General features: G+C 71.6%; 104 protein-coding genes, 3 tRNA genes and 2 pseudogenes. 59 read left to right on the top strand and 50 right to left on the bottom strand.

The window, feature by feature from the left end; translation table 11 throughout:
- The first annotated feature begins 241 nt into the window (after nt 1–241).
- Nucleotides 242–556 (top strand): hypothetical protein, encoded by a 315-nt coding sequence (locus tag ACIQVL_RS16195; protein WP_403475910.1) that lies wholly within the window; start codon nt 242–244, stop codon nt 554–556.
- Nucleotides 557–707: 151 nt separating this feature from the next.
- Here the strand turns inward: ACIQVL_RS16195 and ACIQVL_RS16190 are convergent, their stop codons facing one another.
- The 3 genes from ACIQVL_RS16190 to ACIQVL_RS16180 all read right to left on the bottom strand — a co-directional run bounded on the left by ACIQVL_RS16190 (nt 708) and on the right by ACIQVL_RS16180 (nt 2,787).
- Nucleotides 708–1,010 carry a hypothetical protein gene (locus ACIQVL_RS16190; RefSeq protein WP_403475596.1) on the bottom strand — a complete coding sequence of 101 codons (303 nt, stop codon included), beginning with the start codon at nt 1,008–1,010 and terminating at the stop codon, nt 708–710.
- 338 nt (nt 1,011–1,348) lie between these two features.
- Complete coding sequence (locus ACIQVL_RS16185; protein WP_403475595.1) at nt 1,349–1,684, bottom strand: hypothetical protein; 336 nt, start codon at nt 1,682–1,684, stop codon at nt 1,349–1,351.
- Between the two features lie 254 nt (nt 1,685–1,938).
- Nucleotides 1,939–2,787 carry an LppX_LprAFG lipoprotein gene (locus ACIQVL_RS16180; protein ID WP_403475594.1) on the bottom strand — a complete coding sequence of 283 codons (849 nt, stop codon included), beginning with the start codon at nt 2,785–2,787 and terminating at the stop codon, nt 1,939–1,941.
- A gap of 558 nt (nt 2,788–3,345) precedes the next feature.
- On the opposite strand from ACIQVL_RS16180, the pseudogene ACIQVL_RS16175 reads away from it, so the two are divergent.
- Nucleotides 3,346–3,713 (top strand): annotated as a pseudogene (locus tag ACIQVL_RS16175) (tyrosine-type recombinase/integrase); the annotation flags it as partial.
- Nucleotides 3,714–4,235: 522 nt separating this feature from the next.
- Here ACIQVL_RS16175 and ACIQVL_RS16170 read toward each other — a convergent pair.
- Nucleotides 4,236–5,156: a hypothetical protein gene (locus ACIQVL_RS16170; protein ID WP_403475593.1), complete on the bottom strand. Its 921-nt coding sequence runs from the start codon at nt 5,154–5,156 to the stop codon at nt 4,236–4,238.
- 105 nt (nt 5,157–5,261) lie between these two features.
- Between ACIQVL_RS16170 and ACIQVL_RS16165 the strand changes: the two genes are divergently transcribed.
- Together ACIQVL_RS16165 and ACIQVL_RS16160 are read left to right on the top strand one after the other, a co-directional pair.
- Nucleotides 5,262–5,660 (top strand): hypothetical protein, encoded by a 399-nt coding sequence (locus tag ACIQVL_RS16165; RefSeq protein ID WP_403475592.1) that lies wholly within the window; start codon nt 5,262–5,264, stop codon nt 5,658–5,660.
- A 73-nt stretch (nt 5,661–5,733) separates the two neighbouring features.
- Nucleotides 5,734–6,636, top strand: coding sequence for a GNAT family N-acetyltransferase (locus tag ACIQVL_RS16160; protein WP_403475591.1), 903 nt, complete (start codon nt 5,734–5,736; stop codon nt 6,634–6,636).
- Here the strand turns inward: ACIQVL_RS16160 and ACIQVL_RS16155 are convergent.
- The 4 genes from ACIQVL_RS16155 to ACIQVL_RS16140 form a co-directional block, all read right to left on the bottom strand.
- Entirely contained in the window at nt 6,626–7,042 is a 417-nt protein-coding gene (locus ACIQVL_RS16155; RefSeq protein ID WP_403428336.1) for a hypothetical protein, read from the bottom strand. The two genes, ACIQVL_RS16160 and ACIQVL_RS16155, sit on opposite strands and share 11 nt — an antisense overlap.
- 116 nt (nt 7,043–7,158) lie before the next feature.
- Entirely contained in the window at nt 7,159–9,555 is a 2,397-nt protein-coding gene (locus tag ACIQVL_RS16150; protein ID WP_403475590.1) for a glycoside hydrolase family 3 C-terminal domain-containing protein, read from the bottom strand.
- A 179-nt stretch (nt 9,556–9,734) separates the two neighbouring features.
- Nucleotides 9,735–10,178, bottom strand: coding sequence for a hypothetical protein (locus ACIQVL_RS16145; protein ID WP_403475589.1), 444 nt, complete (start codon nt 10,176–10,178; stop codon nt 9,735–9,737).
- Nucleotides 10,179–10,354: 176 nt separating this feature from the next.
- On the bottom strand, nt 10,355–11,230 hold the full coding sequence (locus tag ACIQVL_RS16140; protein ID WP_403428330.1) for a bifunctional DNA primase/polymerase: 876 nt from the start codon (nt 11,228–11,230) through the stop codon (nt 10,355–10,357).
- Between the two features lie 361 nt (nt 11,231–11,591).
- Between ACIQVL_RS16140 and ACIQVL_RS16135 the strand changes: the two genes are divergently transcribed.
- From ACIQVL_RS16135 to ACIQVL_RS16100, 8 genes are all read left to right on the top strand, one after another.
- A complete protein-coding gene (locus tag ACIQVL_RS16135) occupies nt 11,592–11,909 on the top strand; it encodes a hypothetical protein (protein WP_403428327.1) in 318 nt (105 codons plus the stop codon).
- Between the two features lie 176 nt (nt 11,910–12,085).
- A complete protein-coding gene (locus ACIQVL_RS16130) occupies nt 12,086–13,255 on the top strand; it encodes an acyl-CoA dehydrogenase family protein (protein ID WP_403475588.1) in 1,170 nt (389 codons plus the stop codon).
- Nucleotides 13,239–14,210 carry a bifunctional MaoC family dehydratase N-terminal/OB-fold nucleic acid binding domain-containing protein gene (locus ACIQVL_RS16125; protein WP_403475587.1) on the top strand — a complete coding sequence of 324 codons (972 nt, stop codon included), beginning with the start codon at nt 13,239–13,241 and terminating at the stop codon, nt 14,208–14,210. Before ACIQVL_RS16130 ends, ACIQVL_RS16125 begins: the two co-directional genes overlap by 17 nt.
- Before the next feature lies 1 nt (nt 14,211).
- Nucleotides 14,212–15,249: an acyl-CoA dehydrogenase family protein gene (locus ACIQVL_RS16120; RefSeq protein WP_403428322.1), complete on the top strand. Its 1,038-nt coding sequence runs from the start codon at nt 14,212–14,214 to the stop codon at nt 15,247–15,249.
- Nucleotides 15,239–15,688, top strand: coding sequence for a MaoC family dehydratase (locus tag ACIQVL_RS16115; RefSeq protein ID WP_403475586.1), 450 nt, complete (start codon nt 15,239–15,241; stop codon nt 15,686–15,688). Before ACIQVL_RS16120 ends, ACIQVL_RS16115 begins: the two co-directional genes overlap by 11 nt.
- The gene (locus ACIQVL_RS16110; protein WP_403475585.1) at nt 15,685–16,851 is read left to right on the top strand and encodes a lipid-transfer protein; all 1,167 of its coding nucleotides are present in this window, start codon (nt 15,685–15,687) and stop codon (nt 16,849–16,851) included. Before ACIQVL_RS16115 ends, ACIQVL_RS16110 begins: the two co-directional genes overlap by 4 nt.
- 171 nt (nt 16,852–17,022) lie before the next feature.
- Nucleotides 17,023–17,598, top strand: coding sequence for a SigE family RNA polymerase sigma factor (locus ACIQVL_RS16105; protein ID WP_403428316.1), 576 nt, complete (start codon nt 17,023–17,025; stop codon nt 17,596–17,598).
- A 237-nt stretch (nt 17,599–17,835) separates the two neighbouring features.
- Entirely contained in the window at nt 17,836–19,491 is a 1,656-nt protein-coding gene (locus ACIQVL_RS16100; RefSeq protein WP_403475584.1) for a long-chain fatty acid--CoA ligase, read from the top strand.
- 133 nt (nt 19,492–19,624) lie between these two features.
- On the opposite strand, the gene ACIQVL_RS16095 is transcribed toward ACIQVL_RS16100, so the two are convergent.
- Entirely contained in the window at nt 19,625–23,692 is a 4,068-nt protein-coding gene (locus tag ACIQVL_RS16095) for a PAS domain-containing protein (RefSeq protein WP_403475583.1), read from the bottom strand.
- A 258-nt stretch (nt 23,693–23,950) separates the two neighbouring features.
- Nucleotides 23,951–24,382: an SSI family serine proteinase inhibitor gene (locus ACIQVL_RS16090; protein WP_403428311.1), complete on the bottom strand. Its 432-nt coding sequence runs from the start codon at nt 24,380–24,382 to the stop codon at nt 23,951–23,953.
- 169 nt (nt 24,383–24,551) lie between these two features.
- On the opposite strand from ACIQVL_RS16090, the gene ACIQVL_RS16085 reads away from it, so the two are divergent.
- The 8 genes from ACIQVL_RS16085 (at nt 24,552) to fxsT (ending at nt 33,981) form a co-directional block, all read left to right on the top strand.
- Nucleotides 24,552–24,642, top strand: a tRNA-Ser gene (locus tag ACIQVL_RS16085).
- A 185-nt stretch (nt 24,643–24,827) separates the two neighbouring features.
- Nucleotides 24,828–24,900 (top strand) — tRNA-Arg (locus ACIQVL_RS16080).
- 192 nt (nt 24,901–25,092) lie between these two features.
- Nucleotides 25,093–25,401, top strand: coding sequence for a putative quinol monooxygenase (locus ACIQVL_RS16075; RefSeq protein ID WP_403475582.1), 309 nt, complete (start codon nt 25,093–25,095; stop codon nt 25,399–25,401).
- A 375-nt stretch (nt 25,402–25,776) separates the two neighbouring features.
- On the top strand, nt 25,777–25,956 hold the full coding sequence (gene fxsA, locus ACIQVL_RS16070; protein WP_366353630.1) for an FxSxx-COOH cyclophane-containing RiPP peptide: 180 nt from the start codon (nt 25,777–25,779) through the stop codon (nt 25,954–25,956).
- Nucleotides 25,957–25,998: 42 nt separating this feature from the next.
- On the top strand, nt 25,999–27,150 hold the full coding sequence (locus ACIQVL_RS16065) for an FxsB family cyclophane-forming radical SAM/SPASM peptide maturase (protein ID WP_403475581.1): 1,152 nt from the start codon (nt 25,999–26,001) through the stop codon (nt 27,148–27,150).
- Nucleotides 27,147–28,580 (top strand): aKG-HExxH-type peptide beta-hydroxylase, encoded by a 1,434-nt coding sequence (locus tag ACIQVL_RS16060; RefSeq protein WP_403428305.1) that lies wholly within the window; start codon nt 27,147–27,149, stop codon nt 28,578–28,580. The genes ACIQVL_RS16065 and ACIQVL_RS16060 overlap by 4 nt, the downstream gene beginning before the upstream one ends.
- Nucleotides 28,581–28,813: 233 nt before the next feature.
- Nucleotides 28,814–29,989, top strand: a complete 1,176-nt coding sequence (gene fsxC, locus ACIQVL_RS16055; protein WP_403475580.1) for an FxsC protein — start codon at nt 28,814–28,816, stop codon at nt 29,987–29,989.
- Nucleotides 29,986–33,981, top strand: a complete 3,996-nt coding sequence (gene fxsT, locus ACIQVL_RS16050) for an FxSxx-COOH system tetratricopeptide repeat protein (RefSeq protein WP_403428303.1) — start codon at nt 29,986–29,988, stop codon at nt 33,979–33,981. The genes fsxC and fxsT overlap by 4 nt, the downstream gene beginning before the upstream one ends.
- A gap of 57 nt (nt 33,982–34,038) precedes the next feature.
- Here fxsT and ACIQVL_RS16045 read toward each other — a convergent pair whose 3' ends face one another.
- The 5 genes from ACIQVL_RS16045 to ACIQVL_RS16025 all read right to left on the bottom strand — a co-directional run bounded on the left by ACIQVL_RS16045 (nt 34,039) and on the right by ACIQVL_RS16025 (nt 42,786).
- Entirely contained in the window at nt 34,039–35,256 is a 1,218-nt protein-coding gene (locus ACIQVL_RS16045) for a toll/interleukin-1 receptor domain-containing protein (protein WP_403428301.1), read from the bottom strand.
- Nucleotides 35,257–35,284: 28 nt separating this feature from the next.
- Complete coding sequence (locus ACIQVL_RS16040) at nt 35,285–38,017, bottom strand: hypothetical protein (protein ID WP_403475579.1); 2,733 nt, start codon at nt 38,015–38,017, stop codon at nt 35,285–35,287.
- Nucleotides 38,014–39,159, bottom strand: a complete 1,146-nt coding sequence (locus ACIQVL_RS16035) for a hypothetical protein (RefSeq protein ID WP_403428298.1) — start codon at nt 39,157–39,159, stop codon at nt 38,014–38,016. The genes ACIQVL_RS16040 and ACIQVL_RS16035 overlap by 4 nt, the downstream gene beginning before the upstream one ends.
- Complete coding sequence (locus ACIQVL_RS16030) at nt 39,156–40,064, bottom strand: AAA family ATPase (RefSeq protein WP_403428296.1); 909 nt, start codon at nt 40,062–40,064, stop codon at nt 39,156–39,158. The genes ACIQVL_RS16035 and ACIQVL_RS16030 overlap by 4 nt, the downstream gene beginning before the upstream one ends.
- Before the next feature lie 187 nt (nt 40,065–40,251).
- The gene (locus ACIQVL_RS16025) at nt 40,252–42,786 is read right to left on the bottom strand and encodes a large ATP-binding protein (protein WP_403475578.1); all 2,535 of its coding nucleotides are present in this window, start codon (nt 42,784–42,786) and stop codon (nt 40,252–40,254) included.
- A gap of 160 nt (nt 42,787–42,946) precedes the next feature.
- Between ACIQVL_RS16025 and ACIQVL_RS16020 the strand changes: the two genes are divergently transcribed.
- Nucleotides 42,947–43,786: an aminoglycoside N(3)-acetyltransferase gene (locus tag ACIQVL_RS16020; protein WP_403428292.1), complete on the top strand. Its 840-nt coding sequence runs from the start codon at nt 42,947–42,949 to the stop codon at nt 43,784–43,786.
- Nucleotides 43,787–43,822: 36 nt separating this feature from the next.
- Here ACIQVL_RS16020 and ACIQVL_RS16015 read toward each other — a convergent pair whose 3' ends face one another.
- Entirely contained in the window at nt 43,823–44,314 is a 492-nt protein-coding gene (locus tag ACIQVL_RS16015) for a MarR family winged helix-turn-helix transcriptional regulator (protein WP_403428289.1), read from the bottom strand.
- Nucleotides 44,315–44,437: 123 nt separating this feature from the next.
- Between ACIQVL_RS16015 and ACIQVL_RS16010 the strand changes: the two genes are divergently transcribed.
- The 8 genes from ACIQVL_RS16010 (at nt 44,438) to ACIQVL_RS15975 (ending at nt 54,172) form a co-directional block, all read left to right on the top strand.
- Nucleotides 44,438–44,824: an HGxxPAAW family protein gene (locus ACIQVL_RS16010; RefSeq protein WP_403428288.1), complete on the top strand. Its 387-nt coding sequence runs from the start codon at nt 44,438–44,440 to the stop codon at nt 44,822–44,824.
- 138 nt (nt 44,825–44,962) lie between these two features.
- Complete coding sequence (locus ACIQVL_RS16005) at nt 44,963–45,835, top strand: DUF2797 domain-containing protein (RefSeq protein ID WP_403475577.1); 873 nt, start codon at nt 44,963–44,965, stop codon at nt 45,833–45,835.
- Nucleotides 45,836–46,102: 267 nt separating this feature from the next.
- Complete coding sequence (locus ACIQVL_RS16000; protein WP_150134013.1) at nt 46,103–46,843, top strand: response regulator transcription factor; 741 nt, start codon at nt 46,103–46,105, stop codon at nt 46,841–46,843.
- A complete protein-coding gene (locus ACIQVL_RS15995; protein ID WP_403428284.1) occupies nt 46,840–48,465 on the top strand; it encodes an ATP-binding protein in 1,626 nt (541 codons plus the stop codon). Before ACIQVL_RS16000 ends, ACIQVL_RS15995 begins: the two co-directional genes overlap by 4 nt.
- Before the next feature lie 14 nt (nt 48,466–48,479).
- On the top strand, nt 48,480–49,985 hold the full coding sequence (locus ACIQVL_RS15990; RefSeq protein ID WP_403475576.1) for a glycosyltransferase: 1,506 nt from the start codon (nt 48,480–48,482) through the stop codon (nt 49,983–49,985).
- A complete protein-coding gene (locus ACIQVL_RS15985; protein ID WP_403475575.1) occupies nt 49,982–52,261 on the top strand; it encodes a glycosyltransferase family 39 protein in 2,280 nt (759 codons plus the stop codon). Before ACIQVL_RS15990 ends, ACIQVL_RS15985 begins: the two co-directional genes overlap by 4 nt.
- 89 nt (nt 52,262–52,350) lie before the next feature.
- Complete coding sequence (locus ACIQVL_RS15980; protein WP_403475909.1) at nt 52,351–53,283, top strand: MFS transporter; 933 nt, start codon at nt 52,351–52,353, stop codon at nt 53,281–53,283.
- A 154-nt stretch (nt 53,284–53,437) separates the two neighbouring features.
- The gene (locus tag ACIQVL_RS15975) at nt 53,438–54,172 is read left to right on the top strand and encodes a TetR/AcrR family transcriptional regulator (RefSeq protein WP_403475574.1); all 735 of its coding nucleotides are present in this window, start codon (nt 53,438–53,440) and stop codon (nt 54,170–54,172) included.
- 42 nt (nt 54,173–54,214) lie between these two features.
- On the opposite strand, the gene ACIQVL_RS15970 is transcribed toward ACIQVL_RS15975, so the two are convergent.
- Nucleotides 54,215–55,114 carry an NAD(P)H-binding protein gene (locus ACIQVL_RS15970; RefSeq protein ID WP_403475573.1) on the bottom strand — a complete coding sequence of 300 codons (900 nt, stop codon included), beginning with the start codon at nt 55,112–55,114 and terminating at the stop codon, nt 54,215–54,217.
- Between the two features lie 104 nt (nt 55,115–55,218).
- Here ACIQVL_RS15970 and ACIQVL_RS15965 point away from each other — a divergent pair, with 104 nt between their 5' ends.
- The gene (locus ACIQVL_RS15965) at nt 55,219–56,202 is read left to right on the top strand and encodes a LysR family transcriptional regulator (protein WP_403428273.1); all 984 of its coding nucleotides are present in this window, start codon (nt 55,219–55,221) and stop codon (nt 56,200–56,202) included.
- Between the two features lie 51 nt (nt 56,203–56,253).
- Here the strand turns inward: ACIQVL_RS15965 and ACIQVL_RS15960 are convergent, their stop codons facing one another.
- The 4 genes from ACIQVL_RS15960 to ACIQVL_RS15945 form a co-directional block, all read right to left on the bottom strand.
- Nucleotides 56,254–56,727: a PPOX class F420-dependent oxidoreductase gene (locus ACIQVL_RS15960; RefSeq protein ID WP_403428271.1), complete on the bottom strand. Its 474-nt coding sequence runs from the start codon at nt 56,725–56,727 to the stop codon at nt 56,254–56,256.
- 54 nt (nt 56,728–56,781) lie between these two features.
- Complete coding sequence (locus tag ACIQVL_RS15955; protein ID WP_403428268.1) at nt 56,782–57,603, bottom strand: YceI family protein; 822 nt, start codon at nt 57,601–57,603, stop codon at nt 56,782–56,784.
- A 114-nt stretch (nt 57,604–57,717) separates the two neighbouring features.
- Nucleotides 57,718–60,285 carry an MFS transporter gene (locus tag ACIQVL_RS15950; protein ID WP_403428266.1) on the bottom strand — a complete coding sequence of 856 codons (2,568 nt, stop codon included), beginning with the start codon at nt 60,283–60,285 and terminating at the stop codon, nt 57,718–57,720.
- A 20-nt stretch (nt 60,286–60,305) separates the two neighbouring features.
- Complete coding sequence (locus ACIQVL_RS15945) at nt 60,306–60,893, bottom strand: MarR family winged helix-turn-helix transcriptional regulator (RefSeq protein WP_403428264.1); 588 nt, start codon at nt 60,891–60,893, stop codon at nt 60,306–60,308.
- Between the two features lie 205 nt (nt 60,894–61,098).
- Here ACIQVL_RS15945 and ACIQVL_RS15940 point away from each other — a divergent pair, with 205 nt between their 5' ends.
- Entirely contained in the window at nt 61,099–61,308 is a 210-nt protein-coding gene (locus ACIQVL_RS15940; protein WP_403475572.1) for a hypothetical protein, read from the top strand.
- A gap of 104 nt (nt 61,309–61,412) precedes the next feature.
- Here ACIQVL_RS15940 and ACIQVL_RS15935 read toward each other — a convergent pair whose 3' ends face one another.
- The 5 genes from ACIQVL_RS15935 to ACIQVL_RS15915 all read right to left on the bottom strand — a co-directional run bounded on the left by ACIQVL_RS15935 (nt 61,413) and on the right by ACIQVL_RS15915 (nt 65,136).
- On the bottom strand, nt 61,413–62,057 hold the full coding sequence (locus ACIQVL_RS15935) for a hypothetical protein (RefSeq protein ID WP_403475571.1): 645 nt from the start codon (nt 62,055–62,057) through the stop codon (nt 61,413–61,415).
- 284 nt (nt 62,058–62,341) lie between these two features.
- Nucleotides 62,342–63,268: an RNA polymerase sigma factor SigF gene (locus tag ACIQVL_RS15930; protein WP_403428257.1), complete on the bottom strand. Its 927-nt coding sequence runs from the start codon at nt 63,266–63,268 to the stop codon at nt 62,342–62,344.
- Between the two features lie 330 nt (nt 63,269–63,598).
- The gene (locus tag ACIQVL_RS15925; RefSeq protein WP_382724770.1) at nt 63,599–64,465 is read right to left on the bottom strand and encodes an RNA polymerase sigma factor SigF; all 867 of its coding nucleotides are present in this window, start codon (nt 64,463–64,465) and stop codon (nt 63,599–63,601) included.
- Nucleotides 64,466–64,648: 183 nt separating this feature from the next.
- Complete coding sequence (locus tag ACIQVL_RS15920) at nt 64,649–64,942, bottom strand: Dabb family protein (protein ID WP_403428255.1); 294 nt, start codon at nt 64,940–64,942, stop codon at nt 64,649–64,651.
- A gap of 17 nt (nt 64,943–64,959) precedes the next feature.
- A complete protein-coding gene (locus ACIQVL_RS15915; protein WP_403428253.1) occupies nt 64,960–65,136 on the bottom strand; it encodes a hypothetical protein in 177 nt (58 codons plus the stop codon).
- Between the two features lie 245 nt (nt 65,137–65,381).
- Here ACIQVL_RS15915 and ACIQVL_RS15910 point away from each other — a divergent pair, with 245 nt between their 5' ends.
- The 3 genes from ACIQVL_RS15910 to ACIQVL_RS15900 all read left to right on the top strand — a co-directional run bounded on the left by ACIQVL_RS15910 (nt 65,382) and on the right by ACIQVL_RS15900 (nt 67,438).
- A complete protein-coding gene (locus ACIQVL_RS15910) occupies nt 65,382–65,585 on the top strand; it encodes a PLD nuclease N-terminal domain-containing protein (protein ID WP_403428252.1) in 204 nt (67 codons plus the stop codon).
- A 312-nt stretch (nt 65,586–65,897) separates the two neighbouring features.
- The gene (locus ACIQVL_RS15905; RefSeq protein WP_403475570.1) at nt 65,898–66,692 is read left to right on the top strand and encodes a hypothetical protein; all 795 of its coding nucleotides are present in this window, start codon (nt 65,898–65,900) and stop codon (nt 66,690–66,692) included.
- A 104-nt stretch (nt 66,693–66,796) separates the two neighbouring features.
- Entirely contained in the window at nt 66,797–67,438 is a 642-nt protein-coding gene (locus tag ACIQVL_RS15900) for an HAD family hydrolase (RefSeq protein WP_403475569.1), read from the top strand.
- Here the strand turns inward: ACIQVL_RS15900 and ACIQVL_RS15895 are convergent.
- The 4 genes from ACIQVL_RS15895 to ACIQVL_RS15880 form a co-directional block, all read right to left on the bottom strand.
- Nucleotides 67,435–68,286 carry a DUF1932 domain-containing protein gene (locus ACIQVL_RS15895; protein ID WP_403475568.1) on the bottom strand — a complete coding sequence of 284 codons (852 nt, stop codon included), beginning with the start codon at nt 68,284–68,286 and terminating at the stop codon, nt 67,435–67,437. The genes ACIQVL_RS15900 and ACIQVL_RS15895 overlap by 4 nt on opposite strands.
- Nucleotides 68,283–68,870, bottom strand: a complete 588-nt coding sequence (locus ACIQVL_RS15890) for a guanylate kinase (RefSeq protein WP_403475567.1) — start codon at nt 68,868–68,870, stop codon at nt 68,283–68,285. The genes ACIQVL_RS15895 and ACIQVL_RS15890 overlap by 4 nt, the downstream gene beginning before the upstream one ends.
- Before the next feature lie 2 nt (nt 68,871–68,872).
- Complete coding sequence (locus ACIQVL_RS15885) at nt 68,873–69,874, bottom strand: AAA family ATPase (RefSeq protein ID WP_403475566.1); 1,002 nt, start codon at nt 69,872–69,874, stop codon at nt 68,873–68,875.
- Between the two features lie 227 nt (nt 69,875–70,101).
- A complete protein-coding gene (locus tag ACIQVL_RS15880) occupies nt 70,102–70,452 on the bottom strand; it encodes a winged helix-turn-helix domain-containing protein (RefSeq protein ID WP_403475565.1) in 351 nt (116 codons plus the stop codon).
- Between the two features lie 501 nt (nt 70,453–70,953).
- Here ACIQVL_RS15880 and ACIQVL_RS15875 point away from each other — a divergent pair.
- The 15 genes from ACIQVL_RS15875 to ACIQVL_RS15805 all read left to right on the top strand — a co-directional run bounded on the left by ACIQVL_RS15875 (nt 70,954) and on the right by ACIQVL_RS15805 (nt 82,959).
- The gene (locus ACIQVL_RS15875; protein WP_403475564.1) at nt 70,954–71,403 is read left to right on the top strand and encodes a DUF3307 domain-containing protein; all 450 of its coding nucleotides are present in this window, start codon (nt 70,954–70,956) and stop codon (nt 71,401–71,403) included.
- Between the two features lie 93 nt (nt 71,404–71,496).
- Nucleotides 71,497–71,787: a hypothetical protein gene (locus ACIQVL_RS15870; protein WP_403475908.1), complete on the top strand. Its 291-nt coding sequence runs from the start codon at nt 71,497–71,499 to the stop codon at nt 71,785–71,787.
- Nucleotides 71,784–72,902, top strand: coding sequence for a conjugal transfer protein (locus tag ACIQVL_RS15865; protein ID WP_403475563.1), 1,119 nt, complete (start codon nt 71,784–71,786; stop codon nt 72,900–72,902). The genes ACIQVL_RS15870 and ACIQVL_RS15865 overlap by 4 nt, the downstream gene beginning before the upstream one ends.
- On the top strand, nt 72,899–73,513 hold the full coding sequence (locus tag ACIQVL_RS15860) for a GGDEF domain-containing protein (protein WP_403475562.1): 615 nt from the start codon (nt 72,899–72,901) through the stop codon (nt 73,511–73,513). Before ACIQVL_RS15865 ends, ACIQVL_RS15860 begins: the two co-directional genes overlap by 4 nt.
- Nucleotides 73,510–73,851, top strand: a complete 342-nt coding sequence (locus ACIQVL_RS15855) for an RRQRL motif-containing zinc-binding protein (protein ID WP_403475561.1) — start codon at nt 73,510–73,512, stop codon at nt 73,849–73,851. Before ACIQVL_RS15860 ends, ACIQVL_RS15855 begins: the two co-directional genes overlap by 4 nt.
- An 84-nt stretch (nt 73,852–73,935) precedes the next feature.
- Nucleotides 73,936–76,170 (top strand): cell division protein FtsK, encoded by a 2,235-nt coding sequence (locus ACIQVL_RS15850; RefSeq protein WP_403475560.1) that lies wholly within the window; start codon nt 73,936–73,938, stop codon nt 76,168–76,170.
- A 141-nt stretch (nt 76,171–76,311) separates the two neighbouring features.
- Complete coding sequence (locus ACIQVL_RS15845) at nt 76,312–76,563, top strand: hypothetical protein (protein WP_403475559.1); 252 nt, start codon at nt 76,312–76,314, stop codon at nt 76,561–76,563.
- A gap of 18 nt (nt 76,564–76,581) precedes the next feature.
- Nucleotides 76,582–76,776: a hypothetical protein gene (locus ACIQVL_RS15840; RefSeq protein WP_362586328.1), complete on the top strand. Its 195-nt coding sequence runs from the start codon at nt 76,582–76,584 to the stop codon at nt 76,774–76,776.
- A 19-nt stretch (nt 76,777–76,795) separates the two neighbouring features.
- Nucleotides 76,796–77,272, top strand: a complete 477-nt coding sequence (locus ACIQVL_RS15835) for a hypothetical protein (protein WP_403475558.1) — start codon at nt 76,796–76,798, stop codon at nt 77,270–77,272.
- Between the two features lie 12 nt (nt 77,273–77,284).
- Nucleotides 77,285–78,082 carry a hypothetical protein gene (locus ACIQVL_RS15830; protein WP_403475557.1) on the top strand — a complete coding sequence of 266 codons (798 nt, stop codon included), beginning with the start codon at nt 77,285–77,287 and terminating at the stop codon, nt 78,080–78,082.
- A gap of 188 nt (nt 78,083–78,270) precedes the next feature.
- Nucleotides 78,271–79,149: a bifunctional DNA primase/polymerase gene (locus tag ACIQVL_RS15825; protein ID WP_403475556.1), complete on the top strand. Its 879-nt coding sequence runs from the start codon at nt 78,271–78,273 to the stop codon at nt 79,147–79,149.
- A gap of 65 nt (nt 79,150–79,214) precedes the next feature.
- Complete coding sequence (locus ACIQVL_RS15820; RefSeq protein ID WP_403475555.1) at nt 79,215–79,469, top strand: hypothetical protein; 255 nt, start codon at nt 79,215–79,217, stop codon at nt 79,467–79,469.
- Nucleotides 79,466–81,025 carry a YfjI family protein gene (locus tag ACIQVL_RS15815; RefSeq protein WP_403475554.1) on the top strand — a complete coding sequence of 520 codons (1,560 nt, stop codon included), beginning with the start codon at nt 79,466–79,468 and terminating at the stop codon, nt 81,023–81,025. The genes ACIQVL_RS15820 and ACIQVL_RS15815 overlap by 4 nt, the downstream gene beginning before the upstream one ends.
- Nucleotides 81,026–81,366: 341 nt before the next feature.
- On the top strand, nt 81,367–81,594 hold the full coding sequence (locus ACIQVL_RS15810; protein ID WP_403251698.1) for an excisionase family DNA-binding protein: 228 nt from the start codon (nt 81,367–81,369) through the stop codon (nt 81,592–81,594).
- Nucleotides 81,595–81,678: 84 nt separating this feature from the next.
- Nucleotides 81,679–82,959: a tyrosine-type recombinase/integrase gene (locus ACIQVL_RS15805; RefSeq protein WP_403475553.1), complete on the top strand. Its 1,281-nt coding sequence runs from the start codon at nt 81,679–81,681 to the stop codon at nt 82,957–82,959.
- 65 nt (nt 82,960–83,024) lie between these two features.
- Here the strand turns inward: ACIQVL_RS15805 and ACIQVL_RS15800 are convergent.
- From ACIQVL_RS15800 to ACIQVL_RS15785, 4 genes are all read right to left on the bottom strand, one after another.
- A tRNA-Ser gene (locus ACIQVL_RS15800) sits at nt 83,025–83,109 on the bottom strand.
- 76 nt (nt 83,110–83,185) lie between these two features.
- Nucleotides 83,186–83,617 carry a tRNA adenosine(34) deaminase TadA gene (tadA, locus tag ACIQVL_RS15795; protein WP_403428250.1) on the bottom strand — a complete coding sequence of 144 codons (432 nt, stop codon included), beginning with the start codon at nt 83,615–83,617 and terminating at the stop codon, nt 83,186–83,188.
- A gap of 56 nt (nt 83,618–83,673) precedes the next feature.
- A complete protein-coding gene (locus ACIQVL_RS15790) occupies nt 83,674–84,201 on the bottom strand; it encodes a hypothetical protein (RefSeq protein WP_403428248.1) in 528 nt (175 codons plus the stop codon).
- Nucleotides 84,202–84,565: 364 nt separating this feature from the next.
- Nucleotides 84,566–84,772 carry a hypothetical protein gene (locus ACIQVL_RS15785; protein ID WP_403428246.1) on the bottom strand — a complete coding sequence of 69 codons (207 nt, stop codon included), beginning with the start codon at nt 84,770–84,772 and terminating at the stop codon, nt 84,566–84,568.
- 116 nt (nt 84,773–84,888) lie between these two features.
- Here ACIQVL_RS15785 and upp point away from each other — a divergent pair, with 116 nt between their 5' ends.
- Entirely contained in the window at nt 84,889–85,524 is a 636-nt protein-coding gene (gene upp / locus ACIQVL_RS15780; RefSeq protein ID WP_382724694.1) for a uracil phosphoribosyltransferase, read from the top strand.
- A 188-nt stretch (nt 85,525–85,712) separates the two neighbouring features.
- Here upp and ACIQVL_RS15775 read toward each other — a convergent pair whose 3' ends face one another.
- A complete protein-coding gene (locus ACIQVL_RS15775; RefSeq protein ID WP_403428244.1) occupies nt 85,713–86,387 on the bottom strand; it encodes a LytR C-terminal domain-containing protein in 675 nt (224 codons plus the stop codon).
- A 111-nt stretch (nt 86,388–86,498) separates the two neighbouring features.
- Nucleotides 86,499–86,795, bottom strand: coding sequence for a type II toxin-antitoxin system VapB family antitoxin (locus ACIQVL_RS15770; protein WP_003955420.1), 297 nt, complete (start codon nt 86,793–86,795; stop codon nt 86,499–86,501).
- A 115-nt stretch (nt 86,796–86,910) separates the two neighbouring features.
- Here ACIQVL_RS15770 and ACIQVL_RS15765 point away from each other — a divergent pair, with 115 nt between their 5' ends.
- Nucleotides 86,911–88,473 (top strand): helicase HerA-like domain-containing protein, encoded by a 1,563-nt coding sequence (locus tag ACIQVL_RS15765; protein ID WP_403475907.1) that lies wholly within the window; start codon nt 86,911–86,913, stop codon nt 88,471–88,473.
- A 63-nt stretch (nt 88,474–88,536) separates the two neighbouring features.
- Here the strand turns inward: ACIQVL_RS15765 and ACIQVL_RS15760 are convergent, their stop codons facing one another.
- From ACIQVL_RS15760 to ACIQVL_RS15740, 5 genes are all read right to left on the bottom strand, one after another.
- Complete coding sequence (locus ACIQVL_RS15760; RefSeq protein ID WP_403428242.1) at nt 88,537–88,668, bottom strand: hypothetical protein; 132 nt, start codon at nt 88,666–88,668, stop codon at nt 88,537–88,539.
- Between the two features lie 67 nt (nt 88,669–88,735).
- Nucleotides 88,736–89,080, bottom strand: coding sequence for a hypothetical protein (locus tag ACIQVL_RS15755; RefSeq protein ID WP_403428240.1), 345 nt, complete (start codon nt 89,078–89,080; stop codon nt 88,736–88,738).
- A gap of 31 nt (nt 89,081–89,111) precedes the next feature.
- Complete coding sequence (locus tag ACIQVL_RS15750) at nt 89,112–89,372, bottom strand: hypothetical protein (RefSeq protein WP_403428238.1); 261 nt, start codon at nt 89,370–89,372, stop codon at nt 89,112–89,114.
- The gene (locus tag ACIQVL_RS15745; RefSeq protein WP_403428235.1) at nt 89,369–90,019 is read right to left on the bottom strand and encodes an HdeD family acid-resistance protein; all 651 of its coding nucleotides are present in this window, start codon (nt 90,017–90,019) and stop codon (nt 89,369–89,371) included. The genes ACIQVL_RS15750 and ACIQVL_RS15745 overlap by 4 nt, the downstream gene beginning before the upstream one ends.
- Before the next feature lie 398 nt (nt 90,020–90,417).
- On the bottom strand, nt 90,418–91,029 hold the full coding sequence (locus ACIQVL_RS15740) for an HhH-GPD-type base excision DNA repair protein (protein WP_403428233.1): 612 nt from the start codon (nt 91,027–91,029) through the stop codon (nt 90,418–90,420).
- A 145-nt stretch (nt 91,030–91,174) separates the two neighbouring features.
- Here ACIQVL_RS15740 and ACIQVL_RS15735 point away from each other — a divergent pair, with 145 nt between their 5' ends.
- The 4 genes from ACIQVL_RS15735 to ACIQVL_RS15720 all read left to right on the top strand — a co-directional run bounded on the left by ACIQVL_RS15735 (nt 91,175) and on the right by ACIQVL_RS15720 (nt 96,583).
- Nucleotides 91,175–93,427 carry a penicillin acylase family protein gene (locus tag ACIQVL_RS15735; RefSeq protein WP_403475552.1) on the top strand — a complete coding sequence of 751 codons (2,253 nt, stop codon included), beginning with the start codon at nt 91,175–91,177 and terminating at the stop codon, nt 93,425–93,427.
- Nucleotides 93,420–94,064, top strand: coding sequence for a GNAT family N-acetyltransferase (locus ACIQVL_RS15730; protein WP_403428228.1), 645 nt, complete (start codon nt 93,420–93,422; stop codon nt 94,062–94,064). Before ACIQVL_RS15735 ends, ACIQVL_RS15730 begins: the two co-directional genes overlap by 8 nt.
- On the top strand, nt 94,006–94,524 hold the full coding sequence (locus tag ACIQVL_RS15725) for a cupin domain-containing protein (RefSeq protein WP_403475551.1): 519 nt from the start codon (nt 94,006–94,008) through the stop codon (nt 94,522–94,524). Before ACIQVL_RS15730 ends, ACIQVL_RS15725 begins: the two co-directional genes overlap by 59 nt.
- Before the next feature lie 232 nt (nt 94,525–94,756).
- Nucleotides 94,757–96,583 carry a copper resistance protein CopC gene (locus ACIQVL_RS15720; protein WP_403475906.1) on the top strand — a complete coding sequence of 609 codons (1,827 nt, stop codon included), beginning with the start codon at nt 94,757–94,759 and terminating at the stop codon, nt 96,581–96,583.
- On the opposite strand, the gene ACIQVL_RS15715 is transcribed toward ACIQVL_RS15720, so the two are convergent.
- Complete coding sequence (locus ACIQVL_RS15715) at nt 96,580–96,930, bottom strand: winged helix-turn-helix transcriptional regulator (protein WP_403428223.1); 351 nt, start codon at nt 96,928–96,930, stop codon at nt 96,580–96,582. The genes ACIQVL_RS15720 and ACIQVL_RS15715 overlap by 4 nt on opposite strands.
- Nucleotides 96,931–97,025: 95 nt before the next feature.
- Nucleotides 97,026–97,535: a DinB family protein gene (locus ACIQVL_RS15710; protein WP_403428221.1), complete on the bottom strand. Its 510-nt coding sequence runs from the start codon at nt 97,533–97,535 to the stop codon at nt 97,026–97,028.
- Nucleotides 97,536–97,926: 391 nt separating this feature from the next.
- Between ACIQVL_RS15710 and ACIQVL_RS15705 the strand changes: the two genes are divergently transcribed.
- Nucleotides 97,927–98,724 (top strand): hypothetical protein, encoded by a 798-nt coding sequence (locus ACIQVL_RS15705; RefSeq protein WP_403428218.1) that lies wholly within the window; start codon nt 97,927–97,929, stop codon nt 98,722–98,724.
- Nucleotides 98,725–98,914: 190 nt separating this feature from the next.
- Here the strand turns inward: ACIQVL_RS15705 and ACIQVL_RS15700 are convergent, their stop codons facing one another.
- A complete protein-coding gene (locus tag ACIQVL_RS15700; RefSeq protein WP_403428214.1) occupies nt 98,915–99,598 on the bottom strand; it encodes an alpha/beta fold hydrolase in 684 nt (227 codons plus the stop codon).
- Nucleotides 99,599–99,717: 119 nt separating this feature from the next.
- Between ACIQVL_RS15700 and ACIQVL_RS15695 the strand changes: the two genes are divergently transcribed.
- On the top strand, nt 99,718–102,474 hold the full coding sequence (locus ACIQVL_RS15695) for an AAA family ATPase (protein WP_403475550.1): 2,757 nt from the start codon (nt 99,718–99,720) through the stop codon (nt 102,472–102,474).
- 129 nt (nt 102,475–102,603) lie between these two features.
- Here the strand turns inward: ACIQVL_RS15695 and ACIQVL_RS15690 are convergent, their stop codons facing one another.
- From ACIQVL_RS15690 to ACIQVL_RS15675, 4 genes and pseudogenes are all read right to left on the bottom strand, one after another.
- Nucleotides 102,604–102,834 (bottom strand): e9imm peptide, encoded by a 231-nt coding sequence (locus ACIQVL_RS15690; protein ID WP_403475549.1) that lies wholly within the window; start codon nt 102,832–102,834, stop codon nt 102,604–102,606.
- 51 nt (nt 102,835–102,885) lie between these two features.
- A pseudogene (locus ACIQVL_RS15685) lies at nt 102,886–103,041 on the bottom strand (ATP-binding protein); the annotation flags it as partial.
- A 127-nt stretch (nt 103,042–103,168) separates the two neighbouring features.
- The gene (locus ACIQVL_RS15680; protein ID WP_403428209.1) at nt 103,169–103,594 is read right to left on the bottom strand and encodes a hypothetical protein; all 426 of its coding nucleotides are present in this window, start codon (nt 103,592–103,594) and stop codon (nt 103,169–103,171) included.
- A complete protein-coding gene (locus ACIQVL_RS15675) occupies nt 103,591–103,869 on the bottom strand; it encodes a CopG family transcriptional regulator (protein WP_403428207.1) in 279 nt (92 codons plus the stop codon). Before ACIQVL_RS15675 ends, ACIQVL_RS15680 begins: the two co-directional genes overlap by 4 nt.
- Before the next feature lie 944 nt (nt 103,870–104,813).
- On the opposite strand from ACIQVL_RS15675, the gene ACIQVL_RS15670 reads away from it, so the two are divergent.
- Both ACIQVL_RS15670 and ACIQVL_RS15665 read left to right on the top strand, forming a co-directional pair.
- Nucleotides 104,814–107,882, top strand: coding sequence for an FG-GAP repeat domain-containing protein (locus ACIQVL_RS15670; protein ID WP_403475548.1), 3,069 nt, complete (start codon nt 104,814–104,816; stop codon nt 107,880–107,882).
- 400 nt (nt 107,883–108,282) lie between these two features.
- Nucleotides 108,283–108,408 (top strand): hypothetical protein, encoded by a 126-nt coding sequence (locus ACIQVL_RS15665; RefSeq protein WP_403475547.1) that lies wholly within the window; start codon nt 108,283–108,285, stop codon nt 108,406–108,408.
- Between the two features lie 250 nt (nt 108,409–108,658).
- Here ACIQVL_RS15665 and ACIQVL_RS15660 read toward each other — a convergent pair whose 3' ends face one another.
- Together ACIQVL_RS15660 and ACIQVL_RS15655 are read right to left on the bottom strand one after the other, a co-directional pair.
- Nucleotides 108,659–110,080, bottom strand: coding sequence for an ATP-binding protein (locus tag ACIQVL_RS15660; RefSeq protein WP_403428202.1), 1,422 nt, complete (start codon nt 110,078–110,080; stop codon nt 108,659–108,661).
- 63 nt (nt 110,081–110,143) lie between these two features.
- Nucleotides 110,144–112,579 (bottom strand): helicase-associated domain-containing protein, encoded by a 2,436-nt coding sequence (locus ACIQVL_RS15655; RefSeq protein ID WP_403475546.1) that lies wholly within the window; start codon nt 112,577–112,579, stop codon nt 110,144–110,146.
- Nucleotides 112,580–112,722: the final 143 nt, after the last annotated feature.

Raw genomic sequence — 112,722 nt, 5'->3', positions numbered from 1 at the left:
ACCTGGGCGCCTCGACCAGCCCCTACCGCTCAGCTGCCTGCCGTGTCGGCACGCACCACGAGTGTGCGGAGTCTTCTCCTGCCTCGGCACCGGTCGACGTCCCATTGATCTACGAGGCGTGCGACTGCTCGTGCCACTCGGCGGATGCCCCCGCGACTCTCGGGGCGTTGAAGCGGTGAGCGTCAGAGACTCCGACGGTCGGCTGGTAGCCAACATCGATTATCGAGAGGCAGGCGCAGGGATGACGGCACACAGCGGGCTGAGGCTTCTCCCGTGGGCGGGGCCGGGGGGCAAGCCGTGCTACCTGAACACCGATGACCCGGAAGGCTTCATGTCCCGCCTCGCGGACCATATCGAGCCGATTCAGCTCGGCATGGCGACCGAACTTCTGAAGGAGGCGACTTGGGCACTCGACGACGAGACCGCGAACGGGGAGGAGTTGCGCCTTCTCGCCGCGCAGCTGGCCGGCGCATTGCGGGACGTACTCCGTGTGGCTACCAGCCGCGGACGCTGTCACGCGGAGGGCTTGGACACGGGTGCAGACTGCGACCTGTAACACCGCAGCCTAGAGGCCCTGTCCCCGGCCAAGAGGCCAGAACCGAGGGTTGAGCGCGGCGACTCGCAGGAGGCCGGGTCGTCGCGCTCCGCACACCTTTCGATCCGTAGCTTTATGTGGATCGCTCACCGGCAGTCCGTCGACGCGGTTGTCACGTGGTGCTGCGCGACCGGAAGAAGCCGCGCCCGGACCGGACGGCGAAGACCAACACCGTGACCGCCAGTACGAAGTTGAGCGCGTCAACGACCTCGACGATGGGATGGCGGGCGTGCAACAGGCTAGGCAACTTCGCGCTGATCATCCCCAGGCCTATGAGGAGGGGGAGCCAGGCCCAGAAGAAACGCATGCCCGGGTCGGAGTTGTCTCCCCTCGAAACCTTGGCCCGTTCCCACCAGCGGCCACCGAGACTCCCCAGAACCAGGACACACCCCATCGCGACTACGGACCAGTCCATGAACCGCAGCATCACATCTCCCTCGATCGGGGGAGGATCTTCCTCTTGTGGGTGATTGCATGCAAGAGCCGTCGCGCCGGACTGGCGGATAGGAGGAGGGCGTCGCCTTTAAGGAGTTGGATCCCAGCGTGGCCTGGCTGCTGTCGCCGCATGATGCGACGGCCGGGGAGAGACGCTGATGTACGTCCCCGTCCGGCATCGTGGACGTCAGAAGCCTTCTGTTCCGTAGCTCTGTAGAGATCGGTCATGGGAGGTCATACAGGCTGCCGGGAGTGCCGTATGGATCGGTGCCGGCTGCTGCCGGTTGCTGGGGTTGCTGTACCTCGCTGCTGTACCGCTCACAGGTCCACTCGGGACTCCGCCTCCCGACTTCCCTGGCGCAGCACGACGTGCGCCGGCCTGAAAGGCACAGCGCGGAGGGTCGGCTCCATCACCTTGAAAAGCGACTCCGCATCCTTCCCATAGGCGTATAGCACCGCTTCGCCTCCGCCGAACTCGTTCCCGTCGACCTCGCCGACCCCTGCCTGCTCGACGGCGGCCGCCATGGCCCGCTCAGCATCGAAGATCGCTTCGCGCTCAGCACGCGAGCCGTACTCGTTGTCGCTGAGACGGTAGTGGGCGATGACGGCTTCTTCTGGTGCCTCTGGCTCGGGGAGATCAAAGAGCGTGTCCATGTCCACACCATCCCACCAGCCTCTGACAACGCGTTCGCGCCGTGTCCGCCGCCCCGCATGACGGTGCACGCTTTCCAACTGTGGTGGTGGCCAGTTGGGTTGTGTTCAGGGGCGTTCAGCTGGGGTCATGGCCGATCGGTCGTCGGCGCCGGGAGGGTTGTGGTTCTCGCCTGAACGGTCGTGAACGGGGCTGAATGAGACGGAAACTGAGACGGGGCCGACGTCTCAGGCGTTCTCCTCTGCCCAGGTGTCGCTCAGCCTTCCTGCGCGTCGGCCGCGAGCGGGGTGGTGTCCTTGGATGACGGCGCTTTGATGGTCACGGGCTGATTGATGTCGAGGAAGGTGATGGTCAGGTCGAGCGGCCCGTCTCCGGTGCCGGCGAGGTTGTCGTTGTGCTCGGCCCGCATACGGAACTGTTTGGTGCGGCCGTCGCCGTCTATCCACAGGTCCATGGTGAGCGGGTCGGAGACTTCAAGCTGCATGAACTGATCGAGCTGCCCTCGGATCAGGCCCTTGCTGTTGACCGTCCCCTTGTAGTGCGTGGTCTTGGCGCCGTCGACCGTCTCGGTCCCGATCAGCCGCAGGTCCTTGGACCCGGTCAGAAGCGTGGACTGCGCAGTTGGGCTTGCCTGCAGTTGACTAGGCAGTACGCCGTAGGACTGGTTGTCCACCCCGCCGCGTCCCCATATGGCCGGCGCAGCGCTGAGCCAGCTCTTGCCGTTCAGCTTCTCGGGACGCACCGCGCTCCCGCCGACGTACATCACCTTGCCGACGAACCGGATGTCCAACTGGCCTTTCCCACCCTGGTCGGCCGCAGCGGTCATCTTCATACTCATGGCCAGCGGTTGCGTGTTCATGGAGGCCTCGGCCGCCAGACGGCCCTTCCCTGGCACGGTCCCGCTCATCCGATAGTGGAGCGACGTGATGTCCTCGGAGTTCTTCGCTGCCTTGGCTACGGCCTCCGCGGGAGTCGCCTTGGGGCGGCCTGCAACCGCGGAATCGCTCCTGGCACCCCCTCCACAGGCAACCGATCCCCCCGCAAGCAGTACGGCCGCGAACGCCATGCTCGTCACTCTGCGCGGTACGGAAACAAGAACGGACATCTCCACAAACCCCCAAAGGCAGATGGCAGATCCATGCCAAGGCCGCGAGCCTAACTCGGGGTGTGTCCTGAGGTCTGGTGGGGTCTTGTGGGCCATGTGAGGTACGCGCGTCAGACGTACTCGTACCACGTTCGGCGGCCGTACGCCCGGTCGGACTCTCAGCTTGGGAAGCTGCGGGCACTTGGGGGTGGTCTGGGCGCTGGCCTGGGCGAACGGTCGGATCGTGCCTCCGTCGGGCTGGGCTGCTTTTACCGTGGTTCCCCGCTGTTCCCCGCTCGATCTGGTGCGCTTGTGGTGCGGGGTGAGCGGAACAAGGTCGAGGGGTGCCACATTGCAGGGTCGGTTGTCAGTGGCCCCGGCTAGCGTCTCAGACGCGCGGTCGGCTTCCGAGGTGTCCAGCTCTGTAGAGCAGCTGCATCCCCGACTCTGTCTGGGGGTGGCCCGGGGCTACCCCGGGACCTAACCGACGGTCGGGCTTCGTCGATGGCCAAGAGTGCAACCTGTCAGCGCCGACCGCGCACCAAACAGTGCTGTACGTCGACCGCTGGTGCACGCTTTCCCCTGCGCCGGCACCGCATGCGGCGAGGGGCCGCCCGCACCAAGGCACGGGAAGAGGTGGCAGCAGTCCGACTACTTCTTCGCCACCCGCACCGGCCACCCCGTCGAACCGCGCAACCTCTACCGCTCCTTCACCCGCATCGCCGAGGCCGCCGACCTCCGATTGATCGCCTGCACGACGCCGGACACGGCACCGCCACTCTCCTCACGGCGGCAGGGGTCGCGCCCGCGTCGAGATGGAGATCCTCGGGCACTCTCAGATCAGCATCACCATGCACGTGTACACGCACGTCGTGAAGGACACCCAGCGCGAGGCCATGAGCCACGTGGACCGGCTACTGCGAAAGCGGCGCCCTAGTCGTGGCTGATCGCCCCGTTGATGTCAAAGGCCCCGGACCATGATCGGTCCGGGGCCTTTGACCTGGTGCCCCCCGGCAGGATTCGAACCCGCGACACCCGCTTTAAAACGAGTTCGATCCATTGGCCGTGTGCGCTGCTCGGATACCTGCTTGCCAGCCTGTTCGGAGTCCAGTCCAAGCCGACAGGATCAGTGGCCGTCTTGCGATGTTGATGTCAGTCCGCTGGGTGGTCAACCCGGCGGAGGCGCGCGTACCGCTGTCACAGGCTTAGCGAGCCGCTTCGCGAGGGACGGCCCGACGCGGAGAAGTCGCTTCTGATGAGTCTTCGGGGTGTCGAAGACCAGAGTGCCGTTGGCTTCAGCCAGGTTCCGCGCACACGCCAACGGCCCCCGACCGTCACGCCTGGTCAGGGGCCGTTCCCATCACGCGGTGGGTGTGGGATTTGAACCCACGGTGACTCGCGCCACGACGGTTTTCAAGATCGGGCATTCATGTGCGCGTGGAACGGAGCCCCGGCGCTGTAGGCGGACCTCAGAGGTCCATGAGGCTGACGGCGAAGAAGGCGAGCGGATACGCGACGGTCAGCGCGCTGGCGGGCAGGCCGAGGAGCGTGTAGGCGAGGAACACGAGCGTCCGGACCACGGGTCCGTTGCGGGCGGCGATCCGATCTTGGGCATACGGGTCGTACGTCACCTCGATGCGGGCCGGGTCTGTGCCGACCAGCTTGCCGCCGCCACCGCTGTACGTCCGCTTGGTGCCCGAAGCGTCGGTGAACGCGTAGACCTTGGTGACCGTGGTCTCGCCGTCCGTTCCGGTCCGGTAGACCTTCTCCTCGAAGGTGGCCACGACCGTGATTCCCCGGCGGCGGAGCAGCCACCAGTCCACCGTGGTTCGGTACACGATCAGGGTGATCGCACACCCGACGAGGAACGGTGTGAAGGAGGCCACCCAGACCAGGGCAAGTATGCCGTCTCCGGTTGCCGAGGCCAGCGCGAGCCCGAGGACGAACAGGGCGCTGAGGGCCAGAAGATGCGCCCGGTCCTGGGCCGCTGCCAGCCAGCGACCCTTGCGTCCCTTGGCGGCGAGCCGGCGCTGCGTCGTCACCAACCCGGCGCCGTCCACACGCGGTTGCGTGGCATCCCGGACCGGCAGTGCCGCCGTGACGGCTGAGGCGAAGGCCTGGGCGGCCTCGCCGCTCGGGGAGCTGAGGGTGTGGACAACGGGATCCGTGTTCGCGGAGGCCGAGGTCAGGACGATCTCGGTGACGCGCGGCTTGCGCCCAGCGGTCGTACTTGCTCGAGAGTCCGCTCCGGCACGTCCTCGCGTACGCACCGTCTCTATGGCGGCGAGCGGAATACGGATTCCCGATCGTCTCCACGTCCGCTCCAACAGCACGGCGTCCCGCTTGAACCGCGCCGTGACCCGGCGCCCCCGCAACACCAGTTCAGTCATGCGGCGACCGTACGGCAGGTTGCGGACTCTCGACACCGTGTTGTGCGGTCGACGGGTCCATCCCGCCGATCAGTGACCTCAGCTGCGCGGATACGATCACCGGCCATGAAGCGTTCGATGATCGCACTGGTCAGCGCGGGGGCCATCACGCTCGCCGTGGGCGGGTACGCCGTCGGGGCGACGCGTGACGGTGGTGGGGCCGGGCGGTCCGCCACCTGCACGCAGGCGGAGAAGGAGTTCACGGGGCGGGCCGGCCGGCTCCGGGAGCAGATGGAACGGGAATTCCGGGACGAGGACTACTCCGATTCGATCAACCCGGACATGGAGTCGACGCAGGTGAAGATCCTCGGTCTGATCGTGGACCAGAATCCGGCATGCTTCGACGCCGGGACACGTGCGACCGCGACGTATCTGCGGCAGCACCGGACCGAGGGCGAGGAGGACGCCGCAGCCTGCGAACTCACCGGTGTCCCCGCCAAGAAGTGCAGCATCGGGGTTGGCTGAATCGGGCCTGCGCCCAGCAGTCCGCCCGGCAGGTTCCGGCTGTCCGCGCGGCCGGAGTGGTAGAGCATCGGGCATGCGTTCATCCGACTGGTACCTGACCGACGACGTCGACGAATTCCTCTCCCGGGCCGGGGAGTTCCTGCGTTCGCGTCCCGGCCCGCACGTCATGCAGTCGACGTGGGCGGAGAGGGTGCGGGCACGGGGGGCCGAGGCGTTCGGCACCGGCGTTCCCGTCTTCGGGATGCTGGAGCGGGGCGGCGAGGTGCACGCCACCTGCTACCGCCTTCCGCCCCGTGGCTACGGCCTCTCCCCGCTCACGCCCGAGCAGGCCGACTCGCTCGCCGACCGGCTGGCGGGTCTCGGCGACTCCGTTCCCTCCGTCAGCGCGGACCACGGCACGGCCACCGCTTTCGCCGAGGCCTGGCAGCGGCGCACCGGCGCGACGCCGAGACTCCGTGACACCCGGCTGTGCCTGTACCGCCTCGGCACGCTCACCCCGCCCGACCCGCTGCCGGCGGGCCGGGGCCGCGTCCTGGGCGAGCAGGACCTCGAAGAGACCATGTTCTGGTGCGCCGAGTTCGCCAAGGCCGTCGGGGAGGACGTCACCATCGACGCCGGGACCTGGGCCGGCACGCGCTTCGCCGACAAGACCTACACGCTCTGGGAGACCCCGGACGGCACTCCCGTCTCCGTCGCGGGCCTCAATCCGCTTATCGGCGGCCAGATGCAGGTGGACGTCGTCTACACCCCCGCCCACCTGCGCGGTCGCGGTTACGCGGCGGCCGTGACGGCGGAGGTGAGCCGGGCCGCGCTGGCCGCGGGCGCGCAGGACGTCGTCCTGTTCGCGGACCTGTCCAACCCCACCAGCAACGCCCTCTACCAGCGCCTCGGCTACGTCCGGCTGAGCGAATGGTCCGGGTACGACTTCTCGGCGGCCGTGCCGGCAGCCCTGCCGGCAACCGGGATCAGCCGTTGAGCCAGTCGTTGATGTGCTTCTCCCACTGCCTGTCGTCGGTCGTCTCCATGAACTCGCGGCGGTTGACGAGCAGGTAGATGTCTCCCGGGGACGGGGCCGCGGCCACGGTGGTGAGGATGAGGGGCTTGCCGGCGTTGAGGAGGCCCCCCATGAAACGGCCGTAGAGATCGGTGAAGCGGGTTTCGGCCGCGGTGATGTCCGTGCGGGTCAGGACGAGGGAGCCGGTGTCCGACCAGCCCGTGAGGACGAGCCGGTCGGCATGGAGGACGATCCGGCCGCGGCGCTGGAAGAGGGCTTTCTGGCTGACCAGCGCCGCGGCCCTGTCGGCGCCCTGCTTGCGGCTGAGCTCGTCGGCGGTGGCCGCGATGTAGTCGGCCTCGGCGAGGGGAGTGTCGGCGGTGTTCATGGGGTTCTCCAGTTCTCCAGTTCTCCGGCTGTCCGGTTCTCCGGCTGTCCGGTTCTCCGGCTGTCCGGTTCTCCGGTTCTCCGGCTTCTTCGGCTTCTTGGTGGTGGTGGGGCGGGTCAGGACACGGTCAGGGAGATCCGCTGGTGCAGGCGGTCCGAGGCGCTGCCGACGCTGAGGGTGAACGTCCCCGGCTCCACCACGGTGCGCAGCCGCTCGTCGACGAGGGTGAGGTCCCGGGCGGCCGTCACGGGGAACGTCACCGTGACCCGCTCTCCGGCCGCCACCCGCCTCCTGGCCACGCCCCGCAGCCGGATCCGTGGCAGGGAGACGGTCGCCAGGTCGTCGGTGACGTACAGCTGGACGACCTCGGTCCCGTCCCGCCCGCCCGTGTTCGTGATGTCGACGTGGAGGCGGGTCCGGCCGTCCCGTGTGATGTGCGTGTCGTCCAGCCGGACGCCGCTGTGGCGGAACGTCGTGTAACCGCGGCCCGAACCGAACGCGTGCAGGGGCGTGGACGGCATGTCCACGTACGCGCCGGCATCGGCGCGGGCGGGCTTCTGGTCGTAGGTCAGGGGCAGCTGGCCGGCGTCGCGGGGGAAGGTGACGGGGAGGCGGCCGGTCGGCTCGATACGGCCGAACAGCGTCTCCGCCACCGCCCGGCCGCCCGCCTCGCCGGGCAGCCAGGCGATCAGCAGCGCCGGCAGCTGAGCCGTGGCCCACGGCAGGGCCAGGGCGCGGCCGGTGACCACCACGGCGACGGTCGGGGTGCCGGTGGCGTGGACCTCTTCGAGCAGCTGCTGCTGTACGCCGGTCAGGGCGAGGGACGCGGTGTCCTTGAGTTCGCCGTCGGTACGGTCCGGCGAGAGGTAGCCGCCCTTGGTCTGTTCGCCCACGACCACCAACGCGACGTCCGCGTCCTTCGCCGCCGCACGCGCGGCGGCGAAGCCGGAGGTGTCCGTGCCGGTGACGTCGCAGCCGCGCGCGTACCGGACCCGGACCCGGTCGCCGAGCAGGCGGGTCAGCGCCTCGCGGATCGAGGGGGTCTCGTGCAGGGCGGGGTAGGCGTTGTACTCGCCGAGGAGGTTGAGCCTGTCGTCGGCGTTCGGCCCGATCAGCGCCACCGTACGGACCCGGTCGGCGGCCAGCGGCAGCAGTCCGCCCTCGTTCTTCAGCAGCACCATCGACTCGCGTGCGGCGCGCAGTGCCAGGGCCCGGTGCGGTGCGGAGTTGACCACCCGTTCCGCCCGGACGGCGTCGACGTACGGGTTCTCGAACAGGCCCAGGCGTTCCTTCAGGGTCAGGACACGTCGTACGGCCCGGTCGAGCAGCGCCTCGTCGACGCGTCCCTCCCGTACGGCCGCGGCCAGCTGGTCGAGGTAGATCTCGTCCCAGGCCAGGCTGACGTCGACCCCGGCGCGCAGCCCGAGCCCCGCCGCCTCCTGCGCGGTGCCCGCCACGTGTTCGCGGATGAGGCCGTGCAGGTCGTTGCCGATCACCACGCCGTCGAAGCGGAGTTCGTCCCGTAGCAGGTCGGTGAGGTACCTGGGTGAGCCGTGGACGGCCAGCCCGTCGATGGTCTGCTCGCTCGCTTCGGTCATCAGCGCCCCGGCCTCCGCGAAACCCACCCGCCACGGCTCCAGGTGGGTCTGGCGGAAGGCGCGTTCACCGATCTCGATCGAACTGGTCTCCAGGCCGCCGACGTTGGGGGACTCCATGGGGAAGGTGACCAGGGACGTGACCACCGACTCCACGGACGTGAGGTCGTTGCCGGCGCCCTGCATGGCCGGCACCAGTGCGCCGACCATGGCGGCCGTCAGGTACGGGTCCTCGCTGAACGCCCAGATGCCCCGGCCGTAGCGCGGGTCGCGGTTCAGCTCCGCGGTGATGGTGCTCAGCGCGTGGATCCCCACCGCGCGGGCCTCCCGGGCCACCGCCGCGTACACCTGGCCGATCAGCTCGGGGTCGAAGGTCGCGCCGAGCGCCAGTCCCTCCGGGAAGATCGTCGAGCCGGGTCCCAGGGAACCGTGCGTGCCCTCGCTGATCTGCAGCAGCGGCACGCCGAGCGGGGTGTCGCGGGCGAGGCGCTGCAGCCGGTTGTGCTGCTCGGCCTGCTCGCGCGGCGTGAGCGGATGCGGCACCTCGACGGAGCCGGACAGGGTCTGGTTGACCAGGCCGAAGAAACCGCCGCCCGGCCCCAGCCGCAGCTGTCCGGCCCCGGTGCCGACCACGGTCCGGCCGCGTACGTAGGCCTCCCGGTGCTCCGCCGTGCCGGTCGGGTTCGTGGAGTCGCCGAGCAGTACCTGCGGGAGGCAGACCGGGATGTTCAGCTGGGCGATCTTGTCTGCCGTCGTCATACGGGCCAGCAGGGCTTCGACCCGAGGGGAGGCCGCGCGGTCCGTCCGTGGACGGTCCGACGTCGCCCGTGGAGCCGGGGCCGCTCCGGTCGTCACAGTGGCTGCGGCGGCTGCGGCGGCGCCCACCAGCGCACGCCGGGAGATCTTCGCCTGATCCATGCCGCCAGCATGGCGACCCGGCCCCGCCCGGATCAGTTCCCGAAAGTCTGCGTCCGCACATCTTTCGTAGCCGCCTCGGCATTCCCAAGCCGCAGAGAGCAGAGAGCAGAGAGCAGAGAGCAGAGAGCAGAGAGCAGAGAGCAGACCTCGGATCCTCAGATCCTCGGACCCCCGGATCCTCAGATCTCGTAGTCCTTCGCCAGTTCCTCCCAGGCCACCTCCCGCAGCCCCTGGTCCGCGTCGTGGCCCGACGGCGGCTGAGGTGTGGCCTGGAACCAGACGACCGTGAGGGACGAGCCGTGCAGGACCGGGTCGATGTCCCGGGCGACGGGTGCGGAATCGAACAGGCCGATGCAGGCGACCGGCGGGAGGAACTCCGCGGGGCCGAACGGGCCGGCGTGGCGGGTGCGGCCGTACTCGGGGTGTTCGCGCGGGGGCGGGACAAGATGGGTCGGGGTGCGGGGGGTCTCGGCGGCGGCCGCGGCCAACAGCCTTTTGATCCGGCGGTCGTTGAGGGCCTGGTGCGGATAGCCCTCCAGCAGCCCGTCGTATGTCGACGAGAGCCGGAGGTGGGAGAGACCGATCACGCGGCCGGAGGTGAGGACGACACGGGTCAGGGTCATGGAGGGCAGGTTAGGCGGACGGGCGGCTGAGGGCGTTCGATTTTCAGGGCCTACGAGGGCCTACGAGGGCCTACGAGGGCTATGCGAGGGCCTCGGAACGGCGTCGGACGGTGGGGTGGACGGTCTCGAAGGCGTCGGACGGTCTCGGACGGCCTCCTCATGGCTTCTCGGCCTCCTCAGGGGCGGTGCCCGGTCATGCGGGCCGCCGATGCGATCGTCGCGCGGGCCTCCTGTTCCGTGAGGCCGGTGTGGACCGCAGCGTCGATCAGCGGAGCCCGCAGGGCGCGGCCGATGCCGTTCTCGTAGGCGCGGCAGGCCGCCCAGAAGAGGCGGGTGTTGCGCTGGCCCTCGTGGGCGGAGAGGACGAACTGGACCAGGCCCTGGCCACGGTTGCCGACCGAGGGGTGGGTCGCGGGGTGCGGCGCGCGTGCCGGCGGGAGCAGGAGGCGGAGCAGGGACGGGGGGCACGGCGCGGGGACCAGGTGCTCGGTGCCGGGGGCGGTGGCGTAGACGCCGTGGTCGGTGCGGGAGCCGGGGCCGACCAGGTAGCCGCCGGCCCCGCGGATGTCGATGCCCGGGGCGAGCCGGCCGGCCGAGTTGGGGACGACGGTGTCCGGCGGTCCGGTCAGCCAGAGGTGGCGGCCGCCGCTCGGGGTGATGACGACGACCGTCGGCGGGATGGTGAACAGGTGGCGCAGGGCCAGTTCGCGCAGGGCGCCCGTGGCGTCCGTGCCGCTCTTCACGTCGAGGTCGACGCCGATCAGGCGGTGCGGGGGCAGCCCGCAGGCGATGCCGTAGCCGGTCGCCCACGGCGCCGCGGCGAACAGTTCGCGGATGCGGGTCGGGTCGGTGGTGGCGTCGTACACCCCGTGGCCGGGGCGGCCGCACTCGCCGTGGCAGGGCGGCAGCGCGGGGTCGGGGTCGTGGCGGTGGGGGGAGCGCAGGGCGGGGAGTTTCGCGCGGGACAGGGGGATGACGGCCAGGCCGCGCTCGGCGGCTGACAGGGCGTGTGCGAGGGCCAGCGTCGTGGCCTGCCGATCGGTGGTGGCCATGCATCCATGTTCGTACGTGCGTTCGAAAAAGGGAAGGGGGTGCCGGTGCGACACGCCGTGGGCGGCGACTTGGCCGCGGATCGGCGGCGGAACGGTTTTTCCGTTGGGGTGCTTGATGGTGGGTGATGTCCGGAGTGGTCATGACTGGGGTGGAAGTCGACCAAAGATGGTGAAAGGGGTTTATCGACTTGTCATCACGCTTGAGGGCGAATAAGGGCTTCCGGTCTGGTTCGCCGGGGATTCGGTGGGCAACTCTGGTCTCGCGACGTCGAAGACAACCACCGAGGCGGTCGGCCAACTGCCCCGGAAATGGACTTACTTGACGAACTTCCGGCACAGCCGGGCTCTGAGAGGAATCAACATGGCAAGCATCCGTACCGCCCGCGTTCTCGCCGCCGTCTCCGCCCTTCCGCTCGCCGCCGCGCTCTTCGCCGGTGTCGCGGCCGCGGACAACGGCGCGATCGCGGACAACGGATCGAGCGCCAACGTCGGCACGGCCGGCATCATCGGCAGCGGGGTCGGTCACGACAACAACGGCAACTCCTCCACCACCCAGCAGAACGCGGTGGGCAACGGCGCCTCGAACCAGAGCAACACCGCTCAGGTCAACGGCTCCGCGTGGACCGCGATCCAGCAGGGCAACGACAACGTCGCCGTCCACTTCACCCAGCTGTGGTAAGCCCCGCCTGAACCCTGGTGGGGGTGTGGTCTGTGGGGATGGGCAGTACGTCCGCGCGGCGGTGCTTCGGCACCGCCGCGCAGGCGTTTCCGGCTTCCTCCGCCGCTCCCCCCTGCTCTCCTGTCGCCGTCTCTCGACCTTGACAGGCGACCGTATCTGACGGACAGTCAGAAACCATGCATCTGGCTCCCACCGAACGCCAGCAGCGGCTGCGCGCCGAACTCCGCGCCTACTTCCGGTCCTTGATCCCGTCCCCCGCTCCCGAGGACCCCGCCGAACGCCGTGCCCTGCTGCGCCGCATCGGCGCGGACGGCCTGCTCGGCCTCGGCTGGCCCGTCGAGTACGGCGGGCAAGGGCGCGGCGCCGACGAGCAGTTCGTGTTCTTCGACGAGGCGTACCGGGCCGGCGCCCCCGTCTCGATGGTCACCCTGAACACGGTCGGGCCGACGCTGATGAAGTACGGCAGTGCGGCGCAGAAGGCCCGCTTCCTGCCCGGCATCCTCCGCGGCGACCTCGTCTTCGCCATCGGCTACAGCGAACCCTCCGCGGGCACCGACCTGGCCGCGCTGCGCACCCGGGCGGTGCGGGACGGCGACGGCTGGCGGATCGACGGGCAGAAGATCTTCACCTCGGGTGCCCAGCACGCCGACTGGATCTGGCTGGCCTGCCGTACCGACCCCGAGGCGCCCAGGCACCGCGGCATCTCGATCCTCCTGGTCCCCACGGACGCGCCCGGGTTCTCCTGGACGCCGATCGAGACGGTGGGCGGCCAGGTCACGACGGCGACCTACTACGACGGTGTCCGGGTCCCCGCCGACGGTCTCGTCGGCACCGAGCACGACGGCTGGTCGCTCATCACCAACCAGCTCAACCACGAGCGGGTCGCCCTCGCCGCGACCGGCATGCAGGCCGAGGACTTCTACGCGGCCGCGCTCACCGCCGCCCGCACCCCCGATCCGGTGACCGGTCGGCGCCGTGTTGACGAGCCGTGGATTCGTTTCCGGCTGGCCGAGGCGCATGCACGGCTGGCGGCGAACCGCCTGCTCAGCTGGCGTCTGGTGGGGGACGCGGGGGCGGGCCGGGTGGCCCCCGCGGAGGCCAGCGGGGTGAAGTTCGCGGGAACGGAATCGGCAGTCGCGACGTATCGCATGTGTCAGGAGATCGTCGGCGAGGCGGCATTGGTCCGGTCCGGCTCGCCGGGAGTGTTCGGGGACGGCGAGCTGGAGCGGCTCAACAGGGCGGCGCAGATCAACACGTTCGGGGGCGGGGTGGGCGAGGTGCAGCGGGAGATCGTCGCGACGATGCGGCTCGGGATGCGGAGGGGTGGCCGTGGCCGGGGGGACTGACGAGCTGGGGGCGCGGCTCAAGGCGTACGAGGGGCAGCAGGCCTCCCGGGCGGGCACCGGCAAGGACCCGGTCAACCTGCCCATGATCCGGCACTGGTGCGAGGCGATGGGCGACACGAACCCGGCGTACGAGGGGCCGGACGCGATCGCCCCGCCCACCATGCTGCAGGCCTGGACGATGGGCGGCCTCTCCGGGAACGCGGCCCGCACCGGCGCGTACGACGAGATGTCGGCCCTGCTCGACGCGGCGGGCTGTGTCTCGATCGTCGCCACCGACTGCGAGCAGGAGTACCTGCGCCCGCTGCGGCCGGGCGACGAGCCGGCCTTCGACACGGTGATCGAGTCGGTGTCCGGGCGCAAGACGACGAAGCTGGGCACGGGCTACTTCGTCACCACCCGCACGGACATCCGGGTCGGCGGGGAGCTGGTGGGCGTCCACCGCCTCCGCGTCCTCAAGTACGCGCCCGCGGGGAGGCCGGCCAAGGCTCCGCCGCGCCCCCGCCCGGTGGTCAACCGGGACAACGCCGGCTTCTGGGAGGGCGTGGCCGGGGAGCGGCTCCTCATCCAGCGCTGCACCGGCTGCGGCACCCTGCGCCACCCCTGGCTGCCGGGCTGCAACGCCTGCGGCTCCCCCGACTGGGACACCGTCGAGTCGGCCGGCGAGGGCACGGTCTGGTCGTACGTCGTGATGCACCACCCGCCCTTCCCGGCCTTCGACCCCCCGTACGCGGTCGGCCTGATCGAGCTCGCCGAGGGTGTGCGGATGGTGGGCAACGTGGTGGGGGTGCCGTACGACAAGGTGCGGATCGGGCTGCCGGTACGGGTGGAGTTCCGCCGGTACGAGGACGAGGGCGGGGCGTCGACCCTGCCCGTCTTCCGGGTCGCCGACTCGCTCGACACCTTCGGGGCAGCCGGGGCAGCCGCGGCTCCCGGCGCTCCCGGCGCGGAGGTCTGACATGGACTTCACGCCCACCGAGGCCCAGGCCGAGGCCCGTGACCTGGCCGCCAGGATCTTCGCCGACCTCGCCACCCACGAGCGGCTGCGGGCGGCCGGCACCGGCAGCGACCCGGAGCTGTGGAAGGCGCTGTGCGGGGCGGGACTGGTGGCCGCGGTGGAGGAGCTGGGCCTGCTGGGCCTGGTTCTCCTCCTGGAGGAACAGGGGCGTACCACGGCTCAGGTGCCGTACGCGGCGAGCTGCGTGTACGGGCAGCTGGCGATCGCCGCACACGGCACCGACGACCAGCGGGCCCGGCTGCTGCCGGGGATCGGGGACGGTTCGGTGGTGGTGGCCGGGGCCTTCCCCGCCCAACGTGGGGTACGGCCCTCCGCGCGGGGCCGGCTGAGCGGCACCGTCCCCGTCGTCCCGTGGCTGCGGGACGCCACCCATGTCCTGGTCGCGGACACCGGCCGGCGGCTGTGGCTGGTACGACTCGGCGAGGGCACCGGGACCGGCACCGGCACCGAGGAGGTCGAGCTGACCGCGCCCTGGTCGGCGGGGCGGCTCACGCTCGACGAGGCTCCCGCCGAGATGCTGGGCGGCGCGGGCGCCTGCGCCGACGTCCTGGCCACCGCCCGCACCGCCTTCGCCGGTCTCCAGGCGGGCGTCTGCGCGGGCTCCCTCGTCCGGGCCGTGGCCCACACCAACACCCGCGAGCAGTTCGGGCGCCCGCTCGCCACCCGGCAGGCCGTCCAGCTCCGGGCCGCCGACGCCCACATGGACACCGAGGCGATACGGGTGACGGCCTACGAGGCGGCCTGGCGGCGGGACGCCGGTCTGCCGTACGCCACGCACGCGCTGACCGCGGCCTGGTGGGCGTCCGAGGCCGGGCAACGGGTCGTGCACACGGGCCAGCACCTGCACGGCGGCGCGGGCGCCGACGTCGGCCATCCCGTGCACCGGCACTTCCTGTGGGGCCGGCAACTGGACGCGTATCTGGGCAGCGGGAGCGAAGTGCTCCAGGAACTGGGGGAGTTGATCGCGCATGGGAGTTGAGACGACCCGGCCGGGGGCGGGCACCGAGCTGCCGCCGCTGGAGATCCCGATCACGCGGACGCTGATCGTGGCGGGGGCGATCGCGTCCCGGGACTACCAGGACGTGCACCACGACGCCGAACTGGCCCGGCAGAAGGGCTCCCCGGACATCTTCATGAACATCCTGACCACGAACGGCCTGGTCGGCCGGTACATCACCGACTACTTCGGCCCCACGGCGGAGCTCCGCAAGGTCGCCATCCGGCTCGGCGCGCCCAACTACCCGGGGGACACGATGGTGCTGACCGGCCGGATCGAGGAGCTGGACGACGAGCGGGGGACGGCGACGGTCCGGGTGGTCGGCGCCAACGGCATCGGCAACCACGTGACCGGCACGGTGACCCTCGCCTTCGCCGAGGCCACGGTGACCGTCACCGTCACCGACGAGGCGGACGCATGAGCGTGCGGGGCCGGGACTCGCTCGGCGGGCGGGCGGCGGTCGTCGGCATCGGGGCCACCGAGTTCTCCAAGGACTCGGGGCGCAGCGAGCTGCGGCTGGCGGCGGAGGCGGTGCGGGCCGCGCTGGACGACGCGGGGCTGGCCCCGGCGGACGTGGACGGGATGGTGACGTTCACGATGGACACCAGCCCGGAGATCACCGTGGCGCAGGCCTGCGGGATCGGCGAGCTGTCCTTCTTCTCCCGCGTCCACTACGGCGGCGGCGCGGCCTGCGCGACCGTCCAGCAGGCGGCGCTGGCGGTCGCGGCCGGGGTCGCCGAGGTGGTGGTCTGCTACCGCGCCTTCAACGAGAGATCGGGCCGCCGCTTCGGCTCGGGCGTGCAGCACCGGGAGCCGTCGGCGGAGGGCGCGGCGCTCGGCTGGGTGCTGCCGTTCGGGCTGCTCACCCCGGCGTCCTGGGTGGCGATGGCGGCGCAGCGCTACCTGCACGCGTACGGGCTGACCCCGGAGGCGTTCGGGCACGTGGCGGTGACCGGCCGCGCGTACGCGGCGACCAACCCGGCCGCCTACTTCCACGGCCGGCCCGTCACCCTCGCGGACCACGCGGCCTCCCGCTGGATCGTCGAGCCGCTCCGGCTGCTGGACTGCTGCCAGGAGACGGACGGCGGCCAGGCACTCGTCGTCACGTCGGTGGAGCGGGCGCGCGACCTGCCGCATCGGCCGGCGGTGATCGCGGCGGCCGCGCAGGGGGCCGGCCGGGCCCAGGAGCAGATGACCAGCTTCTACCGGGACGACCTGACCGGGCTGCCGGAGATGGGCGTGGTGGCCCGCCAGCTGTGGAGCACCAGCGGACTCGCCCCGGCCGACATCGACGTGGGGATCCTGTACGACCACTTCACGCCGTTCGTGCTGATGCAGCTGGAGGAGTTCGGGTTCTGCGGGCGGGGGGAGGCCGCGGACTTCGTGGCCGAGGCGCGGCTGCCGCTGAACACGCACGGGGGCCAGCTCGGGGAGGCGTACCTGCACGGGATGAACGGGGTGGCGGAGGGCGTGCGCCAGCTGCGCGGCACCGCCGTGAACGCGGTGCCCGGGGCGGGCCGGGTCCTGGTGACGGCCGGCACGGGCGTACCGACGTCCGGGCTGGTCCTGACCTCGGACGGGTGAGGCCGGACACCCCTGGGGTTTCTCCCCCTCAGGGGTAAACCCGCAGGAGTTCCACCCCCGTACTCCACCTTCAGGAGGTGTAGGCAGCCCCACCCCTACAACCTGAGGGGGATTCGGCTTCGGGACCTGCGGCCGATCCGCGGTGACACCGCCCGCTCATAGCGTGGAGCCATGACCACACCCGTCTGCACCAGCGCTTCGGACGCCGCCGCTGTCTCGGCGCGGCAGACCCGCCCGTACGCCCGCCCTTCCTACCCGTCGTTCGCGTCGTACGTCAGGGCCCGTCAGCCCGTGCTGCTGCGCACCGCGCGGTCGCTGACCGCGAACCCGAGCGATGCCGAGGACCTGCTCCAGACCGCGCTCGCCAAGACCTACGTGGCCTGGGAGCGGATCGAGGACCACCGGGCCCTCGACGGCTATGTGCGCCGGGCGCTGCTCAACACGCGGACCTCGCAGTGGCGCAAGCGCCGGGTCGACGAGTTCGTCTGCGACGAGATGCCCGAGCCCGAGCCGGTGCCCGGCGAGGACGACCCGGCCGAACGGCAGGCGCTGCACGACGCGATGTGGCGGGCGATCATGAAACTTCCGGCGCGGCAGCGGGCGATGGTGGTGCTCCGGTACTACGAGGACCTGAGCGAGGTGCAGACGGCCGAGGTGCTCGGGGTCTCGGTGGGCACGGTGAAGTCGGCCGTGTCGCGTGCGCTGGGCAAGCTGCGCGAGGATCCGGAGCTGGACCTCGCGCGTTAGCGGCCCGGCCGGCGGGTCGTGCGGGACCCCCAGGCCTCGCGGGCGTGCGAAGCATCCGGGGCGTGCGAAGCATCCGGGGCGTGCGAAGCCTCCGAGGTGTTCGGAGCCTCCGGGGTGTTCGAAACGTCCGAACAGGCTTTGTTGGCTTTCTCCTAGTGACATACCGCCCGGTATGTGAGCAGAATCAGCGCAGCCCCTTTACCACCGAGTAGGCAATGTCGCCCCCGGGAGGACGCCGTGCTGAGCACCATGCAGGACGTACCGCTGCTGATCTCAAGGATCCTGACCCACGGGTCGAGGGTTCACGGCGCGTCACAGGTGATCACCTGGACCGGCGAGGGCGAGGCGCACCGCCGCAGCTTCGCCGAGATCGGCGACCGCGCGGCCCAGTTGGCGCACGCCCTGCGGGACGACCTCGGAGTCCGGGGCGACGACCGCGTGGCCACCCTGATGTGGAACAACGCGGAGCACACCGAGGCGTACTTCGCGATCCCCTCCATGGGCGCGGTCCTGCACACCCTCAACCTCCGCCTGCCCGCCGAGCAGCTGGTCTGGATCGTCAACCACGCCGCGGACAAGGTCGTCCTCGTCAACGGCTCGCTGATCCCGATGATCGCGCCCCTGCTGGCCAAGCTGCCGACCGTCGAGCACATCGTGGTCTCCGGTCCGGGCGACCGCTCCCTCCTCGTCGGCGCCACCGCGGCCGTCCACGAGTACGAGGAGCTCATCGCCGGGAAGCCGACGACGTACGACTGGCCGGAGCTGGACGAACGCCGGGCCGCCGCCATGTGCTACACCTCCGGCACCACCGGCGACCCCAAGGGCGTGGTGTACAGCCACCGTTCGATCTACCTGCACTCGATGCAGGTCAACATGGCCCAGTCGATGGGCCTGACCGACCAGGACATCTCCCTGGTCGTCGTGCCGCAGTTCCACGTCAACGCCTGGGGCCTGCCGCACGCCACCTTCATGACCGGCGTCAACCTGCTCATGCCGGACCGCTTCCTGCAGCCCGGCCCGCTCGCCGAGATGATCGAGCGCGAGCGCCCCACGCACGCGGCCGCGGTCCCCACCATCTGGCAGGGCCTGCTCGGCGAGCTGACCGCCCGCCCCCGGGACGTCTCCTCCCTCGGCCAGGTCACCATCGGCGGCGCCGCCTGCCCGCCCTCCCTCATGACGGCCTTCGACAAGCTGGGCATGCGGGTCTGCCACGCCTGGGGCATGACCGAGACCTCCCCGCTCGGCACCATCGCCCGCCCGCCGGCCCACGCGGTCGGCACCGCGGAGGAGTTCGCGTACCGCCTCACGCAGGGCCGGTTCCCGGCCAGTGTCGAGGCCCGGCTCAGCGGCCCCGGTGGCGAACGCCTCCCCTGGGACGGCGAGTCGGCGGGCGAGCTGGAGGTGCGCGGCCCCTGGATCGCGGGCGCGTACTACAACGGCCCCGACGCCGAACCCCTGCGTCCCGAGGACAAGTTCAGCGAGGACGGCTGGCTGAAGACCGGCGACGTCGGCACCATCTCCCCCGACGGCTTCCTCACCCTCACCGACCGGGCGAAGGACGTCATCAAGTCCGGCGGCGAGTGGATCTCCTCGGTCGAGCTGGAGAACGCGCTGATGTCCCACCCGGACGTCGCCGAGGCCGCGGTGGTGGCCGTCCCCGACGAGAAGTGGGGCGAGCGCCCGCTGGCCACGGTCGTCCTGCGGGAGGGCTCCACGGCCACCTTCGAGACCCTGCGCATCTTCCTCGCAGAGGAGGGCAAGATCGCCAAGTGGCAGCTCCCCGAGCGCTGGACGGTGATCGAGTCGGTGCCGAAGACGAGCGTGGGCAAGTTCGACAAGAAGGTGCTCAGGAGGCGCTACGCCGAGGGCGACCTGGACGTCACCAGCCTCTGACGGCCGACAGCCCTTGAGCGCCCCACTCTGAGACGCCCCGCGCTGAAGCGCCCCGAAAGGGGCGCGGGGAACTGCGCGACCAGCCACGGACAACCCGCGGCCGACGGTCGGCAGTTCCCCCAACGGCGCTCCCTCAGTTCGTCCCGATCCGCGCCAGCAGGTCCACGATCCGGCTCTGCACCTCGGCACTCGTCGACCGCTCCGCCAGGAACAGCACCGTCTCCCCGGACGCCAGCCGCGGCAGGTCCGCCTGGTCGACCGCCGCCGTGTAGACGACCAGCGGCGTCCGGTTCAGCTGCCCGTTCGCCCGCAGCCAGTCGATGATCCCGGCCTGCCGGCGGTGCACCTGCATCAGGTCCATCACCACCAGGTTCGGCCGCAGCTGCCCGGCCAGCGTCACCGCGTCCGCGTCGCTCGCCGCCCGCGCCACCTGCATCCCGCGCCGCTCCAGCGTCGAGGTCAGCGCGAGCGCGATCTCCGCGTGCTCCTCGATCAGCAGCACCCGCGGCGGATGCTGCTCGCTGTCCCGGGGCGCGAGCGCCTTCAGCAGCACGGCGGGATCGGCGCCGTACGCCGCCTCCCGCGTCGCCTGTCCGAGACCTGCCGTGACCATCACCGGCACCTCGGCCGCCACCGCCGCCTGCCGCAGCGACTGCAGCGCGGTCCGGGTGATCGGCCCGGTCAGCGGGTCCACGAACAGCGCCGCCGGGAACGCGGCGATCTGCGCGTCGACCTCCTCACGGGAGTTCACGATCACCGGCCGGTAGCCGCGGTCGCTCAGCTCCTGCTGGGTGGTGACGTCCGGCGCGGGCCACACCAGCAGCCGGCGCGGGTTGTCCAGCGGCTCCGGGGGCAGCTCGTCGTCCATCGGCTGCGGGCGCGGCGGGTCCGCGACCTCGACCGCCCCGCCCGGACCGTCCAGCGGCTCCGGGCCCTCGGCGGCGTTCACGTCGGGTGCGCCTATCGCGTACGACCGGCCACCGCCCTCGGTGGCTCCCACCAGCCGGGACTGCCCGGCCAGCGACGGCTGCGGCAGCGGCTGGGCGGCGACCGGCTGCTCGGCCGGCGGATGCGGCCGGGCGGACTGTGCGGGCCGGGCCGACTGCTCGGCCCCCGGCTGCTCGGCGGCGGTACCCGGCTCGGGGCGCGTGCCCAGCTTGCGGCGCCGCCCGTTGCCGCCCGGCTGGTGCGGGGGCGGGGTCGGCGTCGGCTGCTGCACCTGCGCGGCCTGCCGCGAGAACGGCACCCCCTGCCCCAGCGTCCGCACACTGAACGCCCGGCCCTGCGTGGAGTCCGGGTCGACCGGTGCCGGTGCGGCCGCCTCGGCGGGCAACGGCTGTGCGGCACGCGCCGGTTGGGCGGCGGGCGCGTCGTCGGCGCCCGGCCACTGCTGCGGTACGGGTGCCACCGGCGCGGCCTCCGCGGGCAGCGGCAGCGGCTGGGCGGGAACCGGCGCGGCTTCGGCGGCCGGGACGGGCTGCCCGGGGGCCAGCGGAGCAGCAGCCGTCGGCTGCGGTTGCGGCTGGTTCTGCGGCGCCGCCTGCGCCGGTACGGCCGCGCCCGGGGCGCCTGCCGCCGGGGCGCCGGGGACACCGGCCGCCGCGGCGACCTGGGCCGCCGTCGGCCCGGCCGGCGCCGGGATGCCCTGCGGTTGTACCGGCCGCACCGGCTGCTGTCCGGGAGCGGGCGCCTGTGCGGGCACCGTCGGTACCGCCGCGGCCGCCGGGGTGTTCTCGGCCGGCGGCTGGCCGACCGCCCGCCGCCGGCGGCCGGTCGGCGCCTCGGTGGGGTGCGGCTGCGGCGGGGTGTGGTCCTCGGCCTGGTCGTGCGCCACGGCGTCGTGCCGGCCCTCGTCGCCCGCCGCCTCCGCCGGTTCCCCGGCGCGGACCGGCTCGGGGGCGCGGTCGGCCGCCGCGGGCGGCAGCGCGAAGACCGGGCGGGGCCCGGCCTGCTGCTGCTCCGCCCGCTCGGCCGCGGCGGCCAGCGCCCGTCGGCGCCGCCCGCCGGACTGGCTCTCGTCGAACACCGGCTCGGCTGCCTGCTCGGCGGCCTGCTCGGACGGCGCCGAGGGCAGCGCGGGCGGCAGCGCCTGCCGCTCGTCGGGCTCGCGCCGGGCGCGCCGCCCCGACGCCGGCACGGGCACGCCCTGCGGCGGAACGGTGCCGCCGAGCCCGGTGCCCGAGGCTGCCGCCCCGGCACCCTGCTCGGCCGCCGTCACCACGGCACCCTCGGCGACCCCCGGGCCGCCGTCACTGTCGGCCGGGCGTCCGCGCCGCCGTCCGGTACCGCCGGACCCCGGCTCCGCGCTCTCGATCGCCGGGGGCCCGCTCTCCGGGCCCGCCGCCTCGGCGGTCCGCCGGCGCCGGCGCCCGGTCGGCACGGCCGGGGCCTCGCCCTCGCCGCCCGCCTCGCCGGGAACGTCGCTCTCCAGGAAGGCGTCCACGGAGGACCGCCGGGCCCGCCGCCGCCCACCGGCGCCGGTGTCGTCGGCGGGCGCGACGAGGGCCACCTCGGTACCGGGCGGCGGGGGCACCGCGCCGGCACCGCCCCCGATCGGCACCTCCAGCACGAACGCGCTGCCGCTCATGCCGGGCACCTCGTGCGTCTGCAGCACGCCGCCGTGGGCCCGCACGATCCCCCGCACGATCGGCTCGTGCACCGGGTCTCCCCCGGCGTAGGGACCGCGCACCTCGATCCGGACGACCTCGCCGCGCTGCGCCGCCGCGACGACGACGGTGTTGTCCATGTAGCCGCCCGCGGAGACCGGCGCGTTGCCGGTGGCGTCGACCCCTGCCACGTCCGCGATGAGATGCGCGAGCGCGACGGCGAGCCGCTGCGGGTCCACCTCGGCCTCGATGGGCGGCGCGTGCACGGCGAACTGCACCCGCCCGGGGCCGATCAGCTCCACCGCGCCGTCCACACCGGCGGCGACGACGGCGTCGAGCATGACCTTCGTGCGGTTGACGTCCTCCGCCCCCGCGTCCAGCCGCTGGTAGCCGAGCACGTTGTCGATGAGCTGGGTGATCCGCGAGTAGCCGGCCGAGAGATGGTGGAGCACCTGGTTGGCCTCGGGCCACAGCTGCCCGGCGTCGTCGGCGGCGAGCGCGGCCAGTTCCCGGCGCAGCTCGTCGAGGGGGCCGCGGAGCGACTGCGCGAGCAGCGTCAGCAGCTGCTCGTGGCGCCCGGAGAGGGCCTCGTACCGGTCCTTCTCGCGCTCGCCGAGGGCCGCGTACCGGTCCTCGCCGGCCGCCAGTTCCTCGGCGTGCCGTTCGAGCAGCTCCTCGACCTCGGTGACGTGCTTCTGGCGCAGCGCGGTCAGGTCGGAGGCGTGCTCCTCGGAGAGCCGCTCCACCTCGTTGGCGTGCGCCTTCTCCTGGGCCGTCTTCTCGTCGACGACGGAGTCGTAGGGCCGCCGGTCGGTGAACGTCATCACGGCGCCGACCAGCTGGTCGCCGTCGCGCACCGGTGCGGTCGTCAGGTCGACCGGCACCTTCTTGTCGCCCTTGGCCCACAGCACCTGCCCGCGCACCCGGTGCTTGCGCCCGGAGCGCAGGGTGTCGGCGAGCGGCGACTCGGCGTACGGGAAGGGGGAGCCGTCGACGCGCGAGTGCAGCACGAGGTTGTGCAGCTCCTTGCCGCCGAGCTCACCGGCCCGGTACCCCAGTATCTGGGCGGCGGCCGGGTTCACCAGGACGATCCGCCCGTCGGTGTCCGTGCCCACGACACCCTCGCTCGCCGCCCGCAGGATCATCTCGGTCTGCCGCTGCGAGCGGGCCAGCTCGGCCTCGGTGTCGACGGTGCCGGTCAGGTCGCGGACGACGAGCATCAGCAGCTCGTCGCCGCTGTAGCCGTAACCGTCGTAGGCCTGCTGTCCGTTCTCCAGGTTGGCGCTGGTGACCTCGACCGGGAACTCGGTCCCGTCGGTGCGCCGCGCGATCATCCGGGTCGGCTTGGTACGCCCCCGCGGGTCCATGTGATCGGGCCGCCGCATGGAGCCCGGGATCAGGCGTGAGTCGAACTGCGGGAGCAGGTCGAGCAGCCCGCGTCCCACCAGCGCGGTGCCCGGGGCCTCGAAGGCCTCCAGGGCGATGCTGTTCGCGTTGACGACGGTGCCGTTGGCGTTGACCAGCACCAACGCATCCGGCAGCGCGTCCAGTATGGCTGCGAGGCGAGCAGCGCCTCGGGATGGCCTGCTGCTCACGAGACGCTTCCTCCCTGTTACCGCACCTTGCCGACCGCTCGGGCCATCTTGCCAACCGGCCCGCGGCGTGTCACGCGAGGGAGTCTAAAGGCACCGGTTGCGCTCGCGGCGCCGGATGAGAGGGAGGTCGCACGACGAAGTGACGGCGAACATGTGACCGACACGCTTCGTCTTCGCCATACCTTCGCGAGACTTTTGCGCGAGCGGGGCCGCGCCCGTGGAACGCCTGTGCCTGCCGTCGCCCGCCGGGGCCCGTCGTCAGCCGAGATCACCCGGTGTGCCGAGACCGGGGAGCAGGGGCACCATCCGGTCCCAGCGTCCGATCTCGCACCCGTTGCTGCGGTCGTACGTCGCGTCGACCGGGCGGCCGGCCCAGGTCCCGGTGACACGGGCGGTGGCCGGGCCGCCGTAGAGCATGGTGCAGGCGGTGCCCGGGGCGACCGGTGCGAAGGTGTCCCGGCCCCAGCGGGTGTTCCGGTCCAGCACCAGGCAGGCCCCGGCCACGTCCGGATGGCTGCCGGCGCCGGGGTGGCAGGACAGCTCGTACGTCCCGTCCCGCCCGTTTCCGGTGTGGCGGACGGTGACGGTGAGGTGGTCGCCCGCGACGGCGGCCGAGGCGGGCAGGGCGGGGACGGACCCGAGGACGGCGGCGACGGCCCCGAGGGCGCCCCGCACGGCGAAGTGCGACATGCCCTGCTCAACGCGCGCCCCGGCCGGACGTTGCGCGACGCCCCCGCCGGAGGGAAGGGCTTTGCCCTGCGGCCCGGCTGCCTAGTACCGTGGGAGCCGATTGGTGACACCACGCTCGACTGTGTCATCATCTGCACGCACCACTCGCGCTCACGCGGGCGGATGTGCTGGAGGCGTCGCCTAGTCCGGTCTATGGCGCCGCACTGCTAATGCGGTTTGGGCCTTAAAGCCCATCGAGGGTTCAAATCCCTCCGCCTCCGCACCTGACTCAGGGAGTCCAACCGTTTCGGTCTGGGCTCCCTGATTCGCGTTTTCGGCGTTTCCGCAGCTCACAAGGGGTGCGCCTAACGGATTTCACATGGCGGCGGCAGTCATGTAATGTTCTTCCTGTCGCCGCGAGCGGGCCGGAAGGGCCGGGAGCAGGGACAGGAAAACAAAACAACAAGCACTCGTAGCTTAACGGATAGAGCATCTGACTACGGATCAGAAGGTTGCAGGTTCGAATCCTGCCGAGTGCACAGAGATCAAAGGGCCCCGGATCACTCCGGGGCCCTTCGGCGTTCCGGGGCTGCGGATCTCGTGATCGGTTGCGGCTGTGCCGGCCGCCGCCGCGCCTCGGTGGCGAATCGGCCGGTGCGGTGCATCCTGGAAGCGAGGTCCTGCCCTCCCATGCCACAGCCCGTGCGGCTGCCCCGGAAGGATGTGCGCGCATGCCCGTCGTCATCGCCCGCCTGCATCCCGCGCCGGGCCAGACCCAGAAGGTGCTGGACGTGTACCGCGAGTTCGCCCCGCTGGTCCACCAGGAACCGGGATGCGCGCTGTTCGCGCTGCACACCGACGGCGAGGGTGTCTTCGTCGTCGAGCACTGGCTCACCTCCGAGGACTTCCAGGCGCACGTGGCCGGCGTGAACCTCCAGCGCATCAGGAACGCGCTCACGCCGCTCGTGGCCGCGCCCTCGGAGATCTGGCCGGTGGAGAGCGTCCCCCTCGGCGACCCCGGCAAGGGCGTGATCGGGTAGCGACCTGCCGTCCGGTCCGGCACCGGCCCCCGGCCCGTCCCCGGAAACGTTTTGCCCAGGTGTGATCGCCGTCATGGGTCATGTCGTCGTGAAGCGGGGAAGGCTCATGGTGACGTGGGGCCGGACCGTTGTCGACGCCATGTTGCGCCGGAGGACTTGAGGCCAGTGCCGACGAGATCAGGCCGCACCTGGACCGGCGGCCCCTGCGTGCTGGCCCTCGATTGATCCGTGTGCTTCCCTGAGACGAGAACTGAACAGCGCTACCTCTTCCGCAACTCGGCGCCCGGCGCCGTCGGTTGCGGCCCGACGCAGGTTGACATCCGCGGGGTTCGGAACACCGGCCGAGGTCCGCGGGGCGAGGAGCACGGGGGGTTCATGGAGACGTCAGCGGCTGACGTGGAGATCGACTTCGACGTGGTGAACCTCAGCGGTTCCGCGAATCTGGATCTGGAGGAACTGCCAAAGAACGCTCTTGGCCGGTCCATACGTCGGGTTCGGCGGGACACTCTGGAGCACCGCGCGGTGGACGTGTCCATGTTCACGTCGGCGCTCTGATGGGTGCGTAGACAGCGGGGACCGCGTGGCAGGAGGTGGCACGTGCGTGATGCGAACCCGTTCGTCGAGTGGGTGGTCAAGGTTGCCCAGCCGTGCAACCTGGCATGCGACTACTGCTACGTGTACGAGACGGCGGATCACAGCTGGCGGCACAAACCGCCCGTCATGGCCCCCGGGACCGCGGACCAGCTGGCCCGCCGCATCGCCGAGCACGCCAGACGTCACGCCCTGCCCCGGGTCCGGGTGACCCTGCACGGGGGCGAGCCCCTGCTCGCCGGCCCGTCCCGAATCGAACACCTGCTGGCAGTACTGGAGTCGGAGCTCCACGGCACGGCTGAGTGTGATATCTCCGTGCAGAGCAATGCGACACTTCTCAATCCCTTATGGATGGACCTGTTCCGCCGACACGGGGTGTCGGTGGGCGTCAGTCTTGATGGCGGTCGCGAGGCGAACGACCGCCACAGGCGTGCCAGGAACGGGCGAGGCAGCCACGCCGCCGTCCAGAGGGGATTGGAACTCTTGAGGAGACCCGAGAACAAGGCGCTGTTCGCGGGCCTGCTCTGCACCGTGGACCTCGACAACCCGCCGCTCGACGTCTTCGAGTCCCTGCTCGCGCACGAGCCGCCGGCCGTCAACTTCCTGCTGCCGCACGCCACCTGGGAGCACCCGCCGCCCGGCCACGACCCGGTTCGCACACCGTATGCGAACTGGCTCCTGACGGTGTTCGAAAGGTGGTACGCGGCACCGCGTCAGGAGACCGGCGTCCGCCTGTTCGAGGACCTCGTGGACCTCGCGCTCGGCGGTGAGGTGCGCTCGGAGAGCACCGGACTGGCCGACACCGACTTCCTGGTGGTCGAGAGCGACGGGACGATCGAATTATCCGACTCCCTGAAGATCACGCAGGAGGGCGGCGCGGCCACGGGGCTCGACATCTTCGCCCATGACTTCGACACCGCCGCGCGGCACCCGGCCGTGGCCGACGCCCGCCGCGGGGGGCTGGCGGCGCTCGCCGACGTGTGCCGCGGCTGTGAGGTCGTGCGGATGTGCGGCGGCGGCCTTCGTGCCCACCGCTTCCGCCCGGACACCGGCTTCGCCAATGCCAGCGTGTACTGCGCCGACCTGCGCGTGCTCACCACCCGGATCCGGGACCGCGTCGTGGCCGACGCCGGCGCCCTGCTCGGGAGCATGTCGTGACGGCCCCGGCGACCCTGCGGATGAGCGTCGCGGACTTCGCGGGCCTGGCGGCCTGTCGGCCGTCCCCGGCCGCCCTGCGGGTCCTGCGGGACGGCCAGGTCTCCCGGCGCCTGCTCATGCTGATGAGTGTCGCCGACGCGGCCCGCAGCAGCCTGCCGGAGTTCTGGGAGTCCTCGGGAGCGGCGGCCTGGGAGCTGTGCCTGCGGGCCCGCGGCGCGGACGTGCGGGCCTTCGAGGACGTACTGCTCCATCCCCATGTCGGTGTCTGGCTGGGCCGTTGCCTGCGGGAGCTGGACGACCCGCGTGCCGCCGTCCGGGCGAGCGCCGAATGCGCCCGGCTGACCGGTCTGGCGGCCGCCGCCGCGTTACGGGCCGGTCTCCGCCCGCACCTCGCCCTCCCGGCACCGGGCTCCCTGGTCTGGCTGCCCACACTGGGCAGCGTCCGGTCGGCCGAGGACGCGCGGGAGGCCCGCCTGCGGGGTGACGTCCTGGACCTGGCCGGGCGGTCCGTGGCCCTGCTGGAGCCGGACGAACCCGCCCTCGGCGACCCGGCCCTGTGCGCACCGCGCCCGCTGACCGCCACGCCTGCGGGAGACGCGCCGCCGTTGTCGGTGGTCCTGGAGGACACCGACCCCTACCGGGACGCGCACCGCCATCCGGTGCTGCCCCGCCAGACGGCCGGGGAACTGCACGCCTGGCAGGTGTCGGTGGCCTCGGCGTGGGACGTGGTGACCCGCCTCGTCCCGGAACGGGCGGCGGCCTGTGCCGCCCTGTGGACGGCGCTCGTGCCGCTGCGGCCGCCGTGGACCGGGCGGGGGGTGAGTTCCTCGGCGCGGGAGGCCTACGGGGCGATCGCGGCCTCGTACACCACCGATCCGGTACGGCTGGCCGAGACGGTGGTGCACGAGAGCGCGCACATCGCCTTCGGGGCCCTGGCCGATCTGGTCGATCTCGCGGATCCCGAGGACCGCACCCTGCAGCAGGTCGGCTGGCGGGAGGACGCCCGTCCGGTCGGGTCCGTGCTCACGGGAACCCACGCCCACCTGGCGCTGCTGGAGTTCTGGCGCCGCCGCCACCGGGAACTGGGCGGTGCGCAGGCCCGTGCCGCGCGGGCCCGGCTGCACCACTACGGGCGGCAGGTCGCGGACGCCCTGGGGATTCTGCAGGTCCACCCCGCGCTCACGCCCATCGGCGCCCGCTTCGTTGCGAACATGGCGGAAGAGGCGGCGCGCTGCGGCTTCCCGGTGCGTCCGCCACCCTCCCTGCGTCGCAGTGGTCCCCCACCCGTTCGGGTGGCGTCGCGGCGGGCGCCGAACCTGACGCGAAGGCGCGGAGCTTCCTCCCCTGTACAGGGCGTGGCGGGCCCGGGCCGTGGTACGGCCGGGTGCGGCGGGAAGACGTCCGACGAAACGACACCGGGGGCGGGCTGATATATGAGGACGCGGTGGCAGGGCGGAAACGCGACGGCGCGGCGGAAAGCCGCGACCGCGCAGCGAGCGGCGAGACCGCGCGGCCTGGGCGCATCACCAGATTATCGCCATGTCCGGAACAAACATCGACGTGGTGCCGGTGGTGACGAGTCGCGCGGAGTGTGCCCCGCAACCACTCGGACCGTCCGCCGGTCCGGCTCGCCCCGGGACCGCGTTGTGCCAATGGAGCCATCGTGAGCCACTTCTACTTGAGTCACGTTCGCACCGTCGACGAGGAGTGGGTGGCGTCGTTCTTTCACGACCTCTGCCGGGTCGTCGCCCAGCGCACGGGACGCTCCCCGGAAGCCGTGGGGGTCCGTGGGAAGCCGCACTCGTCGGACGTGTCGGTGGATCTGCTGGGCCGCTCCACCGTCCTGGTCGTGCTGCACTCGCCCCGCTACTTCAGCCAGTCGTACTGCCGGGCCGAGCTGTCCTACTTCCAGCGGCGCCTCAACATGCAGCGGTCCAGGACCGGGCACAGTGCGGACGCGGTCGTCCCCGTCATGTGGGAGCCCGACCCCGCGCACGCGCTGGACGCCGTCCTGCCGTACCCGCCCCTCGGCGCGCGGTCCCAGGCCTACCGGCGTGACGGGCTGCTGCACCTGCTGCGGCTGAAGGCGCGCTACCGGTCCGACTACGAGGAGGTGCTGAGGGCCACCGCCGACCGCATAGTCGTAGCCGCGGAGCAGCTGCCCGAGGTGTACGGATTCGATGCGGCCGGCAGCCATTCCCCCCTCGGCGCGCCGGTTCCCGCCGCCGGTCAGGCGGTGAGTTTCGTCGTGGCGTCCACGGCCGAGGACGACCTGCCCGAGGAGCGGCGCTCCAGCCAGTACTACGGGAAGACGGCCCTGGACTGGTCGCCCTACGCTCCGGGGGAGCACGAGGCGCTCGTCTCGCTGGTGAAGAACACCGCCACCGCCCTGGACTTCACCGCGACCGTGCTGCCGCTGGACCAGGAGACCGTCGACCGGATCAGCGGGGCAGGTGATCCCGAGCAGCTCGTCGTGCTCCTCGTGGACGCCTGGGTGGCCATGCGGCGGGAGAAACGCCGGCTGCTGGCGGCCGTGGACGACCGCAGCCCCGATGCGACCACGGCGCTCGAACCCAGGTCCCGCGACGACACCGAGTCGCTCGAACAGACCGTCACCCTCGACGAACTCCTGGACCGCGCGCTTCCCCTGATGCGAGGTCAGCACAGCGAGTACGACCGCTGGGGGCTGCCGGACGCGGAGAGCTTCACCTCCTCCCTGCGCAAGGTCCTCATCCGCCTCCAGAACGAGGCGCTCAAGTCCGTGGAGCCCGTTCGGTCACCGGCCACGCCGGCCGAAGGTCTCCGCACGTTTCCCCTGCTCGGAAGGTATTCCTCATGACGTTCGACTCGGGTGACGCCGGCACCCGCGAGTCCGGCACGATCGTCACGTTCTACTCGTTCAAGGGCGGCACCGGCCGCACCATGGCCCTGGCGAACGTGGCCTGGATCCTGGCGAGCCACGGAAAACGCGTGCTGGCCATGGACTGGGACCTGGAGGCGCCGGGGCTGCACCGCTACTTCGCCCCCTTCCTCGGCGACCCGGAGCTCGACTCCACGCCCGGTCTCATCGACCTGATCCGCGGGTTCGACCTGGCCAGGCCGCGGCCGGCCGACGGCGACTACAGCCAGTACGCGAGGGTGGAGCGCTTCGCCTCGACCCTGGCATGGAGCTTCGACAGCGGCGGCTACGTCGACTTCGTCTCCCCGGGGCGGAAGACCCCGGAGTACTCCGAGACGATCAACACGTACGACTGGAAGGGGTTCTACGACCGCCGGGGCGGCGCGGCCTTCCTGCACGCCCTGCGCGAGGACATGCGGCGCAACTACGACTACGCCCTGATCGACAGCCGGACGGGCTGGAGCGACACGTCCGGCATAACCACGATGGTCATGCCGGACGTACTGGTGGACTGCTTCACGCTGAACACCCAGTCGGTGGACGGCAGCGCCAGCGTGGCCGCGGACGTGCGGCGCACGGTCCCGCACGTCAAGATCCTCCCCGTGCCCATGCGGGTGGAGGACGCCGAGCAGGAGAAGCTGGTGATCAGCCGTGGCCACGCCCGGCAGCGCTTCCAGGAGTTCCTGAAGGACACGCCGCGGGCCGCCGACCCCGACGGCTACTGGGGCGCGGTGGAGATCCCCTACAAGCCGTTCTTCGCCTACGAGGAGGTGCTGGCCACCGTCGCGGACACGCCCCGCCAGCCCGCCTCGCTGCTGGGCGCCTACGAACGCCTCACCTCGGTGATCACGGACGGCCAGGTGACGGCCCTGCGTCCGGTCGAGGAGCCGGTGCGCAGGCAGCTGCTCGCCCGCTTCCAGCGGGTACCGGTACCCGGCGGCCGCCTCGTGCCCCGGGTGCGGGTCGACTACGCGCTGCGCGACGGCGCCTGGGCGGAGTGGATCGCGGCCCAGCTGCAGGCCGTGGGCATCGCCGTGTCGCTGCGCGGGAGCAGTCCCTCCGTGCCGCTGTCCAGCGGACCGGCGGACGGAGCCGACGTGGTCGTGGCGCTGCTCTCGCCCGACTTCGCGACCACACCGGTCGCGGACGAGGTGCGCGCCCTGGCGGCGGCCGCCGAAGGGCCCAGGATCATAGGGCTGCGCACGCGGGAGCACCAGCCCGAGCCGGCGCTGCGCGGGCTGCCCGGATTCACCCTGGTGGACGCGCCCGCCGCACAGGTGCTCAGCAAGTTCTTCGGCCTGCTGGAACTCGAGGCGCCGTCCTCCGAAGTAGGTGACGGCCTCACCTATCCGGGCCTGGCCCCCCGGATCTTCAACGTGCCGCGCCGCAACAACGCGTTCACCGGTCGCGACGTGCAGCTGGACCGGCTGCGGTCCGAACTCAGTTCCGAGTCCCTGCGTGCGGAGACACCGGTCGGCAGGGTCTTCCTGTACGGCCTCGGCGGGATCGGAAAGACCCAGATCGCGCAGGAGTACGTCCACCGGTACGGTTCCCAGTACGACCTCGTGCACTGGGTTCCGGCCGAACAGCCGAACCGCATTCCGCAGCTTCTTGCGGAACTCGGACTGGAACTGGGAATTCCGGGCGACACGGTCGACGAACGTGCCCAGGCAACCGTGACAGCGCTGAAAAACGGAGATCATGGTCGCTGGTTGCTGGTTTTCGACAACATCACCGAAAACCAGGACATGAACGGAGAGACCCAGGACCGGGACGAGGGAGACACCACAGTGGAGCGGTACCTTCCCGCCGAGGGGCCGGGACACGTCATCCTCACCGCCCGGCGGTCACCTCACGAGGAGAACCAGACCGCCGTGGAGGTCGACGCCTTCAACAGGTCCGAGAGCATCGCCCTGCTGCGCCGCAGGGTGGACGGACTCTCCGCGGAGGACGCCGACCGGATCGCCGAGACGCTCGGCGACTTCCCGATGGCGATGGAGCTCGCGGCGGCCTGGCTGCGGCAGACGGCCATGCCCCTGGACACCTACCTCGAACTGGTCAACAGCCGGGTCAGCACGGTGCTGAGCGGCACCGGCGGCAGCGGTGACAGCCAGCAGGAGTCCCTGCTGCCGGTCTGGCGGCTGACCGTCGACCGGCTCGGCAACGAGCGGCCCGCGGCGGTCCGCCTGCTCGAACTGTGCGCCTTCCTCTCGCCCGAGCCGATCGCGCACTCCCTCCTCTACAGCGACGCCATGCGCAACCGGCTCGCCGAGGAGACCGGCGACGAATCCGTGCTCGACCCGATGGTGATGGGGTACCTCATCCGTGACCTCGGGCGGTACGCGCTGGCCACGGTGGACCAGCAGAGCGGCTCCATCCAGGTCCACCGGCTGGTCCAGGCCGCGGTGCGCGAATGGCTGAAAGAGGACCCCGAGCGCGAGGAACGGACGCGGCGCCAGGCACAACTCGTGCTCGCGGGAGCGCTGCCCTCGGCCTCCCTCCCGGAGGACAGCGTCACGGTCCGGCAGCGCTTCGCGGAGCTGCTGCCCCACCTGGAACCTTCCGAGGCGCTGACCAACACCGACGCACGGGTGTGCGAGTGGGTCATCCGCCAGGTCCGCAACCAGTGGCGGATCGGCGACCACCGGGCCGCCGCCGCGTTGGGGCAGAAGGCGCTCGACATCTGGACGGACTCCCTCGGCGCGGACCATCACCTCAGGCTGCGGCTGGCCGCCCAGGTGGCCAACCCGCTCCGGTCCCAGGGCCGTTACCGGGATGCCCACGCGCTGGACGCCGACACCCTGCAGCGTCAGCGTGCGCAGCTCGGTGAGGACGACGGCTACACCTTGGTGACCGCCCGCAACTACGGCGCCGACCTGCGTGGCCTCGGCCGCTACCAGGAGGCTCACGACGAGGACGACAGGACCTACCAGCTCTACCTGAACAGCCAGCACTTCGGCGTGGACCACGAGGACACCCTGCGGGCCGCGAACAACCTCGGTGTCTCGCTCATTCTGGCCGGCAGGTCCTCGGACGCCCTGAAACGGGCGACCGAGACGTATCAGCGGTCCCGGCAGGCACTGGGGCTTCAGCACGTTCTCACGTGGGCTTTCGCGGGCAGCGTGGCGCTGGACCGCCGGGAGACGGGTGACTACCAGGGCTCCCTCGACCTGCTCATCGAGATCCGCAAACGGTTCGTCAACATCCTGAAGGACGAGCAGTCCGACGACGTGCTGCGCACGGACGCGTCCCTCGCGGTGACCCAGCGCCGCCTCGGCAACTACGCCGAGGCGGAGGCCCTGACGCGTTCCACCCTGAACGTGTACCGGCAGCGCTACGGCGAGGCGCACCCCGACACCATGTCGTGCACGGCCAATCTCGCCTGCGACCTGCTCGCCCTGTCGCTGGTGGACCCGGTCCGCGGGTCGGAGGCGGTGGACCTCGGGAAGCAGAACTTCGAGCGCTACCGCGAGCGTCTCGGCCCCGACCACCCCTTCACCCTGTCGGCCGCGACCAACCTGGTGGCCATCCTCAGGAACCGCGGCGAGACCGAGCCGGCGACGGAACTCGCCGAGGAGACGCTCCCGCTCCTCGTCGAGCGGCTGGGCGCCTCCCACCCCGCCACCGTCGCCTGCCGCGCCAACCGGGCCGGCGTGCTGTCCGCGCTGGGCCGGTACGACGAGGCGCTGGCCCAGGACGAGAAGGCCCGCGAGGCCTATCGCGCCCACTACCGCAATCACCACCCCCGGGTGCTCTGCGCGGAGTACAACGTCGCGCTGGGCCGCAGCCTCATGGGGGACGACAACACCTCCCAGGGCGTCCGCGGGGCGGTGCTGGCCGCCGAGCGTGAGTTCGGGCCGCACCACCCCCTGGTCCGGGTGATGAACGACCGGAAGCGGATCGACTTCGACCTGGAGATGCCGCCGGTCTGAGCCGGCCGTGCGCGTGGCCGCCCCGGAGCCGTGCCGGGGCGGCCACGGCACACCGCGTCAGTTGTGCAGAGTCGTCCCGTACCTGCGCACGAACCGGCGCACCGTACGGTTCATCTCCTCCTCCCGCCAGGCGGGCAGGCCCTCCAGCCGGGTGTGCGCCCCGGTGGCGCCGAGCAGTTCCCCGTCCACCACGAACAGGAACAGCAGCCCCACCGGGTACGCCGTGTCGAGCGCCCTGACCAGGTCGGCGTCCGGAGGATGCGGGACGATCACGACCACCGGTCCGAAGTCGTGCTCGTGCTCGCGCAGCGTCTCCTCGTCGTGGACGTCGAACTCCTCGCGCAGTTCCTCTCCGATGCGCTGCACCAGGTCGCCCAGGACGCCGGTGCCCGCGGTGAGCGCGACGACGAAGTGGTCCCAGGGCAACGGCTGTTCGCTGGCCCGGTGGATGTAGCGGCGGGCCGTGTCCGTGGAGAGCGCGGGCAGCACCGCGACCCTGGGGGAACCGGTGCCGAGCACCCCGCGCATCCGGTCCGCCTCGGCCGCGGGCACCCGGGCGTGGGTGACGCTCAGCTGGATGAGTTCCCGCGAGGCGTCCGGGCCGGACAGGGGCAGCAGCTCGGTGAGGGCCAGCCGCAGCGGGTCGGTCTCGGGCTCGCTCGGCCGTTCGGCCAGCAGACCCGAGGCGAGCCGGTGGCGCATCAGGGGGGACAGCGTCTCGACCGGAACGCCCAGCGTCGCGCCGGCCCGGCCCAGGCTCTGCGCATCCACCTCCCGCAGATGGTGGACCACCCGGTGGTGCACCTTCGCTCCGATCAGGTCGGCGCGCATCAGATCGAGTTGGGGCCTGATGTCGCGCCGTACGGATTCGATGTCGTCCTTTCCCGGCCACTCCACGGTCTGCCGTCTGTTCGGGCTGAGCGATCCCAGGCCGCTCTTCTCCAGTGCCTCCAGGGTCACTTCCGGGAGCATCAGCAGGATCACCGGGAAACCGTCGTGCCGGTTGCGCAGTTCCGCCATGGCCAGCTCGTTCTGCACGTGCTCGGACTTCAGGGCATGGTCGGACACGATCAGGAGCATGCCGTGGGCACGGCCCATGCCGTCGGAGATGGCCTCCATCCAGTCCTGTCCCGGTATCAGGGACTCCCGGTCCACGATGATCGGCTCGCAGCCCTCCTGGTACAGCAGTTCCTCCATGGCACGGCGGGCCGGCCAGCAGTTGCAGGGGCAGCCCGGCGGTTCGCTGCGGCTGAGGAATACATGGGGACCGGGCATGGGACTCCTCGTACGGGACCGTGACGTGTCAGGAAGCGGAGGGGGCGAAGGGGTCCGTGGCCCCGTGCGGCGGCGGGTGGGCGGCCGCGCGGATCCGGAACCAGCGGGTGCGGCCCGCGCCGAGTTCGACGGTGACCAGGCCGTCGGGATCCGGTCGCAGGACGGGTGGCGGCGCGTCGCGCGGGTGGTCCGGGAGATCGTCGGCGATCTGGATCAGCTCGGTCCCGGCGGCCGCCTCCGGCAGCGGGACCCGGGCGGTGACCGGCGCGTCGGCCGTGCTGGTCAGGCAGAGGACGGCCTGCCCCGCGTGGTCCCGGCGAACGGCGGTCACCCGCGCGGAGCCGGTGGGCGGCCGCTGCACTGCGCCGTGGCGCAGGGCCAGCTGTGCGGCGCGCGCCGCGAGCAGCGGGGCCGGGGTCGCGGCCGCCCGGCCTGCCGGTGCCAGGACCGAGGCGGGGACCTCCCGGCAGCCCGGCAGGGCCAGGAGCAGGCAGGCCTGCGGATGGGGGAGCCCGTCCGGCAGGGACCAGCTGTCGTGGGACCCGTTCAGGGCGGTCGTCGGCTCCGGGGGCGCGTGCAGGGTGAGGTGGCCGGCGCCGAGTGCGAAGTCGGAGGTGCCCGTCGTGACGACCGCCGCCTGCGGATAGGCGTCCAGCAGATGGCGCAGCCGGACGAGCAGGGAGGCCGGCCACCGGGCCGTGCCGCCGAGCCGGAGCCCGTCGACCGAGGCCTCCAGCAGGTCGCGGGCCCGGCCGAGCAGTTCGCCGTGCGGGGTGTCCTCGCCGGGCGGCGCCAGTTCCACCAGTACGCGCAGCCCCTGGTCGCGTGCCCCCGCCAGCAGGGCGGCGAACTCCGCCGAGTCCGGCGGCAGGGCGGCCGGCAGGCAGACGTGCCCGACGCCCCGGCGCCGGATGCCGGCCGGCAGCCCGGCCACGTCCTCCGGCAGCACCACCCCGACGCTGTCCCGGAGCCAGCCGGGCCCCGCCCCCTCGGGCGGTGCGGGCACGGGCCCCGGGGTGAGCAGATGGGTCCGGCCGTCCTCCGCGCGGATCTCCACCTCGCCGCCGTGCCCCGACACCAGCAGCAGCCCGCCCGTCGCCGGATGGACCTCCCGCACCCGGAAGGGCATCGGCACCGCCGTGACCGCCCCGCCCGCCGGCCAGGCCAGCCGCAGCAACCGGTCCCCGCCGTCCGCGGCCACGACCAGTCCCGCGTCGCCGGCCAACGCGAGCGAGGACGCGGGCGCCGGCAACGTGCCCAGCAGGGCGGCCGCACCGGCCGCCGCCACCCCGTACACCCGCCCGTCCGCACAGCCCCAGACCACCGCCCCCGACCACGGATCCCCGCACAGGGCCGTGACCCCGCCCCCCGGAGCCTGCTGCCGCCGTCCGGGACCGGTGGCCGGGCCTGCGGCCAGGTCGTGAACCGTCACCCCGCCGTGCGCGTCGGCCACGGCCACCAGGCCGGCCCGGACCGAGGCCCACAGGTGTGTCACCGGCGCGGGATGCGACAGCGTGCCCAGCGTCCGGCCGGGGTCCCCGTCGTCGACGAGGAGGACGTCGTTCCCGGTGGCCAGGCACAGCACGCCGCGTTCCCGGGTCCGGGACCAGCCCACGGCCGACGGCTGCTCGGACAGCGGGTGCAGGACGGCGTCGGCCGTGCCGTCCACGGCCGACGTCACCACGTGCAGTCCCTTGGCGCTCACCACCGCCGTGGCCGCGGGCCCCGCGTCGGCGACCGCGAGCAGGCGCGGCTGCTCGGGCAGATCCACGCAGAGCACGGACTCGCCGTCGTCGACGCGCAGGGCGGTCCGGCCGTCCGCGGTGGTCGCGGCCGCCGCCCGGTGGCCCGCCCGTGCGCACAGCAGCGTGCCGCCGAGCTCCGCCTGCGCGGCCAGCAGCGTGCCGTCCGCGCGGACCTCGGCGGCCACGCTGACGCCCAGGGCGGTGTATTCGCCGTCGTACAGGTCCAGTTCGTGCCACTGGGTGCCGGGCAGCGCGCCGCGCAGCCGCAGCTGGACGCGGCCCGCCCCGCTCGCCCCGCAGACCAGGGCGTCCCGCTCCGGGGGCCGGCTCAGCACCAGGCCCTGCGCCGAGGCCCGGACGCCGATGTCCACCTCGGTGTGGACCAGTGCCCGTACCGTCCGCACCTCGTCGGCGGTGGCCCGGGTCAGCAGGGCACGCGGCGGCTCCATGCCCAGCCGCTCCGCCGCCATCAGCTGCAGCCGCCAGGCCGGCAGGGAATCCCGTACGGCGGCCGGCAGCCGGGGCAGGAAGCGCAGGATCCAGCGACTGGCCTCGGCCGCCGCGACACCCTCGGCGAGCACCTGCCGGAAGAGCGGGGCCAGCGTCCGTTCGACCTCGGCCTCGGCGGGCGGCGGACCGGTCGTCGCCGACCACAGCAGCTCCTCGAAACCGCGGACCAGGGGCGGTGCGCTGCGATGGGCGGCGAGGGTGAAGTCGCGGACCGAGCCGAGCAGGTCCAGGTCATGGTCGTACAGCTCGCGCCGCAGCTCCGCGCTGACCTCCGGGTACAGCACCAGCGCGCGGCTGTCGGCGGCCTCCACCAGCGGTGAGAAGTACAGCCTCGCCTCCAGGCCGGCGCTGCTGTCCGGGGCGAAGCGGAGCCGGGCGCTTCTGAGGAAGTACGGCTCCGCCTGCGCGGCCAGGCACAGCGACCTGGCCAGCCGTACCACGGCGGGCCGGTGCCGGCGCTCCTCCGCTATCAGCTGGAAGGCGGTGCGCTCGGGGGCCGCCGTCATCGTCGCCTCGCCCGGCGCGGGTCCCGGCGGGCCGCGGTCTGCGCGAGCCGTACGGACACCCGGCGGTCCAGCGGAACCAGCGCGACCGTCCGCCGCACGGCCGCCGGGTACTCCTCGGCGGGATAGGGCGTCAGGCAGACGACGGGGTTGCCCGCCTCCCGCAGCCGGCGCAGGTACGGCAGCCAGCTCGCCGGCGGCGAGTGGTGGCGGCCCGGTGCCGGCGGCCGCAGGTGCCCGAGGTCGGAGAGCAGGAGCACCGGCTGCCCGTACGGCGGCACCGGGTGGGGCTCCCAGGTGCGTCCCCGGTCGCGGCTGACCCCCTGGGCGATGCGCACGTCCAGCACGCGCAGGCCGCCCGGCGGCAGGATGCGGCCCGCGAGCCGGGTGATCCACTCCTGGTCGTGCCGGAACGGCCGCATCGACTCGCCGCGGTCGAGCAGCAGCAGTGCTCCGGCCCGGGTGGTGGTCCGCTGCCGGTAGGGCACCCGCGGCCGGCCGGGCTGACCACCGGCGAGACTGCGCACGACCAGGTCCACCAGCCGGGGGTGGTCGACGGCGCGTCCGGTCGTGCGCGTGCCGGCCATCGCGAGGAAGACGGCCCGCTCGGTCCGCGGGTCCCAGGGCGGGGCGGGCCGTGGCTGGGCCGTCGGCCAGGGCACGTCGAACGCCTCGGGGTGGCCGAGGAGTTCGCCGGTGCCGTCGTCCGGGGGATCGGGCAGGCCGGTCTCGCGCCACTCCGGCCGTTCCGCGCCCCGGCCCGGTGCCGGGTGCGCGGCGCGGACCAGCAGCAGCGAACCGCCGGTGGCCGACCGGGTGTCCGGGCCGGGGACCTGTTCGGGCGGGGCCGGGGTCCGGCGGTACGGACCCGGGCCGGTGGCGTCCCCCGCACCGCGGCCGGGCGGGGTGTCCGCGCCGCGGGTCCGGCCCGGGGTTCCGGTGCCGGTCCCCGGGCGGCTCGCGCCGCCCGCCGTCCCCTCGCCCCGGAACGCCTGCCCCGGGTCCGCGGCGTGGCGGGCGGGACCGTCGGTGGTCAGCGCCAGTCCCAGGGCCGCGGCCAGCGTGGTCAGGCCGTCGGTGTCGGACACCCCCAGGGCGCGGGCCGCCCGCAGCAGTTCCCCCAGGCGGGCCGGGCTTCGGCTCATGTGTAGGAGAAGGGGTCGGCGGAGCCCTTCATCATGGCGAGGTCCGCGACCGCCCGCCACTCCGGCGATTCGACCGTCAGGTCCATCTGGTGGCAGGCCCGCAGGGTGTCCAGGAACTCGGCGGTGCTCGCCGCCGGCCGGGACGCCACCGACTCGTGCTCGAACATGTCGGCCAACTCCGCTGTGAGCGCCTCGTCGTAGTCGTCCCCCATGTGCAACCGGGCGACCTTCAGCAGGTGTTCGCGATCGGGTGCGTCCAGCCTCAGCTGGATGCAGCGGCGCAGGAAGGCGGTGGACAGCTCCCGTTCCTCGTTGCTCGTGATCACCACCAGGGGTGCGCCCGTGCCCTCGGCCGCGGTCACCGTGCGGCGGTCGGGGCCCACGAAGCGGAGGTTGTTGAGCGGATCGAGGAGGGCGTCCGGGACATCGGGGTCGGCCTTGTCGATCTCGTCGATGAGGACCACCGCGGGCCGGTCGCGGAACGCGGGCAGGCCCTCCTCGTCCACGGCCGGGTCGAGCGCCTTCCACAGCGGGCCGGGCCGGAAGTAGGCCCGCGAGCCGGGGGCCTGGAGCAGGCCCTGCGTGGCGTCGTTGAGCTGGCGGAACGCCTCCTCGCGCCAGAGCAGGTCGTGCGGTTCGGTGCGGGCGGTGACCACCTCGGCGTAGTAGCGGAACCGCATCAGCCGTGCCACGTTCGGCGCCAGCGCCGACTTGCCCGAGCCGGGCGGGCCGAGTACGAGCAGCGGGCGGCCGGACGCCAGAGCGACGTTGACGGCGAGGACGGTCCGGTGGTCGAAGAGGTAGACCTGGTCGTCGAGGCGGCCCGTGCCGCGCGCGGGCGTACGGCCGGTCGGCGCAGGCCGGTAGGTCTCCTCGGCCGGGTCGAAAAGCTTGATCAAGCCCACTGCCCCCCATTGTCAGCCCGTGGTTCCGGCGCACCGCACCCCGTTGCACTCTTCCCCTCGGGGCGTACGGCCACTACTCCGTCGACGAATATGGCCGACCGCGCGGTTCTCCCGGAGCGGCCGGAACCGCCGCGGAATCCGCGCAACCCGCGGCGTCCGCGGGACGATCCGCGGGTCCGGGAAACCGTCAGGTGCGCAGCCGGCGCCGTATCCGGACCTCGGGCAGCGCCGCAGCCTCCGGCACCCCGCTGCCCGGCTGTCCGGCTGCGTCGGCCGTCCTCGCCGCCCCGGCCGCTCCGGCCGCTCCGGCCGCTCCGGCCGCTCCGGCCGCTCCGGCCGGCCGGACCCCCGGCCCGCCGGTCACCAGGTTCACCCGGCTCAGCCAGGGCGCCCGGCGCAGACCGGCCGGTACCGGCAGGTCCGGCCACGGATCGATGTCCAGGAACATGACGGCTGAGGACTCCAGCGCCGTCAGATCCCTCAGGTTCGGGCAGCGCAGCACCCGCAGCGAGCGCAGCGACCGGCAGCCGCCCAGCTCCGGCAGGGCGGTGAGCGACGGGTCGTCCGCGAGGACCAGCGAGCGCAGTCCGGGCAGCCGCGGCAGGAGTGCGGCCAGCTCGTCCACCGGGCCGGTGCAGCGCAGTTCGGTCACGGCGGTGTCCGCCCGGAGCAGGGCGCGCAGCTCCGCGGCCGACCGCGCGTCCGCCCGCCGCACGGCGGGACGGGGCGGCGGGCTGCCGGCCGACAGCCGGCGCGGCCGGCCGCCCGTCGTCGCGAGGACACTGCGCGGGGTGCCGGTGCCCGCCTCGGCGGTCCGCAACTGGCCGAGGAGCTCGCGCAGTTCGGCGGACGGGTGCCGGACGAGCAGCTCGTCGGTGTCCGCGCCGGGCGAGCGCGCCAGGTGCTGGGCCGCCAGGAAGGTCCTGATCTCGGGGCCGGGAAAGGCCACGGTGTCGGGTCCGGGCCGGAAGACCACGCCGGCCCGGTCCGCGAGCGCGACCAGCAGCCGTTCGGGCGAGGCGGCGTCCGAGGCACCGGGGTCGCGCAGCGCGCCGAGCGCGGTCCGCAGCGGGATGCGGGAGCTGTCCAGGCCGAGGGCGGCGACGGCCAGCAGGCCGGAGGCGGTCCGCAGGACGCTGTCGGGCACCTGGTCGGCGGCGAGGCCGGGCACGGGCACGGAAGGTGAGGACGGCCCGGCCGGCTCCTCCCGGACCCGCCGCCACACCGCCGAGACGCCCGCGCGCAGCAGACGGTGCCGCGGCACCGGTTCCGGCCGGCCCGGATCGCCCGCTGCCCGCAGCAGTGCCGCGGCGGCGGCCGGGCGGCCGGCGACTCCGAGGAGCAGCGGATCGGTGTCGAACCGCCGGAGCAGCGCGATCACGGCCCGCCGGTCGCCGGAGGCCCCGGAGGACGTCGCCGCGAGCGAGCCGAGCAGGGCGCGGACCCCGTCCGGGGGCAGGGGCCCGAGGCCGGTGACCCGGAAGGCGTCCCCGAGCCGGGCCCAGGGCACTCCGGTGCCGTTCGTGGCGATGACGCAGGGCGCCTGGGGGTGGGTTCGCAGCAGGTGGAGGAGCCACTCCCAGACGGCGGCGCGGTTGCCCACGGGCACCGCGTCCAGGTCGTCGACGGCCAGGAAGGCCTGGCCGGAGCGCAGCTGGCGGGCGGCCCAGCCGGCCGGCTCCTGCGGCGCCGCCAGCGGGGCGAGCGTCGGCACCAGTCCGTCGAGGCGGGGCAGCGCCCCCGACCGTGCCGACAGCACGAACGGTATCCGGCAGCCCCATGGCGGGCGGCCCGCGCCGGCCCGTCCCGGCACCATGTCGCCCAGCGCCCTCGCGGCCAGTCGCGCCAGTTCGGTGCTGTGCCCGGTCCCGGGCGGCCCGACGAGGAGGATCCGCCGTCCCAGCTCCGGCAGCGCATCGGCGGACAGAACGTCCTCCGCGGGCGGCGAAGCCCTCTCGTCCGGAGCCCTCTCGTCCGGAGCCCTCTCGTCCGGAGCCCTCCCGTCCGGAGCCCTCCCGTCCGAAGCGCTCCCGTCCGGAGCCGCGTTCCGGGCGGCCGCGGGGTCGCGGCGGGTCAGGGTGCGGGGGACCGTCGTCGCGGGCAGGGCCGGGGCCACCTCCTTGCGGAACTGCTCGGTGAAGGCCGCGTCCTCCGCCGACAGCGCGTCGGGTGCCTCCCCGGCGAACCGGTCGTCCAGCTCGGGCGCGGGGGCCGCGGCTTCGGTCATCGCCGTCATGCGGGCCACGATCGCGTCGAGCACCCGGTCCAGGGCCGCGCGGTACCGCGGGGCCTGCATGGTCATCAGCGCCAGCCCCAGCGAGCGGTACTCGGGCAGCCGGTCCGCGGAGAACACGTCGGCGGTCGCGACCGGTCCCGGCAGCCGCCGGTCGACCGGCTCCCACACGAGGGGCAGGGCCGTCTGCGGGGTGACCCCGGTACGGGCCTGTCCCAGGCGCCGGCGCAGCGCCAGGATCGCCCAGTCGTGCTGGGCGGGACCCTCGTTGAAGTACGCCGGACTGCACAGGGCCAGCACGACGTCCGCCGTCCCGACGCCGTACGAACCGGCCTGGCCGTCCGGCGGGCCGGACGGCGGGACCAGGCGGTGGAAACGCGGGCCGTCGGCGATTTCCAGACGCCGTCTCAGCTCGTCCAGGAATCTGGCGACCCAGGCCTCGTCCCTGCCGTGCGCATAGCTGACGGCATAGCGGTACACGGGCACCATCTCATCCCCCGCTGTGTGGCTTGCGTACCTGCCTGGTCCTCAGTTTCGCACGAGACCGGGCAACCGGCCGTGGCACAATTCAGGCCATCAACTCCATTCTTTCCAGGCTTTATTGACAAACCGCCCGGCATGGCCGCCGGCCCGTCCCGGAGAAGTCAGGGTGATCGCCGTCGACAGCCCCCTCCGCCGCGACGAACTCGTGGCCCAGTTGCGCGCGTTGGGAATCCGGTCCGGGGACACGCTGCTCGTGCACGCGTCCCTGGGTGCCGTCGGGCCGGTGCGGGGGCGGGCGCGGACCGTCGCCGACGCCCTGCTGGAGACGCTGGGTCCGGACGGCACCCTCGTCGTCTACACCCAGACTCCCGACAACTCCGATCCCTCCCGCTGGCCCGTCACGCGCGGGTATGCCGTGCCCGCGGCGGAGTGGCCCCGGCTGCGCGCGACCATGCCCGCCTTCGACCGCGAGCGGACCCCGAGCTTCCGGGTCGGTGTGCTGCCGGAGGAGGTGCGCGCCCGTTCCGGGGCGCTGCGCAGCGGCCACCCCCAGAGTTCGTTCGCCGCTCTGGGCCCGGCCGCCGCGCGGATCACCGCCGGGCACGCCCTGGACTGCCACCTGGGCGAGGACTCCCCCCTCGCCCGCCTGGAGGAACTGGGTGCCCGCATCCTGCTGCTGGGCGTGGACTACTCCGTGTGCACCGCCTTCCACCTGGCCGAGTACCGCGTGCCGGGCCGGGGCACCCGCCTCTACGGCTGTGCGGTCGCCGACGGCCCGGAGGGGCGGCGCTGGCACCGCTACCGCGACGTGGACTTCGACGCGTCGGACTTCCCGGCGCTGGGCCGCTGCTACGCGTCGCTGCCGGAGCGTCCGGTGGCCCGGGGCCGGGTGGGGGCCGCATGCTGTCTGCTGTTCGACCTGGCGCCGGCGGTGGCGTACGCGGAGAGATGGCTGGTCGAACACCGGCCGGGCGGTGTGCCCCGATGCGCCGGAGCGGAGGGCTGACGGCGCCGGGCGCGTGCCGTCCGCCCGGCGGCAGTCTCAGCAGGGTTCCGCCGGGTCGTTCCTGTGGAGCTTCTCCAGGTACGTGTGGGCCAGTGCGGTGGCGCGGGTGAACCAGTCGGTGAGGACGGCGAGTTCGTCGGGGGTGTAGTCGGCGAACAGTTCGGCGAGGCGGGCGTAGTGGCCGGCGTAGACCGCCTCGACGCGGGTGACGGCGTCCGGGACCGCGGCGACCCGGACCCGGCGGCGGTCGTCGGGGTCGGGGCGGCGGGTGACGTAGCCCGCGCGTTCCAGGCGGTTGAGGATGCCCGTCACCGCGCCGGTCGTCACGTGGGCGCGGGCGGCCAGGTCGCCCGCGGTCAGCAGGGCGTCGCCCGCCTCCAGGACGAAGGCGAAGCAGGTGAGGTCCGTGACGCTCACCCCGAGCCGCCGGGCCAGTTCCTGCTGGCCGATCACGTGGGCCGCGATGAGGTGGTCCATGGCGGACAGCGTCCGGGCCGGGTCCGCCGGCGGTCGTGGCTTGCCGTGCATGGTCGTTCCCGTTCCCTGGAGATCCGCAGATTCCCTTACTGCGTGAGAGGTATGGGGAGTAAATTTCTCACCCGGTGAGGGATTCTAGTCGCCCTCATGTCGGGCCGGGTGTTTCCGCTGCCTATGAGGGGAGACGGGTACGTGAGTCAGCACGACGAAGGCCACACGGTGGCAGGGTGGACCGGTACCGCGATCGCGACCGTCGGGAGCGGCCTGCTGGGACTGGGCGTGTGCACGGTCTCGGCCGCCGCCCTGGCCGCCGGGCTCGCGGTGTGTGCCGTGAGCGTCCTGGTCACCTGGTATCTGCATCTCGCGGGCTGGGGCAAGCCGCCGGGCCCGCGGCCCCGGGCGCAATGGCCGCTGCGGGTGCGGGACACCGGCGCCCGCGACGGCCACCCCGGCTGCGTCTCGTGCCGGCTGGCGGGCCGGGGGCGGCGTACCGCGTCGGAGCCCAGGCCGGTGTCCGGCCTCGGTGGGGCGGAGCCGGCGACCGCGGAGGCCGACGGCTGACCGGGAAGGGCCGACGGCTGGCCGGGAGGGGCCGACGGCTGGCCGGGAGGGGCCGACGGCTGGCCGGGAGGGGCCGACGGGCACGGCCCGGCTGCTGTCCCGGGCCGTTGTCGGTGCCACCCCCTACGCTCGCGGGTGATGGCACAGGTGTGGAGATGCTCGGGGCTGCGGTGGTCGGACGACGGTCCCGTGCTGCGGTGGAGCGGTGGGCGGCGCAGTCCGCTCGGCCGGGGGAAGCGGGTGGCCTTCGGGGTCGCTGAAGCGGGTGTGCGGGAGTGCGTGGGGGCGCGCGGGCATGCCTGTCCGACCCGGACACCCGTCTCGGGGCGGAGTACCGGGGCCCGCTGCGAGGAGTGCGCGCGGCTGGACCGGGCGCATTCCGTGGCCGCCGACACCATCGCCGACGACCCCCGGCCGTACCACGTGTACCTGGCGTGGTTCGGGCCCGGCATGGTCAAGGTGGGGATCACGGCGGTCGAGCGGGGCCCGGCCCGGCTGCTGGAGCAGGGGGCGGTGTGTTTCAGCTGGCTGGGCGCCGGGCCGCTGATGGCCGCCCGGCGGGCCGAGGAGCTGTTGCGGGCCGCGCTGCGGGTGCCGGACCGGATCCCGTACGGCGACAAGCGCGTCGTACGTGCCCTGCTGCCGGCGGGCCGGGCCGAGCGGGCGGCCGAGATCGAGGGACTGCACGCGCTTGCTGTCGCGCTCGGCGGCTGGCCCGAGTCGCTCGTCCCGCAGCCGTGCCAGGTCGTCGATCACGTGGCGGTGTTCGGGCTGGAGGGGGTGGCCGCCGCCGTCGGTGAGGTGGCCGAGCTGGTGCCGGGCGGTGTGCTGGACGGTGAGCTGGTCGCGGCGGCCGGGCCGGATCTGCACCTCGCCACCCGGCGCGGTGTCGTCGTCCTTGACACGCGCTTGCTGCCCGGCTGGGAACTGACCGCTGCCGGGGGCGGGGAGGACGGCCGACTCCGGTTGCCGGTAAGGGAGTTCGAGGCCCCGCAGGACGGCCTCTTCTGAGCGTCGGCGGCTCCGCGTCAGGTCCTCGCCGCGCGGGATCCGGGCCGGGTCGGTAGGCTCTCATCAGCGGCTCATCGGCAGTTCACGAACGGTCCGGGGCGTGGCCCGGACGGACATGGTCCGCACAGCGCGGCGCGAGCGCGGTCACGAGTTCATGCACGAGTGATGGGATTCCCAGGTGTTCCCTGAGAGGCGCCTGTGCGTTTCTTAGGGAAAACACAGATTACTGAAAGCGTGTTCTCAGAGGACCCCGACAAGGTGTCCACCATGACCACGACCTCGCCCCAGGGGCGCACCGAACTGCTGAGGCCGGACGGGAGCCCCGTCCGAGTGCTTGTGGTGGACGACGAGCTGTCGATCACCGAACTCCTTTCCATGGCCCTCCGGTACGAGGGCTGGCAGATCAGGAGTGCGGGCGACGGCCAGGGCGCCATCCAGACCGCCCGGGAGTTCCGCCCCGACGCCGTCGTCCTCGACATGATGCTGCCCGACATGGACGGCCTCACCGTGCTGGGGCGCCTGCGGCGCGAACTGCCGGACGTGCCGGTGCTGTTCCTGACCGCGAAGGACGCGGTCGAGGACCGGATCGCGGGCCTCACCGCCGGCGGCGACGACTACGTCACCAAACCGTTCAGCCTCGAAGAGGTCGTGGCCCGGCTGCGCGGGCTGATCCGCCGCTCCGGCGCCGCCGACCGGCGGTCCGACTCCGTGCTCGTCGTCGGTGACCTCACCCTGGACGAGGACAGCCACGAGGTCTCGCGGGCCGGGGAGTCGATCCACCTCACCGCCACCGAGTTCGAGCTGCTGCGCTTCCTGATGCGCAACCCGCGCCGGGTGCTCAGCAAGGCCCAGATCCTGGACCGGGTGTGGTCGTACGACTTCGGCGGGCAGGCCAACGTGGTCGAGCTCTACATCTCGTACCTGCGAAGGAAGATCGACGCCGGCCGGGAGCCGATGATCCACACCCGGCGTGGCGCCGGTTACCTCATCAAGCCAGCCGCGTCATGAGCGGGCGACGACGGCCGCGTACGCAGAAACGACGAGCGGGAAAACCGCGCACCCTGCGGACCCGGCTCGTCGTCGCGTCCGTGGTGCTGATCGCCGTGGTCTGCGCGGTGATCGGCACGGTGACGACGCTGGCGCTGCGGTCTCATCTCTACGAGCAGCTCAACGACCGGCTGAGTGAGGTCGCCGCGCGCGTGGCACCCCGGGACTTCGGGGGGCCGCCGAACGGACTCAAGGCAGGGTCCGGCGCGCCCAGCCAGAAGCAGGTCCAGGACACGAATCTCGAGCAGTTCGTCGCCAGGGGACCGCAGCCGGACGGCACGATCGCGGCCAAGATCGTGAACGGCACCATCACCGATGCCCGGATCGGCGTGAAGTCCAAGGCCGAGGACAACTTCTCGATGAGCGCCAAGTCCCTCTCGAACGCTCAGCTGAAGGTGCTCAACTCGGTTCCCCAGGACAACGACAAGCACACGGTCGACATCCCCGGGCTGGGCACCTACCAGGTCGCCTACTCCTCCAACGGCACCAACGCCTACTACGTCGCCATCCCGACCGCGGACGCCGACAACACCATCAGCACCCTGATCCTCGTCGAGATCAGCGTCACCGTCGCCGGTCTGGTCGCCGCCACCCTCGCCGGCACCGTCATCGTCGGTGTCGCCACCCGCCCCCTGCGCCGGGTCGCCGCCACCGCCACCCGGGTCTCCGAACTCCCCCTGCACACCGGCGAGGTGAACCTCAGCGAGCGGGTGCCGGAGTCCGAGTGCGACCCGCACACCGAGGTCGGCCAGGTCGGCTCCGCGCTCAACCGGATGCTCAACCACGTGCACGGCGCCCTGCACGCCCGCCAGCAGAGCGAGATGCGGGTACGGCAGTTCGTCGCCGACGCCAGTCACGAGTTGCGCACCCCGCTCGCCTCCATCCGCGGGTACGCGGAACTCACCCGGCGCGGACGGGAGCAGGTCGGGCCCGACACCCGGCACGCCCTCGGCCGTATCGAGTCCGAGGCCGGGCGGATGACCCTGCTCGTGGAGGACCTGCTGCTGCTCGCCCGGCTGGACGCGGGGCGTCCGCTGCAGTTCGAGCACACCGATCTCATCCCGCTCGTCGTCGACACGATCAGCGACACGCGTGCCGCCGGCATGGACCACAACTGGCGCCTGGACCTGCCCGACGAGCCGGCGCTGGTCGCCGCCGACGCGGCCCGGATCCAGCAGGTGCTGATCAACCTGCTCGGCAACGCGCGCAAGCACACCCCGCCGGGGACCACCGTCACCGCCCGCATCCAGCGGCGCGGGCCGTGGATGTGCGTGGACGTCGAGGACAACGGGCAGGGCATCCCGGCGGACCTGCTGCCGCACGTCTTCGAGCGGTTCGCGCGCGGTGACTCCGCGCGGTCCCGGTCCACGGGGTCCACCGGGCTCGGGCTCGCCATCGTGCAGGCCGTCGCGACCGCACACGGCGGCGCCGTCACCGTGGACAGCGCGCCCGGCCGTACGGTGTTCACCCTCTATCTGCCCGCGCTTGCCCCGGCGGCCCCGCAACCCTCCCCCGAAACGAACTGGCAATCGCACTCACAGGCACAGCACAGTGCCACCACATGGGTGCAACAGGGCGCTTGACGAGAGTCGATGCCATGCGAACCGACTCTTCTCCCGGCACCCTGCCGGCGCGGGAGCACCTCCCGGCCGGCAACGCCGGAACGCCTGTCCTGGACGTAGTGATCCCCGTCTACAACGAGGAGAAGGACCTCGGCCCATGCGTCCGCAGACTGCATGGGCACCTCAAGCGAACGTTTCCGTACGCATACCGCATCACCATCGCGGACAACGCGTCCACGGACACCACCCCCCAGGTGGCCGAGCAGCTTGAGGCGGAGATCGCCGAGGTGAAGTCGTTCCGGCTGGAGCAGAAGGGCCGCGGCCGTGCGCTGCGCACCGTCTGGTCGGCCTCGGACGCGCCGATCCTCGCGTACATGGACGTGGACCTGTCGACCGACCTGAACGCGCTGCTGCCGCTGGTGGCGCCGCTCATCTCCGGCCACTCCGACCTGGCGATCGGTTCCCGGCTGGCCCGCTCGTCGCGCGTGGTGCGCGGCGCCAAGCGGGAGTTCATCAGCCGCTCGTACAACCTGATCCTGCGCGGCTCGCTGCAGGCCCGCTTCTCGGACGCGCAGTGCGGCTTCAAGGCGATCCGCCGCGATGTCGCACAGGTGCTGCTGCCGATGGTCGAGGACACCGGCTGGTTCTTCGACACCGAGATGCTGGTGATCGCCGAGCGCGCGGGTCTGCGCATCCACGAGGTGCCGGTCGACTGGGTCGACGACCCGAACTCGACCGTGCACATCGTGAAGACGGCGACCGAGGACCTCAAGGGCGTGTGGCGGGTCGGCAAGGCCCTGGCCACCGGTTCGCTGCCGCTGGACCGGGTCGCCCGGCCGTTCGGCGACGACCCGCGCGACCGCGACATCCAGGACGTGCCGAAGGGCCTGGCCCGCCAGCTCGTCGGGTTCTGCGTGGTCGGCGGCCTGTCGACCCTCTTCTACCTGGTCCTCTACAGCCTCTTCCGGGAGTTCTCCGGCTCGCAGGTCGCCAACGCGCTCGCGCTGCTGGTGTCGGCGGTGGCGAACACGGCCGCCAACCGGCGTCTCACCTTCGGGGTGCGCGGCCGGGGCGGGGCGGTCCGGCACCAGGCGCAGGGCCTGGTCGTCTTCGGTATCGGCCTCGCGCTGACCAGCGGTTCCCTCGCCGCCCTGAACGCGGCGAGCAGCGACCCGGCGCACTCCACCGAGCTGGCGGTGCTGGTCGCCGCCAACCTCGCGGCGACCGTGCTGCGCTTCCTGCTCTTCCGCGCCTGGGTCTTCCCGGACCGCGACGGCACCGGCCGGCCGGAGTCGACGGTGGTGGCCCAGCACAACCCGTCGTCCCCGACGTACCCGGCCGGCGGACACCAGCCGTACCAGCAGCCGCACCAGCCGCAGGGCCCGCTCCCGCAGCGCCCGGCGCACCCGCCGTACCCCCAGAGCGGCACCACGACCACCCAGTTCCGCGCCGGTGAAGCCGCGGACGGCACCTGGAGGGACGCCACCATGCAGTTGCAGCCGGTGCGCCCCCACGACACCGAGCCGGGGGACCCCCGATGAGCACCGACACCGAGCACACACCCCAGTGGGGCCCGCCCCCGACCGCACCCCCCACGGCTCCCCCGCAGCCGCAGCAGGCCCCCGAGGTCCCGGTGGCGCCCGCCCCCGGCTCCGGTGAACCGAAGCAGCCCCTCGCCCGGAGACTGTGGCGCGGCCGCCCCGAGGACCCCCGCTGGGTACGCCCGGCCTTCTTCGGCCTGCTGCTCGCCACCGCGGTGCTGTACTTCTACAACCTGAGCGTCAACGGCTACTCCAACTCCTTCTACTCGGCCGCCGTCCAGGCCGGCACCAAGAGCTGGAAGGCGATGTTCTTCGGCTCGCTGGACGCGGGCAACGCGATCACCGTCGACAAGCCCTCGGCGTTCCTGTGGCCGATGGAGATCGCGGCCCGGATCTTCGGCCTGAACACCTGGACGATCCTCGGCCCCGAGGTCCTCATGGGCGTCGGCACGGTCGCGGTCGTCTACGCCTCCGTGCGCCGCCGGTTCAGCCCCGCGGCCGGGCTGATCGCGGGCGCCGTGCTCGCGCTCACCCCCGTCGCGGCGCTGATGTTCCGGTTCAACAACCCGGACGCCATGCTGGCCCTGCTGATGGCGCTGGCCTGCTACTTCGTGGTCCGGGCCGTCGAGGACGGACGGACGAGGTGGCTGGTGTGGGCGGGCGTGGCGATCGGCTTCGCCTTCCTCGCCAAGACGCTCCAGGCGTTCCTGATCCTGCCGGCGCTGGCGTTCGTGTACGCGGCCGTCGGCCCGCACACGTGGAAGAAGCGCATCGGGCAACTGGCCCTGGCCACCGGCGCGCTGGTCGTCTCCGGCGGCTGGTGGGTGGCGATCGTCGAGCTGTGGCCGGCCTCCTCCCGCCCCTACATCGGCGGCTCCCAGGACAACAGCTTCCTGTCGCTGACCTTCGGCTACAACGGCCTCGGCCGCATCAGCGGCGACGAGACCGGCAGCGTCGGCGGCGGTGGCGGCGGCACCGGCTCCGGCCGCTGGGGCGCGACCGGCTGGGACCGGATGTTCAACGACGAGATCGGCAGCCAGATCTCCTGGCTGATCCCGGCCGCGCTGATCCTCCTGGTCGCCGGTCTGGTGGCGACCCGCAAGCTGAGGCGGACCTCGGTGACCCGGGCCTCGTTCCTGGTCTGGGGCGGCTCGCTGCTGATGACCATGATCGTGTTCAGCTACATGGCGGGCATCTTCCACCAGTACTACACGGTCGCCCTCGCCCCCTACATCGCCGCCGTGGTCGGCATGGGCGCGGGTCTGCTGTGGGAGAAGCGCGCCGAGCTGTGGGCGTCGATCACCCTCGCCGCCGCCGTGGTCTCGGCCGCGGTCTGGGGCTACGTCCTCCTCAACCGCACCTCCACCTACCTGCCCTGGCTGAAGTACCTGGTCCTGATCGGCGGCCTGGCCGCCGCGCTCGGCCTGATCTTCGCGGGCCGGATCTCCCGGCAGCTCGCCCTCGGGGCGGCCGCGGTCGGCCTGCTGGCCGCACTGGCGGGCCCGACGGCGTACACCTTCTCCACGGTGAACTCCGCGCACACCGGCTCCATCCCGACGGCCGGTCCGGCCGGTGCGAGCATGATGGGCTTCGGCGGCGGTGGCGGTCCCGGCGGTGGCCGGGGCGGCTTCGGCGGCGGCACGGGCGGTGGTGGCTTCGGCCAGAACCAGCAGGGTGGCAACGGCACCACGCAGGGCCAGGGCCAGAACGGGACCGGTGGCTTCCCGGGCGGCACCGGCAACGGCACCGGCGGCTTCGGCGGCGGCACGGGCGGCGGCTTCGGCCAGAACCAGCAGAACGGCAACGGCAGCACGCAGGGCCAGAACGGCACCGGCGGGTTCCCCGGCGGCGGCCGGACGGGCGAGGCCGGCGGCATGGGCGGCGGCGGTGGCGCCGGCGGCCTGCTGAACGGCGCGACCGTCTCCTCCGAGGCCAAGGCGCTGCTGCAGAAGAACTCCTCCCGGTACACCTGGGTCGCGGCAGCCGTCGGCGCCCAGAACGCGGCGAGCTACCAGCTCTCCACCGGCGACGCGGTGATGGCGATCGGCGGCTTCAACGGCACCGACCCGTCCCCGACGCTCGCCCAGTTCGAGAAGTACGTGGCCGAAGGCAAGATCCACTACTTCGTCTCCTCCGGCACCGGCGGCGGCATGACGGGCGGCAGCAGCAGCGGCACGTCCTCGCAGATCTCCTCCTGGGTCGAGAAGAACTTCAAGAAGGTGACGGTGGGTTCGTCCACCTTCTACGACCTCACGCAGAAGACGAGCAGCAGCTGACGGACTCCTGAGCGACGGGCGAAGGGCGGTGACCTCGGTCACCGCCCTTCGGTGTGCCCGGGAAAACCGCGTTGTACGCCGTACAATAACTGTCTCGCGGTGTACAACATGACTTCTCAGGGCCCCACCCCCAGCGCTGGCTGATACTCGGCGTCATATGCCTCGCCCAGCTCACCGTGCTGCTCGACAACACCGTCCTCAACGTGGCCATCCCCGCCCTCACCGGGGAGCTGCACGCGGCCACCGCCGACATCCAGTGGATGATCAACGCGTACTCGCTCGTCCAGTCCGGCCTGCTGCTCACGGCGGGCAGCGCGGCCGACCTCCCCCACTGCCCCGAAGGGCGTGGCGGGGCCCCCATCGGCCGCAAGAAGATGCTGATCGCGGGCCTGGTCCTGTTCGGCGCGGGTTCGCTGGCCGCGGGCCTGGCCGGCTCGACGGGCCAACTGGTCGCGGCACGGGCCGGCATGGGCGTGGGCGGCGCGCTGTTCCTGCTCACCCAGCACCTGCAACTCGTCCTCGGCTACGGCCCGTTGGAGGCCGGACTGCGCACGGCGCCGCTCGCGCTGACGGTCGTCGCCCTCAACTTCACCGGTCTGTCGGCCAGCTGGGCGACGCGGCTGGGGACGCCGCTCGCGATCGCGCTCGGCATGCTGCTGATGTCACCGGGCCTGGTGTCCATCGCCGTACTGGACGCGAGCGGGTACGGCGGGACGCTGCTCGGGCTGCCGCTGATCGGGGCGGGGTGCGCGATCGCCAACCCGGCGATGGCGCACGCCGTCATGAGCGCGATTCCGCCGGAGAAGGCCGGGGTGGGCGCCGGGATCAACGGCACGCTGGCGGAGTTCGGGAACGGGCTGGGGGTGGCGGTGCTGGGCGCGGTGCTCAGTTCCTGGGTGGCGGCGGGGAAGTCGCTGTCGGCCGGGCTGGGGGCGGGGCAGTTGGTGGGGGCGGCCGCTGTCGTCGCCGGGGGGTTCGTGGCGGCCGGGCTTCTCAGGAAGGCGGAGAAGAATGCCGCCTGAGGGGGAGGGGGGTACTTGTCCATCGGCGGGTGCGGGTGGGTCGTGGCTGGTCGCGCCCACGCGGCGAAGCCGCAGATCGGGCACAGCCCAGCCCCCTTTCAGGGGCGTTGGAGTTCTAGCATCTTTGGAAGTGGTCGTGGAGGAAGGTGTGTCTATGGCGCGGGCCAGTGTGTGGCTGGAGGAGAAGGCCGGTAAGGGCGGGCGTAGCGGGCAGCCGTCGGGGCTGGACCGGGCCAGGATCACCTCCGTCACCGTGCGGCTCCTCGATGCCGACGGGCTCGACAGGTTCTCCATGCGGCGGCTGGCGGCCGAGCTCAACGTGACCGCGATGTCCGTGTACTGGTACGTCGACACCAAGGACGACCTGCTCGAACTCGCCCTGGACGCGGCCTTCGGCGAGCTGACGCTGCCCGACGCCGCAGCCGACGACTGGCGGGAGCAGCTGCGGGCGCTGGCCACGGAGTACCGGGCCCTGCTGGTCCGCCACCCCTGGCTCTCCCCGCTGGCCGGCCGCTACCTCAACATCGGCCCCCACTCGCTCGCCTTCTCCCGGGTGGTCCAGCAGGTGGTCCGCCGCGCCGGCCTGCCCGCCCACGGCGTGACCGGCGCGATCTCGGCCGTCTTCCAGTTCGTCTACGGCTACGGCACGATCGAGGGCCACTTCGCCGAGCGTGTCGCGGCGGCCGGCATGACCCCGGACGAGTACTTCGACACCGCGATGAACGCGGTGACCGAGACCCCGGCGACCGCACGGATCATCGAGGAGTCCAGGGACCTGCTGGCGGCACGGGGCGGCGACACCGTCGCCGAGATGCTGGACCGGGACTTCACGTTCGCGCTGGACCTGCTGGTCGCGGGCATCGAGGCGATGGTGACGAAGGGCGCCTAGGCGCCTCGCCGGAAGCGCCGCGAGCTGCGGGTTCGGCGGGCGTCAGGATGCCTCCAGGACGGCGGGTTCGAGGGTCTGGGCGCACCACTGCGCGAAGCCGGTGGGGGAGGCGGTGTCCGCGGTGCGGGCGACGCCGGCGTCGAGGCCCGCGTCCTTGGCCCGTTTCATGTCGACGATGCCCTGGACGAACGCCTCGTTGAGGCCGAGGCCGACGAGGGTGGTGGACAGCTCGTCGAGCGGTTGGCGTTCGTAGCGGACGGGGCGGCCGAGCTGTTCGGTCATGATGCGGGCCAGGTCGTGCGGGGACAGGTCCTGCGGCCCGAGGACCGGGACGCTGCCGGTGCCGGTCCACGAGCGGTTCAGCAGCAGGCCGGCGGCGGTGGCCGCGATGTCCGCGACGGCGACCATGGGCGCCTTGCGGTCGGCGTCCACGGAGTCGGTGAAGACACCCTTCTCGCGGATCGAGCCGACTTCCTCCAGGAGGTTCTCGAAGAAGGACGGGCAGGCCAGCGCCCGGTAGGCGACGCCGGTGCCGGCGAGGAGGCCGTCCATGGCGAGGGAGGCGGTGACCAGGCCGGCCCGCTCGGCGAGCGGGGTGCCGCGGCCGAGCGCGGAGACGCCGACGACATGGCCGACGCCGTGGGCGGCGAGCGCATCGAGGGCGGGGAGGGTGAAACCGCTGTACGCGTCGTACGGGGTCAGGGAGGCGTCCGGGGGGACGAGCCAGAAGACGGCGTCCGCACCCTCGAAGGCCCGGTCGAGGACGCCGGCCTCCGCGTGCGATCCGGTGACCACCTCGACGCGGCCGTGCGCCGCGTCCGGAAGCCGGGCGGGATCGCGCACGATCACGCGCAGTTCCTCGCCCGCGGCGGGCGCGGACTCCAGGAGCCGGGAGAGCAGGTGACGGCCGATGTTCCCGGTGGGAGCAGTGATGACGATCATCAGAACCTCGCAGGTCGTACTGGTTCGGTACGTCCCTCATCCTGCGGAGGAGCTCCGTGCTGCCACAATGGGAACTTCGGCACGGAATCATTGCTCAGAATGGAATGATGCTGGTGAGCAGCCCGGATCCGGTCATCGACGCCAACCTCGCGGTCGCACTGGACGCTCTGCTGACCGAGCAGAGCGTGACCCGTGCCGCCGCCCGGCTGCACACCTCGCCCGCCGCCATGAGCCGCACCCTCGCCCGGCTGCGCCGGGTCCTCCAGGACCCCCTCCTGGTCCGGGCCGGACAGACCATGGTTCCCACCCCGCGCGCCCAGGCCCTGCGGGAGGAGGCCGCCACCGTGGTACGCAGCCTCGGAGCGCTGCTCAGCCCCGGAGCGAGCGTCGACCTCGCCAGTCTGCGCGGCACCTTCACCCTCCAGGCCGCCGACCTGGTCGGCGCGGCACTGGCCCCCGGACTGCTGGAACTGGCCCGGCGGGAGGCGCCGGGGGTCTCGTTCCGGATCCGGGCCGAGGAACTGGAGGCCGGACCCGCGCTGCGCGACGGCCGGATCGACCTGGAGATCGGATCCATCGACCACGTGGACCCCGAGACCCGGACCGAGGAACTGGCCGGCCTCCGCATGGTCGCGGCCGTCCGGCCCGGTCATCCCCTCACCGAAGGGCCGCTCACCCCGGCCCGGCTCGCCGCCGCCGCACACGTCGCGGTCAGCCGCCGCGGCCGGTTCACCGGCCCCCTCGACACCGCCCTCGCCGAGCTGGGCCTCCGGCGTCGGGTCAGCGTCGTCCTCCCCGGTCACCTGGCCGCGATGACCCTCGCCGCCCGCAGCGACCTCGTCTGCCTCGTACCCGCCGCACCTGCCGGCGCGGCCCCCTCGCCCCTCACCCGGGACGCCCACGCCCTCGGACTGCGCCTCCTCGACATCCCCCTGGCGCTGCCGCCCCTGACCATCGGCATGGCCTGGCACCCCCGGCACACGGCCGACGGCGCCCACCGCTGGCTCCGCGACACCGTCCGCCGGGCTCTGTGCACACCGGCTTCGGCTGCCGAGATCACCGCGGCGGACGCCGTCGCCCCCGAGTAGCCCGACCTGCGGAGCGGACCGCGTTCACGGTTCCGGCGAGGCCGGCTGCGGCTACGCGTCCGGCGAAGCCAGCCGCGCCGGGAAGCCGCCGGTGGCCACCGGACCCCACTTCTCCGGCGTCACCCGGATGATCGACTTGCCCTGCTTCACCATCGCCGCCCGGTACTCGTCCCAGTCCGGGTGCTCCCCGGCGATGTTCCGGTAGTACTCCACCAGCGGCTCCACCGACTCGGGCGGGTCGATCACCTCGGCGCGGCCGTCCACCTGCACCCACGGCCCGTTCCAGTCGTCGCTCAGGACGAGCAGGCTCACCCGCTCGTCCCGCTTGGCGTTCCGGGTCTTGGCCCGCTCGGGGTAGGTGGAGACGACGATGCGCCCGGAGTCGTCGACCCCGCAGGTCAGCGGCGAGCCCTGCGGGCTGCCGTCGGCGCGCCGGGTGAGCAGGATCGCCCGGTGGCGGGGTCGTACGAAGTCCAGCAGTTCGTCGAGGGAGACGGCGGTGTTCGTCGCGATGTTCGGTGCCATGGCGCCAGCCTAGGGGCGCGGGGCCGGCTCAGCCTGTCCCTGGCGGGCTCATGTTCAGGCCTGCGGCAGCGACTCGCCCTGGACCGCCTGGATCTCCAGCTCGATCTTGAGGGTGGTGCCGATGGCGGCGATGCCCGCCTGCACCACCTGGTTGTAGTTCATGGCGAAGTCCTCGCGGTGCAGCTCGGTCGTCGCGCGGAACGCGGCGCGGGTGCCGCCCCACGGGTCGGCGCCGGTGCCGAGGTAGGCGAGGGCGAGGTCGACCGGCCGCACCACGCCGTGCAGCGAGAGCTCGCCGTGCACCGTCCAGCGGTCGGAGCCGGCCGCCGTCAGACCCGTCGAGGTGTAGGTGATCTCGGGGTGGCGTTCGACGTCGAGGAAGTCGGCGGAGCGCAGATGGGTGTCGCGCATGCCGTTGCCGGTGTCGATGGAGGCGGCCCGGATGACCGCGTGGACACGGGACTTGGCGACGTCGTCGGGGGCGATCTCGATGCCCGCGCTGAAGTCCGTGAAACGGCCGCGGACGCTGGAGATGCCCAGGTGCTGGGCGACCGCGCCCACGGTGGAGTGCGCCGGGTCCACCGTCCACGGGCCCGGCGGGGGCAGCTCGGTGCCGCCCACCCGTGCCAGCGTCACCGTGCCGATCTCGGCGCGGCCGCTCGCGGTGACGATGGCGCTGGAGGCGGCGGGCGCATAGCCCAGGGCCGTGACGATGACGGTGTACGCCCCCGGCGCGAGCGGGTTCGGGTCGCGCACCGTGCCCTCGTCGTCGGCCTCGGCGCGCAGCACCTGGCTGCCGGTCATGTCGGTCACCGTGACGACCGCGTGCGACACGGCCCATCCGTCCCGGGTGCGGATCCTCGCGGTCAGTCCCATCCCGTTTCTCCCTGCAGACACTCAAATACTCGGGCAATGACAAATTGGTCGTATGAGACCGGCCCGCGGCGGGCGCCTCCTTGTGGGCGCGCCCGCCACGGGCCGGAGTCCGAACTACTCGCCCGGGTGGGAGAGTTCGATGTCGTGGCCCTCGACACCGGCGCCCGTGACGTTCAGGGCGGTGGCGACCGGCGGGTAGCCCGTCGCGATCACGGTGTAGTCGCCGCCGTCCAGGTCGGCGAAGGCGTACGCGCCGTCCAGGCCGGTGGTGGACGTGCCGACCACGTTGCCCGCCGCGTCCACGAGGGTCACGCGGGCGTCGGCCAGCGGGCCGTGCGGGGCCCGCACGACACCCTGCAGCTGGGCGCCGGCGTCCAGGTCGACCTCGATCCGGGTGACCCCGGCGGTGCCGATCTCGACCGGCAGGGCGCGGGGCCGGTACCCGGCCGCGTTCACCGCGACCGTGACCACACCCGGCACCAGTTCGCCGAACCGGAAGTCGCCCTGGTCACCGGTGGCGGCGGTGGCCAGCAGGTCGCCGCGCACGTCGGTGACGATGACCATCGCGTCCTTGACCGGGAGGGCGCTGCCGGCGCCGCGGACGACGCCGGTCAGGCCGCTGGTGCCGCTCAGCAGGATGTCGTAGGGCACCGGCTCCTCGCCCACCACGACCGTGGCGGCCTGCGGCTGGTAGCCGTCGGCGGAGGCGATCAGCACGTACGAGCCCGCGCCGGGCGCGTCCAGCCGGTAGGAGCCGTCGAAGCCCGCGACCGCGCGGCCCAGCTGGCGGCCGGACAGCGAGATCAGGGTGACCGCGGCCTGCGCGACCGGGGCGCTCTCGGCGCCGCGCACGTAGCCGTGCACCGGGGTGGCGCCGGAGCCCGCCGGCTGCTCGGGACCGGCGATGGTGGCCACGGCGGTGAACAGCCCGGCGGTCTCCGGCTCGGCCGCGGCCTGCGTGGTGCTGCTCACGACCGGGGCGGCCCAGCTCGGGACCTGCTGCTCCTCGACGGGAGCCGCGACCGGCGCGGCGACGGCGGCGGGCACGGTCTCCGGGCTCTCCGCCTGCTCGCCCTCGGCGGCCTGGGCCAGCGCGCCCTTGGTCCGCAACGGAACCTCCTTGATGAACAGGCTGATCAGGAACGCGAGGGCCGCGAGGCCACCGGCGATCATGAAGACGTCGGCGATGGCGTGGCCGTAGGCGCTCTCGACGAGGGTGCGCAGCGGCTTCGGGTACTTGGCCAGGTCCGGGATGCTGTCGGTGGACGAGCTGGAACCGGCCAGGGCGGCCTGGTACTTGGGGGAGAGGGAGGCGATGCCGTCCGTGATGTAGTGCGTGATCCGGTTGGCCATCACCGCGCCCAGCGCCGAGACGCCGACCGCACCGCCCAGGGACCGGAAGAAGGTGACCGTGGAGCTGGCCGAGCCGAGGTCGGACGGGGCGACCTGGTTCTGCGTGCAGAGCACCAGGTTCTGCATCATCATGCCGATGCCGAGACCCATCAGCGCCATGAAGATCGACATCTTCCAGTACGCCGTGTCGTAGCGGATGGTGCCGAGCAGGCCGAGGCCCGCCGTGACCAGCACGCCACCGCTGACCAGCCAGGCCTTCCAGCGTCCGGTGCGGGTGATGAACTGGCCGGAGACGGTGGAGGAGATGAACAGACCGCCGATCATCGGGATCGTCATCACGCCGGACATCGTCGGGGACTTGTCGCGGGCCAGCTGGAAGTACTGGCTGAAGAACACCGTGCCGGTGAACATCGCGACACCGACGAACAGGGAGGCCAGCGAGGCCAGGGTGATGGTCCGGTTGCGGAACAGCCGCAGCGGGATGATGGGTTCCGCGGCCTTCGACTCGACCAGGACGAAGATCAGGCCGAGGGCGATCGAACCGCCGACCATCGCGTACGTCTGCCAGGAGATCCAGTCGTACTTGTCACCGGCGAAGGTGACCCAGAGCAGCAGCACCGAGACGGCGGCGGCGACGAAGAACGCGCCGGCCCAGTCGACCTTGACGTCCCGCTTCACGACCGGCAGGTGCAGGGTCTTCTGCAGCACGATCAGCGCGATGACGGCGAAGGGGACGCCGACGTAGAAGCACCAGCGCCAGCCCAGCCACGAGGTGTCGGTGATGACACCGCCGAGCAGCGGGCCGCCGACGGTGGCCACGGCGAAGGTCGCGCCCAGGTAGCCGGAGTAACGGCCGCGCTCGCGCGGCGAGATCATCGCGGCCATGACGATCTGGGCGAGCGCCGACAGACCGCCGACGCCGACGCCCTGGACCACACGGCAGGCGATCAGCATCTCGGGGTTCTGCGACAGACCGGCGACCATGGAGCCCGCGACGTATATGACCAGGGCTATCTGGACGAGCGCCTTCTTGCTGTACAGGTCGGAGAGCTTGCCCCACAGCGGGGTGGTGGCCGTCATGGCCAGCAGCGAGGCGGTGACGACCCAGGTGTAGGCGGACTGGCCGCCGCCGAGGTCGCCGATGATGTGCGGCAGGGCGTTGGTGACGATCGTCGACGACAGGATCGCCACGAACATGCCGAGCAGCAGCCCGGTGAGGGCTTCCATGATCTGCCGGTGGGACATCGGGGCCTGCTCGGCGGGGCCGGCGGCGCTGCCTCCCCCGTGCTTGGCGTGAGCCCGCACACCGGCTGGTGTGGTCGTTGCCATGGGCTTCCTTTTCTTACGTCTTATGCGGGTGTACGGGTGGTCGTCGGTTCGAGTACGGGCGTGGGGGCGCGGGCGGCGGAGGTGACCGTGACCTTGTCCATGGCCTCGGCCGTGGCTTTCGGGCCGCCCGGGGCGGGTGCCGTGCCGACGGCGGCGGGCCGCGGATGCGGGGCCGTGGCCCGGCAGTCGCCGAAGCTGTCCCGGAGCCGGGTCATCAGCCGGATCAGCTGGTCGACCTCCTCGTCGCTCCAGTCGCCCAGCCGCTCGGCGAGCAGCTCGGTGCTGCGCCGGGACAGTTCCACGAGGGTCGCCTCGCCCGCGGGGGTGAGGTGCAGGATGCGGGAGCGCTTGTCCGCCGGATCGGGGGAGCGCTCGATCCAGCCGCGTTCGGCGACGTGCGCCACGTGCCGGCTGGTCACGGACATGTCCACGGCGAGCAGCTCGGCGAGCTTGCTCATGCGCATGGAGCCGTGCCGGCCGAGCAGCGTCAGTACCGCGGCCGAGCCGGTCGGGCACTCGGGCGGCAGAATGCGGCCCAGGTCCCGCTTCACGGCTCCGACGGCGCTGAGCTGACGCGCCAGCTCCTCGAACTGCGCCTGCTTCGCCATCCCGCACACCTCCTCACGACCGTATTCGTTGCTTGGGGCAACCATAGAACTGCTTGGTTGCCACAGGCAAATATATCGGCGGAGGTGGCCATAAAAACTTGGCAAAGACAAGTATTGCGAACGTAAACACGCAGGTGGCGCGAGGTGGGTGCAACGGAGGCCCCCCACTTGGGCCGGACCCCCGGATTCGCTAGTGTCTCGGGCCATGGCTAACACCCAGGGCCCCCAGGGCAACTACGACCCCGCCGGCAGCACCCAGATGTTCCGCGCGTTCGTCGACGAGGCCCCGCAGACTCCTCAGCAGACGGCGACCACCTACTCCTCCTCCTCCTCCGGCCCCCGCCTCGGCCTGATCCTCGGCATCGTCGCCGCGGTGGTCGTGGTGGCGGCGGTGGCCTGGCTCGCGTTCATGTAGGACGGCCGCCGCGGCGGCCGGTACGGCGGTCACGCCGACGGGCCGACCGGTCGGCGGTACGGCGAAGGGAACCCGGGGTCGCGTGCCCCGGGCCTTCGTCGTGCTCAGCTCCAGTCGACGGTCGCCACCCGGGTCTCGACGTGCATGCCGAGCGGCACCCGCCAGGCGTCCACGCAGACCGTCCAGGTCTTCGCCTTCCGGGAGCCGGGTGCGACCGGGGCCGGCACGGGCTCCGTCGACGTGACCGTCGACCAGTCGATGCCCAGCAGGTCGATGATGTGCGTGCCGAGCGTGACCGTGCCGGAACGCACCGCCGTACCGCCGGAGTTGGCGAAGGTGACGGTCACCTTCTCGCACCACCGCCGGTCGGTGGCCGCGCGGGTGGGGGTGCTCCAGGTGAGGGCGGCGGGCGAGGGCGCAGGGGCGGCCGAAGAGGTGCCGGGCCGTGGCGGGCCGGACGCCGCCGGACCGCTTCGCGGTGGCTGGGCGCCGTCCTGGCGGGAAGAGGGGCCGGGGGAAGCCGTCGTGAGGGACGGCGAGGTGGCTGTGGCAGCCGTGGCTGCCGTGGTGGCGGCCGGAGCCGGCTCGCGCTCGCCCGCCGGGGCCGTCGGCCGGTCCGCACCCTTCGCCCCGTCCAGCGGGACCAGCGTCACCGACCCCGTCGGCCGCGCCGAAGCGCTCGGTGCGGCGCCCGCCGCACCCACCGCCGTGTAGCCGCCGTGGCCGCCGCCCGCGCACGCCGTGAGCACCGAGGCCAGGCAGGCGGCGACCGCCGAGGCTGCCGTGACGGTGCCCCACCGGCCGCCCGGCGCCCTGCGCGGCCGCGCCGGACCGGCCGCCGGTGCCGCGGGTGCATCGGCCCCACGGCCACTCGGCGTCCTGCTGCCCGGCGTCCTGCGGATCTGCGTCGTACGACTCGGTGTCCTGCGACCTGGTGTCCTGCGACTCGGCGTCCTGGGGCTCGGTGTCCTGCGGAGAGGCATCGCGCCAGTGTGTCTGACACTTCGTCAGTAAGGAACCCGCAGGCGCGACTTCAGTCCGAGATCAGGCCCTCGCGGAGCTGGGCCAGGGTGCGGGTCAGCAGACGGGAGACGTGCATCTGGGAGATGCCGACCTCCTCGCCGATCTGGGACTGGGTCATGTTCGCGAAGAAGCGGAGCATGATGATCCGGCGCTCGCGCGGCGGGAGCTTGGCGAGGAGCGGCTTGAGCGACTCGCGGTACTCGACGCCCTCCAGGGCCGTGTCCTCGTAGCCGAGGCGGTCGGCCAGCGAGCCCTCGCCGCCGTCGTCCTCGGGGGCCGGGGAGTCGAGGGAGGAGGCGGTGTACGCGTTGCCCACGGCGAGGCCGTCGACCACGTCCTCCTCGGAGACGCCCAGGACGGCAGCCAGCTCCGGCACCGTCGGCGACCGGTCCAGCTTCTGGGAGAGCTCGTCGCTGGCCTTCGTGAGGGCCAGGCGCAGCTCCTGGAGGCGGCGCGGGACGCGGACCGACCAGGAGGTGTCGCGGAAGAACCGCTTGATCTCGCCGACCACGGTCGGCATCGCGAACGTGGGGAACTCCACGCCCCGTTCGCAGTCGAAGCGGTCGATCGCCTTGATCAGGCCGATGGTGCCGACCTGGACGATGTCCTCCATCGGCTCGTTGCGGCTGCGGAAGCGGGCCGCCGCGTAGCGCACGAGGGGGAGGTTGAGTTCGATCAGGGTGTCCCGGACGTAGGCACGCTCGGGGCTGTCCTCTTCGAGTGCGGCAAGGCGCAGGAACAGGGAGCGGGACAGGGTGCGGGTGTCGAGGCTCTCGGAGACGGCCGGAAGCTCCTGAGCCGGCGTGGCCTCCAGCGCCGGAGCGCCGTCGATGGCGCCTTCGACGCTGTCGAGCACGTCGATGGCGTCGAGCTCCTTGGGCGCTGCCTCGCTTTTCGTGGGCGTGAGCACCTTCGAGCTGCCCTGGTCTGCGGACATGCCACCCCCTTTGGGTCGCGGGACGGTCGCGGCGGTGTTCCCTGCTGGGAACGATGCCTTCACCTGAATACCGGAGCCGGAGCCCCGGCAAACGCGCTTCCCGCAGAATGTCACATGTCGGCAACACGCTGTAGTGACATGTCGACATGCGAGATGTGAATCCGCCCTGGAAGAAGGGGGTCTGACGCTTTTTCGACCCTCAACTGTCGGGAAGTGCGCTGGTGAGCGATTCGCTCGCGGCGGTGATGGCTCGATCCTGTTTGCGGTTACGGTCTCACCAAGTCGCCGGGGACGGGTCTCGGACCGGTAACGGGTGCCCGGGGCGGGGCCCTATGCCTCGATGCGGTTGGCCGAGCGCAGGCGCTGGAAGCTGCGGGCCAGGAGGCGGGAGACGTGCATCTGGGAGACGCCGAGTTCCGCGCTGATCTGGGACTGGGTGAGGTTGCTGTAGTAGCGCAGCAGCAGGATCCGCTGCTCCCGCTCGGGGAGTTGGACGAGCAGGTGGCGGACCAGGTCCCGGTGTTCCACGCCGTCCAGGGCCGGGTCCTCGTAGCCGATGCGGTCGAGGAGGCCCGGCAGCCCGTCGCCCTCCTGCGCGGCCTCCAGGGAGGTCGCGTGGTACGACCGGCCGGCCTCGATGCAGGAGAGCACCTCCTCCTCGCTGATCCGCAGCCGCTCGGCGATCTCGGCGGTGGAGGGGGAGCGGCCGAAGGCGGTGGTCAGGTCCTCGGTCGCGCTGTTGACCTGGACCCACAGCTCGTGCAGCCGGCGCGGTACGTGCACGGTGCGGACGTTGTCCCGGAAGTAGCGCTTGATCTCCCCGACGACGGTCGGCATCGCGAAGGTCGGGAACTGCACGCCCCGGTCCGGGTCGAAGCGGTCGATGGCGTTGATGAGCCCGATGGTGCCGACCTGGACGACGTCCTCCATCGGCTCGTTGCGGGAGCGGAAACGGGCGGCCGCGTAGCGCACGAGCGGGAGGTTCGCCTCGATGAGCGCCGCGCGCACGCGGTTGTGCTCCGGCGTGCCCGGCTTGAGCTCCTTGAGCTGCCCGAAGAGCACCTGGGTCAGCGCCCGGGTGTCGGCGCCCCGCCGCTTCTCCGGGGCGGGGGCGGCGGCTTGGGCGGGAGCGGCGGGGGTCTGGGCTGGGGCGGGCGCCTCTTCCTGGGGCGGCGCAGAACTGGCCGACACGGTCAACGCCACCTCTTCATCGGTCAATCATCCGTCAAAAGCGGTCATAGCATCACAAGACATGTGCACTGTGTGCAAGCACCTGGTAACGTCGTGTTGGGTATTAATACTGGCAAGTTGAGGCATAGGGTGCGGCAAAGCCCCCCGCCCGGCGGGCGAGGGGCTCGGGACCGGAAGCGGCCGTCCGGCTCAGAACTCGTAGTCGGCGATCACCCATGTGGCGAACTCCCGCCACTGCGCCACGCCCGCCTGGTGGGCCGGGTGCTCCAGGTACCGCTTGAGCGCGTCCTGGTCCTCGACCGCCGAGTTGATCGCGAAGTCGTGGGCGATGGGGCGGTCGCTGATGTTCCAGCCGCACTCCCAGAAGCGCAGCTCCTCGATCTGGTCGCCGAGGGCGGTGAAGGCGCGGGCACCCGCGACGGCCCGCGGATCGTCGCGCCCGACGCCCTCGTTGAGCTTGAAGAGGACCAGGTGGCGGATCATGAGTACTCCCGGCGCGTCTACTTCGCCCCGTTGGCCAGCCAGGTGAAGAAGTCACCGACGGCCTTCGCGGCGTCCGATATGCCCTGAAAGACTATCTGGACCCAGTCCGCAGCCTTGGGCGGGTCCGTGATGATCACGTAGAGCGCGAAGATCACGAGTACGTAGACGGCGATCTTCTTGGCGTTCACCGCCACCTGGCCTCTCCCCTGTCACTTCCCCCGGGTTCCCCCGGTTGCCGGGCGCGAGTGTAACCCTCCGATCGTTTTGTATGACCAACGGCGCGATGGGTGCCGGATTTTTTCTCCGAATCTCCGAATCTCCGACCTCCGAATCTCCAAGAGGAGCCGGTCACGTGAACCGATCGCGGGGTCCGCTCCGATGAGGGACCGAGACGACGGAGGCGAACCCGGTCCGGCCGGGGTCGAGAGGGAGAACGCGGATGCTGATGACGGCGATGGCCTTCGGGCTCGTCACCCTGCTGATCGTGCTTGTCGTGGCGGCACTGCTCGACTGCGTCCGCACGCCGAAGGAGCGGGTCAGGTACGTCCCGAAGTGGCTCTGGCTGCTGTTCCTGCTGCATGCCCCGGTCTTCGGGGCCCTCGTGTGGAACTACGCGGGCAAGCGCCCCGAACAGCCGGCGTGACCGAAGAAAGGGCGGCCCCGATACGGGACCGCCCTTTCTCCGACAGCGGTAGCGGAGGGATTTGAACCCTCGGTGACTTGCGCCACACTCGCTTTCGAGGTCTGTTCGTGCTGGTCAGATGGGTGTCCTGCACCGTACGCGGCCGTTCATTCAGGTTCGGCGAGGGTGCCAGCGGACGGCTGCGAACGGGGCCGTACGGCTCTGAATGAGACGGAAACTGAGACGGGGGCGGAACGCACCCAGGGGCTATGTGCTGCATGCGGTTCGTTCGACAGCCTCAGCTCAGCCGTTGCCGAGCGCTACTCTCGCACCATGCCTGAGTACGAGGACAACCCGGCTGGCCGCCTTCGAGCGCTGCTCATCGAGTTGCATCGAACACCCCCGAACACTGGGGCGTGGGAGGCACTGGCCGCGCTCTTGGCGCCGACGGTCGCGCCGTCCTCGCCGCATGCCCTCATGGCAATGACACGTCTACTGGAACTCCCGTCAGACATCCGGGCTGCTGTGGCTGCTCTTGACGAAGATGAGGAGGAGAAGGAACACCTCCTTGAACAGCTGGACAAAGTAGAGGTCTTCCTGACCCAGGTCGCCAATCGGAACGTGCCTCTTGGGCAGGCGTTCCAGACCTTCGCTGTAGGGGGTGACGTTCCCAATAGCGCGGTCGTGCAGTCTCTGGGCACCTGCTCGCGGCGGCTCCACCGCTACAGCCCTGAGCCGGTCATCCCCCGCGAGGACATCGACCGACTGATTCAGTCTGTGACAGCACTCATGGACGACACCCGTGGATCCAGCCTCGATGGTGCGGCCAAGAGTCTCCTCCTGCATCACCTATATCGTCTGCTGCAACACCTCGACCTCATTCGCATCACAGGTACTACTCCTCTAGAGGAAGGTCTCGATGCCTTCTTCGGAGCGGCCCGTCGTCAGCCTGAGGCAATGGATGACACAAGGCGACATGGCTTGGCGGAGCGACTTGGGGCCGTAGTCGGCGCGATCAAAAATGCTGTCGACATCGCCAGGGGCGTCCGTCAGTTCGGGACGGAAGCACACGCGGTAATCGAACATGGCACTCACGCAATCGAACAGGCTGGTCGGCTCCTGTCGTAGGCCGCGCGCAGGGCTGGCTTGCGGGGCGTGGCCAGGCGAAGGGCAGCACAGTCCTTGCCTGAAGCTGAGTCTGAGGCGGACGTTCGTCGCGGTACCTTCGCCTTGTGCTGGCACTTTTCGATCTCGACAACACCCTGATTGACCGGCGCGGGGGCCTTGAGGGCTGGGCTCGCAGTTTCGTGCAGTCGCGGCGCTTGCCGAGTGAGACAGCCTCCCTCATCTGTGACCGGCTCTGGGAGCGCGCCTACCCTTCGGACTTCGAAGACCTGGGGGAGATGCTCGGACTCTGCGACGATCCTGGCAGCCTCTGGCATGAGTACGTCGCTGGCGTGGCCCGGTCGGTCCGCTGTGCCCCGCAGGTGCGCGAGCGGCTGCGAGAGCTGCGCGTGGCCGGGTGGACGCTCGGGATCGCCACGAACGGCGCGGGGGACATCCAACGCGCCAAGCTGACCGCAGCCGGACTGACGTCGCTCTTCGACGGGATCTGTGTCTCTGAGGAAATCGGCATACGGAAGCCGGCTTACGAGCACTTCGAGACTGCCGCATCGCTGTGCGGCTCAGATCTGGCCGCCGGCGGGTGGATGGTCGGCGACAACCCAGACACGGACATTGCAGGGGGCCGCGCGGCTGGCCTGCGGACAGCGTGGGTGACGGCTGGCCGTGCATGGACCGATGGCCCCCGTCAGCCCGATGTTGTGGCTCGGGACGTCACGGAGGCCATCGGAGCGATGCTGGCGGCGACTTAGCCGGGATCGCCGTCGGGTGTGTCGTGCAGGTGGTCTAGAACCTCAGGGAGCTCCCGGGGCGAATCCTTCAGACTGTCCCACCGGCTCATGACCTTGGCTGACGCCTCAGCCAATTCGGGAGGCAAGCCAGCCTCCCGGAGGGCATGCGCTGCTTCCCGCATCTCCGGTGCCCAGCGCCATGACCGCGCGGCCACTTTCGGGATGTAGGCCGTCTCAGCGAGGTAGCTAGTGGTACGCCCCTGCGCGACATCGATCAGGGCATCTTCCACCCCGTAGTCACGCGCAAGGGCGTAGGAGACGGCCGCGAGAACTCGGCTTGCCTTCTGGTAACTGCTGTAGGACAGCTTCAGGGCGGAAGAACGACCAATGCCGCCGGGTAGGAGATGAGTCTGTACCGCTGAGTCAGCGAAGAGCGCGGCAACGGGTGCTAGCGCATCCTCTGGGCCAGACAGATACAGGCGAGGCGACTTCGAGGGGGAGGGAGGCGAGCCGATGATGGAGCCGTCGACCACGGTGGCCCCGGTCCGGCTCACGATGCCGTGGATCTGCCTCATGCTGGCCGGCGAGATTGCATTCGCGTCCACGTAGATCCCACTGAACGGATGAGCTGAGACGGCGACCGCGACATCTTCCGCATAGGCCGGCGGGCAGATGTTGAGGATGATGTGGGCTCGATCCGTCAGCTCCCCGAGGCTGCTCACTGCGGCCAGCCCGTACCGTTCGGCTCGCTCTCTGGTGTTGGAGCTGCGGCCGGTCGGGCACCAGAGCACTTCGGCCCCCCTGAGCCTGGCTTGCCCTGCTACAGCCGCGCCCATGCTGCCCGGATGCAGGATGCCGACGACGGTCATCCGACCAGCTCGCGGATATCGCGCTCTTCGGCGGGAGCGTTGGTCGTACAGGCGGCATCAATGGTTTGTGCCGCCTGAGCCGCACTCACCTGATCGGTTCGGATCACGAGTGACCACGGCTCCGCCGCGTGGTCCAAGAGATCCTGCCGTGTCTCATGCCACGCCTTCAGACGTGCGTCCAAGTCCTTGTCCCCGCGTCCACGGCAGCGTTGCCGAGTGACGTCTTCAGGGCACCACAACAGGACTCGCACCCAGTGGATGGGGAAAGCGGTGACAGCGCGTGCCCCGGCAACCTGACCCATATGGAGAACGGGGATGCGGCCAGTGCTGATGAGCGCCGCAACCTCGCCGCTATCGACGGCGTATTCGGCGTCGTAGCGGCTGTTGCGATACAGAATCTCTCCGGCCTGAGCCAGTGCCTCTATCTGCTGTGCCGTGCTGAGTCGGTACCCAACCGTGCGGCCGGGGCCGGCCTTGAGTCTCTGGAAGAGCGTGAAATCCGCCCGCTGCCGCGACAGCTCGGCCGTGATCGTGTCCTTTCCGGCGCCCGGAGGGCCGTAGAGGATGACTCCAGACGGGCTCACAGTCAGCCTCCACTCAAGACATCGCGCGCTTCGTCAACCAGGGCTACGGCCGCACCAAGTCGGTTGTCGACCACGAAGTGTGGACCCTGTGGCCGCATCTTCAGGTTTAGCCCGGAGACGTAATCCTCCCACGCTTCCATCTTCCAAGCATCGCGCGCAGCTCCACGAAATTCGATGTACTCACGCATTGACTCCGGGTCGCATTCGACCCATATCGTTGCGACGGAAACGCGCTTCGATCGGCAGCGATTATGGAAGCGCTGCATCCATTCCGGCTGGGAGAACTCGGTAACAAATGGAGCGTCGAGAATTACGGAAATTCCGCAATCTAGGTTGTCCCATGCTGCTTCCATGAGGCACCTGTACTCAAGAGGCCGCACCTTTTCCCTGTATAGATCCGAACTGCGGTCGTGCGCCTCGCCACCCATGGCGACCAATAGTTGGTCCACGAGTGGGCGGGTTAGAGAGTCCTTGTCGAGAATGGGCCAGCCGGTGAGTCCTCCGAGGAACTTGGCGAACTCCGATTTACCCGACCCGGCAAATCCACCGACAAGTATTACGGTAGGGCCGTCAACGCTTCCCCCTGATGTATGACGCCGCCATGCGTCGACTACGCGGTTGTGCAGACTTTCGCTGTCCACGTCATCGCCGCCGCGAATGCTGCTGAGTGCGCGGCGTACTGCGTCTGATTGATCAGGGAGATTTCGGTCAATGGGTGCCGGTACGGATTCCACGGGGGCATCCTCTCCGGGCAGAGCGCGACGGAAGCCGAGTTGAGCCTCATTGCAGTGATAGAGACGGCAATAAGCCCGGCGGTAATGCGGACCGGGATATACCGTTCCCTTCTCGTGTCCCCAGATCGTCTGGAAGTTTGCGGCAATATTGAAGCCGTGACGCTCTGCGATTTCGCGGAGCTTCTCCCCCGTGTCCTCCAGGGTGAGCCCGATCTCCTCGCGGTGCTTTCGCAAGAGATCCGGGTTCCAATCCGGGTGCTTCCGAGCCATCTGCCCCTCCTAGATAGCTAGTCGAGCGGCGAGTGTAGCGACTCGACTAGGCCCATGGAAATTCGTGATAGCGCATGTGTAAGCGGATGTATAAAACCGCCGGGACTTTCTCAGGTAGCGGGACGTGATACCCGTTCTCGCCCATCGGCGCTGAACTTGTGTCTACGCCGAACGAGGAGGTTCACATGGTTCTGGGCACAGCTTCCCGCCCCATGGCTTGCGGGGGATCAGTTCCCTTCGAGTGTCGCGAGGCGCCGGCGAAGCTCCCCAACCTCGTCGCGCAGCTTGCCGACCTCTTCGCGCAGTTCGGTTACGGCCGCGCTCGGGTCTGCGAGTTGCGCGGCGCGGTCGGCATCGGGAGTGAGAAAGGCTCCCTTGCCCTGGTGGCTCACGGCAAGTCCCTCTGCCTTGAGTTGATTGATGGCAGCGCGAGCCACAGTCACTGTGACCTCATACGTCTGCTGAAGCTGTCCCAGCGAGGGAAGTTGGCCGGTCGCGGAAAACTCGCCGGCCGCGATGCGTTGCCGCAGGTCATCGGCAACCTGCTTATAGGCAGACCTGCCCGTCCACTCGATCATCTACGCCCATCTCAGTCTCAGTCTCAGTCTCATCGTTCTCTGCCTCATAGTGCCTAAGCAGCAGAGGTAGAACCAGGGCCCCACCCTGGTTGTTCCGCGAGAGGACTTGACTCACTCTGCCTCACAGTGCACTCTGAGGCAGAGTCGATGAAGCGGCTCGGTCCCGGAAGGGGCGGAGCGCTGCAATACCGGCTTGACCTGCACAGACAGCGTCCGGAGGAAAGCCCGAGGGGGCGAGTACGAAGGAAGCGCCGGTTCCTTGAGAACTCAACAGGGTGCTTTGAGATTGGCGGGGCTTGGCCCCGTCCCCGTGACGGCCGGGTGATGACCGTCGGCCCCGGCATCCAGCCGTGAGGGCGCGGATTCGACGTCCGCCCGGGGTCACTTGGCCCGCCGCCATCTGCGGCGTTGGCCTCATCTCCGGTCGCGGCGGCACTCCCGGACAAGGACAGCCCGCCGCGTCGGATCTCCCATCCCGACGCAGTCAGGAGATCTCACCCGATGCACGCTGCCACGTTCGCTGCCGTGTTCATCGCCCTGTACGTCGCCCACAGCGTGGGTGACCACTGGGTGCAGACCTCGCACCAGTCCGCGCAGAAGAGCCGTCCCGGGTGGGTCGGTCGTCTCACGGACGCCCGGCACGTCGCCACTCTGACGCTCACCAAGGTCGCCGTGCTTATCCCGGCCGCCGTGCTGCTGGGGCTGCACCTGTCGGCGGTCGGCGTCGTCGCCGGCCTCGCGGTGGACGCGGCCTCGCACTGGTGGGCCGACCGCCGCACCACCCTCGCCCGGCTTGCCGCACTGCTCGGCAAGGGCGAGTTCTACCGGCTGGGAGCTCCCCGCGCCGGCCGCGACGACAACCCGCACATCGGTACCGGCGCCTACGCGCTTGACCAGTCCTTCCACCACCTGTGGCTGCTGGTCGCCGCGCTCATCGTCGCCACCGTCTGACCCCCGATTCTTCGCGGGGCGGTCGCACTCCCGGACAGGACAGCCGACCGCCCCGCGCCCTTCCCGACGTTCAAGGAGAGACCCACCATGCGTATGCGCATGTTCGTCGCCGGCCAGGAAGCGCACGGCGACATGGAGTTCGCGGAACTGGCGCTCGGCATCGACGTTGACCTGTTCCGGGGCCCCCTGGAGTTCGAGACGGACGGGGAGCGGGCCGCCCGCGAGGACGCGGCCCGTGACATCCTCGCCGACCTGCGGGCGGAGGCGGAGGCCGGTGACGAGATCGCCGGTTGGGACGCCCTGTACGCCGACTCGCTCACCCGTACGGTGCCGTTCCTGCGCGCCGCCCGCGGCTACCGGCCGGGGACGGGGGAAGCGGCATGAGCGCGACCGGCAAGCCGCTCACGAAGACCCAGATCGGTGTGCTGACAGCCGCGTTCGTGCCGATGCTGGCCACGGGTGTGGTCGGCGGGTTCGGTACGTACAGCAACATCGGTCATGCCTACGGCACGGGGACCGCGCTCGGTGCCCTGGGCGCCGGTGAAGGCGCCACGGCCGTTCTCGCCCTGGTCCTGCTGGGGCTGACCCTGCTGGGGCAGTCCTCGCCGCGCGTCGTGCGGATAGGGCTGTGGGCGCTGCCGGCCGCCGCCGCCGTCATGGGCGCCATGGCCGCGCCGGACTTCGGCCGGACCGTGATCTATGCCCTGACCCCGTTGGGCATGTCGGTGTCGGCGGAGGGCATGGCGTTCCTGGCCCGCCGGATCGTCGTCCATACGGACGGCCGCGACGCGGAGCACGAGCAGCGCACCGCCGACATCGTGCAGGCCCTCGCCTACCACCGCGCCCGTGCCGCCCACCACCCGGTGAGCCGGGTTCGCAAGCGCTCGGATCGGGCGTCGTGGCGGTTGGCCCGCAAGGTCGGTGTGGGGGACGTGGTGCTCGGATCGAGGCTGTTGGACGTGCAGCGCGATCGGATCACGGATGGCGCGGACGCGGCTCTTGCCTCGATGTTCGGCACGCCCGTCGCGATCCCCGCCGTGGTCGCAAATGCGGATGAATCGACCGGAAGTAGTCGAGAACGGTCTACCTCTGACCTGCCCGTATCGAGCACGCCTACGGTCGTGGTGACGCGGCTTGTGGTGCCCGATCCGGCGCCGGTCGACCTCGGCAAGTCGGGTGTCGGCATGAAGCCGGTGCCGGCCGTCGTTCCGATGGTGAAGCCGGTCCCGATCGCCCCGGCGCCTGCCCGTCCGGTCCCGGCCGCGTCGACGGCGCCGCGTCGGGCGACGGGCCGTGTCCCGGTCGCCGCCAAGTCGACCCGCACCCGCCGCACCCCCGACCAGCTCATGGAGCAAGCGCGGAAGGCGACGGCCGGATGGACGGACGCTGAGATCACCGGGGAGGGCATCCGCCGGGCTCTGCGTACCTCGCCCGCGAACGCCCGGATGCTGCGTGACGCCCTGCTTGCCGAACGCGCTCCTCAGGTGGTGGCGCCGTGAGCACCCTCGCCGCGCTCTTACCGGCCGTGCCCGCTCTCGGGTGGGCCGTTCACGCCCGGTGGCTGTACTCCCGGTTGACCATCGCCCGCCGTGACCCGCTCACCGGGTTGTGGACGCGGGACGCGTTCACCCGCCGGGCCCGCCGCCTGCTGCGCGATGAGCGTGCCGTGGTCGTGCTGGCGGACGTCGACCACTTCAAGCAGATCAACGACCGCCACGGCCACGCGGCCGGTGACGTACTGCTCGCCACAGTCGCCGCGCGCCTCGCCCACGGCACCACCCCCGGCGGTGTGGCGGGCCGGCTCGGCGGGGACGAATTCGCCGCCGTCGTCGTTGACCGCGACGGCACGATGGCCGACCGGCTGCACACCCTCGCCCGCGTCCTCGCCCGGCCGGTCGACACCGCCCCCGACGTGCACACCACGGTGTCCCTGGGGTGGGTACGGGCCGGTGACCATCCCGGCGAGGACCTGTCCGCGCTGCTGCGCCGCGCCGATGAGGCCATGTACGCGGCCAAGCGATCCGGCCGGTCCGGTCCCCGGCGGGCCCGCCTCGGGCGGCTGCTCGGGTCGGTGGCCGGTCGTCGTCCCGGACGGCGCGGCGCGGCGTGAGCGCGCTGCCGGTCTTCCGGTGGCACCTCGCCCCGGACGGCTACGCCACCCGCCGCCAACTGCGCGCCCGCAACCTGCGCCCCGGCGGTCAGGGCGTCGCTGCCCAGCTCGAACGCCCCCGGCGGCGGGGGCGCCCGCCGCTGGTCGCCTACCTGTACCGCGTCGACCTCGCCAAACCGGTGCGGCCGATGACACCGGGCCGGTGGCGGGCCCACGCCGCGATGATGCGCGCCCGCCGTACCTGCCCCGAGTGCCGCCGGGACGCCGGATACGTCATCCCCACCTCGCTCGGAACCTGCGTGACCTGCGCATACCCCGAGGAACAGCGCGTCGCCTGAACCACCCCGCATCCCGGGTCCGGCCGCCCGACCTTCCACAGCAAGCCGGCCGGACCCGTCGACTCCCGAAGGAGTACGCACATCGTGACGGAAACCACCGCCTTCACGCCCCCGGACCACCCGGAGGCCACCGACGGGCAGACGGCCGCCGTGCTGCCGTTCCCGCTGACCAAGCCGACGACCGCCACCCCGGCCCCGGCCGCCCCGAGCGAGGGCGAGGCCAAGCCGGGGGAGTGGGAGGCCGAACTCCCCGACACCGATGACCCCGAGGCCGAAGGGCTGACCGATGGGGCGCCGGTCGACCCGCCGCGCGAGGTGTACCCGCCCTCGGTCGCGGAGTGGATGGAGGCCAAGGACAAGGCCCGTCTGCCGGTGCTGCCGGACTGGGTCAAGCTCCCCGACCAGCGCACCGCCGTCCGCAAGTGGGCGATCCGGCACTACTCCGCTGTGGCCGGCTATCACGCGATCCGGCTGCCGCTGGTCTACACGCCGAAGATCTGCATGTACTCGCCGCGCGGCGCGTGGCGGTGGTCGACCGCGATCGGCCGGTGGGTGTCGGACGCAGAAGGCAAGTCGCTGCGGCTCGCGTCCGTGGCGAACGAGGACGCGGCGGAGTACCTGAAGCTGTCGCGGCAGCGCAACGACCGCGTCCGGCTGCGCGGGCTCGTGGCGACCATCGGCGGGTTCATAGGCCTTGCCGCCGCGCTGACCCTGTACGTCATGGCCCCGTCGTGGCTGCTCGCGTTGGTCGTGGCGACGCTTGCCACGACGCTCGGTGTGGTGGGGGCGCCGGCCGACCGGCCGCTGATCGACATGGCCAAGGTGACGTTCCGCAAGCGCAAGCTGTCCTCGGACATCGTCATCCGCGCCCACGAGGTGGCCGGGCTGACCAGCCGCGACCAGTCGGTTTCCTTCCCCCGGCCGATCGGCCGGGACGGCGACGGGTGGCGGGTCGTGGTGGACCTGCCGTACGGCAAGACGTTCGAGGATGCGGTGAAGGCTCACGCGCGGCTCGCCTCGGGTATGGACATCGCCCCGACTCAGCTCTTCCTGGACAAGGACGAGACGAGCGGGCGGCGGGTGTCGTACTGGATCGCCGACCGTGACCCGCTCGCCGTGCCGTCGGGCAAGTCCCCGCTGCTGGGGGCGACCCGGGTGGACTTCTGGAAGCCGTTCCCGTGGGGCGTGGACGAACGCGGCAACCCCGTCATGGCGACCATGTTGTGGCTGTCGCTGCTGGTCGGTGCCGTGCCGCGTCAGGGCAAGACGTTCTCCGCCCGCACCATCGCGCTCGCCGCTGCGCTGGACCCGTACGTCAGGCTGTACCTGTTCGACGGCAAGGCGTCGCCGGACTGGCGGAAGTTCGCGCTGGTCGCGCACCGGATCGGGTTCGGGATCGTGCCCAAGAACGGGTTCGACCCGGTTCAGCATCTGCTCGCCTCGCTGCGGGAGTTGAAGGCGGACGTCGAAGACCGCTATCACCGACTGTCGGAACTGCCGCTGCACGTCTGCCCGGAGGGCAAGCTCACTCCGGAGATCAGCCGGGACAAGAAGCTGAACATGCCGCTCACGCTGTTCGTGGTGGATGAGGTGCAGGAGTACCTGACCCACCCCGAGCACGGCAAGGAGATCCTGTCTCTGCTGGTCTACCTCGCTCGGGTCGCCCCCGCGGTGGGTGTCTCGGTGATGACGTCGACGCAGAAGCCGGACGACAAGGCGTGCCCCTCTGAGCTGCGTGACCAGCATCAGGCCCGGTTCGCCCTGCGGGTCGGTGCCTACCAGGTCTCCGACGTCATCCTTGGCGCGGGCTCGTACTCGGAGGGCTTGGACGCGTCCAAGCTGCTCAAGTCCCACAAGGGCGTCGGTCTGCTCAAGGGCATGTCGGATGACGCGGGGATTGTGCGCACCTACCTCGCCGACGGCCGCGACGCCGAACGCATCCTGACCCGCGCGGCCGCGCTGCGCGAGGCGGAGGGCACGCTGTCCGGCGACGCGGCCGGCGAGGCCCCGGCCCCGGAGACGTCCGCGACGATCCTGGACGACGTGGCCGCCGTGCTCGGTAAGGGCGAGGCCAAGGTGTGGTCCGAAACGGTCGTTGACCGGCTCGCCGACCTGCGGCCGGAGGTCTACGGCCCGTGGGCCGAACTGGAGCCCAAGCCCAAGGCCGAAGCGCTCACTGCCGCTCTCAAGCCGTTCGGCATCGGCACTCTGCAGATCAGCCGGCGCATCGACGGCGAACAGGTCAACAAGCGCGGCATCAAGCGCGACGACATCGCCACCGCGATTACGGAGCGCAACAACAAGAGGGACGCCGGATAGGTCCCCAACCCTGCTACCGGTAGCGGCCAGCGTCGCTACCGGTAGCAACCCTGCTAGCAACCAAAACCGCCCCTGATCAGGTCGCTAGCACGTAGCACCCCACCTGCGAAAACCCCTCCAAAGCCTGCTGAGAGGCCTCTGATGAGCCTTGCCGCCCTCGCTACCTCCTTCCTACTCGCCATCACTCTGGGTTACGGCGTCAAGTGCTGGCTGAGCCCGTTCGGGGACTGCCGCAAGTGCGCCGGCATGGGCCACGCGATCACCACGAACCGCAAGGGCAAGACCCGGCGCGGCCGGGACTGCCGCCGCTGCGACGCCACCGGCAAGCGCATACGCGTCGGCCGCTGGATCTACAACCGCGCCGCGCGCACCTACCGCGCCGGCCACCGCTGAGACCCGTCGGGAGACACCGTGACGCTCACCATCCCCCTCGTGCTGCTGCTCGCCGTCGTCGTCGTGCTGCTGCTGCGGTTCAAGGCCGTCGGCGGCGGAGCGCTGGTCGTCGTCGCCCTGTTCGGCTTCTACCTCGCCCACACCGGCGCGGCCGGCACCGTCAACCAACTCGTCACCGCCCTCGCCGACGCCCTGCCCGGCATCAGCCGCTGACCCGAAGGGAGAAAGCACCGTGAACGAACACCTCCCGACCCTGCGGCCGGGCACGCCGACCGCGCCGGCGTACGACCCGGCGTCGCTGGAGCTAGATGCCCCCGCCACGGCCGCCGTCGAACTGGCCGCCGAACGCGGCCCGGTTGTCTGGGTGCCCGACGCCTACGGACGCATGGTCCCCATGCCAAAGCACCTCGCCCCGCCCCCGATTCCCATGCCGGAGCCACGCGACCTCACCCCGCTTCCCCTGCTGGACCCGATCGCACAGCGCTTCGTCGGCGCCGGGATCGGCGGGGGCACCCTCGCGGCCGGAGTCGGCTGGGGCGTCGGCGAGGTCATCAACGCCGCCGCCGGGTTCACCTCCGGCGCCGCGATGTGGATTGCCCTCGCCGTCCTCGCATGGCGCATGCCCGTACGCGCCATCAACGGGGGGCGCAACGGGAGCACGGTCAACATCCGCAAGGCCGTCATCAAGCGCAACAAGTTCTACGGCTGAGGGGGCCTGACCTTGCGCTTCTACCTGACCACACACAAACGCCACTGGGTCCGGCTTACCAGCGTCCCGCTGTTCTTGAAGTCCGAGCACTTCGTCAACGCGGCCAAGCTGGATGAGGCGCGCGGCCCGTACGCGGTGGACTCCGGCGGCTTCTCGGAGCTCCAGCGCCACGGCCGATGGACGCGTACGCCGCGTCAGTACGTCGGCGACCTGCGCCGGATATGGGAATGCGTCGGCCCGTACGACTGGGCCGCACCGCAGGACTGGATGTGTGAAGACCTCATCATCCACGGCGGCACGGCCGGACCGAAGAACGTCTTTGTCGGCACCCACCTCAGCGTTCCGGAGCACATCCGCCGCACCGTCGCCAACTTTCTCGAACTGCGCTCCCTCGCCCCCGAACTGCGGATCGCTCCGGTGCTTCAGGGCCGGACGGTCGCGGACTACGAGGGGTGCGCGGATCTCTACGAGCGCGCGGGGGTGGATCTGACCCGCGAACCCACGGTCGGACTCGGATCGGTCTGCCGCCTGCAGTCCACCCGGGAGGGCGCGGCGATCGTGACCGCGATGGCCGCCCGCGGGCTGAAGCTACACGGCTTCGGCTTCAAGATTCTCGGGCTGGAACGGGTCGGTCATCTGCTTGCATCGGCGGACTCCGCCGCCTGGAGCTACCACGCCCGACGCCGGCCGCCACTGCCCGGCCACACGCACAAGAACTGCGCCAACTGCATCGACTACGCGATGCGCTGGCGTGAGCGCGTCATCGGCAGTCTGCCCCCGTGGCAGCAGCCCTTCTTGGACGCGGCCTAGCTACGCCCGTGGGCGGTGGCACTCCCGGACAGGACAGCCCACCGCCCACGGTCTCCGAGTCCCGACGTAGCAGAACAGGAGACCTACAGCATGACCCAACTGCGCGTTTTCGGCGAGGGCCCGTCGGCCCCTGCCACCCGTACGAGGCGAGGGCCCTACGGTGCCGCCACGGCGACGCTGGGGGCGGCATGAGCGCGACCGCCGCACCCCTGCGGGTGGCCCTCGCCCTCGCGGCGGCCGGTGTCCCGGTCCTGCCTCTGCGGGCGGGCAAGGTCCCGTTCGGCAACTGCCGCACCTGCAAGGACAACGCGTGCGGCGGCCGGCCCAACATGAAGACGGCCGGCCCCTGCCAGTGCCCCGCACCGTGCCATGCGTGGGCCGCTGCCACCGTCGACCCGCACGTCCTCACCTCGCCCCTGTGGGCGGCGGTGTGGCGTGAGGCTGTGGCGGTCGCCTACCACCCCGGCGGGGCCGGGCTGACCGTGGTCGACCTGGACAACGCGGCGGCCGTCGCATGGGCCCGCGCCACCCTGCCCGCCACCCGCACCGTTGCCACGACGCGGGGCGAGCACTGGATCTACCAGGGCGCCATGCCGTCATCGAACGCGGTCCGGCCCGGCGTCGACATCAAGTCCCTGACCCAGTACGCCCGGTGGCTCGGTCCCGGAACCGGCCGCATGGCCGTACTCCCGGCGGCCGTCCGCGCCCTGGTCGTGAAGGAAGACACCACCCCCGGCCGGCGCGGGGTGGCCTCTTCTCTCCCCACCCGCGCCCCGTGGAACCGGTCGGTCGCCACTGGGTGCCGTCACACTGAGCGTTACGTCCGTACCGGTCTGGAACGTGGCCTCGCGCTGGTACGGGCCCGCGCCGAATCCGGCGCCGGCTCCCAGGCGTTCGGCGTCGCCCGGTTCCTCGCCGCACAGCACACCGCGTGCCCCGGCCCCTGCGGACTCGCGGCGATCGGCGAGGAGATCACGGCCGCCGCCGTCTCGGTGGGCGTCCCGGAGGCCTACGCGCGCCGCGCGGTCGCCAACGGCCTTGCAGCGGCTGTGGAGCGCGCGGCATGAACAAAGCATCCCGAACCCCCGCGAACGGCCCTCAGGGCGCCATACAGGGCCCGCCAAGGCCGGCCGTGGGCGAACCGAAGGTCGCCGCCCGCAAGGGCGTCCATATCGCTGTTGGCCCTGACCCGCAGACGGTCACTATCACCGGCATCACCCCGGGGCTTCAGATCCAGTGCGAGGGCGTCCCCGTCGCGGACTGGCTCTGCGCCTGCGGGCACCACGAACGCGCCCGGGGCCGTGCCGCCGTCATCAGGCTGACCGCCCGCGTCCGCGTCGGCGTCTGCCCCCACATCACCACCGCCGAAGGGAGGGCCGCGTCATGACTCCACAGCCTGTGGACAACGACCTGTGGGCCGGACTGCCCACCCTGGAAAACCCGCCGGGCGAGGACGACGCAGCACCGGAGGTGTGGGAGGACCCCATCCCCCTCACCGGCCGCCGCGAGCGTCCGCCGTTCCCCGCCCACGTCCTCCCCGCGTGGTTGGGAGAGTACGTGGCGGCCGTCGCGCAGGAGACGCAGACCCCGGTGGACCTCGCCGGTTCGATCGCGCTGGCCGTGCTCGCCACGGCGGCCGGCGGCCGGTCGGTGGTCCACGTGCGCGGCAACTGGCGCGAGCCCACCAACCTCTACACCGTGGTCGCGCTGCCGCCCGCGAACCGCAAGTCGGCCGTCTTCACGCTGCTGACCAACCCCCTCTACGAGGCGGAAAAGCAGCTCAAGACCGCGATGAAGCCGGTGATCGTGGAAGCGGAGCTGACGGCACGCCTGGCCAAGGAAGCGGCCGACAAGGCCGCCGTCAAGGCTGCGTCCGCCGACGGCGACAAGCGCGATGACATGGTGGCCACCGCCGTGGGCCTCGCGCAGACCGCCGACACGCTCACTGTGCCCGCCGAACCGGTCCTGTTGGCGGACGACTCGACACCCGAGACGGTTACCTCGCTCATGGCCGAACAGGGTGGCCGGCTGTCGGTGATGAGCGCTGAGGGCGGCATCTTCGACATCATCGCCGGCCGCTACTCGGGAGCTCCCAACATGGAAGTCTTCCTGAAAGGGCACGCCGGGGACCGGCTGAGGGTGAACCGGCAGACCCGCCGCGAGTACATCGACGCCCCCGCCCTGACCATCGGCCTCGCCGTACAGCCGGACGTCCTGAGGGACATCGGCAAGGTGAAGGGCTTCGAGGGACGCGGACTGCTGGCCCGCTTCCTGTACTCCCTGCCGGTGTCCACGGTCGGCGAACGCGAGATCATCACCGACCCGGTCCCCGAGCAGACCGCTGGCACCTACACCGCCCGGGTCATCGACCTCACCCTGTCCCTTGCGGAGTGGACCGACCCGGCCGTCATCCAGCTCACCCCCGAGGCGGACGCGGCGTTGATCGCGTATCAGGAGCGCATCGAACCGCAGCTCAAGGCGCGCGGCGGCAAGCTGGGGCATATCTCCAACTGGGCCGGAAAGCTCGCCGGGGCGACCGCCCGCATGGCCGCGCTGCTGCACCTCGCCGAACACGGCGGCAACGGCTACGCCCACCCGGTCACCGAAGACACCATGCGCGCAGCGATCGTGCTGGGGGACTACTACACCGCCCACGCCCTCGCCGTGTTCGACGTTATGGGCGCCGACCCGGTCCTGTCCCGGGCCCGCAGCGTGCTGGAAGCGCTGAGGGACAACGGGTGGGAGGACGTCAGTCGGCGGGACGTCTTCAGTGTTCTGTCCCGCAGCGAGGTGAAGACCGTCGCGGACCTGGAACCGGCGCTCGCGCTGCTGGAAGACCACGGCTATCTGCGGTCCTACCAGCCCGAGCGCACCGGTAAGCGCGGACGCCCACCGGCACCCCGCCTCGCCGCCCACCCGTCTCTGCGACACGGCGGCCGGTGACCCCCGCCCGCGCGGACATCCCTTCCCGCACAAACCGCAAAATCCGCAGAAAGCCTCGGACACCGCGCTGACCTGCGACGTGTCCCCGCGCGGACCCCGGCCGGGGGCCCGTCGCACAATCCCGCGATATTCCGCAAAAAACCGAGCGCCGCCCCGTCCACGGGGACCGGCTGACGGCCGCCCCTGATTTTTGCGGAATATCGCGGGTTTCTGCGGAGCGCCACCCGACACCACCCGCGCACCGCATCACCGCAGGTCAACCGCCCTCCCTGGGTTTTCTGCGGATTTTGCGGTTTGTGCGGCGGCACTTGCCCCTGAACTCAGCCTCACAGGAGTGAGCCGTGGACGAACCCACCACCCTGCCCCTCGCCCCCGCCGACGACCCGACCCTGGTTCTCCTCAAGGTCGAAGAGGCCGCCCGCCGACTCCGTGTCGGCCGCACCACCTGCTACGCCCTCATCCGCACCGGCGAACTGGAATCCGTGACGGTCGGCACCCTGCGCAGGGTCCCGGCCGCCGCCGTTCCCGAGTACGTCACCCGTCTCCGTACCGCCCAACGCGCCGCTTGACGACGCCCGGGGCGGCGGCACTCCCGGACAGGACAGCCCGCCGCCCCGGTCTCCATCCCGACACCAAGAAACAGGAGCCTGCCTGTGGCAGAGGACAAGAAGAAGCGCACCCGGCAGCCCAACGGCCGCAGCTCCATCTACCAGGGGAACGACGGGAAGTGGCACGGCCGCGTGACCGTCGGCGTGCGCGACGACGGGAGTCCCGACCGGCGCCACGTCGAACGTAAGACCCGTGCCGAAGTGACGGCCGCCGTCCGTGAACTGGAGAAGCAGCGCGACGCCAAGACCTTGGCCAAGCCGGGCAAACCCTGGACGGTCAAGGCGTGGCTGACCCACTGGGTCGAGACCATCGCCCCGCTCGCCGTGAACGAGAACACGATGGTTGGCTACGGCGTGGCTGTCCGGAAGCACCTGATTCCCGCCCTTGGTGCCCATCGGCTCGACAAGCTCCGGCCGGAGCACATCGAACGCTTCTACGGGAGCATGCAGGCGGACGGTCGTAAGGCCGGAACGATCCACCAGATTCACCGCACCTTCCGCACCGCGCTGAACGAGGCGGTACGGCGTGGCCACCTGGGACGGAACCCTGTCCAACTCGCCAAGGCTCCCCGCCTCCAAGAGGAAGAGGTGGAGCCGTACACCGTCGAAGAGGTGCAACGGCTCTTGCAGACGGCCGACAACTGCCGGAACTCGGCACGGTGGGCGGTGGCACTCGCCCTCGGCCTGCGCCAGGGGGAGGCTCTCGGTCTCAAGTGGGCTGACGTCGACTTGGACCGAGGCGTACTAATGGTCCGGCGGAGCCGTCGCCGACCGCGTTACGCCCATGGGTGCGCGGACCCCTGCGGCCGGAAGGCCGGTTACTGCCCGCAGCGGCAGAGGACGAACCCGGAGACGGCCGACACGAAGTCCCGCGCCGGGCGCCGGGCGGTGGGCCTGCCCGCACAGCTTGTGGATCTGTTGCGAGTTCACCAGATCAGGCAGGAAGCCGAACGCGCGGCGGCCGGGGACGAATGGGTGAACGAAGGGTGGCTCTTCGCGACACCGACCGGTCTGGGCACGTCGCCCCGGACGGATTATGACGACTGGAAGGAGTTGCTCAGCAAAGCGAAGGTGCGAGACGGCCGTCTGCATGATGCTCGTCACACCGCCGCGACCGTCCTGCTGATCCTCGGAGTCTCCGAGCGGGCCGTCATGGGTCTGATGGGGTGGTCCACCACGGCCATGGCCGCGCGGTACCAACACATGGTCGACTCAGTCCGGAACGAGGTTGCCCAACGGGTCGACGGGCTCATCTGGAAGCCGGCCGATGACGGTCCGGACGACGATGACGATGGGCTCTCAGGATCGCTCGTACGGGCCAACTGAGACGGAAACTGAGACGGAAGCCGAAGAGGCGCCTGGTTCGATGAACCGGGCGCCTCTTCTACCTGCGGTAGCGGAGGGATTTGAACCCTCGGTGACTTGCGCCACACTCGCTTTCGAGGCGAGCTCCTTCGGCCGCTCGGACACGCTACCGAGGGAGACCTTACAGCACGGGAGACCGTGCTCGGAAATCGGTATTCGGCGGCCGGGGAAGGCCCCGGCGGCCGGGTCAGCGGGTGCGGAAGAAGTCCGTGAGGAGGCGGGCGGATTCGTCCGCCAGGACGCCCTCGACGACCTCGGGGCGGTGGTTCAGGCGCCGGTCGCGGACGACGTCCCAGAGGGACCCCGCGGCGCCGGCCTTCTCGTCGCGGGCGCCGTAGACGACCCGGTCCACCCGGGACTGGACCAGGGCGCCGGCACACATCGTGCAGGGCTCCAGCGTGACGACCAGGGTGCAGCCGCTGAGCCGCCACTCCCCGAGCGCCGCGGCGGCCCGGCGCAGGGCGAGGACCTCGGCGTGCGCGGTGGGGTCGCCGGTGGCCTCGCGTTCGTTGTGGCCGGCCGCGAGGACCGTCGTACCGTCCGGGGACAGCACGACGGCGCCGACGGGGACGTCCCCGCCCCGGACGGCCCGGCCGGCCTCGTCCAGGGCGAGCCGCATCGCGGCCCGCCAGCGGTCGCGTACCGGGTCGGGGGACCCGGATGCCTCGTGGAGGGTCAGCGGACGGTCTCCAGGACGTCGGAGGCGCCCAGGGCTTCGGCGATCTCGCCGAGCGCGTCCTCGTCCAGGGTGAGCAGTTCCTTCGCGCTCACGCCCAGGTCGTCCAGGATCGCGGCGTCGCCCACCGGGCCGGCCGGCACGGCGGAACCGTCCGCGTCCTCGTCCTCCTCGGCGTCCGGCTCACCGTCCTCGGTGCCGTCGAGGTCGAGGGCGTCCAGGTCGTCGGCGTCGTCCTTGGGCTCCCTTCCGAGCAGTTCGTCGGTGAGCAGGAGCTCGCCGTACGAGCTGCGGGCGGCGGCGGCTGCGTTGGAGACGAAGACCCGGGGGTCCTCCTCCCCGTCGACGCGCACGACGCCGAACCAAGCGTCTTCCTGCTCGATGAAGACGAGCACCGTGTCGTCGGCCTCGGAGGCCGATTCCCGGGCCAGGTCGGCCAGGTCCGACAGGGTCTCCACATCGTCGAGCTCTGTGTCGCTCGCTTCCCACCCGTCTTCGGTGCGCGCGAGCAGTGCGGCGAAGTACACCGTGACTCTCCCACTGGTCTTAGGCGTGCCGGTTGGGGGTCCCCCCGGCGGAGGTTCTGGGCGGGGAGAGCTGTGCTCCGAGCCCCGCCCACTCGGAATCGTGGCAGAAACAAGGCGTTCAGGGGACGTCTTCGGCTCCCTGTGTCTGGCAGTTTTGATCGCACGTATGCAAAGAGCCATCCATGCGCCCGTCAACGCAGTCACCAGCGCACTCGTTGCCGCCACCTGCGGATCGTACGCGGGTTTTCCCGCGGCCCACGCACGGCCTTCCCCGTGACGGACCGCAACGTGCCACAAGGAGTGGATCTTTGCCGAAGGATCGGCTTTACGACTGTTGCCGAGTCCTGCCGTCTCCTGGCGATTCCTACCAGCGGAACGTCCGCATGCGCATCGCGTGCCGCAGCCGGGCCGTCTTGGCGCGGCGGGGCTGGACCCGGTCGCGCAACGCCCGCGCCTCGGCGAGCTCGCGCAGGAACCGGGCCCGGCGGCGGCGCCGCTCGGCCTCCGTCTCACCCTCGGGCGCGCCGTACGCGCCGTCCGGCCGCTCGGGCGGCCCGGGAAGCTCGGGCACGGTCACATCACCCCCAGTCCGACACCTCCACTTTCCCCCGGATGGGGGGTTTGATGCCAGGGTGGGGCTGCGCGGTCGTGCGCGAGGTGGGAGAGGGCGCGGTTACTGTTGTGGACATGCGTCTCCACGTCGTCGACCACCCCCTGGTCGCCCACAAGCTCACCACGCTCCGCGACCAGCGCACCGACTCCGCGACGTTCCGGCGGCTCGCCGACGAACTGGTCACCCTGCTCGCCTACGAGGCGACGCGGGACGTGCGGACCGAGGCCGTCGACATCCGGACCCCGGTGGCCGCCACGACCGGCGTCAAGCTCGCCCGGCCGCGGCCGCTGGTGGTGCCGATCCTGCGGGCCGGGCTCGGCATGCTGGACGGCATGGTGCGGCTGCTGCCGACCGCCGAGGTGGGCTTCCTGGGCATGATCCGCAACGAGGAGACGCTGCAGGCGTCCACGTACGCCTCGCGGATGCCGGAGGACCTCTCCGGGCGCCAGGTGTACGTCCTCGACCCGATGCTGGCCACGGGCGGCACGCTGGTCGCGGCGATCCGCGAGCTCATCAGGCGCGGCGCCGACGACGTGACGGCGGTCGTCCTGCTGGCCGCGCCCGAGGGCGTCGAGCTCATGGAGCGCGAGCTGGCGGGGACGCCGGTCACGGTCGTGACGGCGGCGGTCGACGACCACCTCAACGAGCACGGCTACATCGTGCCGGGGCTGGGCGACGCGGGGGACCGGCTGTACGGCGCGGCCGAGTAGCGGACGGCGCGGCCGAGCAGCGGACGGTCCGTCCGCGCGGGGCGTTCGCCGACGGGGCGTTCGCCTGGGCGCCGTAGGAGTGCGGATGTGCCGACGGCTACGGGTTCGTCGTGGCTTGTCGTGCAGTCCCTCCCCCAGCCTTCGGCTGGGGGACCCCCAGCGCCCCTACGGGGCGCTTGCCGCCGCTGTCAGCAGGTCTTCTTCGAAGTGGATGCGGTCGGGGCGGGGGCGGAGAGGGCTGTGATGGCCTTTGCGGCTGTCGCCTGGGGGGTGAGGGTCTTGAAGGCGTTGCCGATGATCAGGTCGACGGCGGTGCCCTTGCGGCCCGCCTCCGTGCGCTGGTCGGCTGCCGTCACCTGTGTCGCGAGGACCGGGAGCGAGGTCTTCAGGGCGGTGGCCGGGCCGAGCAGTATCGCCGTGCCCTTGACCTTCTGGTCGAACTTCGCCGGAGCGTTGCCGACGTCGCCGATCCTGAAGCCGCGCTTCTTCAGTTCGTCCGCGGTGTCCTTGGCCAGGCCCGTACGGGTCGTGGCGTTGTAGACGTTCACCGTGATCTGGCCCGGCTTCGGCAGCGCCCCGGCTGACGTACCGGCCGACGCTCCGGCCGCGGGGCTGGAGCTGGGGCTGGCGGCGGCCTGTTTGACGCAGTCTCCCGACGAGCCGGCCGCCGAGGCCGTCCCGCCGCCGCCCGTGAAGACGTCGATGAGCTGCAGTGTGCCCCAGCCGACCAGGCCGAGCGCGGTGACGGAGGCGACCACGGAGAGGACGAGCCGGGCACGCCGTCGGCGCGGGCGCATGCGAGGGTATTTGTCCCCTGTGATCCGGTACTGGCCGCCCATGCCGGGGGGAGTCAGCATGCTCATGAGCGCAGCGTAGTGCGCCACGGGTGCGTTGACTAATAGATGATCATCCGACGGCGCACGGTCCAACCCGAAAGGGCCAACCGGCGGCAAATGCCCGATGGCCTACGGGTGTCAGCCGAGTTCGAGCACGCGCGCGTGCAGCACCTGGCGCTGCTGGAGGGCGGCGCGGACCGCGCGGTGCAGCCCGTCCTCCAGGTACAGGTCGCCCTGCCACTTCACGACGTGCGCGAAGAGGTCGCCGTAGAACGTCGAGTCCTCGGCGAGGAGGGTCTCCAGGTCGAGCTGCCCCTTGGTCGTCACGAGCTGATCGAGGCGGACCGGGCGCGGTGCGACGTCCGCCCACTGCCGGGTGCTCTCCCGGCCGTGGTCGGGGTACGGCCGGCCGTTTCCGATGCGCTTGAAGATCACACGGAAAGCCTACCGGTCCAGACGTTCCGGGCGCAGCCATGGCGACCGAGTGCGACGCTGGAAAAGACACCGTAAAGGTAATAAAACGCGCTAAACGGGAACAGGGGGTCCGATGATGAGCTCCGGTGGCGCCGACGAAGCGAGCGTCGAGGACCCCGCGGGCGTCGCCGATCCGGTGGTCGCCGGGATCGCCGCCGGGTACGCCTTCGCCGGTCAGGCCCTGGATCTCGGCGCTGTTCTCCGGGACGGCCGGTGCTTTCCCGGCGCGCAGGTCCGCATCCCCCTCCCCATGCTCAACCGCCACGGCCTGGTCGCCGGCGCCACCGGCACCGGCAAGACCAAGACGCTCCAGCTGATCGCCGAGCAGCTCTCGGCGCACGGCGTCCCGGTGTTCCTGGCGGACGTCAAGGGCGACCTGTCCGGCATCGCCAGACCCGAGCAGCCGGACGCCAGGGTCGAGGGCCGGGCGGCCGAGGTCGGCCGGCAGTGGACGGCGACCGGCTTCCCCGCGGAGTTCCTCGCGCTCGGCGGCCTCGGCCACGGCGTCCCGGTCCGCGCCACGATCACCAGCTTCGGCCCGCTGCTGCTCGCCAAGGTGCTCCAGCTCAACCGGACCCAGGAGCAGTCCCTCGGCCTGATCTTCCACTACGCCGACACCAAGGGCCTGGAGCTGATCGACCTCAAGGACCTCAGGGCGGTGGTCGCTTTCCTCACCTCCGCCGAGGGCAAGGCGGAGCTGAAGGACATCGGCGGCCTGTCGACAGCCACCGCCGGGGTGATCCTGCGCGCGCTCACCGCCTTCGAGGCCCAGGGCATGGCGGACTTCTTCGGCGAGCCGGAGTTCGACACCGCCGACCTCCTGCGCACGGCACCGGACGGCCGCGGCATCGTCTCGGTCCTGGAACTCCCCGGCGTCCAGGACAAGCCCCTCCTCTTCTCCACCTTCCTGATGTGGCTGCTCGCCGATCTCTTCCACGACCTCCCCGAGATCGGCGACGCCGACCGGCCCAGGCTGGTCTTCTTCTTCGACGAGGCGCACCTGCTGTTCGACGAGGCCTCGAAGACGTTCCTGGACTCGATCACGCAGACCGTGCGCCTCATTCGCTCGAAAGGGGTCGGCGTCTTCTTCGTGACGCAGACCCCGAAGGACGTACCGTCCGACGTCCTCGGCCAGCTCGGCAACCGCGTCCAGCACGCGCTCAGGGCCTTCACCCCGGAGGACCAGAAGGCGCTGCGGGCCACCGTGCAGACCTTCCCGAAGTCGTCGTACGACCTCGAAGAGCTGCTCACCGGGCTCGGCACCGGCGAGGCCGTGGTGACCGTGCTCGGCGAGACGGGCGCCCCGACACCGGTCGCGGCGACCCGGCTGCGGGCCCCCGAGTCGCTGATGGGGCCGCTTGACGCGGCGGAGCTGGACGCGGCGGTGCGCGGGTCCGCGCTGCACGGACGTTATGCACAGGCTGTGGACCGGGAGTCGGCGTACGAGAAGCTGCAGCGGCCGCCGGCCGAGCCGCAACCCCCTGCGGCCCGCGCAGAGGGAGCGCGCAGAGAAGAACCGTCGCTGGTCGAGCAAGTGGTCGGCAGCGGGATGTTCAGGTCCCTCGCCCGGTCGGTGGGCACGCAACTCGGCCGTGAGATCACCCGGTCGCTGTTCGGCACGGCCCGCCGACGCCGGTGAGCCGGGCGCCCGCACAGGGCACCCGGCTCGGCCACGGCTCGACGACGGCTCAGCTCCGCGGGATCAACCGCGTTTCTGCTCCGGCGGCCGCGGCTGCGGCGGTTCGGCCGTCTTCGTCTCCGGTTTCGGTGTGCTGCGCACGGCTTCCGCGCGCAGCAGGGCGCGCAGGACCGCGTACGGGTCTGAGGAGGACATGACTGTGTTCCTTGCGTAGAGCCGGCTGAGCTGACTGACCTGGGGGAGCGCGGGACAGGCCGGTCTCTCAGCAGCGCAGGACCACGGTGCGCAGGAGGGGCGTGGCGTACGGCGGCCGCGGTGCCGTCGGGCAGGGCCGGTGGCGGTCCACCGGGCCGCCGGGGGCCGGGTCGGGAAGCGGTGCGGGGCGCTGGGGTACGTCGGCGCGGTCGACGGGGCGGGCGGGCGGCCGTAGCGGGACGTCGGGTACGTCGTGCTCGACGGTCTCCGCCGAGACGGCCGGGGCGGCCGCGGCGAGCGCCTCGGCCGCCGTCGGGACGGCGGCCAGCAGCAGGGCGAGCAGCAGCACGAGCACCCGGGGCCAGGCGGGGCCCGGCCGGGGGCGGCGTCCGCTCGGGGGACCGCTGCTCATGCCGGTCATCTCCCCCCGAAGTGGGCGGTGTTCATCGTGCGGGGCACGAGAACCGCTCGCTCGGCGTACCTACGGGGCGCGAGGTTGACGAAGCGCAGGGGGTGACGGCGACGACGCGGACGGGGATGGGCATGTGGGCGGGGGCGGGACCTGTGCCGCTCATGTGCTCCGCGCCGTCCAGCAGGGCCGCATCGTCCAGCAGGGCCGCGCCGCTCATGAGACCCGCGCCCATGAGGCCCGCGCACGCGAGCCCCGCGTCCACGAGGCCCGCGCCGGCGAGGCCGGGGTTCACAGGGCCTGCGGAATCTGCTTGGCGCGGACGCGGATGCCGAACGCCGTGACGATCTCGACGACGCCCACGACGACCAGCCAGATACCGGCGACCAGGGTGAGCACCGCGACCGACTTGAACGGCGAGACGATCAGCACGACGCCGGCGACGAACGTGACGATCCCGAGGAAGATCTGCCAGCCCCGCGCGGGCATCCGGGAGTCGGAGACGGCGGCCATGGTCTGCGTGATCCCGCGGATCAGCCAGCCGATGCCGATCCAGAGAGCGAGCAGCAGGATCGACTCCAGGGGGCCGCGGAAGCAGAAGAGGCCCAGCATGATCATCAGCGCGCCGCTGATGAAGGCCAGCACGCGCAGCGAGGTCGCCCGGTGCGTGCCGAACGCGGCGACCAGCTGGAAGACACCGGCGATCAGCAGGTAGATGCCGAAGAGCACACCGGCGGCGAGCAGCGAGGCGCCGGGCCAGACGAGGACCAGGACGCCGAGGATCAGGGAGGCGATCCCGGTGAGCAGGACGATCTGCCAGGCGGCCCGGGAGAGGGCGTGCAGCGGTCCTTCGAAGGGCGGTTCGGGCTCATGCCGAGCGGTGCCGGTGGCGTGCGCCTTCCGGTCGTCGTCGGCGGGGCCGGTGCTGGGGGGCTCGGTCATGGTTCCAGCTGAGACCGGGGAGAGCGGCGGTGCCAGCAGGGAGGGGCTGATCGGATGACGCCCGGAAAATCTTGATGGAGCCCTGTGGAGCCGGTGGAGCCGGTGGAGCCCGGTGGAGCCCGGAGGACTTGCGGACTCCGGAGGACTTCGGCGGATCCGGCCGGACTCAGGTGGATCCTGGGCGGACGCAGCCGGACCTAGGTGGATCCCCAGCGGGCACAGCCGGACTCAGGTGCATCCCCGGCATCCCCGGCGGCCCCGGCATCCCCGGCGGCCCCGGCATCCCCGGTGGCCCCGGCATCCCCGGTGGCCCCGGCATCCCCGGCGGCCCCGGCATCCCCGGTGGCCCCGGCATCCCCGGCGGCCCCGGTGGACCCCGGCCGCCCCGCCCGGCACCCCTACGGCTTGGCCCCGCCCTTCGCGGCCTTCGCCGCCGCCTTCAGCTCCTGCTTGTGGGCCCGCACCTTCGCCAGCGACTCGGGCCCGGTGATGTCGGCCACCGACCGGTACGCCGCCGCCTCCCCGTACGCCCCGGCCGCCTCCCGCCACCCCGTCGGCGTCACCCCCAGCTGCTTGCCCAGCAGCGCCAGGAAGATCTGGGCCTTCTGCTTCCCGAACCCGGGCAGTTCCTGGAGCCGCCGGAGCAGCTCCGTCCCGCTGTCGGCGTCACGCCAGATGCCCTCGGCGGCACCGTCGTAGTGCTCGACGAGGTACTGACACAGCTGCTGGATCCGCTTGGCCATGGAGCCGGGATACCGGTGCACGGCCGGCTTCTCGGCGAGCAGCGCGGCGAACGCCTCCGGGTCCTGGGCGGCGATCTCGTGGGCGTCCAGGTCGTCCGTGCCCATGCGCCGGGCGATGGTCGCCGGCCCCTTGAACGCCCACTCCATCGGCACCTGTTGGTCGAGCAGCATGCCGGTGAGCGCGGCGAGCCTGCTGCGGCTGAGGAGTTCGTCGGCCTCGGGGTCCTGGGCGAGGTGCAGGGCGGGGGAGTCGGTGTCGGCGTCCATGGCTCGATGATCCCGCGCCCGGACCGGCGCCGCGCGCTCGCCGCCGCTCGCGCTCCCCCGGCCTCCGCGACTCCCGCACCCCTCACGTACGATTTCTCCGCGATTCAGCTTAGGTAAGGCTAACCTCAGGCAAGGGGGTCACAAGGTGGCCATCGAGACGTACCGCGACGCCTGGGGCATCCCGCATCTGCGGGCGGCCGACGCCCTCGAACTCGCCCGTGCGCAGGGCCGGGTCACCGCCCATGACCGGGCCTGGCAGCTGGAGACGGAACGGCACCGCGCGCAGGGCACGACGGCGTCCTTCCTCGGCGCCACGGCCCTCGCCTGGGACGTCTTCGCCCGCCGGGCCCGCCTGGCGGACACCGCGAGACGCTGCTTCGAGGCGCTGGATAGACGGGACCCGGAGACGGCCCGGTGGGTACGGGCGTACACGGCCGGCGTCAACGAGGGCCTGCCGGCGGGCGCCGCCCGCACCCCGGAGTTCGCCCGCACCGGCCTGGTCCCCGGCAGCTGGGAGCCCTGGCATCCCCTGGGCGTCTGGCTGACCACCCACATCCTGTTCGCCGGTTTCCCGGCCAAGCTGTGGCGCGAGGAGTTGATACGGCACCTGGGCGAGGAGGCGGTCCCGCTCTTCGCCACGGACGGCCCGGGTACCTCGGGCAGCAACGGCTGGCTCCTCGCCGGTTCCCGCACCACCACCGGCCGCCCCCTCCTCGCCGGCGACCCGCACCGCTTCATCGAGGCACCCGGCGTCTACCAGCAGATCCGCCTCTCCTGCCCGGAGTTCGACGTCATCGGCCTGGCGGTCCCGGGCGTCCCCGGCATCGCCCACTTCGCCCACGCGGGCACGGTCGCCTGGTCCATCACCAACGCGATGGCCGACTACCAGGACCTCTACCGGGAGCGCCTGCGGCGCACGGAGACCGGCGTGGAGTCCCTCGCCCCGGACGGCACCTGGACCCCGGCCGACCGCCACACGGAGACGATCGAGGTCTCCGGCGACCCGCCGGTCGAGATCGAGGTGCTCGAAACACCCCGGGGCCCGGTCATCTCCGGGTGGCCGGGGACGGAAGCGGAGACGGGGACCAGCAAAGAGACGGGGCCGGGGACGGGGAAGCCGAAGGAGTGGGCGGCCGCCGACGGCGCTCGGCCCCCGCAGGGGCAGCCCGCACCCGACGACGAAAGCCGCACGCGTGGTGCGGCTGGGAAGGCATCCGCCGATGGCGAAGCCGAGGCGTTGGCGCTCCGCTACCCGCCCCGCGTCACCGGGGACCTCGGCTTCAGCGCCCTGCTCCCCCTCCTCCGCGCCCGCCACGTCACCGACGTCGACCGGGCCTTCGACGCCTGGGCCGAACCCGTCAACGTCGTGCACGCCGCCGACACCGACGGCGGCCTCCTCCACCGCGTCGCCGGCCGCGTCCCCGTCCGGTCCCGCACCAACCGCACCCGCCTCGCCCCCGCCTGGCTCCCCGGCCACGACTGGCAGGGCTGGCACGAGATGCCGTACGGCGACCTCACGGACGGCGTGGCCGTGATGGCCAACCAGCGCGGCCCGGCCGCCGCCCTCGGCGTCGAGTTCGCCCCGCCGCACCGCGCCGACCGCATCCGTGCCCTCCTCGACGAGCGCCGCACCTGGTCCGCCGCCGGCCTGCCCGCGATCCACACCGACACCCACCTGGCCTCCGCCGCCCCCCTCCTCGACCATCTGGCCGCCCTCCACGACCTGACCCCCGAGGCCGGCGCGCTCCGTGACCGTCTCCTCGCCTGGGACCGCCGGATGGACGCCGACAGCACCGACGCCGCCGCCTACGCGGCCGTACGCTCCGCCGTCGTACGGCAGCTCGCCGCCCACCCCGTCTTCGCCGCGCTCGCCGACCCCCCGGCCCACCCCGAGGTCCTGCTGCCCTGGCTGGCCCTCACCCCCCGGATCGCCTTCGCCCTCGAACACCTCCTGAGGGCGGCGGAGCTGTACGGCGTCGACCGCCCCGCCGCCGTCCGCGCGGCCGTGCAGGAGGTCGCGGCCGACCCGCCCGCCGGCACCTGGGGCGACACCCACCGCCTCGCTCCCTGGCAGGCGCTGCCCGGCCCGTCGCCGTACGACGGACCGGCGCTGTCCGGCGACCACGACTGCGTGCTGTGCACCTCCGCCGTGCCCGGCCTCACCGACCGCTCCGCACGCGGCCCGGCCGCCCGCTACGTCTGGGACCTGGCCCGCCGCGACGACAGCCTCTGGGTGGTCCCGCTCGGCGCGGACGGCGTTCCCGGTGCCTCCCACCACCTCGACCAACTCCCCCTGTGGCTCAAGGGAGAACTGGCCCCGGTCGTCACCGACTGGGCCCGGCTGGACCGCGTAGACCTCACTGATCCCACAAACCCCACGGAGAGCACCGATGCCTGAGCGCGTCTTCGATCACCCCGTCCCCGGCTTCGGCACCGTCCGGCTCCGCCCCCTCGACCCCGAGCGCGACGCGGCCGTCGTGCACGCCTGGGTCGACGCGGAACGCGCCGCCTTCTGGGGCATGACCGGCCTCACCCGCGCCCAGGTCGCCGAGATCTACGCCCACATGGCGACCCTCGACACCCATCACGCCCACCTCGCCGAGAAGGACGGCATCCCGGTCGGTGTCCTCCAGACGTACGAGCCGGCGGCCGACCGGGTGGGCGAGTGCTACGACGTCCGCCCGGGTGACATCGGCGTCCACGTCCTCCTCGCCCCGGCCGGACCCGAAGGCCCCCGACCCGGTTGGACGGAGGCACTGCTGACCGCCTTCACGGCGTACGTGCTGCTCGCTCGGGACCGCCACCGCATCGTCGTGGACCCGGACGTCCGCAACGAGAAGGCGATCGCCCGCTTCCGGCGCCAGGGTTTCGAGCTCGGCCCGGCCGTCGTCCTTCCCGAGATCGACCTCCCCGACGTCCACCTGCCCGAGAAGCACGCTCAACTGGCTTTCCTCACCCGGCCGGTAGCCTTCCCGGGTGACCTCCCCGATTCCGGGCCCCAGCCCGGTTCCGAGCCCGAAGCCGACCCCCGATGACCTCATCGCCCACTACGGCCTGGAGCCGATCCCCCGCGAGGGCGGCCTGTTCCGGGAGACCTGGGCCGGTCCCGCACGCGCCGACGGCCGCCCCGAGGGCACCGCGATCGTGGTCCTCCTCACCGCCGACGACTTCTCGGCCCTGCACCGTCTCCCCACCGACGAGATCTGGCACTTCTACCTGGGCGACCCGCTGGAACTCCTGCTCCTCGACCCCGACGGCACCACCCGCACCCCCGTCCTCGGCCCCGGCCTGCTCGGCGGCCAGCACATCCAGCTGACCGTCCCGGCCGGCACCTGGATGGGCGCCCGGGTGCCGGCCCCGGGTGCCTGGACCCTGTTCGGCTGCACCATGGCCCCCGGATTCACCTTCGAGGGGTACGAACACGGGAACGCGGCCGACCTCACGGCGCGTTACCCCTCCGAAGCCGCCCGCATCGCGGAACTCTGCCGTCCTTGACCCACCTGCTCGACGGACAGACCGCCCTGGTCACGGGCGCGACCGGCCCCCACCCCCACTCCACTCCCTGACCCACCCACCCTCACCCACTCACCCGCAGACAAGATGAGCGCTACAGACTTCCCGTCCGTATGACCAGAGAACGCGTGTTTCCGAACTCGGAGCGGGTGACGTGAGCGAAGGACACGACCAGCGGCGAGCGCCGACCGGCAGCCACAGGAACCACAGGGCCCTGCGTGTCCTCGCGCTCCTGGGCCCCCTCCTCGCCGCCCTTCTCCTCGCGTCGGCCGCCCCCGCCTCCGCGCACGCCGCCCTGCGCGGCAGCGACCCCGCCGACGGCGCCGTACTCAAGTCGTCGCCCCGGTCCGTGACCCTCACCTTCACCGAGGCCGTCGGCCTGCTCGACGACTCGTTCCGGGTGTACGACCCCACCAACCACCGGGTGGACACCAGCGACGCCGGACACGGGCCGGCCGGCTCGGACACCGCCCGGATCGACTTCCCGAAGAAGCTGGGCACCGGCACGTTCACCGTGGCGTGGCGAGTCGTCTCGTCAGACAGCCACCCCGTCTCCGGCGCCCTCACCTTCTCGGTGGGCAAGCCGTCGGCGACCACGGCGACCGTCTCCGCCGGCCCCGTCGAGAACCCGGTCACCGGCAGCCTCTACAACATCGGCCGCTACGTCGCGTACCTCGCCGTGGCCCTGCTGATAGGCACCGTCGCCTTCCTCGCCGTCTGCCGCCCGCCGGACCCGGCCCCCCTGCGTACCCCGGTCCGCACGGCGTGGTGGACGCTCCTCGCCGCCACCCTCTTCCTCTTCGTCCTGCGCTCCCCGTACGAGGAGGGCACCTCCCCGGCGTCGGCCTTCGACCTCTCCGCCCTCGCCAGGTCCGCGACCGGCCGCCCGGGTCTGGCCCTGCTGGCCAGGGTGGCCCTGCTGGCGGTCACGGCAGCCCTCTGCCTCCTGTTCCGCAAGCGCGTGAGCCGGGACCTTCCGTCCGCCCCGTCCGCCCTGTCCGTCCCGTCCCGCCCCCTGCTCGCCACGGCCGCCGTTCTCTCCGTCGCCCTGGCCCTGACCTGGGCGGCGGCGGAACACGCCTCGGCCGGTATCCAGGTCCCGCTGGCGATGACGTCGTCGGTCCTGCACCTGCTGTCGATGGCGCTCTGGATGGGCGGCCTCGCGGCCCTCCTGATCACCCTCCAGCGCTCCGCCGAGCCGCTGCCCGCCGCGGTGGTCACCCGCTTCTCGCGTGTGGCCTTCGGCTCGGTGACGGTCCTCGTCGTCACCGGCGTCTACCAGTCCTGGCGCGGCCTCGGCTCCTGGCAGGCCCTCACGGACACGTCGTACGGCAGGCTCCTCCTCGTCAAGCTCGCCGCGGTGACCCTGCTGCTGGCGGTCGCCTCGCAGTCCCGCCACTGGACGGCGAAGCTGGCGCAGGCCCCGGCCGTGCCGGCCCCCGAGCGCGTCCCACTGCCGGTCGGCGGCCCGGCGGACCCACCGGCCGAGGGGGAGGGGGAGGACGCACCGCTCCCCGACGAGCCTCCGGCCGGTTCCGCCGGCCGTCACCAGGCCGCCCTGCGCCGTTCGGTCCTCGCCGAAGTGGCCGTCGGCGTCGCCGTCCTGGGCATCACCACGATCCTCACCGGCACCCTGCCCGGCCGGGCCGCGGCCGAGGCGGCGGAGTCGGGGACGGCGCCGGTCTCGGCCGGCATCCCCGCCGCCGTCGTCGCCCTCGTCCCCTTCGACGTCGGCACCCCGAACGGCCACGGCAAGGTGCAGATCACCCTGGACCCGGGCCGGGTCGGCGCCAACTCCGTGCAGGCGGTCGTCTTCGGCCCCGACGGCGGCATCTCCGCCGTCCCCGAACTCCGCCTCTCCTTCACCCTCGCCGCCCAGAAGATCGGCCCGCTTCCGGCGAACGTGACCGACCGCGGCGGCTATTGGGCCGCCGACTCCGTCAACCTCCCCATCGCGGGCGAGTGGACGATGTCGGTGACGGTACGGGTCTCCGACCTGGACCAGGTGACGGTGACGAAGAAGGTGCGGATCGCCGCCTAGCCGTGATGGCTGCCGCGTTCGCCCTGACGGTCCGCCTCGTCCCTGACCAGCAGGGTGAGCAGGGAGGCGACGGTCAGTCCGGCGCCGGCCTCGGCCGGGTGGCGGAGCACCTTGTCGGGGTCGATGCGGTACTGGTTGGTGCGGCCGTTGCGGGTGTGGGAGAGGTAGCCGTCCCGCTCCAGGTCGGAGATGATCTTCTGGACGGCGCGTTCGGTGAGCCGGCAGCGGGCCGCGATGTCGCGGATCCGGGTGTTGTGGTCGTCGGCGATGCTGGCCAGGACACGTGCGTGACTGGTCAGGAACGTCCAGCCGGTGTGCGGCTCGGGAACTCCGTCGACTCCCACCATGGCCCACAGCGTACGGCGGTGTGTTCACACCGGCAAAAACCGTCGGCGGACCGTCGGCGGACCTCCTGCCGGGGCCGGAAGCCCGGCTGCTCCGCTCAGGCGCCCACGGTCCCGTCGACGCCCTCGCGCAGGAAGTCGGCGTGCCCGTTGTGGCGGCCGTACTCCAGCAGCACGTGCAGCATCACCATCCGCAGCGACACCTCCTCCTCCCATCTCGGCTGGTATCCGGCCTGGTCCAGGGAGGCGGCCGCGCGCTCGATCCGGCGCGAGATCTCCACCTCGGCCTCCCAGGCGGCGAACGCCTCCGCCCTGGTCGACCCGCTCGCGTCGTACGCCGCCTGGAAGTCGATCTCGTCGGACCACACCATGGGCGCGTCCTTGTCCTCGAACACCCGGCGGAACCAGGCGCGTTCCACTTCCGCCAGGTGCCGCACCAGACCGAGCAGCGACAACGTGGACGGCGGCATCGACCGCCGCCGCAGCTCCTCGTCGGTGAGCCCCTCGCACTTCATCGCGAGCGTCGCGCGGTGGTAGTCGAGGAAAGCCCGCAGCATCTCGCGTTCACTGCCGAAGCTGGGCGGTCCTGTGCGGGGGTCGCTGGTCACTGGCTGTACTCCTCGTCCGTTCACCGATCATCCGCTCCGGCATCCCGGGCGCGGCAGCAGTATCCAGCTGACCGCACCCACTCCGGCACCCGCCTGCTCATGCCGACGTGGACCAGCAGCGCCGAGATCGGACGGTCCGGCGAGTCGCGCAGAAATCCGGCGCGGAGATATTGCCGGACGGCCGGACGGCCGGGCCGCATCGGCTGTTCGGCCGACGAAGAGAGAGGCCGTGCCGGGCGTCGCGAGCGCCAGAGGTGTTCGACCTGTGATCATGGAGCGGTCATCAAAGGTGATCGATGCGGAGAAAAGTGGTCGATGTGGAGCTCCAGGTCGCGGTGCCCGATGTGCCGCCGCCGTGGGGCGCTCCCGGGAACGCGCTGCAGGTGACGCGGTGAACTGGTTGACCTCGCTGCCGGCGGCCGTGCTGGTGGTGGGCGGACTCCTGCTCGCCCTCCTGGTTGCGGCAGTGGCACGGGTCGGCGTCCGGGTCCTCGTACCGGCCGCGGAACGGGACCGGGTACCGCAGATCGCCACGCCCCTGATGCCGACGCTCGGCGCTGCCTTCGCGATCTTTGCGGCACTGTCACTCGCCAGCGAGGCCGGCTACCTGCGCGCAGCCGAGGGGCTGGTGAGCGAGGAGGCGGCCGCGGCCTCCCGGCTGGCGTGGGCGGCGACGAGTCCGCACGTCCGCTCGGAGCCGATCCATGCGGCACTGCTGGACTACCTGCAGACCACGCGGGCCAGGGAGTGGGAGGGTGCGGCAGCGGCGTCCGGTGACGACCGGGCCACCGCCCGTGCGGTCGCACGCTTGGAACGGGGTGTGCGGACCGAGGCGGCCCGGCCCGAGGTGGGCATCCCGACAGGCGCGGAGCTGGTGCTTTCCCTGGACGGCGTCACCAGCAGTCGTCGCGCCCGCATCGCGGCCGCCTCGCGCGACGTTCCCGCGCTCTACGTCGTCACGCTCATGGTCAGCGGTGTGGCTTTGATCGTGAACTCCGGCGCACTCGTCTTCCGCAGCAGTCTGCGCACGTCACTGCTCGTCGTGGGGATCGCGAGTGTGGTCGGGCTGAGCCTGGCGTTGTTCTTCGCGCTCAGCGCGCCCTGGAGCGGACCGTTCATCGTCAGCGGGCATCCGCTCGACGCCGTCATCGGGGACCTGAAGTCCGGCTTCTTCGACGGCGGGCCATAGCTGCCGGCGAGGTCTGGGACCAAGGTCGAAGGGCCCCACGTCGCGGTGGGGCCCTTCGGCATCGTGCCCACCCGGAACCACTCCGGTCGGCCCAGGTGGACCCGCGTGAACGCAGCCGAATGCAAACGGAACCGCAACCCTCCCGCTCACCGTCCAGCTTCTCCCGTCATCGGCCTCGCGGCCGGTCCGGTCATCCGAGCGTTGCAGCGGCCTTCTTGATCAGGTCGGCGACGACGTCCGGCCGCGACACGTAGATCGCGTGGCTGCCGGGGGTCTCGGCGACGGTGGCGCCGATGCGCTGTGCCATCGTGACCTGCGCGGCAGGCGGGATCATCCGGTCCTCGGTGACGTGCAGGTACCAGCTCGGCTTCGCGTGCCAGGCGGCCCTCGTCACCGTGCCGCCGAGCGCGTCCAGCCCCCAGGGCACCTGCGAGTCGGCCATGAACGCCGCCTCCTGGGCGGAGACGTCGGCGGCGAACGCGCCGGCGAACTCGGCGCGGTCGAGGAAGAGGTAGCCGTTGACCGGGGGCAGGATGGGCGGCTGCGGCCCGTCTGCCGGGAAGGTGCCCAGGAGCGTGTTGACCGACTCGCCCTGGTCCGGCGCGAACGCCGTGACGTAGACGAGCGCCGCGACCTTGTCGTGGTTGCCCGCCTCGGTGATCACGGCGCCGCCGTACGAGTGACCGACGAGCACGACCGGGCCGGGGGCGCCGTCCAGGACGTCGCGGGTGACGGCGACGTCGTCGGCGAGCGATTTCGTCGGGTTCTGCACGATCTGCACGTTGAAGCCGTCGGCGGTCAGCGCGTCGTAGACTCCGCGCCATCCGGCGCCGTCGACAAAGCCGCCGTGCACCAGAACGATGGTTGCACTCATGATGTCTCCTTCCAGATCTGGTGGACGACTGCGAACCTACGGACACGAAGGGCGCGGCGGATCCGTCAGATGACGGTGTTCGGCGGCCCGGACCGGTCCCGCTCCGAGCCCTCGCTCCGGTGTCGCCGCTGTACAGTCCTCACGTGCAGGGGTGGGGGTCGAACAGGCGGCTTGTGGGGCGTGCACGCGAGTTGGGCACGCTGCAGGTCTTCGTCGACGCCGTGGCGACGGACGGCGGCTCGCTGCTCGTCGTCGGCGAGGCCGGGGTGGGCAAGACCGCACTCCTCGATGCCACGGCCGCCCACGCCGCGGAGCTCGACATCCGTGTCCTGCACGCGTCCGGCGTCGAGTTCGAGGCCGAGGTGAGTTTCGCCGGGCTCCATCAGCTGGTCGCTCCGCTCGCCGCCGAACTGGCCGCGCTCCCACCCGGTTCCCGGCGCGCGATCGGCGTCGCCGTGGGCCTCGTGGAGGGCGCCGCGCCCGACCGGCTCGCGCTGACCAACGCGCTGCTCGCCCTGCTGGCCAGGGCCGCCGACCAGACCGCCCTGCTGGTGGTGGTCGACGACCTGCAGTGGCTCGACCGGGCGAGCGCCACCCTGTTCGGCTCCCTCGCACGGCGGCTGGGCGGTACGGGCATCGGCCTGCTCGGCGTCGTTCGGACGGGCGAGGGCAGCGTGTTCGAGGGCGTCGGACTACCGGAGCTCGCCATCGGCCCGCTCGACGACGACGCCGCGACGGTCCTTCTCACCGAGGCGTTCCCCGAACTGCCGCCGCGGGCGGCCCGGCAGGTGCTGACCGAGGCCCAGGGCAACCCGCTGGCGCTGATCGAGCTTCCGGCACACATGGGCCCGAGCGCCGCCGAACCTCCGCTCGGCCGCACGCCCGTCGGCCGGCGGCTGCAGCTCACCTTCGCCCGGCGCATCGACGCTCTCCCCGTCGAGTGCCGCGACCAGCTGCTGCTCGCGGCACTCGACGGGACCGGCGAGCTGTTCCCGTCGATCTCGGTCGCCGAGCTCGAACCGGCCGAGCGCGCCCGGCTGATACGCATACACCCGGTCACCCGCGGCATCCGGTTCCGGCATCCGCTCACCCGTTCCGCAGTCGTCGAACTGTCGACCGGGGAAGAGCGGCGCGAGGCGCATCGGCGGCTGGCGGAACAGCATCCGGTCGGCTCCGAGCGGCACGCGTGGCATCTCGCGGAGGCCGCGTCGGGGCCGGACGAACAGACCGCGCAGCTGCTCGAAGAGTCGGCACTGAAGACGAAGGGGCGCGGCGACCCGGTGGGCGCCATCGAGCTGTTGCTGCGCGCGGCCGAGCTGAGCCCGGGGCCCGACGAACATCACCGCCGCGTCATGTTCGCGACCTACCTCGGTGCCGACGTCACCGGGGATCTCACCGACCCGCAGGCCCTCGTCACCGCACACGGCACGCACGGCCGCACGCTGGTGGCCGCCGTCGCCGCTGCGGCCTACCTGGTGAACAGCGGGGGCGACATCGACACCGTCCACCGGCTGCTGCTCGGTGCGCTGCGCAACGTCGGCCGGCCGGTCGCGGCGTGGGACGCGCTGCTCGGCGAGATCATCTACGTCCTCCAGTCGAACTGCTCCTTCGGGTCCCGTGCCGAGTTGGCGGCCGACTACTGGGCGGCCCTCGACCGGCTCGGCCCGGAGGTCCCGGAGATCCTGGTCCTGCTCGGCAACACCTACCTCGAACCCGCGCGACGTGCAGGGCCGTCGCTCCCGCTGCTCGACGAGGCGATCGCGGGCATAGACGAGCAGGCCGATCACGCCGACGCGGTACGGCTGGGCATCGCGGCGATGTACGTGGACCGGATGGCCGGATGCCGCGCCGCGCTGTGGCGGGTGGTCGAACACGGCCGCGGGGGCGGCGCGATCGCGGCGGCGATCAAGGCGTTCGTGCTCCTGGGGTTCGACGGCGTGCTGAGCGGAGACTGGGACGGCGCCCTGCAGCTTGCCGACGAGGGTCTCGCCCTCACGACCCGGCATCACTACCGGCTGCTCGGCGGCTTCCTGCAGTACGACCGGGCGGTGGTCGCCGCCGCGCGCGGCGACCGCGAGACCGTCCGGCGACTCACCGACGACCTGGTGGCCTGGGCAGCACCGAACCGCATCGGCTTCGTGCTGCAACTCGCCGCCCACGCGAGGGCCGTCGACGCGCTGGGCAACGGGGAGTTCGAGACCGCCTACCGTCACGCGGCCGAGATCTGCTCTCCAGAGACAGTGCCCGCCCATGGACCCGCGGCGCTGTGGGCGCTGCTCGACCTCGTCGAGGCCGCCGTCCGGGCGGGGCTTACCGCACAGGCACGGGCGCATGTCGCCGACATCCGGCGGTCAGGCGTCGCCGACCTCTCGCCCCGGCTCGCCCTGGTCGCGGCCGGCGCGGCGGGCATGACCGCCCCGGCCACGTCGTTCCGCGAGGCGTTCGACACCGCCCTCGCGACCCCGGGAGCGAGCCGCTGGCCGTTCGCGCAGGCACGGATCCGGCTCGCCTACGCCGAACGGCTGCGCAGGGTGAGGTCCACCACCGAGGCCAGACACCAGCTGACGAACGCGCTGGACACCTTCGAGCGACTCGGCGCCGTCCCGTGGGCGGTACGGGCGCGCGCCGAACTCCGGGCCTGCGGGGTGCCCACCGTCCGTCCGGCCGCCGGGCCGACCACCGCGCTGACCCCCCAGGAGCGCGAGATCGCCGAGCTCGCCGCCGCCGGCCTCACGAACAAGCAGATCGGCGAACGGCTCTACCTCTCCCCCCGGACCGTGAGCTCCCACCTGTACAACCTGTTCCCCAAGCTCGGCATCGGGTCGCGGGCAGCACTGCGGGACGCGCTCGAACACCTGCCGTCCACGAACACCTGAGCAGTCGGCAGAGCTCCGCTGCCGCCGGTGCGCTCCGGGAACGCCAGGGCGATCCCGCAACCAGGCAGGCCGCCAAGGACGCCTACGGCGCCGACGACGCGCAATCCGGCTTCGGAGTCGAAGATGATCTCACAAAACGATCGGCCGATACGCCAGGGCCTGATCGACTACTTCGTCAGCCGAAAGTTCCCGCTCCGGCGGCCAGAAGATCAAGTTGCTGACATGGCCCGACGGGCATGCCAGGGCTCTGTCGAGTCTGTCCAGCCAGCCGTACACCTCATCGTCTGAGGCGTAGTCCGCTTGCATGATCCGCTGCACGAGCGCGACCGCCTCGGCGCGACTCGTCTCCACAGCACTCATTCGCGTCCTTCCCCCGAAGTCAGCCTAGTGGGACGCGCGATCGCCCGGACAGGTCCCGATGGCCCGCAGTACCTCCCCGCTCATCGCCCGGGGCGGGAACTCCGCGGCGACCGACCGCTCTGCGGACACCAGTAGCGCCGAGATCGGGTTGTCCAGCGAGTCGCGGAGGAACTCCCACACATCGGCTCCGGCCTGCCACTCGGCGCAGAAATGTTCGTCTGGGGGTTCGGGGTGGAACGGGGCGTTCTGACCTGGGGTGGAGTAGGCCATCGGACGGATGGTGGACGGCGCCGGACAGCGACGAATGAGACCAGAACTGAGACCAGGGTGCCGGTCATACTCGCTTGACGACGATCGATTCCGGAACCAGCTTCTCCAGGTCGTCCACGTCCGATGTGAAGATGGTGACCTGCCCTTTCTGCTGTCGGGCGATGACGGCGAGCACCGCGTCGATCGCGTACTTGTGGCCGTGAAGCTTGGCGTCGGACAGGAGTCGGCGGGCCTGGCGGCCCTCGTCCTTCCCGAGGTCGGCGACTTTGAGCCGGGAGAGCACCCAGTCCCAGCGCTGCTCGGTGGTTCTGCCGTCGTACGCCTCCACCAGCGTCATGGGCGACGTGACCACTTCGGCTTCGCCCCGCGCTGCGAGATCGAGCCAGGCGATCATCTTCCGGTCGCCGCGCACAGCGAGGGACAGGGCTTCGCAGTCGAGTACGAAGACGCGCAGTGGCCGCTGCCCGTGCTCACTGGTTCGCTTGGTCACGCGGCCTCTCCGGCGTTGTGTCCTCCGGCGGTGAAGCGACGCTCGTGCTCGGCGTCGAGATCTTCCAGCTCCGAGAGTGCTGCCGTGCGCTCGCCCTCGGTGACCGCGCCGTGTTCCTCCTGCAGCCAGTCGACCAGTTCCAACAGCCGGTCCCGATCGCGCTTGAATCGCAGTGCTTCGGCGACGTACGCCGAAAGTCCCCGCTCAGCCGCCTCGGCGCGGATCTCGTCCAGGAGATCTTCGGGGATCGTCACCGTTACTTTCTTGCTTGCCATACAAGTCACCATACTCTTGGTGTGAACGCCCCTACCAGATTGCCGTGACCCGTAGGGCAAGGAGGCCAATGGCCAATCCGTGAGCCCTGCCCATGGGTGATCGCCGACTCGTACCTCTTCACTCGGCCACCGCGTGCCGTTCACTCTCCGTATCGAAGGGTTCCACCTCGCGGCGGGCCCCTTCGGAATCCCGCCGCCACCGTGCTCATGCTGCTCGGTGTCCCGGGTGCAGGACGCCATGCTCAAGGAGGTGGCCGGGAAGATCGCCGATGCCATCTGGGGAGCTCCGGAAACACCCCCTGTGGACAAAAACCAGGACAACGGCGCTTGAGTGAACAACGAAGCGGCCCCGCTGTGATCAGCGGGGCCGCTTCGTTATCGCCTGCTCAGGCGGCTGCGGAGGATGCGAGATTCGAACTCGTGAGGGGTTGCCCCCAACACGCTTTCCCACTGTCCGCGCGGCCGTCCAGGGGCGGCGTTCGCAGAGGTTCGCGCCGCAGCCCAAACGGGCTGCGCGTACGGCATTGAACGGCAACAGCCGTCCGCGCACCGGACAATGAGGTCCCTCCACGGGGTACGCAGTCGGGCTCCGGCCGCGCCTTCGCATGGTCGCGCTTGGCCGCCCCGCCAGGGGCGTCGTCGGGTTGTCTGATCGTAATACCCACAGGGCGGACTGGGACTTCGTTGATCGGCTAGCGTCTACCGCACAAGCGGTCGGCAAGATCCACCGCGGCCACCAGGGGTGACGCGGCAGCGCGTCCGGCCACGGCGGGGCGCCGCGCGGCGGCAGATCATCACATCAATGAGGGGGAGACGTGGGGGCATTGACCCGGACGTCGACTGAACCACCGCACGGAGGTCGCCGCCGCAGAGGTGGCGCGGGCCTCGGGGTCGGTGCGGCCGCCACGATTCTGGCGGTCGCGGGAACGGCCATCCCGCTCGCCGTGGACGCGCCGCCCGCGTGGGCTGCTCAGGCGGCGACCGCGGCGGACTCGTCCCAGGAGGTCGTGATCCCGCCCGCCGACCGGGCCACCCCCCGTGTGGACACCCCACTGGCGGTGGGCAGCACCGGTTTCCTGCACCAGCAGGAGGGCCGGGACGGCTACACCTGGACCGACTTCGCGAGCGGCACCTCGACGCAGGTGCCCGGCCTGCGGACCCTGCCGGCCAACGCGCTCGTACGACCCGTCGGTGCCGGCGGGGACCTGCTCGCCGTCTCACCGAGCCCGGCCCGGGGCTCCGCCTGGTACACCCTGCTCGATCCGCACACCGGTGAGCGCCGGGAGGTGCAGCTCCCGGCGGGCTACACGTTCCGGGGGACCGTCGCGGGCAAGGTGCTGGCCCTGGAGTCCGCGACCAGCACCGTCAGCTCCGCCGGTGTGCTCCTCGACACCGGCACCGATCCCGCGCAACCGCTGCACGTCACCGGCCTGCCCGCGGGTGCTCAGCTCAGCAGCCTCTCCCTGCAGGAGGGCGCCACGGACGACCGCGGCGCGGTGATCTCCTTCCGGCAGGACGGCGCGTACCGCTACGGCCTGCTGGACCCCGGGACCGCCGAGATCACCCCTCTCCCCGAGACGATGAGCGGCGAGGGCCTGCGCATCCTGCTGAGCGCCGACCGCGTCGGCTGGTGGAAGCACGGCTTCACCGGGCTGCGCTGGCTGCCCCGCGGTGACGTCTCCTCCGAGGCGCAGGAGTTCCCGCTCCCCGACGACGCGGCTCCCGTGGCCCTCCTCGGCGGCACCCTGCTGACCTCGGGCCCGGACACCACCTCGGGAACCATGCTCGGCCGGCGGCTGACGTCCCGGCCGCTCGACGGCGGGGAGCCGAGCACCGCACTCGACCACCTCGCGCTCGTGTCGGACTACCCACCGCAGACGGCGGACGGGAGCGCCCTGCTCGTCGGCGGCTCCGGCACCGGCGACTGGGCGGTGCACCGCTTCGCCGCCGGCTCCGACGGGTCGCCGGCGCACGAGGTGGTCCAGCCGCTGCCCCCGGTGATCGCGAAGGTCCTGGGACTGAACCTGTACCGGGGCACCCTCAACCGGGTGGACAGTGTGGACGGCAAGCTCTCCCTCTACCAGAGGGACGTCGGTGCCGGGCCGGTCCCCGTCGCGGGGGCGGCCAAGCCCCTGCCCGCGGGCATGCCCTCCTCCGCCGTGCGCTGTGCGACGGGTGAGGACTGCGTGCGGACCGTGGAGGGCAACTGGTACGGCCTGTCCTTCCTGTCCGAGACGGGAGGGCGGACGTACCTGGAGACCCGGGTGGACGCCTACACGTCGCACGTGGAGGTGCCGTTGCCCGGCAGCGGCGGCGAGGTCAGGGACGCGTCCCCCTCGTACGTGGTGGTGGACGGCGGGTCCCCGAAGACCCAGTACCTGATCGACCCGGGCTACAACAAGGTGGTGCGCAGCCGCCCGGTGCAGGCCGCGGCGCTCTGGTACTCCACCCTGTGGAGCGCGACCTCCGGCAGCCCCGGCACGCTGACCGCGGAGCGGCTGACCTCCGACGCGGCCACTCCCGGCAAACCCGTCCGCACCGTGCGGACCGGTGCCGCCTGCGTGCCCACCGAACTGCAGGCGACGGCGCGTTGGCTCTACTGGTCCTGCGGTGCCGACAAGCAGGCCGGGGTGTACGACCTGGCGAACAACCGCGGCTTCGCCGTGCCGTCGGGCCCCGCCATGCTCGGTGACGGCTACGTGGTCCGGCACGACCGGGACGCGGGCCAGCTCAAGCTGACGGACTTCCACACCGGCAGCCCGCTCGCGGAGCGCTCCATAGCCGCCCTCGCGGCCGGAACGCTCGCGGACGACCGCAGGATCACGTGGACCGTGGACAAGTACAGCGGCCACATCGCCTACGTGGACGCCGACCGCCGCGTGCACGTGAGCGCGGACGGGGTACCGGACTCCGCTCCGGTGATCGGGGAGGCGTACACCTCCGGGAGCGTCGCGCCGAGGACCACTTCGTCCGTCTACTCGACCTGGACGGCCTCGTTGCTGCTGAGCCGCCCCGTGGACTCCTGGGAACTGGGCATCGTCCAGAAGGCGACCGGGCGCCGGGTGGCTGTGGTGCGCGGCGGGGCCGAACGCGGTGTCAACGGTATCTCGGCCTCGTGGAACGGCCGGGAGTCGAACGGTGCTCCCGCACCGAGCGGTCTCTACACCTGGCAGCTGACCGCCAGGTTCAACGGCGGAACCGCGCTGGTGCCGGTGGGAAGCGGCGGCCTGGACGTGATGTGCGGCGCCTTGCCGACCCACGTCTACGACTGTGACGGGTTTCCCGACATGGTGGCGGTCCGGAAGGACGGCCGGACCGACTCGTGGGAGGGCCACCCCAAGGGGTACTTCTACAACCGCAGCTACACCGCGGACTGGCCGACCTCCTCCACCCTGGTGCCGGCCGGCGACCTCAACGGCGACGGGTTCGCGGACATGCTGGTCCGCAACTCCACCGGCGAACTGCGTGCGTACTGGGGCTTCGGGCAGGTGTACTTCGCCCGCGGAACCAACAAGTCCACTGTCATCGGCAAGGGCTGGAACACGTACAACCTGCTGACGTCGTCCGGGGACCTCAACCGTGACGGCCGGTCGGACCTGCTGGCCCGTGACCGGACCGGAGCCCTCTGGTTCTACGCCGGCACCGGCAAGGGCACGTTCAAGACCCGGGTGCGCACCGGCACCGGGCTGTCCGGTTACACGGCGCTGGCGGGCGTGGGCGACCTCAACGGCGACGGAACCGGAGACCTTGTCGGCCGGGACAGGGCCGGGAACCTCTATCGCTGGTACGGCAACGGAAAGGGCGGCCTCGGGGGGCGCGTGAAGATCGCCTCGGGCTTCAACGCCTACAACGCCCTGGTCGGTGTCGGCGACCTGACTCAGGACGGGCGCAACGACCTCCTCACCCGCGATACCGCGGGCAACTTGTACCGCTGGGCGGGCAACGGAAAGGGCGGCTTCGGCGCACGCGTGAAGATCGGCAGCGGCTGGGGCGTCTACAAGGCGCTGTACTGACGGTCCGGAACAGCAACCTCCAGGCCTGCACCTCCACCGGGAGCTGCAGGCCTGACGAGAGCGACCGCAATGCTGCGCCACGCGGGGTGGGTGCGGTGAATGCAGAGGGGTGCTCCCCCGTGTCCAGGGCACCCCTCTGGCGAGCGCCTTCGCCGGCCTGTGCGGAGAGTGCGGAATTTGTACCCACGGTGACATAGCTGTCACGGCGACTTTCAAGATCGGCCGCCGGATCGAGACAGAGCACGCGATGACCTGCCAGTTCTTCGGCAAAACGTGGTTGTCGCCCGGCCGGTTGGCAAAAGGTTGGCCAGGCCGGTGCGGACACCAGCCCACCGACAGATGCGCACGCTCGCTTGCGCGTTGTCAGATCACGGGGTGGGAGCCGGGTACCTCCGCGAGCGTGCGGGCGCGGTATCTGCACGTGCCGGACGCCATGCTCAAGGACGTGGCCCGGAAGATCGCCGAAGCCATCTGGGGATCTCCGGAGAAACCCGCTGTGGACAAAAACCAGGACAACGGGGTCTGAGGACAACGTCGAAGGGCCCCCTGTTTCCAGGGGGCCCTTCGACATCGTGCCCGGTGAGGCACTGGCGGAGGATACGAGATTCGAACTCGTGAGGGGTTGCCCCCAACACGCTTTCCAAATGTTCGTCTGGGGGTTCGGGATCGATCGGCAGTGTCCTGACCTGCAGCGGAATGGGGCTGGGGGCAGGTAGCGGACCGTGCTGAACAGCAGCGAATGCAACCAGAACTGCAACCAGGCGCTCGGTTCCTGCTCATGCCCTGCGCCAAGCGTTGAGCAGTTCCTCGGGGCCGTACACCGCCTGAAGGCCGGAACAGCCGACCCCGTTGCGGGAGACCGCCACGAGCGGTACCGGCTCGTCGGTGATCGCTGCCCGGTGTTTCTGCAGTGCGGTCAGGTCGTGGCTGTCGAACGCGGAGTTCTCCAGCCACTTGACCGAGCCGAGGAAGAACAACTGCTTGGCCACCGGTTGCCGGTCGGCGCCCACCAAGTCGATTTCGACGTCGTTGCTGCGGGTCCAGTACCCGCCGATCGCCGGGGCGGCGGGCAGGAGCCCGTCCGGCAGGAGACGGGCGAGGGATTCCCGCACCAGGGGCTCGATGGCGCGGCCCCGCCAGCTCGTCCACTGCTCCTGGATGCGGCTCAGCGTGAGATCCCCCCGCATCCGTTCGATCTCCGCCATGTGCGGATCCAGAAACGCGAGCCAGAACCGCAGGTAAGGGTCTGCCACCCGGTAGCGGCGTTCCTTCGACGGCCTCAGGGAGAGGGGAAGTTCGGTGGCCACGACCCGTTTCTCGGTCAGCACGTCTGTGGCTCGGGTGAGAGTGGTGTGGGCGATGCCGCCGGCCGCGCGCGCGATGTTGGTGAAGGTCCGCTCTCCGGATCCGATGGCCCGCAGCACCTCCCTGCTCATCGCCTGTGGTGGAAACTCCGCGGCCAGTGAGCGTTCGGCGGAGACCAGCAGGGCCGAGATGGGATTGTCCAGCGAGTCGCGGAGGAACTCCCAGACGTCGGCCCCGGCCTGCCACTCCGCGCAGATCAGGGGGAGGCCCCCCGTGACCAGCGCGGCGTCGAACGCGGCCGCCGGAGACAGGCCGAGCATCTCGCCGATGTCGGCGGGGTTCAGGGGTCCGACGATCATTTCCCGCCCCCGCTGGTGAAAGGGACGGTCGTAGCTGTTCAGCGCCTCCATCATCGACAGATCGGACCCGACCAGGAGCAGAAGTACCGGCTTCCGGCTGAGTAGCCGGTCCCATGCCCGCTGGAGCATGCCCTCGAAGGCGTCGATGCGGTCCATGAGATACGGAACCTCGTCGATGACCACCACGCTCGGGCTGTCGTCGGGAAGCATCTCCGCGAGCAGCCTCAAGGCCGCGTTCCACTGTGCCGGGGTCTCCTCTGAGAACAGCTCCCGCTCCGGCAGGTTGGATCTGGCGACGGCGTCGAGCAGCTCCGTCAGTTCGTCCGCCGCCGTGCCGCCCGCAGCGGTGAAGAAGAGGTACGGCGCCCCGGTACGCCGGAGGAACTCCTCGACGAGGCTGGACTTGCCGACCCGCCGTCTTCCCCGCATGAGGACGCATTGCCCCGGTTTCGCCGACCCGACGGCATCGTGGACCGCCCGCAAGGCGGTGTCGAGCACGTTCAGCTCGCGATCCCGCCCGATGAAACGACGCATGGCAAGCCTCCCGAGAAGGATAGTATCGACAGAGATACTATCCCTGTCGATACTATCTTTCCTTCATTCGGGCACGGAGCTCATGACGCCGTGGATGCGGGAGAGGGTGAAAACGCGCTTGTCCTCTCGCAGGTGGCACCAGGCTTCGAGGTAGGGCGGGTCGAGTTCGAGGCGGCTGAGGGTGCGTACCGTCCGGTTCCCCGAGGTGGCGACGTAGTCGACGGTGATGGGTGCGTCGGCGTCGATGGCGTGTGCGAGCTGGCGGACGTCGCTGTACGGCAGGTGCTTCGCCCACCCTGCGACGATCTCCTCGGTGTCCGTGGCGAAAGGCGGTCCTCCATCGAACGGCGCGGGTTCCGGAGTCGTCGGTGGGGCGGCCAGCAACCGGGCCGCCAAGGTGTTCGGGTCGACTGGGGCGGCTTCCTTCGCCGTGCCTGTGGCAGCGATCCGGCCACTCTCCCTCGCGCCGGTGCCGCGTGGAGCCGGCACCGGCGCGGCGGCCCGCTGAGGCCGGGTTTTCTCGACCCGTACCGTGCCCTCGGCCGTCTCGGCTACGGGGGCGTATCCCTCGGCCCGGAGCGTGGCGAGGGTCGTGTCGAGCGGGCTGCGGCTGATGAGCACCGTAGGCGCCAACTGCCGGAGCCCGAGCTTGGCGAGCTTGCGGTGGGCGGCGAGTTCGGCCAGGAGAGCGGGTTCGTCGCCGTGGATGACGCAGGCGGCGGGGGTGACGCGCACGCGGCCGTGGCCGCGTGCGGTGTCGGCGATCAGATAGGACAGCGGCTGCGGCAGGGGCCCGGTGGCGACTGAGGCCAGGGCGGCCGTGATGTCGTCGCAGACACGGCCGGCGTCCAGTGCCCGGCGGATGCTGCCCGCGCTGAACCGCCACACCGATGCCGTGCCGCTGGTCTCACGGTCGGCGACGGCGTCCAGGAGCGAGGCCAGTCGCGCGGACGGTGTGCCGGTGACGACGGCGGTGAGATCGGCGCCGATCCGTGCCGTCGCGGTGGCCGAGGGCAGCAGTCGTCGGCACTCCATGCCCAGCGCCTCCGTGTCGCCGGTCCGCAGATGGATACCGAAGGCGGACAGAGCGCCGCGAGCGAGTACGCCGAGAATTTCGGCCTCACGGATCACGGTGGCGAACGGTGTTCCGTCCGGGGGCGATGAGTGGGTGAGCGGGCGGTGCCAGGTGATCAGGGGCCCCAGATCCGAGGTGACCGTTGTGCCCTGCCCTGCCGGAAGCTGTCCGGCTGCGGCCAACAGCCCGTGGCGAGCCTGCACGCAGCCATTGCAGGGTGGTGCTCCCGCGAGAGCGGGAAGCGCCTTGTTGTCCTCGTCGCGCGACTCGGTCGGGGTGAGCGGCAGGTTCCGCCATGCCTGGAGCAGTACCGCGAACTGCTCCGGGGGTTCCTGCTCCGCCCAGGCGTCGTACGCCTCGGTGGGCGCCACGCGGTCGCCGTCCCGGCCCAGGAGCCCGGCGGCGTACGCCGCCTCAAGAGCAAGGCGTACGACGGCGTCGTCTGCCTGCGCGGCCTTGCCGATGCGGGCCAGTTCACGCGCCCCGATCCCGCCGGACTTCAGTCGGGTCGGCGCGGTGCCCGAGCAGGCCGACAGGACCGAGACGGCACGGGACGCGAACGCCGTGGCCGCGGCCGACGCCTCGTGGTCCACCTCGGCCGGGGTGACGGACGCCGATCGCACGGAAGGTGGGACTGGTACGAACGGGGCGTGCCAGCCGGGTCCGCGCAGCGAGAGCGTCACCTCGGCCGGCATACGGGCCGGACCGTAGGCGTGACGATCCTGGATCAGGAGTCCCCGCTCCAGTGCCCACCGGGCGCCCGGTTCGAGGCCGGGGCCGGGAGCGCCGAACACGATGAACTGCGGCTGCCCTGGCACGCCCGCCGCGCGGCGTTCGAGCAGCTTCCGAGCCGCCGCAGGAGCTTTCGCGACCAGTGGGACGACCTGTTCCGGGTCGCTGTGATGTGCCACCAGTGCGGCCAGACGCTGCGGCTTGGTGCCCGGCGGCTTGATGCCCAGGGCTGCCAGCATGCCGCGCAGATCCTCGGAGGTCGCGCCCGCGAGCAGCTGCTCCAGTGGCGCGTCCAGTCCCAGGGGCGCGTCCCATGCGTGGCGCAGTGGTGCGGCCATGCGGAGTTTGCCCGCGCCGTCCGGCCAGACCAGAGCCTGATCGGCCAGCGTTCTCAGCACGACGTCCAGTTCACGGGTGGTTTCGTCGTCCGCCGCCCCCAGCAGCTCCGCCAGGGCATCGCGCGACGCGGGCGCACCCAGCGCCGCCAGCGCCTCGGCCACCTGGAGGTGTGGCTGCGCGAGCCGTGGCAGGGCCAGTGCCACCGATCCGGGGCGCTGAAGACGGTCCGCCAGTTCCCCCACCGAGCGCGGCTCCGGAGGGGACATGGCGTCCTTTCGTGCTTCGAGCACGCGTGCCAGACGAGAGCCGTCGAGGCTGCTCAGCCATGTCGCCAGCGTTGATCGGGACTTCATGGGGGTGCACCTCGTCAGACCGGGGAGTCGCAGTGGGGCGGGAGGCTCGATGGCGTCCCTTGTCGTGGTGTAGCCGATCAAGGTCAGGGAGTGCGCCGGGGGGCGTGCGCCGATGGGCTTTCGTTCCCTGCCCGCAGGGTGGG

The sequence above is a fragment of the Streptomyces sp. NPDC090499 genome, assembly GCF_044769305.1.
Lineage (GTDB): Bacteria > Actinomycetota > Actinomycetes > Streptomycetales > Streptomycetaceae > Streptomyces.
The sequence above is the reverse complement of the archived record's forward strand: the minus strand, read 5'-3'. Positions and strand labels throughout refer to the sequence as shown.

Excerpts from the sequence above, each read along its gene's own strand:
- ACIQVL_RS16195 (WP_403475910.1), top strand. The coding sequence starts at position 242 with ATGACGGCACACAGCGGGCTGAGGCTTCTCCCGTGGGCGGGGCCGGGG.
- ACIQVL_RS16190 (WP_403475596.1), bottom strand. The coding sequence starts at position 1,010 with ATGGACTGGTCCGTAGTCGCGATGGGGTGTGTCCTGGTTCTGGGGAGT.
- ACIQVL_RS16185 (WP_403475595.1), bottom strand. The coding sequence starts at position 1,684 with ATGGACACGCTCTTTGATCTCCCCGAGCCAGAGGCACCAGAAGAAGCC.
- ACIQVL_RS16180 (WP_403475594.1), bottom strand. The coding sequence starts at position 2,787 with ATGTCCGTTCTTGTTTCCGTACCGCGCAGAGTGACGAGCATGGCGTTC.
- ACIQVL_RS16170 (WP_403475593.1), bottom strand. The coding sequence starts at position 5,156 with ATGACTGAACTGGTGTTGCGGGGGCGCCGGGTCACGGCGCGGTTCAAG.
- ACIQVL_RS16165 (WP_403475592.1), top strand. The coding sequence starts at position 5,262 with ATGAAGCGTTCGATGATCGCACTGGTCAGCGCGGGGGCCATCACGCTC.
- ACIQVL_RS16160 (WP_403475591.1), top strand. The coding sequence starts at position 5,734 with ATGCGTTCATCCGACTGGTACCTGACCGACGACGTCGACGAATTCCTC.
- ACIQVL_RS16155 (WP_403428336.1), bottom strand. The coding sequence starts at position 7,042 with ATGAACACCGCCGACACTCCCCTCGCCGAGGCCGACTACATCGCGGCC.
- ACIQVL_RS16150 (WP_403475590.1), bottom strand. The coding sequence starts at position 9,555 with ATGGATCAGGCGAAGATCTCCCGGCGTGCGCTGGTGGGCGCCGCCGCA.
- ACIQVL_RS16145 (WP_403475589.1), bottom strand. The coding sequence starts at position 10,178 with ATGACCCTGACCCGTGTCGTCCTCACCTCCGGCCGCGTGATCGGTCTC.
- ACIQVL_RS16140 (WP_403428330.1), bottom strand. The coding sequence starts at position 11,230 with ATGGCCACCACCGATCGGCAGGCCACGACGCTGGCCCTCGCACACGCC.
- ACIQVL_RS16135 (WP_403428327.1), top strand. The coding sequence starts at position 11,592 with ATGGCAAGCATCCGTACCGCCCGCGTTCTCGCCGCCGTCTCCGCCCTT.
- ACIQVL_RS16130 (WP_403475588.1), top strand. The coding sequence starts at position 12,086 with ATGCATCTGGCTCCCACCGAACGCCAGCAGCGGCTGCGCGCCGAACTC.
- ACIQVL_RS16120 (WP_403428322.1), top strand. The coding sequence starts at position 14,212 with ATGGACTTCACGCCCACCGAGGCCCAGGCCGAGGCCCGTGACCTGGCC.
- ACIQVL_RS16115 (WP_403475586.1), top strand. The coding sequence starts at position 15,239 with ATGGGAGTTGAGACGACCCGGCCGGGGGCGGGCACCGAGCTGCCGCCG.
- ACIQVL_RS16110 (WP_403475585.1), top strand. The coding sequence starts at position 15,685 with ATGAGCGTGCGGGGCCGGGACTCGCTCGGCGGGCGGGCGGCGGTCGTC.
- ACIQVL_RS16105 (WP_403428316.1), top strand. The coding sequence starts at position 17,023 with ATGACCACACCCGTCTGCACCAGCGCTTCGGACGCCGCCGCTGTCTCG.
- ACIQVL_RS16090 (WP_403428311.1), bottom strand. The coding sequence starts at position 24,382 with ATGTCGCACTTCGCCGTGCGGGGCGCCCTCGGGGCCGTCGCCGCCGTC.
- ACIQVL_RS16075 (WP_403475582.1), top strand. The coding sequence starts at position 25,093 with ATGCCCGTCGTCATCGCCCGCCTGCATCCCGCGCCGGGCCAGACCCAG.
- fxsA (WP_366353630.1), top strand. The coding sequence starts at position 25,777 with ATGGAGACGTCAGCGGCTGACGTGGAGATCGACTTCGACGTGGTGAAC.
- fxsT (WP_403428303.1), top strand. The coding sequence starts at position 29,986 with ATGACGTTCGACTCGGGTGACGCCGGCACCCGCGAGTCCGGCACGATC.
- ACIQVL_RS16045 (WP_403428301.1), bottom strand. The coding sequence starts at position 35,256 with ATGCCCGGTCCCCATGTATTCCTCAGCCGCAGCGAACCGCCGGGCTGC.
- ACIQVL_RS16040 (WP_403475579.1), bottom strand. The coding sequence starts at position 38,017 with ATGACGGCGGCCCCCGAGCGCACCGCCTTCCAGCTGATAGCGGAGGAG.
- ACIQVL_RS16035 (WP_403428298.1), bottom strand. The coding sequence starts at position 39,159 with ATGAGCCGAAGCCCGGCCCGCCTGGGGGAACTGCTGCGGGCGGCCCGC.
- ACIQVL_RS16025 (WP_403475578.1), bottom strand. The coding sequence starts at position 42,786 with ATGGTGCCCGTGTACCGCTATGCCGTCAGCTATGCGCACGGCAGGGAC.
- ACIQVL_RS16015 (WP_403428289.1), bottom strand. The coding sequence starts at position 44,314 with ATGCACGGCAAGCCACGACCGCCGGCGGACCCGGCCCGGACGCTGTCC.
- ACIQVL_RS16010 (WP_403428288.1), top strand. The coding sequence starts at position 44,438 with ATGAGGGGAGACGGGTACGTGAGTCAGCACGACGAAGGCCACACGGTG.
- ACIQVL_RS16005 (WP_403475577.1), top strand. The coding sequence starts at position 44,963 with ATGGCACAGGTGTGGAGATGCTCGGGGCTGCGGTGGTCGGACGACGGT.
- ACIQVL_RS16000 (WP_150134013.1), top strand. The coding sequence starts at position 46,103 with ATGACCACGACCTCGCCCCAGGGGCGCACCGAACTGCTGAGGCCGGAC.
- ACIQVL_RS15995 (WP_403428284.1), top strand. The coding sequence starts at position 46,840 with ATGAGCGGGCGACGACGGCCGCGTACGCAGAAACGACGAGCGGGAAAA.
- ACIQVL_RS15990 (WP_403475576.1), top strand. The coding sequence starts at position 48,480 with ATGCGAACCGACTCTTCTCCCGGCACCCTGCCGGCGCGGGAGCACCTC.
- ACIQVL_RS15985 (WP_403475575.1), top strand. The coding sequence starts at position 49,982 with ATGAGCACCGACACCGAGCACACACCCCAGTGGGGCCCGCCCCCGACC.
- ACIQVL_RS15975 (WP_403475574.1), top strand. The coding sequence starts at position 53,438 with ATGGCGCGGGCCAGTGTGTGGCTGGAGGAGAAGGCCGGTAAGGGCGGG.
- ACIQVL_RS15970 (WP_403475573.1), bottom strand. The coding sequence starts at position 55,114 with ATGATCGTCATCACTGCTCCCACCGGGAACATCGGCCGTCACCTGCTC.
- ACIQVL_RS15965 (WP_403428273.1), top strand. The coding sequence starts at position 55,219 with ATGATGCTGGTGAGCAGCCCGGATCCGGTCATCGACGCCAACCTCGCG.
- ACIQVL_RS15960 (WP_403428271.1), bottom strand. The coding sequence starts at position 56,727 with ATGGCACCGAACATCGCGACGAACACCGCCGTCTCCCTCGACGAACTG.
- ACIQVL_RS15955 (WP_403428268.1), bottom strand. The coding sequence starts at position 57,603 with ATGGGACTGACCGCGAGGATCCGCACCCGGGACGGATGGGCCGTGTCG.
- ACIQVL_RS15950 (WP_403428266.1), bottom strand. The coding sequence starts at position 60,285 with ATGGCAACGACCACACCAGCCGGTGTGCGGGCTCACGCCAAGCACGGG.
- ACIQVL_RS15945 (WP_403428264.1), bottom strand. The coding sequence starts at position 60,893 with ATGGCGAAGCAGGCGCAGTTCGAGGAGCTGGCGCGTCAGCTCAGCGCC.
- ACIQVL_RS15940 (WP_403475572.1), top strand. The coding sequence starts at position 61,099 with ATGGCTAACACCCAGGGCCCCCAGGGCAACTACGACCCCGCCGGCAGC.
- ACIQVL_RS15930 (WP_403428257.1), bottom strand. The coding sequence starts at position 63,268 with ATGTCCGCAGACCAGGGCAGCTCGAAGGTGCTCACGCCCACGAAAAGC.
- ACIQVL_RS15920 (WP_403428255.1), bottom strand. The coding sequence starts at position 64,942 with ATGATCCGCCACCTGGTCCTCTTCAAGCTCAACGAGGGCGTCGGGCGC.
- ACIQVL_RS15910 (WP_403428252.1), top strand. The coding sequence starts at position 65,382 with ATGCTGATGACGGCGATGGCCTTCGGGCTCGTCACCCTGCTGATCGTG.
- ACIQVL_RS15905 (WP_403475570.1), top strand. The coding sequence starts at position 65,898 with ATGCCTGAGTACGAGGACAACCCGGCTGGCCGCCTTCGAGCGCTGCTC.
- ACIQVL_RS15895 (WP_403475568.1), bottom strand. The coding sequence starts at position 68,286 with ATGACCGTCGTCGGCATCCTGCATCCGGGCAGCATGGGCGCGGCTGTA.
- ACIQVL_RS15885 (WP_403475566.1), bottom strand. The coding sequence starts at position 69,874 with ATGGCTCGGAAGCACCCGGATTGGAACCCGGATCTCTTGCGAAAGCAC.
- ACIQVL_RS15880 (WP_403475565.1), bottom strand. The coding sequence starts at position 70,452 with ATGATCGAGTGGACGGGCAGGTCTGCCTATAAGCAGGTTGCCGATGAC.
- ACIQVL_RS15875 (WP_403475564.1), top strand. The coding sequence starts at position 70,954 with ATGCACGCTGCCACGTTCGCTGCCGTGTTCATCGCCCTGTACGTCGCC.
- ACIQVL_RS15870 (WP_403475908.1), top strand. The coding sequence starts at position 71,497 with ATGCGCATGTTCGTCGCCGGCCAGGAAGCGCACGGCGACATGGAGTTC.
- ACIQVL_RS15865 (WP_403475563.1), top strand. The coding sequence starts at position 71,784 with ATGAGCGCGACCGGCAAGCCGCTCACGAAGACCCAGATCGGTGTGCTG.
- ACIQVL_RS15845 (WP_403475559.1), top strand. The coding sequence starts at position 76,312 with ATGAGCCTTGCCGCCCTCGCTACCTCCTTCCTACTCGCCATCACTCTG.
- ACIQVL_RS15825 (WP_403475556.1), top strand. The coding sequence starts at position 78,271 with ATGAGCGCGACCGCCGCACCCCTGCGGGTGGCCCTCGCCCTCGCGGCG.
- ACIQVL_RS15815 (WP_403475554.1), top strand. The coding sequence starts at position 79,466 with ATGACTCCACAGCCTGTGGACAACGACCTGTGGGCCGGACTGCCCACC.
- tadA (WP_403428250.1), bottom strand. The coding sequence starts at position 83,617 with ATGCGGCTCGCCCTGGACGAGGCCGGCCGGGCCGTCCGGGGCGGGGAC.
- upp (WP_382724694.1), top strand. The coding sequence starts at position 84,889 with ATGCGTCTCCACGTCGTCGACCACCCCCTGGTCGCCCACAAGCTCACC.
- ACIQVL_RS15775 (WP_403428244.1), bottom strand. The coding sequence starts at position 86,387 with ATGAGCATGCTGACTCCCCCCGGCATGGGCGGCCAGTACCGGATCACA.
- ACIQVL_RS15765 (WP_403475907.1), top strand. The coding sequence starts at position 86,911 with ATGAGCTCCGGTGGCGCCGACGAAGCGAGCGTCGAGGACCCCGCGGGC.
- ACIQVL_RS15760 (WP_403428242.1), bottom strand. The coding sequence starts at position 88,668 with ATGTCCTCCTCAGACCCGTACGCGGTCCTGCGCGCCCTGCTGCGCGCG.
- ACIQVL_RS15755 (WP_403428240.1), bottom strand. The coding sequence starts at position 89,080 with ATGAGCAGCGGTCCCCCGAGCGGACGCCGCCCCCGGCCGGGCCCCGCC.
- ACIQVL_RS15745 (WP_403428235.1), bottom strand. The coding sequence starts at position 90,019 with ATGACCGAGCCCCCCAGCACCGGCCCCGCCGACGACGACCGGAAGGCG.
- ACIQVL_RS15740 (WP_403428233.1), bottom strand. The coding sequence starts at position 91,029 with ATGGACGCCGACACCGACTCCCCCGCCCTGCACCTCGCCCAGGACCCC.
- ACIQVL_RS15730 (WP_403428228.1), top strand. The coding sequence starts at position 93,420 with ATGCCTGAGCGCGTCTTCGATCACCCCGTCCCCGGCTTCGGCACCGTC.
- ACIQVL_RS15715 (WP_403428223.1), bottom strand. The coding sequence starts at position 96,930 with ATGGTGGGAGTCGACGGAGTTCCCGAGCCGCACACCGGCTGGACGTTC.
- ACIQVL_RS15700 (WP_403428214.1), bottom strand. The coding sequence starts at position 99,598 with ATGAGTGCAACCATCGTTCTGGTGCACGGCGGCTTTGTCGACGGCGCC.
- ACIQVL_RS15690 (WP_403475549.1), bottom strand. The coding sequence starts at position 102,834 with ATGAGTGCTGTGGAGACGAGTCGCGCCGAGGCGGTCGCGCTCGTGCAG.
- ACIQVL_RS15675 (WP_403428207.1), bottom strand. The coding sequence starts at position 103,869 with ATGGCAAGCAAGAAAGTAACGGTGACGATCCCCGAAGATCTCCTGGAC.
- ACIQVL_RS15660 (WP_403428202.1), bottom strand. The coding sequence starts at position 110,080 with ATGCGTCGTTTCATCGGGCGGGATCGCGAGCTGAACGTGCTCGACACC.
- ACIQVL_RS15655 (WP_403475546.1), bottom strand. The coding sequence starts at position 112,579 with ATGAAGTCCCGATCAACGCTGGCGACATGGCTGAGCAGCCTCGACGGC.